Genomic DNA, 115,343 nt, shown 5'->3' with positions numbered 1-115,343 from the left:
TTTTTTAAGTCTGACCGCCGACCTGCGTCAAATCGACGGCATTCCGGCGCTGCTTGAGCGTGCAGTGGCGGAATTTGGTCATATCGACATTCTGGTCAACAATGCGGGTCTTATTCGTCGTGACGATGCGATCGACTTCAGCGAAAAAGACTGGGATGACGTGATGAACCTGAACATTAAGAGCGTGTTCTTTATGTCTCAGGCCGCGGCGAAACACTTTATCGCTCAGGGTAACGGCGGCAAAATTATCAATATCGCCTCTATGCTGTCCTTCCAGGGCGGGATCCGTGTGCCGTCTTACACCGCGTCTAAAAGCGGCGTAATGGGCGTCACCCGTCTGATGGCGAACGAATGGGCAAAACATAACATCAACGTCAACGCAATTGCGCCGGGGTATATGGCGACGAACAACACTCAACAACTGCGTGCTGATGAGCAGCGTAGCGCAGAAATCCTCGATCGTATCCCGGCGGGTCGTTGGGGGCTGCCGAGCGACCTGATGGGGCCTGTCGTGTTCCTGGCGTCCAGCGCATCTGACTATATCAACGGCTATACCGTTGCGGTTGATGGCGGCTGGCTGGCACGTTAATTCGCTTTCCTGAACCGTCAAACCCTGCCCTCTGGCAGGGTTTTTTTTACATTTGGATCATTAAAATCCATATTGTGGTTATAAATTATTCCATATTTATTTCCATATATATGGATTCTTGATTTTTAATATTCATTAATATCAATAGATTAAATTTAATTGAGTGATTGTCATTAAATTTTAAAATTGGAATATCCATCACATAACGATGTGGTGTAGCTATTTAATCCATGTTTTTGCCGTTTCCCGCCTGACGCTTCCTGTAAGGGATCCCTTACTTTCAATGACATGGTTACTCTGTATCTGGCAGGAAAAAATGGTCTCAATAAATAATGATGCTGCTTTAGCGCCGCGCACTGCGCGCGATACGCGACGTATGAATATGTTTGTATCTATCTCTGCGGCTGTCGCAGGGTTGTTATTCGGCCTGGATATTGGCGTGATAGCCGGCGCGTTGCCTTTTATCACCGATCATTTTGTCCTGACCAGCCGTCTGCAGGAGTGGGTGGTGAGCAGCATGATGCTGGGTGCGGCAATGGGTGCGCTGTTTAACGGTTGGCTGTCATTCCGCCTGGGACGTAAATACAGTCTGATGGCGGGCGCGATCCTTTTCGTCGTCGGATCTCTGGGGTCGGCCTTCGCCTCCAGCGTAGAAATGCTCATTTTTGCCCGCGTGGTGCTGGGCGTTGCGGTGGGGATCGCGTCTTACACCGCACCGCTCTATCTCTCCGAAATGGCCAGTGAGAACGTGCGTGGCAAAATGATCAGTATGTATCAACTGATGGTAACGCTGGGTATCGTACTGGCCTTTTTGTCCGATACGGCATTCAGCTACAGCGGTAACTGGCGCGCTATGCTGGGCGTGCTGGCGCTCCCGGCGGTGTTACTGATCATCCTGGTTGTTTTCCTGCCCAACAGCCCGCGCTGGCTGGCGGAAAAAGGTCGCCACATCGAAGCCGAAGAAGTACTGCGTATGCTGCGCGATACGTCAGAAAAGGCCCGCGATGAGCTGAACGAAATCCGTGAAAGTCTGAAGCTGAAGCAGGGCGGTTGGGCGCTGTTTAAAATTAACCGCAACGTGCGTCGCGCGGTTTTCCTCGGGATGTTGCTGCAGGCGATGCAACAATTTACCGGGATGAACATCATCATGTATTACGCGCCGCGAATTTTTAAAATGGCGGGCTTTACCACCACAGAGCAGCAAATGATTGCCACGCTGGTGGTCGGCTTAACGTTTATGTTTGCCACCTTTATCGCCGTTTTCACGGTCGACAAAGCAGGACGTAAACCGGCGCTGAAAATTGGTTTCAGCGTGATGGCCCTCGGGACGCTGGTGCTTGGTTATTGCCTGATGCAGTTTGATAACGGCACGGCTTCCAATGGACTATCCTGGCTGTCAGTTGGCATGACGATGATGTGTATTGCAGGCTATGCGATGAGCGCCGCGCCGGTGGTGTGGATCCTGTGTTCGGAAATTCAGCCGCTGAAATGCCGCGATTTTGGTATTACCTGCTCCACAACCACCAACTGGGTATCGAACATGATTATTGGCGCAACGTTCCTGACGCTGCTCGACAGCATTGGCGCAGCCGGTACGTTCTGGCTTTATACCGCGCTGAACGTCGCGTTTATCGGGATTACCTTCTGGCTTGTTCCTGAAACCAAAAATGTCACGCTGGAGCATATCGAACGCAAGCTGATGGCGGGTGAGAAGTTAAGAGATATTGGGGTGTAAGCCAGACATTCGTGTCGGATGGCGGCTCAGCCTTATCCGGCCTAGGAGTGGTGTCTCGTCCAGGCCGGGAAAGCGTTAACGCGACCCGGCTTTTTTATTTAGCACTTTACCCGTGCAGAAAATCTTCGCGTATGGGCGTAAAGGTATCCAGCAACGTTCCCGGTTTTAAACAAACGCAGCCATGCATAATGTTCGGCTGTTTATACAGGGTATCGCCTGCCCTGACGACATGCTTTTCTTCGCCGATGGTAAATTCAAACTCACCGGACAACACGTAAGTCAGCTGCTCATGCGGATGATTGTGCATCGGGCCTATCGCGCCTTGCTCGAAGTTCACCTCAACCGCCATCATTTTACCGTCGTGAGCGAGAATGCGCCGGGTAACGCCATTGCCCAGATCGTCAAGCGTGGTCTCTTTATGAAAAATAAACATCCGGCCTTCCTGTTGTTAATTAAAACGATGTTTCATTAAACCTATATCAGAAAATTAAAAAAAGAAATGCACGCCAACAGATGTGGAAAGTTGATCACATCTTTGGTTCACTGGAGAGACAATAACGAGTCAGGGGAAATGATGAAAACGATCGGTCTGTTAGGCGGTATGAGCTGGGAATCCACTATTCCTTATTATCGGCTCATTAATGAAGGGGTAAAACAGCATCTGGGTGGTCTGCATTCGGCACAGATTCTGTTGCACAGCGTAGATTTTCACGAGATTGAAGTTTGTCAGTCAAGCGGTGACTGGCAGCGGGCCGGGGAGATCCTCGCGCAGGCCGCCACAGGGCTTCAGCAAGCTGGAGCGCAAGGGATTGTGCTGTGTACAAATACCATGCACAAAGTTGCTGAGGCGATTGAAAGCGCCTGTGATGTGCCGTTCCTGCATATTGCCGACGCAACGGGTCGGGCTATACAAAAGCAGCAGATGAGCAACGTGGCGCTACTGGGTACGCGCTACACCATGGAGCAGGATTTTTATCGTGGGCGTTTACAGACTGAATTTGGCATTAGCACGCTTATTCCTGAAGCTGATGACCGCCAGAAAATAAACCAGATTATTTTCGACGAGCTGTGCCTCGGTGAGTTCAGCGAAGCCTCTCGCGACTATTACCTGAGCGTGATTGACCAGTTGGCTAAACAGGGGGCGCAAGGGGTTATCTTTGGCTGTACCGAGATTGGTCTGCTGGTTCCGGCAGAGCTAAGCCCACTACCTGTTTTCGACACTGCGGCAATCCATGCGCAAGATGCGGTGGCATTTATGCTTTCGACTGTGGATGCAAAATAGCCTCCAGCGGTTCGATAAGTCTCGGCAGATGGGCTTGCAGATGTGCAGTAAAAGCATCAACCAGCGCCGAGGCGGGGCGATGAAGCGGGTGAATCAGACTGACCGTGAACGGCACCGAAATACTGAAGCGGCGGATAACGACTCCGCTGCTGGCGTAATCCAGCGCGGTCAGCGGGTTTACCACCGAGATCCCAACGCCCGCCCGCACCATCGCACAAATTGAAGCGGCGCTATGGGTTTCAATCACCATGCGGCGCTTCACCTGATGTTCATTAAACAGGGTGTCCAGTAGCTGACGGTAACTGTCGGTTCGTGACAGGCTGATGTAGTTCTCTCCCTGAAAATCCTGCGGTGTTAATACCGCTTTGCGGGTCAGCGGATGCCCTTGCGGCAGTACGCACACCTCATCCAGCGCCAGCAATTCAGTGCGTTTCGTTCCGGCAGGTGTATGCAGCGTTTCCGTTAACCCCAGATCGTGGCGCTGTGCCGACAGCCACTCTTCCAGCAGCGGTGACTCCTGCGGCACTATCTGAATATTGACCTGCGGATAACGCGCGAGAAATGGCTGCAGCAGCGGCGGTAAAAAAGACTGTGAGAATACTGGCAGGCAGACGATCGACAGTTCGCCTTGACGGAATTCGCGCAGGCTTTCGGCGGCGCTCACTATTCTGTCCAGGCCATACCACGAACGTTGCACCTCTTCAAATAAACGTAATCCCTGTACCGTTGGATGCAAGCGCCCACGGCTGCGCTCAAACAGCTTTAGCCCCAGAACTTGCTCGAAGCGCGCTAACTCGCGGCTGACGGTAGGCTGTGAGGTATTGAGCATCCTCGCGGCTTCCGTCAGGTTTCCCGCCGTCATCACAGCGTGAAAGATTTCAATGTGACGCAGGTTAACGGCGGGCATGGGCAATCCTCGAATGAACCAATCCATATCATTTTTGCATAGACTCACGATAAAACGATATTTTTTATTCTTTTCGGGTTGTGGCGTAATCATAAAAAAGCCAATACAGGAGCACACCATGCCACGTCCACTCAACAACACAGACACTGACCTGACCGCCGACAACCTGCTGCGCTTGCCTGCCGAATTCGGCTGCCCGGTGTGGGTCTATGATGCGCAGATTATTCGCGCCCAGATTGCTAAGCTGAGTCAGTTTGACGTGGTGCGTTTTGCTCAGAAGGCATGTTCGAATATTCATATTTTGCGTCTGATGCGCGAGCAGGGCGTGAAGGTTGATTCCGTCTCGCTTGGCGAAATTGAACGTGCGCTGGCGGCAGGCTTTGTACCTGGGAAAGATGAGATAGTCTTTACCGCCGATATGATTGATGAAGCGACGCTCGCGCGGGTGCATGAATTGAGCATTCCGGTAAATGCCGGGTCGGTGGATATGCTGGAACAACTGGGTCAGGTCTCGCCGGGCCATCGCGTGTGGCTGCGCGTAAACCCTGGCTTTGGGCATGGGCACAGTCAGAAAACAAATACCGGCGGTGAAAACAGCAAACATGGTATCTGGTACAGCGATCTACCGGCGGCGCTGGAAGTGATCCAGCGCTATAAGTTAAAGCTGGTGGGGATTCATATGCACATTGGCTCCGGCGTAGACTACGGCCATCTGGAGCAGGTGTGCGGCGCAATGGTGCGCCAGGTGGTTGAATTTGGTCAGGATCTGGAGGCGATCTCCGCGGGCGGCGGTTTATCAATCCCGTATCGTGAAGGGGAAGAGGCGATCGACACCGATCATTACTTCGGCCTGTGGAATGCCGCGCGTGAGCAGATCGCTAAACACCTGGGCCACCCGGTCGCACTTGAGATAGAGCCTGGTCGTTTTCTGGTCGCAGAAGCTGGCGTGTTAGTGGCGCAGGTGCGCAGCGTAAAAGAGATGGGCAGCCGTCACTTTGTGCTGATCGACGCGGGATTCAACGATCTGATGCGCCCGGCGATGTATGGCAGCTATCACCATATCTCCGCGCTGGCGGGTGATGGCCGCTCGCTGGAAAACGCGCAGCAGATTGAAACCGTGGTGGCGGGGCCGCTGTGTGAATCCGGCGACGTGTTTACCCAGCAGGAAGGTGGGAATGTAGAAACCCGTCTGTTGCCTGCGGTGGTGTCGGGAGATTATCTGGTCTTGCATGATACCGGGGCGTACGGCGCGTCAATGTCGTCAAATTACAATAGCCGCCCGCTGCTGCCGGAGGTCTTGTTTGATAAAGGCGTGGCGCGACTGATTCGCCGTCGCCAGACCATTGATGAGCTACTGGCGCTGGAGTTAATCTGAATATAGCGTTGTGAAACGCCGGATGGAGCTACGCTTATCCGGCCTACGAAATTAACTGGCCGGATAAGGCGCTTGCGCCATCCGGCACTATTCGTAATACGGCCCCGTTGTCACCGATTCACGCAACACCAGTTTACCGGTAAACGGCGGGATCGGCTCTACGCTCTCGCCGTTAGCCAGCCGGATAGCCTGGTCGATTGCCGTGGTTATCATGGTATCAATCGGCAGATAAACGGTAGACAGCCCCGGCTCCAGCCATTTGGCGCTGGGCGCATCATCAAAACCAAATAATGAGACGTCCGCTGGGATCCTTAGTCCGGCCTGATGTAACGCTTTTGATGCGCCTAATGCCATGTCATCGTTACAGGCGAACAGAGCGCTGAATTTCACCCCTTCCTCCAGCAGTTCACGACAGGCTTCATAGCCTCGCGTCATCGTGGAGTCGCCGTATTTGACCTTGTCAGGATCCCAGGGAATACCGTTTTTTTCCAACGCCTTACGATATCCCATCAGGCGGGATTTACCGGTAGGCGTATGGCCAGGCACGGTGATACAAGCAATATCGCTGTGTCCCTGAGAGATCAGATAATTGACCGCCTGATATGCTGCATCTTCTTGTTCAAAGAAAATGGCGCGATCGCGGGCCTGACTGACATCACGGTTGATGACCAACAGGGGCATAGCAATGCTGTTCATCAGCGACATTATCGCCTTTTCACTCATATAGCGGGTATAGAGAATAATGGCGTCGCACTGCCTGTCGGCCAGCATTTGTACGGCTTCCTGTTCACGCTCCGGCGTGTCGTGCCCGTCGGTGACGATCAACTGTTTGCCGTGAGACTCCGTCTGGCGCGAGGCCTGTTGCAGCAGGCGGCCGAAGTAGAATCCATCAAATGTCGAAACGACCAGACCAATGCTGTTGCTGGTGCGGTTTGCTAAAGAGCGCGCTAAAAAATTGGGTCGATAATCAAGTGCCTGCATGGCCTTAAACACTTTCTGGCGCGTGCTCTCTTTTACCTGACCCGTGCCATTCAGTACGCGCGAAACGGTCGCTTTTGAGACACCTGCGTGCCGTGAAACGTCCAACATCGTAGTCATAACGCTATCCTGGTTAATCGTTTGATGATGAATTCCCTGGCTCCGTCAGCGTCGAAACGGAATGGCGACGCACCAGAGTTGGGTTAAAAACGTGGGTAATTTCAGGCACGGGGCGCTTCTCCGCCAGCGCGAGTGCCAGTTCGGCGGCCTGGGTTGCCATCGTCACGATGGGATAGCGTACCGTGGTCAGACGTGGGCGCACGTAGCGGGAAACCAGCACATCATCAAAGCCAATCAGCGAGATTTCTCCCGGCACATCAATGCCGTTATCATTCAATACGCCCATGGCGCCAGCCGCCATTGAGTCGTTATAGCAGGCTACCGCAGTGAAGTTTTTACCACGCCCAAGTAACTCGGTCATCGCCTGTTCACCGCCGCTTTCATCCGGTTCGCCGAAGGTCACCAGTCGATCGCTGACCGGTATGTTGCTCTCATTCAGCGCGTCGTAATAACCTTGCAGACGATCTTCCGCATCCGAAATCGTGTGATTGGAGCACAGATAGCCAATGCGCGTATGGCCTTGTTGAATGAGGTGTCGGGTAGCGAGCCACGCGCCGAAACGGTCATCGAGGGCAACGCAGCGCTGTTCGAATCCCGGTAGAATTCGGTTAATCAAGACCATGCCGGGGATTTGCTTCATTAACGAAGCCAGTTCGGCATCCGGGATTATTTTGGCATGGACAACAAGCGCCGCGCAGCGATGACGAATGAGCTGTTCAATCGCCTGACGTTCCTTCTGTTCATTATGGTAGCCGTTGCCAATCAGCAAAAAATTCCCGGTGTTATAGGCCACCTGCTCGACAGCTTTAACCATTGCCCCAAAGAATGGATCGGACACATCACCGACCACCAGGCCGATGGTTTCTGTGGATTGTTGCGCCAGCGCACGCGCGTTGGCATTGGGGTGGTAGCTGAGTGATTCCATTGCACTCGTTACGGCCAGACGCGATGCTTCGCTGGCTTTGGGGGAATCATTGATCACTCGAGAAACGGTGGCGACTGAAACACCAGCTAGTCGGGCTACATCCTTTATGGTCGCCATGATAGTACCTGTTGTGGGTAAACGCTTACATTCCGTCAGTGTTACGGAAAATGGCTGGCTGTTCAAGCAGATTGCCCGTCAGGACGTCGCAAATGTGAGCGCGCACGAGCGAAGTAAGACAGAAAATAGAAAATGCTAATTTTTGCTTACACTTTGCGATGTGCTGTTGCGATTGTTCGCTGGTGGGAGAACTGAGCGGATTGCTAGAGTTGGGATCCCAGAGGTATTGATAGGTGAAATCAACTTTCGGGTTGATCACTAGAATTACACCAGCCTGCGCAGATGCGCAGGTTTTTTTTTATCTTCAGCCTATCTGTAACAGTAACCGATAATTTACACAACTCGTTGCATTTGGGTTCATTCCTTTGCGTTTTCGCGCTGGCGTATCTGGTGTCTGACGACCACAATCAAGATCCCAGAGGTATTGATTGGTGAGATTATTCGGTACGCACTTCGTACCTGTCTCTTGCACCGACCTGCGCGGATGCGCAGGTTTTTTTTCGGATTGTATTTACCAGTTACCTGTCGCGCCTGTTCCCCAACTCGTATACTCTCCCACCATTAATGTTTATGTAATTAATGGCACAGGGAGTTGAGATGCTATTTGGCTTTTTTCGTAATCTGTTTCGCGTGCTTTTCCGCGTTCGCGTCACGGGCGATGTTAACGCGCTACAGGGAGAACGCGTTCTAATCACTCCCAACCATGTCTCATTTATAGACGGCATCCTGCTGGCGCTATTTTTACCAATTCGTCCCGTCTTCGCCGTTTACACCTCGATCAGCCAGCAATGGTATATGCGCTGGCTAACCCCGCTGATTGATTTCGTGCCGTTAGACCCAACCAAACCAATGTCGATTAAACATCTGGTTCGTCTGGTCGAGCAGGGGCGTCCGGTGGTTATTTTCCCGGAAGGACGTATTTCTACCACCGGTTCGTTAATGAAAATTTATGACGGCGCGGGGTTTGTCGCCGCTAAGTCGGGGGCGACGGTCGTTCCTGTCCGCATTGAGGGCGCAGAGCTTTCCCGCTTTAGCCGCCTGAAAGGTCGGGTGAAACAGCGATTCTTCCCGCGTATCCAACTGCATATTCTGCCGCCGACCCACATGCCGATGCCGGAAGCGCCGCGTGCCCGCGATCGCCGCAAAATTGCTGGTGAAATGCTGCATCAAATTATGATGGAAGCGCGCATGGCGGTGCGTCCGCGTGAAACGCTATACGAGTCGCTGCTGGCGGCAAAATACCGTTTTGGCGCAGGCAAAAACTGCATTGAAGATATCAACTTTACCCCGGACAGCTACCGCAAGCTGCTCACGAAGACGCTCTTTGTGGCCCGTATTTTGGAAAAATACAGTGTCGAAGGTGAAAAAATTGGCCTGATGCTGCCAAACGCGGGCATCAGCGCCGCGGTCATTTTTGGCGCCATTGCGCGTCGACGCATTCCGGCCATGATGAACTACACCGCGGGCGTGAAAGGGTTAACCAGCGCCATTACTGCCTCCGAAATCAAAACGATCTTCACATCCAGACAGTTTCTCGAAAAAGGCAAACTCTGGCATTTACCAGAACAGCTCACCCAGGTGCGCTGGGTTTATCTGGAGGACTTAAAAGCTGATGTGACATTTAGCGATAAGCTGTGGATTTTCTCACATCTGCTGGCACCGCATCTGGCGCAAGTTAAGCAGCAGCCGGAAGAAGCCGCGGTGATCCTCTTTACCTCCGGTTCGGAAGGCCATCCGAAAGGCGTGGTCCATAGCCACAAGAGCATTCTGGCGAACGTTGAGCAGATTAAAACGATTGCCGATTTCACCGCTGATGACCGCTTTATGTCGGCGCTGCCGCTGTTCCACTCCTTTGGCCTGACGGTGGGATTATTCACGCCGCTGCTGACTGGCGCAGAAGTGTTCCTTTATCCCAGCCCGCTGCATTACCGCATTGTGCCAGAGCTGGTATATGACCGGAACTGCACCGTGTTGTTTGGTACGTCTACGTTCCTTGGCAACTACGCGCGTTTCGCGCATCCGTACGATTTCCACCGCCTGCGCTATGTGGTGGCGGGCGCGGAAAAACTGCAGGACAGCACAAAGCAGATGTGGCAGGAGAAATTTGGCCTGCGCGTCCTTGAAGGCTATGGCGTGACGGAATGTGCGCCGGTGGTGTCGATCAACGTACCAATGGCGGCAAAACCGGGAACGGTAGGGCGCATCTTGCCTGGCATGGATGCCCGACTGTTAGCCGTTCCGGGTATTGAGGACGGTGGGCGTTTACAGCTGAAAGGCCCTAATATTATGAGCGGCTATTTACGCGTTGAAAAACCCGGTGTGCTGGAAGTGCCGACGGCAGAGAATGCGCAAGGTGAGATTGAGCGCGGCTGGTATGACACCGGCGACATCGTTCGCTTTGATGAAAACGGCTTTGTACAGATTCAGGGGCGCGCCAAGCGTTTCGCTAAAATTGCCGGAGAGATGGTGTCTCTGGAAATGGTTGAGCAACTGGCGTTGGCGGTATCTGCAGACAAAATGCACGCCACGGCGATCAAGAGTGATGCCAGCAAAGGTGAGGCGCTGGTGCTGTTTACTACCGACAGCGAGCTCACGCGTGAAAAACTACAACAATATGCGCGGGCGCACGGCGTACCTGAACTTGCCGTACCGCGTGATATTCGCCACCTGAAGCAACTCCCATTACTCGGCAGCGGTAAGCCGGATTTTGTTACGCTGAAAAGCTGGGTCGATGAGCCGGAAAAACAACATGAGTGAGTCAGTGCACACTAACACTTCAATCTGGTCCAAAGGGATGATGTCCGTTATCGCCGCGCAGTTTCTGTCGGCGTTTGGCGATAACGCGCTGCTGTTCGCCACGCTGGCGCTGCTGAAGGAACAATTTTATCCGGACTGGAGCCAGCCAATCCTGCAAATGGTGTTTGTGGGCGCTTACATCCTGTTTGCGCCGTTTGTTGGACAGGTGGCGGATAGCTTTGCCAAAGGCAGAGTGATGATGTTTGCGAACGCCCTGAAACTGTTGGGTGCGGCGAGTATTTGCTTCGGCATTAATCCCTTTCTCGGGTATACGCTGGTGGGGATCGGCGCGGCGGCGTATTCACCGGCCAAGTATGGCATTCTCGGTGAACTGACTACCGGTGACAAACTGGTGAAGGCCAACGGTCTGATGGAAGCCTCCACCATTGCCGCGATTTTACTCGGTTCTGTCGCCGGCGGCGTTCTGGCCGACTGGCACGTGATTGCCGCGCTTTCTGCCTGTGCGCTGGCCTATGCTGGCGCCGTGGTGGCTAACATGTATATCCCGAAGCTGGCCGCGGCTCGCCCTGGCCAGTCCTGGCACTTGGGGAAAATGATGCGCAGTTTCTTCTGTGCCGCCTCTTCGCTATGGCGCAACGGTGAAACACGTTTCTCGTTGGTCGGAACCAGCCTTTTTTGGGGCGCGGGCGTTACGCTGCGTTTTCTGCTGGTGCTGTGGGTCCCGGTGGCGCTTGGTATCACCGATAACGCCACGCCGACCTATCTCAATGCCATGGTAGCGATTGGGATTGTGGTAGGCGCGGGTGCGGCAGCGAAGCTGGTGACGCTGGAAACCGTGTCGCGCTGTATGCCGGCGGGGATCCTGATTGGCATTGTGGTGCTGATTTTCTCTCTTCAACATTCGCTGCTTCCGGCCTACGCGTTGCTGATGCTTATCGGCATGTCAGGGGGTTTCTTTGTGGTGCCGTTGAATGCGTTGCTGCAGGAGCGGGGCAAGAAAAGCGTCGGTGCGGGTAATGCGATAGCGGTGCAAAACCTCGGCGAAAACAGTGCGATGCTGCTGATGCTGGGTATTTACTCACTGGCGGTGCTGGTGGGGATCCCGGCAGTTGCGATTGGTATTGGATTTGGTGCGCTGTTTGCGCTGGCGATTGCGGCGCTGTGGATTTGGCAGCGCCGCCATTAGTCTGTTACGTGCTGTTGCCGGATGGCTGCGTTGCCTTATCCGGCCTACAGGGAACGCTGTCTGTAGGCCTGATAAGCGTAGTGCCATCAGGCGCTAACTGTTACGGTGCAGGATAGGTATACACCTGATGCACCGCTTCAATCTCCGCCAGTACTTCTTCGCTCAGCTCCAGATGCAGGCTTTCAACGTTGGTTTTTAACTGCTCCATCGTCGTGGCACCCAGCAACGTGCTGGCGACAAACGGCTGACGACGCACGAATGCCAGCGCCATTTGCGCAGGATCCAGATTATGGCGTTTCGCGATATCCACATAGGCCGCGACGGCTTTTTGCGTTTGCTCGCCGCTGTAGCGCGTGAAACGGCTAAACAACGTATTACGTGCACCGGCAGGTTTCGCGCCGTTCAGGTATTTACCGGTTAACGTACCGAAGCCCAGGCAAGAGTAGGCCAGCAGTTCAACCCCTTCATACTGGCTCACTTCCGCCAGTCCAACCTCAAAGCTGCGGTTCAGCAGGCTGTAGGGGTTCTGGATGGTGGCGATTCGCGGTAAATCGTGTTTGTCCGCCAGGTGCAGATAGCGCATCACGCCAAAGGCGGTTTCATTGGACACGCCGATATAGCGAATTTTCCCCGCCCGCTGAAATTCTGCCAGCGCGTCCAGCGTATCCAGCAGGGAAACGACCGGCGCGGAGTCTGTCCAGCTGTAGCCTAACTTACCAAAGCAGTTGGTCGGGCGCTGCGGCCAGTGAACCTGATACAGATCCAGGTAATCGGTTTGCAGTCTTTTCAGGCTGTCATGCAGCGCTTCACGGATATTTTTACGGTCCAGCGCCTGATTAGGTCGAATGCCGCTGTCGTTGTTACGTGATGGTCCACTGACCTTAGAAGCAACGATTAGTTTTTCGCGGCTACCGTGTTTGGCGAGCCAGTTACCTACGTAGGTTTCGGTGAGCCCCTGGGTTTCAGGACGCGGCGGTACCGGATACATCTCGGCAACGTCGATTAAATTTATGCCCTGTGCTACGGCATAATCGAGCTGTGCATGTGCGTCGGCTTCGCTGTTTTGTTCACCAAACGTCATTGTGCCCAGCCCCAGTGTACTGACTTCCAGCGAGCTGTGGGGTATACGGTGATATTGCATAGCCGTTTCCTTTTTATAATCACGACATAAGGATTATAAAAATGGCTGAGGGAAGCGAAAAAGGAAAGTAAAATTGTTAAGGCCAGCGCGCTGCTGACCTCAACCATCAGCGTTCAATGATTTGAGACACATCATCGCGGTTAATCTGCATCGCATTGCCCTGCTGGTCGTGATAGCTCACCAGACCGGTATCATCGTCAATTTCTGGTTTTCCATCGGTCAGGATCATTCGACCATCTTTTGTTGCCATTACATAATCGCTGCTGCATCCGGAAACGGCAAAAGCCAGTCCTACGGCGGAAATCAAAACTGCCCATTTTTTCATCTGCTTATCCTCACATGGCCTGCGTCTGACAATAGTTTAGTAATAACGCGAAGTTGTGCATGGTGAAAGCAGTAAAATCTTAAACTGTGAGAAGGGGTAGGTGTGGCCGGCATTCGCTCCCCTTGCAGGGAGCGATGGGTTTCCTCAGAGCGGATTTTTTTTATTACGCCACAGGTTCAGGGTCTCTACTGCGATAGAGAAGAACATGGCGAAATAGATATATCCTTTCGGCACGTGGACGTCGAAACTTTCCAGAATTAGCGTAAAACCGACCAAAATCAGGAACGAGAGCGCCAGCATTTTTACCGAAGGATGGCGATCGACAAACTCGCCAATTGGGCGCGCGGCAAACATCATCACGCCTACGGCAATCACCACCGCCGCCATCATAATAAACAGATGATCGGACAAGCCAACCGCAGTAATGACGGAATCCAGACTGAAGATAATGTCTAACAACATGATCTGCACAATCGCGCCCAGGAAAGAAGATACGCGGGTTTTCAGTCCCTCTTCCTCGCCTTCAATGGATTCGTGGATCTCCTTACTGGCTTTCCAGATAAGGAACAATCCCCCCAGCAGAAGGATCAGGTCGCGCGCTGATATCGCCTCGCCAAACAGTTCGAATAGCGGGTTTGTCAGCCGCGTTACCCAGGCGATAGAAGCCAGCAGTGCCAGACGCATGATCATCGCCGCTGCAAGCCCAATGCGTCGGGCATGATTACGTTGCGCTGTCGGGAGTTTGGCTACAACCAGAGAGAGGAAAATAATATTGTCGATCCCAAGAACGATCTCCAGCAGCGTCAGCGTACCGAGCGCAAGCCAGGCGTTAGGATCGGTTATCCATGCAAATAACATCGAACAAAGTCCTGCCAAAAAAAAGAAGCGGTAATTATAGGCCCGTAACGCGGCGGGTGAAAGGTCGGACGGTGCCTATTGCGCCTGGAACAAGAAATGTCGCTCAAGCAATGCGCGGGTGAAGTTCTTTTTCAAGTAAAAGCCGCGTGGCAGGGTGAGGATGGGTTCGCCATGAGCGCCAATGGCCTCGGTTAGCGCTCGGGCGTTGGCTGCTTTAGGACGCAGCTGCAGTACTTCCCCATGGCGAGCGGTGATGCGTTCGACATGGCCTAACACTATCATGTCCATCAACTCTTCCCAGTCCAGACGCAACTGCTGGTCTTCTTCTTCATTCGGGCTCCACAGCAGGGGAGAGCCGACGCGACGCTCAGCCAGCGGGATGCTGCGTTCGCCTTCCACCGGGATCCACAGAACGCGTTTAAGTTTGTGCCGCACATGGCTGGTTTCCCAGGTGACGCCAGTATTACCGGTTAACGGCGCCACACACACAAAGGTGGTTTCCAGCGGTCTGCCAAGACTGTCCACAGGGATCGTTTTCAGCTCCACGCCTAGTGCCGCAAAATCCTGCTCTGGTTTACTGCCCGCGCTGGCACCGAGCCAGATTTCCAGTAGCACGCCAATCCAGCCTTTATCGCGCTTGAGATCCTTAGGCGCCACGATTCCCGCCATTGCCGCTAATTCTCCTAACGCGTAGCCCGAAAGTAGCCGCGCCTGGCTTAGCAACTGGGCTTCAGATTCAGGGGGAGAAAGCAACGGACGGAGTTCAGGCATCGGGTTAACCCTTAGGTGAAAAAATGAGCAATGATTTTATACCGTGTGGACAGAGTTTATCTTTTTCCACATGCTTTATTCAATTCTATGATTTATATTGGTTTTTAGATTCACGTGTGCAGAGTTGCGCAACAGCGAAGTGGGTTTTCCAATTCTGGTCACTGACAATGAACAGGATCTTACACCATGTTATCCACAGAAAGATGGGATAACTGTGAAAAAGCCCCACTACTGTTTCAATTTACAGCCTTGACGTGCGACGAAAATCGAATTTTCACACAAATTGTGCCTAACTTATTGGCATAATCTGTGGATAAAACCAACGCTGGTCGATCTTTCATCAGCCTGAAGATCGTGTGCGTGATACACGTCACATTTCTAAGTGTTTATTTGCACTGATCGGTTTTAACTTTATGAATCCATAAGACTATTTTTGATATGTGACGAATGTCTTATTCGGACTGTTCTGGGTTTTCCCATAGTAATTCCGTACTTCTTCACAACTATATCCACAGAAAAGGTGAATAAAATCGCCTTGCTTGCCCTTATTCTGTTTATAACTCGGCCCTTAGCTGTGAGTTATTCAATTGTTATTAGAATATCGCACCCTTAACAGAGTGGTTTACCGCCCCTCAGGAGTGTGAAACAATCGTTTGTATATAAGGTTTATGTTGAGGTAGTCCGGTGATTGATGACGATGGCTACCGCCCGAATGTAGGGATAGTAATTTGTAACCGCCAGGGGCAGGTCATGTGGGCCCGGCGATTTGGTCAGCACTCCTGGCAATTCCCGCAAGGTGGGATAAATGCAGGAGAGACAGCAGAGCAGGCGATGTACCGGGAACTCTTTGAAGAAGTGGGTCTTAGCCGTAAAGATGTACGGATCCTTGCTTCTACTCGTAACTGGTTGCGTTACAAGTTACCGAAACGTTTGGTGCGTTGGGACACGAAGCCGGTTTGTATCGGCCAGAAACAAAAATGGTTTCTTCTGCAATTGGTCAGCAGCGATGCTGAAATCAATATGCAAACCAGCAGTACACCTGAGTTCGACGGCTGGCGCTGGGTGAGTTACTGGTATCCGGTTCGACAGGTGGTGTCATTTAAACGCGATGTCTATCGCAGGGTGATGAAAGAATTCGCAAGTGTTGTCATGGCGCTTCAGGAGAGTACTCCTAAGCCGCAAAGCGCACCTGCGTACAGACGTAAAAGAGGTTAAGCTACGCAAATTATGCTCACCCGCCTGCGCGAAATAGTCGAAAAGGTGGCCAGTGCTCCGCGTCTGAATGAAGCGCTGAATATTCTGGTTACCGACATCTGTCTTGCGATGGATACAGAGGTCTGTTCGGTTTATCTGGCCGATCACGATCGACGTTGTTATTACCTCATGGCGACCCGGGGACTGAAAAAACCGCGTGGTCGCACTGTCGCACTCGCGTTTGATGAAGGTATCGTTGGCCTGGTTGGCAGGCTGGCGGAACCTATCAACCTCGCCGATGCGCAAAAACATCCCAGCTTTAAATACATTCCTTCGGTAAAAGAAGAGCGCTTTCGTGCGTTCTTAGGCGTGCCGATCATTCAGCGCCGCCAGCTTTTAGGTGTGCTGGTGGTACAGCAGCGCGAATTGCGCCAGTACGATGAAAGTGAAGAGTCTTTCCTCGTCACGCTCGCCACGCAAATGGCGGCTATTCTTTCGCAGTCGCAGCTAAACGCGCTGTTCGGCCAATACCGGCAAACGCGTATCCGTGCATTGCCTGCTGCTCCCGGTGTGGCAATAGCCGAAGGCTGGCAGGACGCGACGCTGCCGCTGATGGAACAGGTCTATCAGGCTTCAACGCTGGACCCGGTGCTTGAGCGCGAGCGACTGACCGGTGCGCTGGAAGAGGCGGCGAACGAATTTCGCCGCTACAGCAAACGCTTTACCGCCGGGGCGCAGAAAGAAACGGCGGCGATCTTTGATCTCTATTCACACCTGCTTTCCGATACCCGTCTGCGCCGTGAGCTGTTTGCGGAAGTGGATAACGGTTCGGTGGCCGAGTGGGCCGTGAAAACGATCATCGAAAAGTTTGCCGAACAGTTTGCCGCCCTGAGCGATAACTACCTCAAAGAGCGGGCCGGAGATTTACGTGCGCTGGGCCAGCGTCTGCTGTTCCATCTTGACGACTCTGTTCAGGGGCCGAATGCCTGGCCGGAACGTTTTGTGCTGGTGGCGGATGAGCTTTCCGCGACCACGCTGGCGGAACTTCCTCAGGACCGGCTAGTCGGTGTGGTTGTCCGGGACGGCGCAGCCAACTCCCATGCGGCAATTATGGTTCGTGCGCTGGGTATCCCTACCGTCATGGGGGCCGATATCCAGCCTTCGGTGCTGCATCGCCGTACGTTGGTGGTGGACGGTTATCGCGGTGAACTGCTGGTTGATCCGGAACCGGTGTTGATCCAGGAATACCAGCGTCTTATCAGTGAAGAAATTGAGCTGAGCCGCCTGGCGGAAGACGACGTCAACCAACCCGCGCAGTTGAAAAGCGGCGAGCGCGTGAAGGTGATGCTCAATGCGGGTCTCAGCCCGGAACATGAAGAAAAGCTGGGTAGCCGAATCGACGGCATTGGCCTGTACCGCACTGAAATCCCGTTCATGCTGCAAAGCGGTTTTCCTTCGGAAGAAGAACAGGTTGCGCAGTATCAGGGGATGCTGCAAATGTTTAACGATAAGCCGGTAACTCTGCGTACGCTGGATGTCGGCGCCGATAAACAACTGCCCTACATGCCGATAAGTGAAGAGAACCCGTGCCTTGGCTGGCGTGGGATCCGCATAACGCTCGATCAGCCGGAGATCTTTTTGATCCAGGTTCGCGCCATGCTGCGAGCCAACGCGGCAACAGGCAACCTCAGCATTTTGCTGCCGATGGTTACCAGCATTGATGAAGTGGACGAAGCGCGACGTTTGATTGAACGCGCCGGACGTGAAGTGGAAGAGATGATCGGCTATGCGATCCCGAAACCGCGCATTGGCATCATGCTGGAAGTTCCGTCGATGGTATTCATGCTGCCGCATCTGACAAACCGGATAGACTTTATCTCGGTCGGAACTAACGATTTAACCCAGTACATTCTGGCCGTCGATCGTAACAATACGCGGGTAGCCAGCATTTATGACAGCCTGCATCCGGGGATGTTACGTGCGCTGGCGATGATTGCGCAGGAAGCCGAAAAAAGCGGTATCGATTTGCGCCTGTGCGGTGAGATGGCGGGCGACCCGATGTGCGTGGCTATTCTGATCGGCCTTGGTTTTCGTCATTTGTCGATGAACGGTCGTTCCGTCGCTCGCGTCAAATATCTGCTGCGTCATATCGATTTTGATGAAGCGAAAACGCTGGCGCAGCGCAGCCTGGAAGCGCAGATGGCGGCAGAAGTACGCCATCAGGTAGCGGCCTTTATGGAGCGCCGTGGCATGGGGGGATTGATTCGCGGGGGATTATAGGCCTGACAAATTTCGTGTTATCAGCCTGTAGGCCTGGTAAGCGTAGCACCATCAGGCATTGCGGGGGGATAAAGATTACCTATACAGATCTTTTACATCTTCCCGGCATCCGCTGCGATCCCCTTGTGCTATCATTCGCACCTTTGGAGCGCCTGTATTATGCAGGCGCGCTTATCAATTGCTGTCTGACTTCAGCGAAATAACAAGAACTTGTGGTGACAGATGACCAGTAGCTATCTGCATTTTCCGGATTTCGATCCGGTCATTTTCTCAATCGGACCCGTCGCGCTTCACTGGTACGGCTTAATGTATTTGGTGGGGTTTATATTTGCGATGTGGCTGGCGACCCGCCGCGCGAATCGTCCGGGCAGTGGCTGGACCAAAAATGAAGTAGAAAACTTACTGTATGCGGGCTTCCTTGGGGTGTTCCTTGGTGGACGTATTGGTTATGTACTGTTCTATAACTTCCCGTTATTCCTCGACAACCCGCTGTATCTGTTCCGCGTCTGGGACGGTGGGATGTCCTTCCACGGTGGGCTTATTGGTGTGATCCTGGTGATGATTATCTTCGCCAAACGCACCAAACGTTCGTTCTTCCAGGTTTCTGATTTCATCGCCCCGCTGATTCCGTTTGGTCTGGGCGCAGGGCGTCTGGGTAACTTTATCAACGGTGAGCTGTGGGGACGCGTTGACCCGAACTTCAAGTTTTCCATGCTGTTCCCGGGCTCTCGCACCGAAGATATTTTACTGCTGCAAACTAACCCGCAATGGCAGTCTATTTTTGATACCTACGGCTCGCTGCCGCGCCACGCCTCACAGCTTTATGAGATGGCGCTCGAAGGTGTCGTGCTGTTTATCATTCTCAACCTGTACATTCGCAAGCCGCGCCCGATGGGCTCGGTATCCGGTCTGTTCCTGATTGGCTATGGCGCGTTTCGTATTATCGTTGAATTCTTCCGCCAGCCGGATGCGCAGTTTACCGGCACCTGGGTACAGTACATCAGCATGGGACAGATCCTCTCTATCCCGATGATTGTCGCAGGCATTATTATGATGGTTTGGGCGTACCGCCGCAGCCCACAGCAACACGTTTCCTGAGGAACCATGAAACAGTATTTAGAACTGATGCAAAAAGTGCTGGATGAAGGCACACAGAAAAACGACCGTACCGGAACCGGAACGCTTTCCATTTTTGGTCATCAGATGCGTTTTAATCTGCAGGAAGGGTTCCCGCTGGTTACGACTAAACGCTGCCATTTACGCTCGATCATTCATGAGCTGCTGTGGTTTTTGCAGGGCGACACCAACGTTGCCTACCTGCATGAAAACAACGTCTCAATCTGGGACGAATGGGCGGATGAAAACGGTAATTTAGGCCCGGTTTATGGCAAACAATGGCGCGCGTGGCCTACGCCAGATGGACGCCATATTGACCAGATCACCACGGTGTTAAACCAGCTCAAAAATGACCCGGACTCTCGCCGTATCATCGTTTCCGCATGGAACGTCGGCGAGCTGGATAAAATGGCGCTGGCGCCGTGCCATGCGTTCTTCCAGTTTTACGTAGCGGATGGCAAGCTCTCCTGCCAGCTGTATCAGCGTTCGTGCGATGTGTTCCTCGGCTTGCCGTTTAACATTGCCAGCTACGCCCTGTTGGTGCACATGATGGCGCAGCAGTGCGATCTGGAAGTAGGTGATTTTGTCTGGACCGGTGGCGACACGCACCTGTACAGCAATCATATGGATCAAACGCATCTGCAGCTTAGCCGTGAACCGCGCGCGCTGCCGAAGCTGGTTATCAAACGTAAGCCTGAATCTATTTTTGACTATCGCTTCGAAGACTTCGAAATTGAAGGCTACGATCCGCATCCTGGTATTAAAGCGCCAGTGGCTATCTAATCGGCTTCATGCTGTCACAACCGACGCCTGTGTGCGTCGGTTTTTTTTATCTAAAATCGCGTTCTTCGGCGCAGATTCCTGAATTATTGCAATGGACTGCAACTCGAAAAATATTCTCCGTAGCTCGCCGTAGAAACCGAATTTCCCGCTCGTTATTCATTTTCCTCACGCCATACTGGCGGCATGAAAAAACAACATGGCTACACGCTTCTCGAAACCCTGATTACGATGCTGATCGTCGCGGCGCTTGGCGCATCAGGTCTTTATGGCTGGCAGCGCTGGCAGCAACAACAGCGCCTGTGGCAAACCGCCTGCCAGGTCCGGGATTACCTGCTGCAACTGCGTGAAGATGCTAACTGGCGTAACCGTGATCACGTGATAAGCGTGATTCGGGATGGCGCATCGTGGTGCTTTGTCAGCTCTGCGGCTTCGCAAGATGTGTGCAAACCCACTTCACCTTTGGTGTTTACACCGCTCTGGGACGATGTCGAGTTGGCAGAGATAACGCCTTCACTGGCCTTTTTTGGTCTGCGCAATACGGCATGGGCCGGACATATCCGCCTGAAAAATACGGCAGGGGAATGGCGGGTGGTGGTATCTGGTTGGGGGCGAATCAGGCTTTGCGAACGCGATGAGGCCCGGTTATGTCAGTAAAGGAACGGGGATTTTCACTGCTGGAGGTACTCATTGCGATGGCGATTAGCAGCGTTTTACTGCTTAGCTCAGCGCAATTTTTACCGGCGCTACAGCGAGAGATTCTGCGCAATACGAGCCAGTTGGCGCTGGAAGATGAAATATGGCAGCGGGTCTATACCGTGGCTAAGCACCTTCAGCGGGCAGGGTATTGCCGGGGAAACTGTGGCGGAGAGGGACTGGTGATATCGGCTAAGGGGGACTGTGTTATTGCCCGCTGGGATGCTAACAGCAACGGCGTTTGGGACAGCAGTTCCGCTAAAGAGGCTGATGCTATCGGGTTTCGTTTACAGGACAAGGTGCTGGAGACCCTGCGGGGAGCAACTGACTGTAATGGAAAAGGGTGGGAGAAAATGACCGATCCAGCCACGATACAGATTGAGGCATTTCAGGTTGAACGCCTGAAGATCAGCGGATATTCCCCGCTCCTTACGCTGCGTTTGCGCGGAGTGAACAATGTCGAACCACAAAAGGTTATTGAAGCCGTGTACAGCGTTACGGGATTCAACCTGTGAACAGCGAGAGAGGCGCTTCATCTCTGGCGATGGTCCTGTTGCTGCTGGTGCTCGGTAGTCTTCTGCTGCAAGGCGCTAGCAGACAGGAGGCCAGTTTTGCTTCACGAGTGGTGACGCAAAGCCAGGCGCTGCAGCGTCAGGCGACGGTGCAATCCGGGTTGGAAAGCCCTGGCGTATACAACCCGCCGTACAGTGTCGGCGCGATACAATGCAGGATGCCGAGGTTTGCCTGCGCCTGCTTACTAATAATTTCGTGCTGCTTATTGCTCACTATGAAGGGGTGTCTCTATGGCGTCAGGGAGCGGTTATCGATGGCAACATCGCCTTCTCGGCCAATGGCTGGAGCGATTTTTGCCCGTTAAAGGAGCAGGCGTTATGTCAGATCCCCTGAACAGACAGCGTGGCTTTAGCCTGCCGGAAGTGATGCTGGCAATGGTACTGATGATAATGATTGTGACCGCGTTGTCGGGATACCAGCGGGCGCTGATGAACAGCTTTATCATCAGAAACCAGTACCAACAACTCTGGCGTCATGCCTGGCAGCAAACCCAGCTGTATCAGTTTTCATCACCTTTGGACTGGCAGATTAACCGAATGCAGACAACGAGAGCGGGATGTGTCAGCATCAACGTTAAAATATCTTCACCCCTGGGCAGGCAGGGTCAGATGACGCGTCTGCATTGCCCGAATCGTCAGTAGTCAGGAGTCGCTATGTTAAGGGTCTACCACTCCAATCGTCTGGATGTGCTGGAAGCGTTAATGGAATTTATCGTTGAGCGCGAGCGGCTGGACGACCCCTTTGAACCTGAGATGATCCTGGTTCAAAGTACCGGCATGGCGCAGTGGCTACAAATGACCCTTGCACAGAAGTTTAGTATTGCCGCCAACATCGATTTTCCGCTGCCTGCGAGTTTTATCTGGGATATGTTTGTGCGCGTGCTGCCGGATATCCCTAAAGAGAGCGCGTTTAGCAAACAGAGCATGAGTTGGAAGTTGATGACGCTGTTGCCGCAATTACTGGATGGCGATGATTTCGCATTGCTGCGCCACTATCTGACGGACGACACCGATAAGCGCAAGCTGTTTCAGCTTTCCTCGCGTGCTGCTGACCTTTTTGACCAGTATTTAGTCTACCGCCCTGACTGGTTGACCCAGTGGGAAGCCGGGCGACTGGTTGACGGACTTGGCGAGTCTCAGGCCTGGCAGGCCCCGTTGTGGAAAGCGCTGGTGGAATACACTGAGGAATTGGGTCAGCCGCGCTGGCATCGTGCCAATTTATACCAACGTTTTATTCAGACCCTGGAAAGTGCGTCCGAGTGCCCGCAGGGACTGCCTTCTCGCGTCTTTATTTGCGGTATTTCGGCGCTGCCGCCGGTTTATTTGCAGGCATTGCAGGCGCTGGGTAAGCACATTGATATTCATCTGCTGTTTACCAACCCTTGTCGCTACTACTGGGGGGATATAAAAGATCCCGCCTGGCTGGCGAAGCTGATGGCGCGTCAGCGTCGGCACAGCTTTGAAGAACGCCATCTGCCGTTGTTTCGTGACAGTCAGAAAGCTGAAGGATTATTTAATAGCGATGGCGAACAGGATGTGGGCAACCCGATGCTGGCCTCATGGGGCAAACTGGGGCGCGATTACATTTACCTGCTTTCAGAGCTAGAGAATAGTCAGGAGCTGGATGCGTTCGTCGATATTACGCCTGACAATCTTTTGCACAATATTCAATCGGATATTCTGGAGCTTGAAAGTCATGCTGTGGCGGGCGTTACGCTGGAAGAATATTCCCGGAGCGACAATAAACGCCGGCTTGAGCTGAACGATACCAGCGTGACTTTCCATGTCTGCCATAGCCCACAGCGCGAGGTAGAAATTCTTCATGACCGCTTGCTGGCAATGCTGGAAGCGGATCCAACGCTGACGCCGCGCGATATTATCGTGATGGTGGCGGATATCGACAGCTACAGTCCATTCATTCAGTCGGTCTTTGGCAGCGCGCCAGCCGAGCGTTACTTACCTTACGCAATTTCCGACCGTCGGGCGCGCCAGTCTCATCCCGTCTTACAGGCCTTTATTAGCCTGCTGTCGCTGCCGGATAGCCGTTTTGTCTCAGAGGATGTCCTGGCGTTACTGGATGTTCCCGTGCTGGCGGCGCGTTTCAATATTGATGAAGAGGGGCTGCGCTATCTTCGCTTATGGGTCAATGAATCCGGTATTCGCTGGGGAATTGACGACGATAACGTGCGTGAGCTGGAGCTTCCGCCTACAGGTCAGCATACCTGGCAATTTGGTTTAACGCGTATGCTGCTCGGCTACGCGATGGAAAGCGCGCAGGGCGAGTGGCAATCGGTATTGCCTTACGATGAGTCCAGCGGATTGATTGCCGAGCTGGTAGGGCATCTGGCCTCGTTGCTGATGCAGCTCAATCTTTGGCGTAGAGGGTTAGCGCAGGAACGACCGCTGGAAGAATGGCTACCTGTTTGCCGGGACATGCTTAATGATTTCTTCCTGCCGGACGCGGATACCGAAGCGGCGTTGACGCTGATTGAACAGCAGTGGCAGGCCATTATCACTGAAGGTTTGGGAGCCGAGTATGGCGAGGCCGTACCGCTCTCTCTGTTACGTGATGAGCTGGCGCAGCGTCTTGACCAGGAGCGCATCAGCCAGCGCTTCCTGGCGGGGCCCGTTAACATTTGTACGCTGATGCCGATGCGTTCTATTCCTTTCAAGGTGGTGTGCCTGCTGGGCATGAACGATGGCGTTTATCCGCGCCAGCTTGCGCCGCTGGGCTTTGATTTAATGAGCCAAAAACCGATGCGGGGCGATCGTAGTCGTCGCGATGATGACCGCTATCTGTTCCTCGAAGCATTGATTTCGGCACAGCAAACGCTCTATATCAGCTACATTGGCCGATCCATTCAGGACAACAGCGAGCGCTTCCCGTCGGTTCTGGTACAGGAATTGATGGACTACATTGGGCAAAGCCACTATCTGCCGGGCGATGAATCGTTAACCTGCGATCAAAGCGAGGCCCGGGTAAAAGCGCACGTTACCCGTTTGCATACCCGTATGCCCTTTGATGCACAAAACTATCTACCGGGTGAACAGCAAAGCTATGCCCGGGAATGGCTGCCTGCGGCGAGTCTGTCAGGAAAAGCGCACTCGGACTTTGTACAGCCTCTGCCCTTTGAGATACCCGAAACGCTGACGCTGGAAACGCTGCAGCGATTTTGGGCTCATCCGGTACGCGCCTTTTTCCAGATGCGTTTGAGGGTTAATTTCCGCTCTGAAGAGAGTGAGATCCCCGATACGGAACCTTTCACCCTTGAAGGATTAACCCGCTATCAACTTAATCAGCAATTGCTTAATACGCTGGTTGAAGAGAACGATGCTGAACGGCTGTTCCGCCGTTTTCGTGCGGCGGGCGCGCTACCCTATGGGCCATTTGGCGAAATTCTGTGGGATACGCAGCGTCAGGAGATGCAGTCGCTGGCTGAACGCATTATCGCCTGTCGCCAGCCCTGTCAGAGCATGGAAATCGATCTTAACTGTAACGGCGTGCAAATCACCGGTTGGCTGCCGCAGGTACAAGAGGACGGTTTGTTGCGCTGGCGCCCATCTTTGATAAGCATTGCGCAAGGTGTGCAACTTTGGCTGGAACATCTTGTCTATTGTGCCAGTGGCGGTATGGGAGAGAGCCGGTTGTTCCTGCGTAAAGACGGGGAATGGCGTTTTCCGCCGCTGGATGCAGAACAGGCGTTACTGTACCTGTCGCAACTCATTGAGGGGTATCGGGAAGGCATGTCGTCACCGTTGCTGGTGTTGCCCGAAAGCGGCGGTGCATGGATAAAAACCTGTTATGACGCCGCAAATGATGCCATGTTAGATGACGATGCAACGTTGCAAAAAGCGCGCAGTAAGTTTCTGCAGGCCTATGAAGGCAACATGATAGTACGAGGTGAAGGCGACGACATCTGGTATCAGCGTCTTTGGCGACAACTGGATGCTGATACGCTGGAGACCATTGTTTTACAGTCTCAGCACTACCTGTTACCGATTTTTCGCTTTAATCAGTCATGATGATTGTATAAAAATTGCGCAACTCGATGGCTTCATCTATGATGCGCATTCTGTCACGGACTGATTCTTATAAAGAGAAGATGCTGGCTCGTTCAGCACAGAGTCTTGCCCTGTTCAGACCACGTATTCATACGTGCTTTGCAGTGAACAGGTGAATACGTTAATGATGAGGTTTGTGAATGCCCCGCAGCACCTGGTTCAGCGCATTACTGTTGTTCGTCGCCCTTTGGGTTCCCGTAAGTCAGGCAGATACCGGTTGGCAGCCTTTAGCTGAAACCATCCGTAAAAGCGATAAAGACACCCGTCAGTATCAGGCCGTGCGCCTTGATAATGGCATGGTCGTGCTGCTGGTATCCGATCCTCAGGCCGTGAAATCCCTTTCTGCACTGGTCGTCCCCGTGGGCTCGCTGGAAGATCCGGACGATCATCAGGGGCTGGCGCATTATCTTGAACACATGTGCCTGATGGGCTCGAAAAAATACCCGCAGCCGGACAGCCTGGCTGAATTCCTGAAAATGCATGGCGGCAGCCACAATGCCAGCACAGCACCTTATCGTACGGCCTTCTATCTTGAAGTCGAAAACGACGCGCTGGTGGGGGCAGTGGATCGTCTGGCGGACGCTATTGCCGATCCGTTACTGGATAAAAAATATGCCGACCGTGAGCGTAACGCGGTTAACTCCGAGCTGACGCTGGCGCGTACCCGAGACGGGATGCGTATGGCGCAGGTGAGCGCTGAGACCATCAACCCGGCGCACCCAGGCTCGCGTTTCTCCGGCGGAAATCTCGAGACATTAAGCGATAAACCGGGTAACCCGGTGGTGCAGGCATTACAAAATTTTCATGAAAAGTACTACTCCGCGAACCTGATGAAGGCAGTGATTTATAGTAATAAACCGCTGCCAGAGCTGGCGCGGATAGCGGCTGACACCTTTGGACGCGTACCGAACAGAAATATCGCAAAACCTGAAATTACCGTACCGGTAGTCACCGACGCGCAAAAGGGCGTCATCATCCACTATGTTCCGGCAATGCCGCGTAAAGTGCTGCGCGTCGAGTTTCGTATCGATAACAACAGCGCGCAGTTCCGCAGTAAAACCGATGAACTGGTGACCTACCTGATTGGCAATCGTAGCCCGGGCACGTTGTCTGACTGGCTGCAAAAGCAGGGCCTGGTTGAAGGTATTCGCGCAGACTCCGATCCGGTGGTCAACGGGAACAGCGGCGTGTTAGCCATTTCCGCGACGTTAACCGACAAGGGGCTGGCGAACCGCGATGAAGTTGTTGCGGCAATCTTTAGCTACCTCAATTTGTTACGCGAGAAAGGCGTCGATAAACGTTATTTTGACGAGCTGGCGCACGTGCTGGATCTGGATTTCCGTTATCCCTCCATCACCCGTGATATGGACTACGTGGAATGGTTGGCTGATACCATGATCCGTGTTCCCGTCGAACATACGCTGGATGCGGTGAATATTGCTGACCAGTACGATGCGAAAGCCGTTGAGCAACGCCTGGCAATGATGACGCCGCAGAATGCGCGTATCTGGTATATCAGCGCGAAAGAACCGCATAATAAAACCGCGTATTTTGTCGATGCGCCTTACCAGGTGGATAAGATCAGCGACAAAACCTTTGCCGACTGGCAGCAAAAAGCGCAGGGCATTGCGCTGTCTTTACCGGAGTTAAACCCCTACATTCCGGATGATTTCACACTGATTAAAACGGATAAAAAATACGCCCACCCGGAACTGATTGTTGATGAGCCGGATTTACGTGTGGTGTATGCGCCGAGCCAGTATTTTGCCAGTGAGCCGAAGGCTGACGTTAGCGCGATCCTGCGTAACCCGAAAGCCATGGACAGCGCGCGCAACCAGGTTTTATTCGCACTTAACGATTACCTGGCGGGGATTGCGCTCGATCAGTTAAGCAACCAGGCGTCGGTAGGTGGAATTGGTTTCTCAACCAATGCTAACAATGGGTTGATGCTTAACGCCAACGGCTACACCCAACGTCTGCCGCAGCTTTTTCAGGCGCTGCTGAGCGGCTATTTCAGCTACACCTCAACGGATGAACAGCTGGAACAGGCAAAATCGTGGTATGCGCAGATGATGGATTCCGCAGAGAAGGGGAAAGCCTACGATCAGGCCATTATGCCGGTGCAGATGCTTTCTCAGGTACCGTATTTCTCACGTGATGAACGCCGTAAGCTGCTGCCTTCTATCACCCTGAAAGAGGTGATGACCTACCGCGACGCCTTAAAAACCGGTGCGCGGCCTGAATTCCTGGTAATTGGTAATATGAGCGCAGCTCAGGCGACAACCATGGCGCGGGATATCCAGCAACAGCTTGGCGCTAACGGGTCACAGTGGTGTCGCAATAAAGATGTGGTGGTGGACAAGAAGCAGTCCGTTATCTTTGAAAAAGCAGGTAGCAGCACGGATTCTGCGCTGGCGGCCGTATTTGTGCCAACCGGATACGATGAATACGCCAGTTCAGCCTACAGCGCCATGTTAGGGCAGATTGTTCAGCCGTGGTTCTACAATCAACTGCGTACTGAAGAACAGTTAGGCTACGCCGTATTTGCATTCCCAATGAGCGTTGGCCGTCAGTGGGGAATGGGGTTCCTGCTGCAAAGCAGCGATAAGCAGCCGTCTTACCTCTGGGAGCGTTATAAAGCGTTCTTCCCGACGGCGGAAGCGAAGCTGCGGGCGATGAAACCTGAAGAGTTTGCGCAAATTCAGCAGGCGATTATTGCGCAAATGCTGCAGGCGCCGCAAACGCTGGGGGCTGAAGCCTCGCAGTTAAGCAAAGATTTTGATCGCGGTAATATGCGCTTCGATTCACGTGATAAAATAGTGGCTCAGATTAAACTGCTGACGCCGCAAAAACTTGCCGATTTCTTCCATCAGGCGGTGGTTGAGCCGCAAGGCATGGCGATACTGTCACAGGTTTCCGGCAGTCAGAACGGGAAAGCAGAATATGTGCACCCGGAAGGCTGGAAAGTGTGGCAGACCGTCAGCGCGTTGCAGCAAACCTTACCCCTGATGAGTGATAAGAATGAATGATGCCGCTGAGTCCCTTGATCCACTGCGCTTGCCCCTGACGGGCGAGCGCCTGATTGAAGCCTCTGCGGGCACCGGTAAAACCTTTACCATCGCCGCTCTGTATTTACGTTTACTGCTTGGACTGGGCGGCGCTGCCGCCTTTCCTCGTCCTCTGACCGTCGAAGAACTGCTGGTGGTCACCTTCACCGAGGCGGCCACCGAAGAGCTGCGCGGTCGAATTCGTAGCAACATTCATGAACTGCGAATTGCCTGCCTGCGTGAAACCACCGACAACCCGCTATACGCCCGTTTGTTAGATGAAATCGCCGATAAAAAACAGGCCGCTCAGTGGCTGTTACTGGCTGAAAGACAGATGGATGAAGCGGCAGTGTTTACCATCCACGGTTTTTGTCAGCGTATGCTCAGTCTCAACGCCTTTGAATCAGGCATGCTGTTCGAACAGCAACTGATAGAAGATGAATCGCTGCTGCGCTATCAGGCCTGTGCGGACTTCTGGCGTCGACACTGCTACCCGCTGCCCCGCGACATTGCGCAGGTGATTTTTGAAACGTGGAAAGGACCGCAGGCGCTGCTGAGGGATATCGATCGCTATCTGCAGGGGGAAGCGCCAGTTATCAAGGCTCCGCCGTCCGATGACGAAACGCTGGCCTCCCGGCACGAACAAATTCTCGCGCGCATTAATCAAATCAAGCGGCAGTGGCGTGATTGCGTTGATGAGCTGGACGGCCTGTTGGAAGCCTCCGGGATCGATCGGCGTAAATTTAATCGCGGTAACCAGGGGAAGTGGATCGAAAAGATCAGCGCGTGGGCGCAGGAAGAAACTCAAAGTTACCAGCTTCCTGACGCGCTGGAGAAATTCTCACAGCGTTTTCTGGAAGAGCGCACTAAAGCGGGCGGGATAACTCCTCAGCACCCGCTGTTTGTTGCTATTGATGAACTGCTTAGCGAACCGTTAACCCTGCGGGATCTGGTGATCACCCGGGCGCTGGCGGAGATCCGCACGGCGGTTGCCGAAGAGAAACGACGCCGCGGTGAGCTGGGTTTTGACGATATGCTCAGCCGTCTGGATGCGGCGTTGCGCAGTGAAAGCGGCGATGCGCTGGCGACGGCGATTCGTACCCGTTTTCCGGTCGCGATGATCGATGAATTTCAGGATACCGATCCGCAGCAGTACCGTATTTTTCGCCGGATCTGGCAGCATCAGCCGGATACTGCACTGCTGCTGATTGGCGATCCGAAACAGGCGATTTACGCGTTTCGCGGCGCGGATATCTTCACCTATATGAAGGCGCGCAGCGAAGTCAGCGCACACTATACGCTCGATACCAACTGGCGTTCGGCCCCTGGCATGGTCAATAGCGTGAATACGCTTTTCAGCCAGATGGACGACGCCTTTATGTTCCGCGAAATCCCCTTCAGCCCGGTAAAATCTGCAGAAAAAAACCAGGCGCTTCAGTTTGTTTTACACGGTGAAACGCAGCCCGCTATGAGTATGTGGCTGATGGAAGGGGAAAGCTGTGGCGTGGGCGACTATCAGAACTACATGGCCCAGGTGTGCGCCACGCAAATTCGCGACTGGCTTAAGGCCGGACATTCTGGTGCTGCGCAACTGGTCAGTGGTAAAACATCCAGTCCGGTACGCGCGTCGGACATCAGCGTATTGGTTCGTAGCCGCCAGGAAGCGGCGCTGGTCCGTGATGCGCTGACCCAACTGGCCATTCCCTCCGTCTACCTCTCTAACCGTGACAGCGTATTTGAAACGCTGGAGGCGCAGGAGTTGCTGTGGGTGCTGCAGGCGGTGATGACGCCGGAGCGTGAGAATACGCTGCGTAGCGCGCTGGCGACCTCGATGATGGGGCTGAATGCGCAGGATCTTGAAGCGTTAAATAACGACGAAAATGCCTGGGATGCGGTGGTCGAAGAGTTCGATGGCTATCGTCAGATCTGGCATAAACGCGGCGTGATGCCGATGCTGCGCGCGCTGATGGCAGCCCGCCAGATTGCGGAAAACCTGCTGGCGACGGCGGGGGGCGAACGCCGCCTGACAGACATTCTACACATCAGCGAACTGTTGCAGGAAGCGGGGTCACAACTGGAAAGTGAGCATGCGCTGGTGCGCTGGTTATCCCAGCATATTCTTGAACCCGACAGCAACGCGTCCAGCCAGCAGCTCAGGCTGGAAAGCGACAAGCATCTGGTCAAAATCGTCACCATCCATAAATCGAAAGGGCTGGAGTATCCGCTGGTTTGGCTGCCGTTTATCACCAATTTCCGTGTCCAGGATCAGGCTTTCTACCACGATCGCAGCTCTTTTGAAGCTGTGCTGGATCTCAGCGATGCCGAGGAGAGCGTTGAGCTGGCCGAAGCGGAACGCCTTGCGGAAGATCTGCGTTTGCTTTATGTCGCGTTAACCCGTTCGGTATGGCACTGCAGCCTTGGCGTTGCGCCGTTGGTGCGACGCCGGGGCGATAAAAAAGGGGATACCGATGTGCATCAGAGTGCCCTTGGCCGCCTGTTGCAAAAAGGCGAGCCGATGGATGCTGCGGGCCTGCGTGGCGCGATTGAAGCGCTATGTAGCGACGATATTGCCTGCCAGACGCCTGCGCAGTCTGACGGTGAACCCTGGCAGGTTACGCAGGCTGTTAGCAGCGAACTGAGTGCGAAAATACTGCGGCGTACGCCCGGCGATAGCTGGCGAGTGACCAGTTATTCCGGTCTGCAACAGCGGGGACATGGTATCGCGCAGGATCTGATCCCGCGACTCGATATCGATGCCGCAGGCGTCGGTGAGGTTATTGAAGAGTCAGGACTTACACCGCATCAGTTCCCGCGCGGCGCTTCGCCGGGTACGTTCTTGCATAGCCTGTTTGAAGATCTCGATTTTACGCAACCGGTGGATCCGCATTGGGTCGAAGAGCAACTAGCGTTGGGGGGTTATGACGCGCACTGGACGCCGGTTTTGACCGAATGGCTGGACGCCATTTTGCAAGCGCCTCTCAACGAGACGGGCGTGAGTTTGAGCCATCTTTCCGCGCGTGAAAAACAGGTGGAGATGGAGTTTTATCTGCCGATTTCGCAGCCGCTGATGGCCAACCAACTTGATGCGTTGATTCGTCAGTACGATCCGCTCTCGGCGGGGTGCCCTGCGCTGGAATTTATGCAGGTGCGTGGCATGCTGAAAGGGTTTATTGACCTGGTATTCCGCCACCAGGGGCGTTATTACCTGCTCGATTACAAATCGAACTGGCTGGGCGAAGACAGCTCAGCCTATACGCAGCAGGCGATGGCCTCTGCCATGCAGGCGCATCGCTACGACCTGCAGTATCAACTTTATACCCTGGCGCTGCATCGCTACTTGCGCCATCGCATTGCTGATTATGATTATGAACGCCATTTTGGCGGCGTTATTTATCTCTTCCTGCGTGGCGTTGACAGTGAGAATCCGCAGCAGGGAATTTACGCGACCCGACCTGACGGGGAGTTGATCGCCTTGATGGATGAGTTGTTTGCTGGTGCGCTGCTGGAGGAGATGTCATGACAATCCAGAAACGATTACTGGAAGCCGTTGAGCAAAAGCAGCTCAGGCCTCTGGATGCTCAGTTTGCGCTGGCGGTTGCCGGAAATGATAACCCTGCCGTTGCGCTGGCTGCGGCGTTGCTCAGCCGCGAAGCAGGTGAAGGACACGTCTGCTTACCGCTTTCACGGTTATCCCTGAGTGAGGACGCGCATCCTCTGTTAAGCGGCTGGCTCGCTGAAGCGGGAGAGCCTGAGAACTGGGCGGACTGCCTGCTGGCTTCCGGGGCGGTAAGCCGTGGCGATCAACCCACGCCGCTGGTGCTGTATGGCGATCGCCTGTACCTGAACCGGATGTGGCATAACGAACGCGCGGTGGCGCGCTTTTTCAGTGAGGTAAACCACGCCATTGAGGTGGACGAACAACGCCTGACCCATACGCTGGAGGCGCTGTTTCCGCCATCAGAGGGAGTTAACTGGCAAAAAGTGGCCGCTGCTGTAGCGCTGACCCGTCGTATATCGGTGATCTCCGGCGGGCCGGGAACCGGAAAAACGACAACGGTTGCGAGGCTGCTGGCGGCATTGATTCAGATGGCGGACGGTGAACGCTGTCGTATTCGACTGGCAGCGCCAACGGGAAAGGCGGCAGCGCGCCTGACCGCCTCGCTGGGTGCGGCACTGCGAGAGCTACCGCTAACCGATGAGCAAAAGAAACGCATTCCCGATGACGCGAGTACGCTGCATCGATTATTAGGCGCTCAGCCTGGCAGTCAGCGCCTGCGTCATCATGCGGGAAACCCGCTGCATCTGGATGTGCTGGTGGTGGATGAAGCTTCGATGATCGATTTGCCGATGATGTCGCGCCTTATCGATGCGCTGCCGCCGCACGGGCGGGTGATTTTTCTGGGCGATCGCGACCAGCTCGCTTCTGTCGAGGCGGGGGCAGTGCTGGGGGATATCTGTGCTTTCGTCAGTGACGGGTTTACCCCGGAACGCGCCCGCCAGCTCAGTCGCCTGACCGGAAGCGCTATTCCGGCAGGGCCGGGAACTCAGGCGGCAGCTCTGCGCGACAGTCTGTGCCTGCTGCAAAAGAGCTACCGTTTTGGCAGCGATTCCGGAATTGGTCAGTTGGCTGCAGCGATTAATCGCGGCGACAAAGCTGCGATAAAAACGGTTTTCCAGCAGGGATTTAGCGACATCGAAAAACGCACGTTACACAGCAGCGAGGATTATGCCGCAATGCTGGATGAGGCGTTAGCGGGCTATGGGCACTATCTGGATTTACTGCGCGAGGGTGCCGAGCCGGATGCTGTCATTCAGGCCTTCAATGAGTATCAACTGCTATGTGCCCTGCGGGAAGGGCCGTTTGGCGTGGGCGGTTTGAATGAACGCATCGAGCAGGTGATGGCGCAAAAACGTAAAATTCATCGTTCACCGCATAACCGCTGGTATGAGGGAAGGCCGGTGATGATCGCGCGCAATGACAGTTCGCTGGGATTATTTAACGGCGATATCGGTATTGCCCTCGATCGTGGACAGGGCCTGAGGGTGTGGTTTACGCTGCCGGACGGTGCTATCAAATCGGTGCAACCCAGCCGCTTGCCTGAGCATGAAACCACCTGGGCGATGACGGTGCATAAATCGCAGGGATCCGAGTTTGACCACGCGGCGTTGATTTTACCCAGCCAGCATTCACCCGTGGTTACTCGCGAGCTGGTCTATACCGCCGTTACCCGCGCGCGTCGCCGTCTGTCGCTGTATGCCGATGAGCGGATACTGAGTGGCGCCATTGCCACCCGCACCGAACGTCGCAGCGGATTGTCAGCATTATTTAATGACGGCATGATGTAGATGTAGGCCGGATAAGGCAGTTATGCCGCATCCGGCAACGACTCTTACCCCAAATCCGCCATCAGCACTTTTGACCGCCGCTGATAGTTGTACATCTCTTTCTTGCTTTCCGGCAGCAGGTCGATATCCACCGGCGTGAAACCGCGCTCCTGGAACCAGTGGATGCTGCGCGTGGTCAGCACAAACAGCTTGCTTAGCCCCATTTGCCGGGCCTGCGCAGCGATCCGTTCCAGCAACACTTCCCCGCGCGACGAACTACGGTAGTCCGGATGCACCGCCACGCACGCCATCTCGCCAATTCTCTCTTCCGGGAAAGGATACAGAGCGGCGCAGGCGATGGTCAGGTTATCACGCTGAATAATCGTGAATTTGTCGATCTCCATTTCCAACTGTTCGCGCGAGCGGCGGACCAGAATACCCTGCTGCTCCAGCGGGCGGATCAGCTCCAGAATCCCGCCGATATCGTTAATGGTGGCGCGACGGATCTGCTCGGCGCTTTCCATTACGATCTGTGTACCGATCCCGTCGCGGGAGAACAGTTCCTGCAGCAAGGCGCCATCTTCCTGATAGCTGATCAGATGGCAGCGGCGTACGCCACTGCGACAAGCTTTCACCGCCCCGCGCAGGAAGCGCACCGTGCCGGAGCTGTAATCGCCTTTCTCTTCCTGCAACTCAACGCGAGCCTGGGCTTCGTTAGGAAACAGCTCGGAAATAATATCGCCATCATCGTTGGTGACGCCCTGAGACGAGCAAAACCCGATCATTTTCTCCGCCTTCAGTTTGATAGCCAACTGTGTGGCGACCTCTTCTGACGTCAGGTTAAAGCTCTCACCGGTAACGGAAACGGCGACCGGCCCCATCAGGACTATCGCGCCGCTGTCTAACTGGCGGTGAATGGCATCTTCATCAATACGACGAATACGCCCGCTATGGCAGTAATCTACGCCGTCATCAACGCCCAGTGGCTGAGAGATAATAAAATTACCGCTGACCACGTTGATGTGTGCACCTTGCAGTGGCGTATTATTCAGGCTCATCGACAGGCGGGCGGTAATATCAAGCTGAAGTAATCCCGCAGCCTGTTTGACCAGCTCGAGCGTTTTAGCGTCGGTAACGCGCGTATTTTTGTGGTACACCGGTTCATGATGATGCGCCGCAAGGTTGGCATCAATCTGCGGTCGTGCGCCATAGACCACGACGAGGCGGATGCCGAGGCTATGAAGAAGACCAATGTCATTGACGATACTGGAAAAGTTTTCATGCTCGATGGCTTCGCCGCCCAGCATAATGACAAACGTTTTTCCCCGATGGGTATTGATATAGGGAACAGAATGGCGGAATCCCTGTACCAGTTCGGTTCTACGCTCCTTCACCACGGCACACCCTCATTGCATGGTTATTCGTAATTTGTGTATTTTTATTCTGTTTTGGCGCTGTGCGCAAGCGTAATTTTTACCCATCCCGAAGATTTATCTCAGTAATGCCGTGAATATAAAAAGAATGTTTACCCTTTTATAGATGACAGATTATGCGTCATTCGCTAAAGTTTCCGGTCAATTCGGACGTTTTACGTATTACTTCAATAAAGATTTCTTTTGCTCGGGAGAAGCATGTCGGGATCCAATTCAGCAATCAGTCGCCGCCGTTTACTGCAAGGTGCGGGTGCTATGTGGCTTTTGAGCGTCAGCCAGGTCGGTCTGGCTGCCGTTAGTCAGGTCGTTGCCGTTCGTGTCTGGCCCGCGTCCAGCTATACCCGCGTCACGGTAGAATCTAACCGTCTGCTGAAATACAAACAGTTTGCCCTGAGTAATCCTGAGCGTGTGGTTGTGGATATTGAAGGCGTTAACTTGAACTCGGTGCTTAAGGGCATTGGTACGCAGATCCGTCCTGACGATCCGTATATTAAGTCGGCGCGTGTTGGGCAGTTTGACCCACAGACCGTGCGGATGGTGTTCGAGCTGAAACAGAACGTGAAGCCGCAACTTTTTGCGCTGGCTCCGGTGGCTGGCTTTAAAGAACGTCTGGTGATGGATCTCTATCCTGCGAATGCCCAGGATGTTCAGGATCCGTTGCTGGCGTTGCTGGAAGATTACAACAAGGGCGATCTGGATAAACAGGTGCCGCCTGCGCAAAGTGGCCCGCAGCCTGGTAAAGCGGGGCGCGATCGTCCGATTGTCATTATGCTGGACCCTGGCCACGGCGGAGAGGATTCCGGTGCGGTGGGGAAATACAAGACGCGTGAAAAAGATGTGGTACTGCAGATTGCCCGCCGCCTGCGAGCCCTCATAGAGAAAGAGGGCAACATGAAGGTCTTTATGACGCGAAATGAAGATATCTTCATTCCGCTTAAAGTCCGCGTGGCGAAAGCGCAGAAGCAGCGTGCAGACCTGTTTGTCTCTATTCACGCCGATGCCTTTACCAGCAGACAGCCCAGCGGTTCGTCGGTGTTTGCGCTCTCAACCAAAGGCGCCACCAGTACCGCCGCGAAATATCTGGCGCAGACCCAGAACGCCTCGGATCTCATCGGTGGCGTCAGCAAAAGCGGTGACCGTTATGTCGACCACACCATGTTCGACATGGTGCAATCGCTGACCATCGCCGACAGCCTGAAGTTTGGTAAAGCGGTATTGAACAAGCTTGGAAAAATCAATAACCTACATAAAAATCAGGTTGAACAGGCCGGGTTTGCGGTGCTAAAAGCGCCGGATATCCCATCCATTCTGGTAGAAACGGCATTTATCAGTAACGTTGAGGAAGAGCGTAAACTCAAAACGGCGACCTTCCAGCAGGAAGTTGCAGAGTCGATTCTGGCGGGGATTAAAGCCTACTTTGCCGATGGGGCGACGCTGGCGAGAAGGGGATAACAAAAAAGCGCTGAAAAGCGCTTTTTTTATGGGCGACAGAAACAAAAAAACACCCGTCAGGGTGTTTAATGTGTTGGTTGCGGGGGCCGGATTTGAACCGACGACCTTCGGGTTATGAGCCCGACGAGCTACCAGGCTGCTCCACCCCGCGTCCGTCTTTACTCTTCATCGAGTAAACTTGCATCAGATTTTAATTGGTTGCGGGGGCCGGATTTGAACCGACGACCTTCGGGTTATGAGCCCGACGAGCTACCAGGCTGCTCCACCCCGCGTCCGTCATTACTCTTCCATCGAGTAACGTTACTGCTTCTGATTTTAATTGGTTGCGGGGGCCAGATTTGAACTGACGACCTTCGGGTTATGAGCCCGACGAGCTACCAGGCTGCTCCACCCCGCGTCCGTGGATGCGCACTATACTCTGCTCGCATTTTCATGCAACCCTTTTTTCACCTTGATCACGTTTTTAGGGTGAAAATGAACAAAAACAACGCATTCTGGATTATTTTTTGCTCAAAATTTGCGTCGGGGTATGTATACGCATTTCATTAGGTACGGGGGTTTGTTATCTTCGTCTCGCATTCAGGCAACATAAGACGAGAACAATGAAAGGACGTTGGGCAAAATATCTTCTGGCGGGAGCAGTAGTCGCGATGCTCGCCGCGTGTTCCTCAAAACCCACCGATCGTGGGCAGCAGTATAAAGACGGGAAATTTACCCAGCCTTTCTCACTGGTGAACCAGCCTGATGCGGTTGGCGCACCAATCAATGCCGGTGATTTCGCCGAGCAGGTTAATCAAATTCGCAGCGCTTCGCCGCGTTTGTACGGTAACCAGAGCAACGTCTACAACGCTATCCAGCAATGGCTACGCGCGGGCGGTGATACGCGCAGTATGCGCCAGTTTGGTATTGATGCCTGGCAAATGGAAGGGGCGGACAATTACGGTAACGTCCAGTTTACCGGTTACTACACGCCGGTGATTCAGGCGCGCCATACGCGTCAGGGCGAGTTTCAGTATCCTATCTATCGTATGCCGCCAAAACGTGGGCGCTTACCCTCTCGTGCCGAGATCTACGCTGGCGCGCTAAGCGATAATTACATTCTGGCGTACAGCAACTCCCTGATGGATAACTTCATTATGGATGTTCAGGGCAGTGGTTACATCGATTTTGGCGATGGCAGCCCACTCAACTTCTTTAGCTATTCCGGGAAAAACGGCCACGCCTATCGCAGTATCGGCAAAGTGCTTATCGACCGTGGCGAAGTGAAAAAAGAAGATATGTCGATGCAGGCCATTCGCCACTGGGGAGAAACGCACAGCGAGGCCGAAGTGCGTGAGCTGCTGGAGCAGAACCCATCGTTTGTCTTCTTTAAACCGCAATCTTTTGCTCCGGTAAAAGGGGCCAGCGCGGTACCGTTGATTGGCCGTGCATCCGTGGCTTCTGACCGTAGTATCATTCCTGCGGGCACAACGTTACTGGCGGAAGTTCCGTTACTGGACAACAACGGCAAGTTTACCGGTCAGTACGAACTGCGTCTGATGGTGGCGTTAGATGTGGGTGGGGCGATTAAAGGGCAACACTTCGATATCTACCAGGGCATTGGGGCTGACGCCGGACACCGTGCAGGGTGGTATAATCACTACGGACGCGTGTGGGTGCTGAAAACAGCGGCCAACGCGGGTAACGTTTTTAGCGGTTAATTGCCGGATGGCGCTTCGCTTATCCGGCCTACATTATTGAGTAGGCCTGATAAGGCGTAGCCGCCATCAGGCAGTGATGCAGTCATCAAGGGCGGTATTTGTCCGCTCTTTTTGTTTTCTATATTTGAGGTTCTATGTCTGTGGTTATCAGTGACGCCTGGCGCCAGCGTTTTGGCGGTACGGCGCGTCTGTATGGCGAAAATGCGTTGCAGCTGTTTGCCCAATCGCATGTTTGTGTGGTTGGAATTGGCGGAGTGGGGTCATGGGCGGCGGAAGCGCTGGCGCGTACCGGCATTGGTGCCATTACACTTATCGATATGGATGATGTGTGCGTCACCAATACTAACCGCCAGATCCATGCTCTGCGCGATAACGTCGGCCTGGCAAAAGCTGAAGTGATGGCAGAACGTATCCGCCAGATTAACCCGGAGTGCCGTGTTAGCGTGGTGGATGATTTTGTTACGCCAGAAAACGTTGCTGAGTATATGAGTGCGGGATTTTCGTATGTCATTGATGCGATTGATAGCGTGCGCCCAAAAGCGGCACTGATTGCTTATTGTCGGCGTAATAAAATTCCGCTGGTGACTACCGGCGGTGCTGGCGGGCAGATCGACCCAACGCAGATTCAGGTCGTTGATTTGGCAAAAACCATTCAGGATCCGCTGGCGGCTAAGCTACGTGAGCGGCTGAAAAGCGATTTTGGCGTAGTGAAAAACAGCAAAGGCAAACTGGGTGTGGACTGTGTGTTCTCGACCGAAGCGCTGGTTTACCCGCAGGCAGATGGCTCGGTATGTGCGATGAAAGCGACGGCGGAAGGGCCAAAACGTATGGATTGCGCGTCCGGATTTGGCGCAGCCACTATGGTGACCGCCACCTTTGGCTTTGTTGCCGTCTCACATGCGCTGAAGAAGATGATGGCGAAAGCGGCGCGCCAACTCTGATAGTGTCGGATAGCGCTGTGCTTATCCGACCTACGGTTCGTGCGGTGTTGTAGGCCGGATAAGACACATCAGCGCCGTCATTCGGCTTTCTGAGCAGCCTCAAGAATAGCTTCGTTAAGAGCATGCAGGCCCTGGCTACGCGAGGCGCTAAGCTGCGCGCGTAAACCCAGTTCGTCAAATAATGCCATGGGCGAGTGCGCCAGTAACTCGGCTGCGGTTTTACCTTCGACCGCCGTGAGTAATACCGCCAACAGCCCGCGTACTATGCGACCTTCGCTGTCGCCGAAGAAATGCAGAGTGCCATTCTCATGAAGGGTATGTCCCAACCAGACGCGGTTTTCGCAGCCCGCAATTTCTTTGGCCTGCGCTTTTAGCGTATCCGGAAGCGCCGGCAACTGCTTACCCAGCAGAATCAGCTGGCGATATTTATCTTCCCACTGAGTGAGCGGGATAAAGGTATTGCGTAACGTCTCTTCGGTTACGGTTGTGCCAAACGGGTGTCCGGCGAACAGAGGGCTTGTCATTAATCCACCAATATATCCAGCGCGCGGTCAATGGCTGAGACCAACGCATCCACATCACTTTGCGTATTATAAGGTGCAAATGAGGCGCGTAGCGTCCCGGATACGCCCAGTTCTGCCAGCAGCGGTTGCGCACAATGTTGCCCTGCGCGTAGCGCAATGCCATATTCGGCCAGCAGAGTGACCATGTCACTGTGATGAACACCAGCGAAATCAAAGGCTAGCAGACTGGAATCCTGGCAGCGGAAGGAACGAAAGCCGGGGCGTTTTGCCAGCGCATCTTCTGCCAGCGTCGCCAGACCCCGGCTCCAGTTTTCGGCCTGCGCAACGTCGACGTCCGCCAGCCATTCGAGCGCCGCGCTCAGCCCGATAACGCCAGCAACGTTAGGCGTACCGGCCTCCAGCTTCCATGGCGCTGCCTGTGTGGTGAAACCATCAAAACTGACTTCACTAATCATCTTGCCGCCGCCGAGCCAGGGAGACATCGCTTCCAGCAGTTCAGGTTTACCGTACAGCACGCCAATGCCGGTCGGGCCATACAGTTTGTGGCCCGAGAATGCATAGAAATCAATATCTAACTGCTGTACGTCAGCAGGGAAATGGACAATACCCTGGGCGCCATCAACCATCACCACCATGTCAGCCGCATGGGCGAGCGTGATGGCGCGGGCCAGATCCGGGCAACCGCCGGTGACGTTCGACATCTGCCCGAGCGCCAGAATGCGGCTGCGGGGAGTAATGAGTTGCGCGAGGTTTTCAACATCTGGCAATAAATGGGCATTGAGCGGCAGCCGGACTACCTTAGCTCCCGTTTGCTCCGCCACCATCAGCCAGGGTACGAGGTTGGCGTGATGTTCCGCCACGCTAACGATAATCTCATCGCCCGGTTGTAAGCGCGGTCGCGCATAGCTCTGGGCAACCATATTGATCGCCTCGGTCGTGCCGCGGGTCCAGACGATTGTTTTGTCATTCGGCGCATTAATCAGACTTGCGACTTTTCCCCGCGCGGCTTCATAGCGTGCGGTCAGGCGTTGTGCTTCGGCAAACTGGCTGCGATGGACGTTCCCGGCGCTCAGGCTATAAAACTGGTGGGTAGCTTCAATCACCGCCTGCGGCTTCAGCGCCGTAGCAGCGCTGTCGAGATAGACGCCAGCATCGTTGAGTGCGGGAAATTGGGCGCGAAACTGCGCGGGGTTAAAAGCGTTCATGGTATTCCTCAGTTCAGTAAACCGATCGTGGCGCAAAAATGGCGCTGATACAAGAGTTGTGCTAACCATCGGAATACTCTGGATATCCTGGCAAAGTCCGCGCAGTGTCTTATGCTAATTAGCGTTAGGCGAGCAATTTTGCCTGTTACGGAGTGTATTTTTAATAGCATAAATCGCTTTAAGGAGAAGAAGATGAAAAAGACTGCCGCAATTATCTCTGCTTGTATGCTGACTTTTGCCCTGAGCGCCTGTTCCGGTTCGAATTACGTGATGCACACCAACGATGGTCGATCAATCGTGTCTGATGGTAAGCCACAGACTGATAATGAAACGGGGATGATTTCGTATAAAGACGCTAACGGCAACAAACAGCAGATTAACCGTACCGATGTGAAAGAGATGGTAGAACTGGATAACTAACCAGTCGTCCATCGACAAAGAGTCGGACAAAAAAAAGCACCGCAAGTTGGCGGTGCTACATTAATCACTATGGACAGACAGGGTAAATGTACAGGAAGTGAAAAAGGGTAGCCTTGCTACCATGGTCTGAATCGCAGACCAATTGCAAACACAACAACACAACATCACAACCGTAAGCCAAAAGCCCACCAGAACACGCATTCCGATAAAACTTTTCGTTCCGGCTTCAGGAAGTGCCGCCACTATAGGTATTTGCTGGTAGAACCTCAACGGACAATTTATAATGGCTCAGATAAAAAAACTAATAGGTTACAGCCTGTTAGATAATTGTTAAATTCATTTAACATCAAAGCCTAAAAGTCATGTCAAAACGATTACCACCCTTAAATGCGTTGCGTGTTTTTGATGCTGCAGCGCGTCATTTGAGCTTTACTCGCGCAGCAGAAGAGCTTTTTGTGACGCAGGCCGCAGTAAGTCATCAAATCAAGTCTCTTGAGGATTTCCTGGGGCTAAAGCTGTTTCGTCGACGCAATCGATCTTTGCTGTTAACGGAAGAAGGCCAAAGTTACTTCCTCGACATCAAAGAGATTTTTTCGCAATTAACCGACGCGACGCGTAAGCTTCAGGCTCGCAGCGCAAAAGGTGCGCTCACCGTTAGTTTATTGCCCAGTTTTGCGATCCAGTGGCTGGTGCCCAGACTCTCTAGCTTTAACTCAGCTTATCCGGGAATCGATGTCAGGATCCAGGCGGTGGACCGTCAGGAAGACAAACTGGCTGACGATGTTGATGTGGCGATTTTCTACGGACGCGGCAACTGGCCGGGTCTGCGCGTTGAAAAATTGTACGCTGAATATTTATTGCCGGTCTGCTCGCCGCTATTATTGACCGGTGATAAACCGCTGAAGGCGCCTGATGACCTGGCTAAGCACACATTATTGCACGATGCGTCGCGTCGTGACTGGCAAGCCTATACGCGTCAGCTTGGCCTGAATCATATCAACGTACAGCAGGGACCTATCTTCAGCCATAGCGCCATGGTGCTACAGGCTGCTATCCATGGACAGGGGGTTGCGCTGGCGAATAACGTCATGGCGCAATCCGAAATTGAAGCCGGACGTCTGGTTTGTCCGTTTAACGATGTTCTGGTCAGCAAAAACGCATTTTATCTGGTTTGTCATGACAGTCAGGCAGAACTGGGTAAAATAGCCGCCTTCCGTCAGTGGATTCTGGCGAAAGCGGCCACGGAACAAGAAAAATTCCGCTTTCGTTATGAACAATAATTTACGTAGGGTATTCACATGACCAGCCGTTTTATGCTGATTTTTGCCGCCATAAGTGGCTTTATCTTTGTGGCGTTGGGCGCCTTTGGGGCACATGTTCTGAGTAAAACCCTCGGTGTCGTTGAGATGGGGTGGATCCAGACTGGCCTTGAGTATCAGGCGTTTCATACGTTGGCTATCTTTGGTCTGGCCGTCGCCATGCAGCGACGTATTAGCATTTGGTTTTACTGGAGTAGCGTGTTTCTGGCATTGGGAACGGTGCTGTTTAGCGGCAGCCTCTATTGCCTCGCGCTCTCTCATTTACGCCTGTGGGCGTTTGTTACCCCCGTTGGTGGTTTCAGCTTCCTTGTGGGCTGGGCGCTGATGTTAGTGGGCGCTATTAGATTGAAACGTAAGGGCGTTAGCCATGAATAAGGTAGTATTGTTGTGTCGCCCGGGTTTTGAAAAAGAGTGCGCCGCAGAAATTACGGATAAAGCAGGACGCCGGGAAATCTTCGGTTTTGCCCGCGTGAAAGACAATGCGGGTTACGTCATCTTCGAATGCTATCAGCAGGACGATGCCGAAAAGCTAGTGAAAGAGTTGCCGTTTAGCTCGCTGATTTTTGCTCGCCAGATGTTTGTGGTAGGCGAGCTACTGCAATATTTACCGCCGGAAGACCGTATTACGCCAATTGTCGGCATGTTGCAGGGCGTGGTGGAAAAAGGCGGCGATCTGCGTGTCGAAGTTGCTGACACCAATGAAAGCAAAGAGCTGGTCAAATTTTGCCGTAAATTTACCGTACCGCTGCGCGCGGCGCTGCGTGAAGCTGGCGTGCTGGCAAAGTATGAAACGCCAAAACGTCCAGTGGTTCACGTTTTCTTTATCGCTCCTGGCTGTTGCTATACAGGCTATTCCTGGCCTGACAATAACTCCCCGTTCTACATGGGTATTCCACGTCTGAAGTTCCCGGCCGATGCGCCAAGCCGTTCAACGCTGAAGCTGGAAGAAGCGCTGCACGTGTTTATCCCAGCTGATGAATGGGATGAGCGTCTGGCTAACGGAATGTATGCGGTGGATTTAGGCGCATGCCCCGGCGGTTGGACCTATCAACTGGTTAAACGCAACATGTGGGTTTATTCCGTGGATAATGGTCCGATGGCGCAAAGCCTGATGGATACCGGACAGGTTACATGGCTGCGCGAAGACGGATTTAAGTATCGCCCGAATCGTAACAACATTTCGTGGATGGTTTGCGACATGGTGGAGAAGCCCGCGAAGGTTGCCGCCCTGATGGCGCAGTGGCTGGTCAACGGCTGGTGTCGTGAGACTATCTTCAACCTCAAGCTGCCGATGAAAAAACGCTACGAAGAAGTGTCGCAAAATCTGGCTTACATTCAGGCGCAGCTTGACGAGCATGGCGTAAATGCCCAGATTCAGGCGCGTCAGCTGTATCATGACCGTGAAGAAGTGACCGTGCATGTACGTCGCCTGTGGGCTGCCGTCGGCGGTCGTCGCGACGAGCGATAAGATAAAATTGAAGGCCGGATCAAGGCATAACCGCCTTATTCGGCCTGAATTGTTTCAATCAGCGGCGTATCCGAAACAATATGCGTCACATCATCCAGATGCCCAATCCGTGCCTCCCCCGAACGATTAAATTTGCTTTTATCAATCAGCAATAATGATTGCGCTGCACGCTTAAGCAAGATGGACTTGAAGTCGGCGTTGGTCGCATTTGAGTCCCAGAGCGCGCCGTCGCGGTCGATCCCTTCGCAGGAAAAAATAAACAGGTCGATGTCGAGTGGTTTGAGCTGCGAGATAAGCGAGGGGTTAACATAGCATCCGTATTTACGCTCGAGGCGACCGCCGGAGCTGATAAGCTGAATGTGTTCACGTTTAGCCAATTCCTGGCAGATGGGCTGGCTGTTGGTAAAAACGTGAATGTTGATGTCCGGTAACTGTCGCGCCAGATACCAGCAGGTTGAGCTGGCGTCTAAGGCTATCACCATACCTTCTTCGATCCATGCCAGCGCTTCGCGGGCAATATGTGCTTTGTGGGCATAGTGGCTTTTGCGTCGCATATGAAACGGGTCGCCGCTGTCCTGATCTTCCCGGTGAATCACTTTGGCCCGCCCGTGATTACGCAACACTTTTCCCTGGGCTTGTAACTCACTGAGATCGCGGCGGATGGTCTCTCTGCTGACGTTAAGCTGCAAAGAAAGGGCTTCGGTTGTCAGACTTTTGTGGTGAGTAAGTAGATCTACAATTGCCTGCTGGCGCGCCGCTTTCATGTTCTGATCCTTATCTTTTGATGAATGCCCGTAGCTGACGGGCATTCAGACCAGAGATTACGGCGTTACCCCTTTTTTTAATAGAATATTCCCGTACTTTGCCCGCTCTCCTGTGATAACGATCGCAAACGCCTGTTGCGCGCGGTCATAGAAGGCATAGCGGTCAATACGTGTGATATCCGGGCAGGGGGTTTGTAGTGAAAGCGCCTGACGATAACGTGACTCGACACCAGGATCGAGGGTGTCGCCTTCAACAGCGGCCATCATCACCAGTGGTGGGGCGTAGCTGTCCAGTTCAAACAGTGGAATAATCGCCTGCAGCAGATCGCTGACCAGTAGACCATCTGCGCGAATGACCTGCGGTCCCATGCTGTGGGCCGGGAAGTGGGCATCGGAAAAGATAATCTCATCACCGTGTCCCATTTCAGCCAGCACCTTCAGTAGATCTGGGGAAATTAAGGGAGATATCGTTTTGAGCATGTTACACGACTCCTGTCAGTTCGGATTCGGTTTGCGGATAGAAGTAACGGTACTGGTAGCACACCTGCGCGCGTGCCTGTTCGGGAGAGGTAAATTCCCCGATGCCTGACCAGGCAAACATCGCGGCCCCGGCCACGGTGGTTTCGGCATCATCCAGCACTTTGACAGGGATCCCGAGTACATTCGCTTTGATCTGATTCCACAATGCGTTGCGGCTTCCTCCACCAACCAATAGCAGTTCCGTGGCCTGAAAATGACCGATTGTTTCCAGCGTGTGCAGATTTCGCTGCAACTGTTCTGTGAGCGCTTCCAGCGCGGCGCGATAAAAGTGCCCGCGGGTGGTATTGAGCGTAACCCCTCGCCAGCCCGCATTCTGACAGGCCAACAAGTCGCAGTGCATCTTCACCCCTTCGGCACCTGCGGGAATAGCCAGGGCTTCATCAATCAGCATCTGCCAGGGGGTGTCGGCAGTCCACAGTAGCTTACGTACCCACTCGAGAACACCGGAAGCCAGCCACTGCATGCCGGGGTTTTTCAGTCCTGCCTGGCTATCCAGTTCACAGGTGGAACCCGCATAATGGCTGAGCTGGGAGGTATCTACCTGTGAACTGCGCACCATCAGAATCTCCCATGTGCCGGAAGAGAGCACCGGTTCATCGGGCTGCGCCCCTGCGCCAAATAGCGCAAACTGCGTGTCGTGTCCGGCAGAAATGACCGGAATACCCGCCGCAAGCCCGAGCTGGCTGGCGGCCTCTGGCTGCAGAATCCCAATCTGTTCGCCAGCTTCTACCAGGCGTGGGAACAGACGACGCGGTATGCCTGTTGCTTGCAAAATGTCATGACTAAAATCGCGCTGGCGGATATCCAGCATCTGGCTGGTGCCCGCCATGGTGATATCGGTGGTGAACTCGCCGGTTAATCGGTGGTTGATAAGCGATGAGATAAATAGCCAGGCATGCGCCTGTTCCAGTAATTGCGGATGGTTTTCTTTGAGCCACACCAGTTTATACAGCGTATTAAAGCTAAACGCGCCGACGCCGGAGATTTCCTGCAACTGCTGCGGTGACATATAGCGGTGGATAGTTTCCATTACCGCTGCGGTGCGTGGGCATTTCCAACTGATTACCGGATACAGTTGCTTGCCGGTTTTATCAACCAACGCGCCGTCTACACCGAAGGTGGTGACGGCGATCCCGCGGATATGGCAGGCGGCCAGCTGCGTTTTGAGTCGCTGACAGCAGTCGGCGAAGCGTTGCAGAATGGCCTCCAGCGACCATTGATGCCAGCTACTATTTTCTGTTGCGGTGTCGCTGGCATTCGGGGTCGCTGCGCGGGCGACAATCTTTCCCTGTCGGTCAACGGCGATTGCCCGCACGTTGGTCGCGCCGCAGTCAAGGACCAGGATAACCTCTTGTTTCATAATCGCTCCCGAGACGTTGCCGGATGGCGGCGTAAACGCCTTATCCGGCCTACACGTTGTGCTCCTGTAGGCCCGGTAAGCTTGCGCCACCGGGCGGAGTCGCATTAACGCTTATACAGCGGGCCGTAGTTCTGGCAGGCGCGATAATCCTGGCCTTCCGTATCCATTCCGTGGGCTGCCCAGGCTGAAGGACGGTAAATTTTCTCGTCTTCCACGTTGTGCATGCAAACCGGGATACGCAGCATGGCGGCCAGAGTGATAAAGTCCGCGCCCACGTGACCAATCGTCAGCACACCGTGGTTTGCGCCCCAGTTTGCCATTACTGAATAGACATCGCTGAACGGGCCTTTACCGGTTAAGCGCGGGGCAAACCAGGTGGTCGGCCAGGTAGAGTTGGTACGCGCATCGAGCTGGTCATGCATATCTTTCGGTAATTCCACGCTCCAGCCTTCCGCGATTTGCAGCACCGGCCCCAGGCCTTTGATAATGTTGATGCGAGTCATGGTGAACGGCACGCCACCCTCGGTCAGGAAGCGAGAGGAGTAGCCGCCGCCGCGGAAGTATTCGTGAATAGCCGGACACCATTCGGTTGCCGCCAGGCAATCATTGACCTCTTTCTGCGCGATCTCCCAGTGCGGCTTCATAGTCGGTTTCCCTGCGCCGTCGCGCTGTTTGCAGGAGCCGTCCAGTGCTGCCGAGCCGGAGTTAATCAGGTGAATAATGCCGTGCTCAGCAAGGCCGGTCAGTGGTTTCCCCGTGACGCGTTCAACCGCCTCTGGCGACCAGTAGGTGCGCACATCGGCAAAGACCTGCGCCGTGCCGGTGAGTTGATGACCAAACAGCATCGCCACGCCGTTCAGGCTGTCGTTTTCGGTGGCGACAACAAACGGTTCGCGTATGCCATTCCAGTCAAAGGAGCTGTTGAGCAGGGCTTCGGCGGTATCACCATTCGGATATTGATCGGTCCAGTGACGCTGGCCCTGGAAGCCTGCGGCAATCGCGTTGTACCCCAGCGACTCTTCAACCCGACCTTTGTCGGCCAGCTTCTGGTTACCCTGCATCATGTCGCGAATGCACATGGCCATCAGCAGACTTTCTTTCAGCACAGCCCGGCTTTGCTCTGCGTTACGCTTATATTGCTGCGCATTCTGATCCTCGCCGTAGCGGAAGTTTTTGTCCGCCCAGGCCAGCGCCATTTCCAGCTCAGCTTCGTCATAGATTTTTTGGTCGATGCGACGACGCAGTTCAGTCATATCAACGGGTTGAACCTTCATTCCCAGCCAGGATTCAAAGAAGTTATGATCGACAATTGAGCCGGCAATGCCCATTGAAACGCCGCCTACGGACAGATAGCTTTTGCCCTTCATACTGGCAACTGCTAAGCCCGCGCGGGCAAAACGCAGCAATTTTTCTTCCACATCGGCAGGGATCGTGGTGTCGCCGGCATCCTGTACGTCATGGCCATAAATAGAGAAGGCGGGAAGTCCTTTTTGATTATGCGCAGCCAGTGCAGCGGCCAGATAAACGGCCCCCGGACGCTCGGTACCGTTGAAGCCCCAGATAGCTTTCGGGCGCATCGGATCCATATCGATTGTTTCGCTACCGTAGCACCAGCATGGGGTAACAGTGATTGTCACGCCCACATTCAGGCTGCTGAATTTTTCTTCGCAGGCGGCAGATTCAGCCATCCCGGCAATGCAGGTATCGGCGATCACACATTCAATTTGCGCGCCGCAGGCGTGACGAAGTTTCTCAGCGATCAGCGCAGCGGTGGCTTTAGCCATATTCATGGTTTGCTCTTCGAGCGATTCGCGAACACCCATACGGCGCCCATCAATCACCGGACGAATGCCAATTTTCGGCAAGCTATTTTTTTTCATTCGAGGTTCCTCATCTCACTTTATGCCGTGCTGCAAAAGCGGATTTTGAACACCACCGTCGCAGTTGGCTGAATAACCCATTTTTGCTAACTCGAGTTAGCTTAGGTATCAGAGAGTTTTTTGCACAACTTTTTTGTTGTGGAACTGTGAGAGGCTTCACGAGAAGTGGTTAAAATTCGATCTGCGTCAAATAAACCAGGTCGCATTTTTTTAGATAAATTCTTTAAAATTAATTGGTTGCAATAAATTGTCTGTTCAGCGTCACAGTTTTAAACCAAATGATTTGGCTAATTTGAGTAGCTAAAATAGCTTTAAAAGGCAATTCGCTAACTCGAGTTAGCATGATTGATAAAACGCATATGAACGTGAAGGTAGTATTCGCATTAACGGTGACGATGGCTTCCTGGCAACGTTTTTTCGCCTGATTCACTGATTGCAGTTTCTGTATATTGAGGAAAGCAGCAATGTCTGAAACATTTTTACAGATGAGTCATATTACGAAACGTTTTCCCGGCGTATTAGCGTTGAGTAATGTGGATTTTGCTTTACGCAAAGGTGAGGTTCATGCGCTGCTGGGTGAGAATGGCGCAGGAAAGTCTACGTTGATGAAGATTTTATCCGGTGTTTATCAGCCTGATGAAGGAGATATTATTTTCGAAGGGCAACCTGTTACTTTTGCGAACCCACTGAGCGCACAAAGCGCAGGTATCACTATTATTCACCAGGAATTCAATCTATTCCCTGAACTCACAGTAGAAGAAAATATATTTATTGGCAGGGAGTTTTGCAAAAATAATCGCTGGCGTCTGGATGAAAAACAGCAGCGACAGGCCGCTATCGATATTTTGCAAAAATTAAACCTGAATATTTCACCAGAAACGCTGGTGGCCGATCTGACCGTCGCGCAACAACAAATGGTTGAGATTGCTAAAGCGATATCGGTGAATGCCAAGATCCTTATTATGGATGAACCGACGGCGGCACTGACGGAAACGGAAATCGACAGCTTATTTCAGGTGACCCGTTTGTTGAAGGAACAGGGAACAGGCATTGTTTATATCTCGCACAGGCTGGAGGAACTGGCGCTGATAGCCGACCGCGCGACGGTGATGAGGGATGGTCAGTTTATTGCCACCGTAGATTATGATGCGGTTAAAATTAGCGATCTGATTGCCATGATGGTTGGGCGTGACCTCGGCAATATCTATCCTCGTCGTGGACCTTTGGCTCAACGTAAGCCGGTGTTGGAAGTCAGCGGTCTGACGCGCAATGGCGTACTGAACAACATTGATTTCACCCTGTATCAGGGCGAAATTTTGGGCTTTGCCGGCTTGATGGGCGCAGGGCGTACTGAGCTGGCGCGGGCGATTTTTGGTGCGGATCCCATTGATGGCGGAACTCTCAAGCTAAACGGCAAAGTTACGGTAATTAAAGATATTCCTGATGCTATCAAACAGGGCATCAGCTATTTAACCGAGGACAGAAAAAAAGAGGGGCTGGCATTAGGGCTGTCCGTTGAGCGCAATATCATGTTGGGCAATTATCCTGAGTATTCCGACCGTTATGGCAATGTGGACAGCAAACGTTGTCAGAAAACCAGCGAGGAACAGGTTAAGGCCCTACGTATTAAAACACCACATTTAGAGCAGGCAGCACTGAATTTAAGTGGCGGTAATCAGCAGAAAATTATTATTGCCAGATGGGTATGTAAAGATACCGATATTCTCATCTTTGACGAACCAACTCGCGGTATTGATGTGGGTGCCAAACTTGAAATTTATGAATTAATGAATCGACTGGTGGCAAAAGGGAAGTCAATTATCATGATTTCCTCTGAATTACCGGAAGTGCTGGGTATGTGCGATCGCATTTTAGTGATGCGTAATGGACGTATTACCGGGGAGTTAGCTTCTGATGACGCCACACAAGAAAAAATCATGCAATATGCGACGTTAGAGGACTAATTTATGACTATCTCTGTAACCTCTTCAGACAGCAATAATAAGAAAATAAAAATTAATAAAGAACTTTTAATGCGCCTTGCGCCGCTTTTGAGTCTGATTATTTTAGTAATATTTTTTAGCTTCGGTTCGCCATTTTTCTTTAACACTGAAAACATTATGACAATTGCCCTGCAAACGTCGGTGATTGGCATCATGGCGATTGGCGTTACCTTCGTCATTATCACTTCAGGAATCGACCTTTCTCTTGGCTCGGTCGTGGCCTTTTCTGGTGTTGCGGTCGGTATCAGCGCCACGCTGGGACTGCCTCTGCCCGTATGTATTCTGGCGGGGGTGCTGGCCGGGGGATTATGTGGCTATATCAACGGCTTGCTGGTCACCAAAATGACTATCCCGCCTTTTATTGCCACGCTGGGCCTGATGATGTCCGTCAGAGGCATCAATATGGTGATGACGGATGGTCGTGCGATTTATTTCGCCGATTACCCCACCTTCAAAATGTTGGCCCAGGGACGTTTGTTCGATGTGCTGCCTTATCCCGTTTTTTACCTGGTAGTGGTGGCGTTAATCGCCGCCTACATCCTGAAGAAAACGGTGATTGGTCGCTATGTTTACGCCGTGGGTAGCAATGAGGTGGCCGCACATCTTTCCGGTATTAAAGTTCAGCGCGTCAAAATTTTCGTCTACGCCTTTTGTGGCCTGCTGACCGGGATTGCCGGGGTTATTTTGGCCTCTCGTTTGAACTCTGGTCAGCCAACGGTCGGCGTGGGTTATGAGCTGGAAGCCATTGCCGCGGTTGTTATTGGCGGTACGAGCCTGATGGGCGGAATTGGCACCATCGGCGGCACGATCATCGGCGCATTCATTATGAGCGTGTTGAAGAATGGTCTGAACCTGATGGGCGTTTCCCAGTTCTGGCAAATGGTAGCCATGGGCGTGGTGGTCATTGCCGCGGTTTATCTCGACACATTACGCAAAAAAATTCGTTGATTTACGCTCCCGGAAGTCACGGGGCATCATAACCCTGACGTTTAGGGTGACTCACTCAGAACGGAGTAAAACAATGAGAACCAGGAATTTTGTCTATGCGTTATCCCTGCTGGCCTGTATGACATCCAGCGTATTGGCTAAAGATATGAACCTTCCGGTGGTCAGTAAAGGTTTCCAGCATGAATTCTGGCAAACCGTAAAAATGGGGACGGAAGCGGCAGCAAAAGAGTTGGGTGATAAAACCAGCTATGTTGGCCCGGCGGATGAAACTCAGATTGCCGAGCAGATTCAGTTAGTTGAAAACGCGATGGCGCAAAAACCGAATGGGCTATTACTGGCCGCGTTAGATGCCAATGCGCTGGCGCCATTAGTTGAGACCGCAAATTCACGCGGCATTAAAGTTGTGACGTTTGACTCCGGCGTGAATTCCGATATTCCGGTGAGCTTTGTCGCTACGAATAACCGAAAAGCCGGTGCTGAAGCCGCAGACGCGCTGGCAGCGGAAGTGGGCAGCAAAGGGAAAGTGGGCATTATTGCGCACGTAGCAGGGACTTCTTCAGCGATTGAACGTTCGGAAGGGTTTATTGCCCGTATGAAGGAGAAATATCCGGATATTCAGGTGCTACCGGTCCAGTACAGCGATGGCGATCCGCAAAAAGCGATGGATAAAACCATCGATATGATCCAGGCCAACCCGGATATCGCAGGAATTTATGGTACGAATGAAGGCTCAACGCTTGGCGTAGCAAACGCTATTGATAGCCAAAATCTGAAAGGCAAAGTGAAGGTGATTGGTTTTGATAGCACCGAGGCAATCATTGCTTTCCTGAAGTCCGGAGTGATTCAGGGATTTGTGGTGCAGGACGCTTATCAGATTGGCTACCAGGGTATTAAGACGCTGAATGCAGCGGTATCGGGTCAGTCTGTACCGAAAGAAATTGATATTCCGGTGAAATTTGTCAGCGCGAAGAATATTGATACGCCAGAAATTGACAAGCTGTTACACCCATTCGGTAAAAAATAAGACCGTTGGGGCGAGGTGCTCGCCCCATCATTAGCCAGCGTCAGGGAGTTACTATGGGCAGTGGATATTTCCTCGGTGTGGATGTCGGTTCCGCCAGCGTCAGGGCGGGTGTCTTTGATGCCAGTGGCAAACGGCTGGCTTTTGCGACTCGTTCCATCTCGCAGTTTCGACCCGGTCCTGAGCGGGTTGAGCAGTCATCTGCAGAAATCTGGCAGCAGGTTTGCCATGCAGTGAAGGAGGCGGTGTCGTCATCCGGGGTTTGCATTGAGGATATTCGCTCATTGGGTTTTGATGCCACCTGTTCATTGGTAGCACTGGACGAACAGGGGCGGGGACTGGCGGTTTCCCCCGGCGAACCGTCAGACCATAACATCATCATGTGGATGGATCATCGTGCGGCGCAGGAGACGCAGCGTATTAACGCCACGCAGGATCCCTCTCTGCGCTATGTTGGCGGTGAGGTCAGCGTCGAAATGGAGCTTCCCAAAGTGCTATGGCTGAAAAACCATTTTCCAGCCACCTGGCAGAGTGCGCATCGATTCTACGATTTGGCGGACTTTCTGGTCTCTAAAGCTACCGCCACTGATGTTGCGGGGTTGTGCACGCTAACCTGTAAATGGAACTATCTGGCACATGAACAACGCTTCAGCCACTCCCTGCTCGATGCCGTTGAATTAACGGATTTATTGGGCAAAATCCCGTCGCGTATTCTGCCGCCAGGCGCTGGCGTTGGAACGCTTAGCAGCGATGCGGCCCAGGCGCTGGGGCTGACGACTGCAGTGGTCGTCGCCAGTGGAATGATTGATGCCCATGCAGGCGGAGTGGCGCTAGCTGGTGCCGAGCCTGAGGGGACGTTGGCGCTGATCAGCGGAACGTCAAATTGCCATATGCTGTGCAGCCGGCACGAAATTCATACGCCAGGCGTATGGGGACCATACTGGTCAGCCATGCTGCCAGGCTACTGGCTGACGGAAGGGGGACAAAGCGCCGCCGGGGCGTTAGTCGACTGGACGCTTCAGGAGTCAGGTGCCAGCGCTGAGCTGTTTAACAAAGCTGAAGCGCGGGGGTGCCATCCCATCGTTTTAGTTAATGAGTGGGTTGCAGCACTTGAGGAGCAGGAGTCAGAGCCTGGTCGTTATTTGCATGTGCTGGCCGATCACCACGGTAATCGTTCGCCGCGCGCGCGACCCGATGCCCGGGGGAGTGTGTGTGGTTTAACGCTGGAACGAGGCGAGATGCAGGTTGCTCGTCTGTACCTGGCGACAATACAGGCGATCGCCTGCGGTACGCGACATATTATGGAGGTGATGCGCGAAAACGGTCACACCATTTCCCGTCTGACGCTGTGCGGCGGCGCAACGCATAACCCACTGTGGTTGCGAGAATATGCCGATGCCACCGGATGCGATATTCATCTTATGCAGGAAGAGGATGCGGTAACGTTAGGTGCGGCCATTACCGGCGCGGTGGCATGCGGCGCGTGGACCACGATTCCGTCCGCATGTCAGGCGATGGTTCGATCGGGCGAGGTGATCAAGGCTAACCCGGCACGGCGGAACTTCTATGATCGTAAATACCAGGCTTATCTGATGCTGTGGGATCAGCAGCAGGCGATTAACCAACTTATGCAGTAAGACAAAAGTTTAAAATACTTTTATGATTGGGGATTGACGTTTTTGGATGTGAACTGGGGCATATAAATGGCTAAAACAGTAGAACAGATAGCCAGCGATCTGAATTTATCGGTTACGACCGTACGACTGGTGCTGAACGGGAAAGCAGAGCAATATCGAATCAGTGTCAAAACCCAAACGCGTATTAATGAATATGTCGAGCGCTATGGTTACGTCATTAACCATTCAGCACGCAGCCTGAAATTGAATAAAACGGATACGTTAGGATTGATAGTCCCTAATATTTCCAACGTGTTTTTTGCCACACTTGCAGAAAAACTTGAGCAACGCTGTCGCCGTTCTGGTTATCAGCTAACGATTAGCTGTACCTATGACGATGTTGATTACGAAAATAAACTGACCAAAGCGTTAATCGCGCGCAATGTCGATGGCCTGTTTATTGTTCCTTCAACGTTAGAGAATCAGCAACACCATTTACGTCAGGTCAGGAAACCAATGGTGTTGCTTGACCGTGATTTTAAGTATACCGATAACGCACTGGTTGAAAGTCATAACATTTTGGGCGGCGAAAAATTGACGCAAAGTTTGTTTGACGCTGGAAAGTCGCCGATCTGGTTTTTAGTAGGGGATACCGGATTACCCAGCATTGGTGACCGTTTGCAAGGTTATCTTAATGCATTGAACAATAATGGTATTTTTCACAGAGATTGGGTGCGCGAAGGTCCGGATAACACACCTGAAGGTGGTTATCGACTCATGGATGAGTTGATCGGTGAACAGGACTGTCCGCAGGCATTTATCGCCTCATCATTACCCGTACTGGAAGGGGCCATTAACGCTATTCGTAATCGTTTAGGCACTATTCCACCAGAAATTAATATTGGGACATTCGATGAACACCCAATGCTGGGATTCCTCGCCAATAATGTCTGGTCAATGCAACAGGATGAAAATGTCTGGGCGGAAAAAGCATTCGATATGATGATGAGTGCTATTGATGACCGGCCAATTAAAGAAACTGTAAAAGTTGAAATGAAACTAATTAAGCGCGTAAGACAACCATAATACGTCGCTAAAAATAAATCGGCCAACTGAATCTGAATAAATACATTCAGTGGCTGCCTGTACCTGAAACCTGACCCGTCTTATTCTGCGGCTGCATTTTTCGCAATAAAGACGAGGGGAAACTGTACCCGGAGAATCATTATGGAAAGAATGCGTTTGTCGCGAGAAATCATTGAAACCTGTCTGGAAATGACCAGCCTTGGATTGAATCAGGGGACGGCGGGAAATGTGAGTGCGCGTTATGAAAACGGGATGCTGATCACGCCCAGCGGTATTCCTTACGAAAGACTTACTGAAAACATGATCGTGTATGTAGATAACGACGGGAAATATGATAAAGGACAATTACCCTCCAGTGAATGGCGTTTTCACCTGGCGGCATACCAGACGCGTCCGGATGCCAATGCGGTTGTCCATAACCATGCCGTACACTGCACCGCCGTTTCAATTCTCAATCGCCCTATCCCGGCAATTCATTACATGATTGCAGCGGCGGGGGGAAACTCTATTCCGTGTGCGCCTTATGCGACGTTTGGTACACGAGAGCTGTCAGAGCATGTGAGCGTCGCCCTGAAAAACCGTAAGGCAACGCTTTTACAGCACCATGGGTTGATTGCTTGTGAAGCGAATTTGGAAAAAGCACTGTGGTTGGCGCATGAAGTGGAAGTTCTGGCCCGCCTGTATCTGAGCACGCTGGCGATTGTTGACCCAGTGCCGGTGCTGGATGACGAAGAGATCGCCATTGTGCTGGAGAAATTCAAATCTTACGGATTACGCATTGAAGAGTAATTTCGCATAGCGAAAAGGAGATATACGATGGCGAACAGAATGATTCTGAACGAAACGGCATGGTTTGGCCGGGGAGCTGTTGGCGCGTTAACCGATGAAGTCATCCGTCGTGGTTATCGCAAAGCGTTGATTGTGACCGATACAAATCTGGTACAGTGCGGCGTTGTTGAAAAGGTGACTTCCCGAATGGATGCTGCAGGTCTGGCATGGGAAATCTATTCAGGCGTTATCCCTAACCCAACCATTGCGGTGGTGCAGGAAGGATTGGGTGTGTTTCAGCAAAGTGGCGCAGACTATCTGATAGCCATCGGCGGAGGCTCCCCGCAGGATACCTGTAAAGCGATTGGCATTATCCATAATAACCCTGAGTTTGCAGATGTCCGCAGCCTTGAAGGGTTATCGCCAACGCGCAGCCCGAGCGTGCCGGTTATGGCAGTCCCAACCACCGCGGGGACGGCAGCGGAAGTGACCATTAACTACGTGATCACTGACGAAGAGAACCGGCGTAAGTTTGTTTGTGTCGATCCACATGACATCCCGCAGGTGGCGTTCATCGATGCTGACATGATGGACGGCATGCCCGCTGCATTAAAAGCCGCCACAGGAGTGGATGCACTGACTCATGCCATTGAAGGGTACATCACGCGGGCGGCGTGGGCGCTTACCGATGCGCTGCACATCAAAGCCATCGAAATTATTGCCGGGGCATTACGCGGTTCGGTCGCGGGCGATAGCCAGGCGGGTGAAGCGATGGCGCTGGGCCAGTACGTTGCCGGAATGGGGTTTTCCAACGTTGGCCTGGGATTAGTGCATGGCATGGCACATCCGTTAGGCGCGTTTTACAACACGCCGCACGGCGTCGCGAATGCCATTTTGCTGCCGCACGTGATGCACTATAACGCCGAATTTACCGGGGAAAAATTCCGCGATATCGCCCGGGCGATGGGGGTTAAGGTTGAAGGCCTGACGCTGGCAGAAGCACGTAAAGCGGCGGTGGATGCTGTCTTCGCCCTTAACCGTGATGTAGGGATCCCACTGCATTTACGCGATGTTGGCGTACGCAAAGAGGATATTCCTGCACTGGCGCAGGCGGCATTTGACGATGTTTGTACCGGGGGAAATCCGCGTGAAGCGAGCCTTGGGGATATCGTCGAGCTATACCATACCGCCTGGTAATCACCTGGCGTTTATCCGGCCTGCTGGGTTGTACGATAAGTAGGCCGGATAAGGTGTTGACACCGCATCCGACAATAAGGCTACCGCGCCAGGCGTAATTGCTGTAGGTTTCCGTCGATATGTAAGTCCGTTTGCAGCCGCGCGATATCGCGGCACAAAAACGCCATCTCCCGATGTTCTTCGAGTTTCTTGCGCCATTTCTCCGGTACGTCATTCAGATGTTCATACAACGCTTCCAGCATTGGAAACTGCGTCAGCAATTGTGTGGCGCTTTTGGGTCCAATACCGGCAACCCCTGGAACTTTAGAACTGCTGATCCCCGCCAGTCCCCAGTAATCAGGCAACTGTTGCGGTAGTACGCCGAACTCTTTCTCGATAAAGGGCGCATCCAGCCAGCGTTTCTGGAAATAGTCCCGAATACGCAGCGTTGGGGAGAGTAGCTGACAATAGCCTTTATCGGTTGAAACGATGGTTGCCTGATGTCCCGCCTGGCAAACTTTAACCGCCAGAGTAGCGGCTAAATCATCGGCTTCATTCCCGCTGGATTCCCAGCAGCAGACGCCGCGCTGTTCAAAAGCAGCGCGTAAGGCGGGCATTTCCTGGTGTAAATCGTCAGGCATTGGCGGGCGACCGGCTTTGTAGTCAGGTAAGCGTTGGTGACGCCAGCCGCTGTTGCGCGCCTCGTCATCAAATACCGCCACGGCGTGCGTGGGCTGACTGTGCACAATCAGCTGATCGAGTGCGTGCTGGCACGTCTCCACGCAGGGTGAGCCCTGTACGGCGTGAATACGGCGGATGAGATTCAGTGCATCAACAATGAGCAGATGGACGGCCACGGTGTTCTCCCTAACAAATCAGTCTGTAGGGTAACATTCACGGCGAAGGGAGGCGAATAGTTGGCAGAAAAACAGGAAGAGGCCTCGCAAAAGAGGCCTCTTCAGGGGACTTAATCGCAGGTGACAATCTTCATCGCCAGACCACCGCGAGAGGTTTCGCGGTATTTGGCATTCATGTCTTTACCGGTTTCGTACATGGTCTCGATAACTTTATCGAGGCACACGCGCGGTTCACTGGTACGGCGCAGCGCCATACGCGCGGCGTTAACTGCTTTAACCGAAGCAATAGCGTTACGCTCAATGCAGGGTACCTGTACCTGGCCGGCAACCGGATCGCAGGTCAGACCCAGGTTATGTTCCATACCGATTTCCGCCGCAATGCACACCTGCATTGGGCTACCGCCCAGCAGTTCAGCCAGACCGGCTGCAGCCATGGAGCAGGCAACACCGACTTCACCCTGACAGCCCACTTCGGCGCCAGAGATAGAGGCGTTCATCTTGTACAGTGAACCAATGGCGCTCGCAACCAGCATGTAGCGTGCCAGCGAGTTAGCGTTCACTTCGCGGATAAACTTGTCGTAGTACGCCAGTACAGCAGGAACAATCCCGCATGCGCCGTTGGTTGGCGCGGTAACCACGCGTCCACCGGCAGCGTTTTCTTCGTTCACGGCCAGCGCGAACATGTTGATCCAGTCAACAACCGCCATCGGGTCAGTGGTGGTTTTGTCGCTGCTGACCAGCATACGACGCAGCGCCGCAGCACGACGCGGAACGCGCAGTTTGCCTGGCAATACGCCTTCGGTGGTGATACCGCGCTCAATCCCGCTACGCATCACTTCCCAGACGTTGGCAAAGTGCTGTTCCAGCTCTTCTTTGCTGTGCAGCGCCAGTTCGTTTTGCATCATCAGACCAGAAAGCGACAGGCCGGTTTCCTGGCAATGACGCTGCAAATCAGCCGCAGATTTATACGGATACGGCACGTTTACCGGAGAGTTGTTCGGTAAACCAAAATGTTCTTCATCAACGATGAACCCACCGCCAATGGAATAGTAGGTCTGGCTGTAAATGGCTTTTTCGCCCGCCAGTGCGGTAATACGCATCCCGTTTTCGTGCAGGGACAGATTGTCCGCATGGAAATTCATGCACTTGTCGACCGGGAACTCAACCTCATGTTGACCGTCCGCCAGCAGCAAACGTCCATGAGTATTCACATCCTGGATAAAGGCCGGGATGGCATCAATGTCTACGGTATCCGGCAGATTACCCGCCAGGCCCATAATAATCGCGATGTCGGTATGGTGACCTTTCCCCGTCAGAGACAAAGAGCCATAGACATCAACCACTACGCGGGTTACGTCAGTGAGAATTCCGCGTGCAATCAGGTCATCCGTGAATTGTTTGCCTGCTTTCATCGGGCCAACAGTATGGGAGCTGGAAGGGCCAATGCCGATTTTAAAAATATCGAATACGCTAATCATGAGGCGTCCATTGTGTATCGAGGTGCGCCGCCCCGAAGAGCGGCGCAGGGGAATTAACTGAACAGAGAGTAGAAAATAGCGGAGATAGCGATCAGGCCCATAATCACAACGAAGACGTTGCTGATATGGCCGCTGTATTTACGCATTGCCGGTACTTTCTGAATGGCATACATCGGCATCAGGAACAGAATCATCGCGATGATCGGGCCACCCAGGGTTTCAATCATACCGAGGATGCTCGGGTTCAGCGTCGCCACAATCCAGGTGGTTACCAGCATGAACAGCGCAGTGATTTTGTTCAGTTTGTTGATTTCGATGGTTTTGCCTTTGCCGCGCAGAGACTTAATCACCATACCGTTGAAACCTTCACGCGCGCCCAGATAGTGGCCGAGGAAGGATTTGGTGATAGCGATAATCGCGATGATCGGTGCCATCCAGGCGATGATCGGCGCGTTAAAGTGGTTTGCCAGGTAAGACAGGATAGAGATGTTCTGCTCTTTCGCTGCAGCCAGGTCCGCTGGGGACAGGCTAAACACGCAGCTGAAGACGAAGAACATTACGGTCAGCACCATCATGATGTGAGCGAATGCCAGGATCTTAGAGCATTTTTTCTCAGCTTCATCACCGTATTCTTCACGCTTCGCCACGGCGAAGGAGGAGATGATTGGTGAGTGGTTGAAGGAGAACACCATTACCGGAATTGCCAGCCACAGGGTCAACAGCAGGCCGTTGCCGGTGGTTGCTGCAGAATCAAAGGACAGGGTTTCCAGAATCGCACCGCTCCACTGAGGGATCAGGTACAGCGCCAGCAGCATCAGAGCCGCAACGAACGGGAATACCAGGATGCTCATCGCCTTCACGATCATCTGCTCACCGAAGCGCACGATGGTCATCATGCCAACAATCAGGATTAGAGACAGGATTGCGCGCGGCGGCGGCGTAATCGCCAACTGGTGGGTCAGGAAGCTTTCAACGGTGTTGGTGATTGCAACGCTGTAGACCAACAGAATTGGGTAGATAGCGAAGAAGTAGAGCAGGGTAATCAGTTTACCCGCGCCGACACCAAAGTGTTCTTCTACAACTTCGGTGATGTCTTCACCCGGATTTTTACCGGACAGCACGAAGCGAGTCAGACCGCGGTGTGCAAAGAAGGTCATTGGGAAAGCAAGGATCGCCATGATGATAAGCGGGATCATGCCGCCTACGCCTGCGTTAATCGGCAGGAACAATACACCCGCGCCAATCGCCGTGCCGTAAAGGCCCAGCATCCACATGGTGTCTGTCTTGCGCCATGCGCTGCGGGTCTGGCCCGTAACGATAGTGCTGGTTTGAGTGTTTTCCATCTATTTCTCCTGGAGGAAGCTTAAAAAGTCGGGTTTGGGTTCAATCCAATGAGAAAGCACCCGACTGTAAATCGAAATTCGTTGAGCGATTTTTTATATAATTTTTCGCCGTAATAATTTGCGGGCGGAAAGATACATTTTAGTAATGGATGTATCAGTGATCGGGATCCCAAATGCAATAATCCACCTTTTATGTGGATAAATTTGGGCCATTAATCTGTTAAAAAATAGTCAAAGCGAATTTACGGGCGCGAAGGCTAACATTAACGACATATCTCATGAAAGCGAAGGCGCGAAGATAGGCGTGTTAAGCTGTAAAAACTGTTGTTTTTAGAGGATTTTGGCGACTAATAATAATTTCCTAAGATAAATCACGGTTGGGTTTTTAAGGTAATCGTTTGCGTGCCGCTTCTTTTTTAATGAAATATCACTGATATTTATATGATTCTCTGAGCTATGTGACTGGTATCACTAAAAAAAGCCGAGAGGCTAATGCGCCAGACCCGGCTTTAATATGGACAAAACTGTCACCGCGATAGCGTCTGCTGGCGGCTGTTGAAGGTTAGGCGCAGATCTCGTAGCAAGGGATATACGCAGAGCCTGGTAACTTCATACGATGCTGTGCAACAAAGCCCTGCAGGAGATCGTCCATGCGGCGCATCATCTCACGGTCACCGTGGATTTTGTACGGGCCAAACTCTTCAATGGCGCGGATCCCAACTTCCTTCACGTTCCCCGCCACAATACCCGAGAACGCACGACGCAGGTCGGCCGCTAGTACTTCAACGGGCTGATCCGGGTACAGCTTAAGGTTAGCCATGTTTTCATGGGACGGCTCGAACGGCATCTGCAAATCCGGTGCGATACGAATCGACCAGTTAAAGCTGTAGGCATCGCCAGTGTCGCGGCGGTTCTCTTTCACCAGCGGCATCGCTTTTTTCATCAGACGCGCCACTTCCGCTGCATCGTCAATGATAATGCGATAGTGGCGACGCGCATCTTCCCCCAGCGTGTGCACGATAAATTCGTCCAGCACGCGGAAGTAATCGGCGCTCTCTTTTGGTCCGGTCAGGATCAGCGGTAAAACCTGATCTTTGTTGGCCGGATTCATCAGGATCCCCAGCAGATACAGCAGCTCTTCTGCTGTCCCTACGCCGCCCGGGAAGATGATAATACCGTGGGCGATACGCACGAACGCCTCCAGACGTTTTTCAATGTCTGGCATGATGATCAGTTCGTTAACCAGCGGATTAGGCGGCTCTGCGGCAATGATTGACGGTTCGGTCATACCAATAAAGCGACTGTCTTTGTATCGCTGCTGGGCGTGACCGACTGCAGCGCCTTTCATTGGCGCTTCCATCGCCCCCGGACCACAGCCGGTACAGATGTTCAGTTCACGCAGGCCCAACTGGGTGCCTACGCGACGGGCGTACAGGTATTCATTCTCGTTGATTGAGTGACCGCCCCAGCAGACGACCATGTTCGGCGCTTCGCCAACGTGTAGCGCCCGGGCGTTACGCAGGATCGAGAATACGAGGTTGGTAATATGCACCGAGCTTTCGAGATCCAGATGCTGAAAACGACCGGCGTTATGGATCTGGCCATTGACGAACAGAATGTCGCGCAGCACGGCAAACAAGTTGGCCTGTAGCGCGCGAATAATGCGTCCATCAACAAACGCATCTTCAGGCGGGTTGATCAGTTCCAGCTTCACGCCCCGTTCGCGGCGCAGCACGTTAATGTCGAAACTTTCAAAGCGGGACAGCAGCTCTTTGCTGTTATCGGTCAAACTGCCGGAGTTCAGAACGGCAAGCGAACAGTTACGAAACAGTTGATACAGGTCGCTGCTGGCCGTGCGTTTAAGCATATCGACTTCCAGCTGCGACAACATGTCCATTGAGCCAAGCGGGCTAATATGTGTAATCAAGTAAACTCCTTACGGGACGAGAGACATCATCCTCTACTGATTACAATAGCCCTGGCTTATGACCTTTCACAACCTTGTGCGCGGAATCGGGCACGCAAAATTGAGAAAAAAGATTACTGACGCACCAGACGACCCGTTGCCGGAGTGAAGTCGGTGTTGGTGCGCCATGGGTTAATGTCCAGACCGCCACGTCGCGTGTAGCGCGCGTAGACGCTCAGTTTCTCCGGCTGGCAGAAGCGCAGAATGTCATTGAAAATGCGCTCCACGCACTGCTCGTGAAATTCATTATGGTGGCGGAAGGAGACCAGATAACGCAGCAGCTTCTCCCGGTCGATTTTGCGTCCGCGATACTGAATTTGTATGGAGCCCCAGTCTGGCTGGTGGGTGATCAGGCAGTTAGATTTCAGCAGATGGCTGACCAGCGTCTCTTCCACCGCTTTTTCACCGCTCACGGCGTTTTCCAGATACTCAGTGCTGAACTGGTAGTTATCGATGACGATATCCTGATTATCGATACAGGTGCCGTTAAAGTGGGCAATCGGCTGTCCTTCCAGTTCGTCAAGACGGTACAGCGCCACGCTGACATCGCCCTCAGCACAAGTGCGCAGATCGTTTTCCAGCGTCTGGCGTACCGCTTCCCAGGAGTCAAAACGCGTCTGGTTAAAACTGTTCAGGTACAGCTTAAAGCTTTTCGATTCAATCAGATTTACGCTGGTGTAATCCAGTTCTACATGACCGACCGCGACCTGCGGTAAACCGTTGGCATTCAGCCACGACAGTTCATACAGCGTCCAGATATCGGCACCGTGAAAAGGCAGATTATCGGCCTTTAAATCCAGTGGGTCGCGGTTCAGGCTGCGCGGGACGCCCTGCAGCAGGCTGGCATCGTAATTGTCACGGTAATCAGTTGATTTACCGAGAGTCAGGCCATCAAGCGCCTGATGATTTTCATAAGAGGACATGTTTCACCGTCATAAACCAGATACACTATGCGACAAGTGTATCCTGGCTTTTGTGAAGAGAGAAATCAGTGGACGAATTGACAGCGCAGGCGTTGACAGCCTTTACGACACGTTATTGCGACACATGGCATGAAAAAAACAACAGCTGGCCGCTCAGTGAAGAGCTGTATGGCGTACCTTCTCCGTGCATCATTTCTTCCACAAACGATGCGGTTTACTGGCAACCTCAGCCTTTTGTTGGCGAAAAAAACCTCAACGCGGTTGAACGGGCCTTTGATATCGTGATACAACCTGCGGTTCACGCTTTTTACACCACCCAGTTTGCCGGGGACATGCACGCGCAGTTTGCGGATGAAAAGTTAACGCTGCTGCAAACCTGGAGTGAAGATGACTTCAGGCGCGTTCAGGAAAACCTGATTGGTCATCTGGTCACGCAAAAGCGCCTCAAGCTATCGCCTACGCTTTTTATTGCCACACAGGACAATGAGCTCGATGTCATTTCGGTGTGCAATCTGTCCGGTGAAGTGTGCAAAGAAACGCTGGGAACCCGTCAAAGAAAGGTGCTGGCGGCCTCACTTGCGGAATTCCTCACTCAACTTAAGCCAGTTCTGTAATCCAGTTTGCCCTCAACCTTGTGAGAGATCTCTTACAAACCCTGTAGGACATTGCCAGGTAATAAGCGAAGACTTAATCAACGGATAAAATGATAATTCCTTATTATTCAGCTTTTTAATGATTCGATGTCAACTTTCATACGAAAATAATCTTAAGGGTATGTCTGTAAGCGTCTTGTAAGACAAGGCGAAACAGGCGATTCTATATCTGTCGACAAGGAGTCGCACTACGAAGAGAACATCAGGATGATGGCTCTTCGCCAGGACACACCAGGACGGTGTTACAAGGACAGGCTTCAGGATGAAGCAAAGCGGAAAACGCTGGATGCGTTAAAGGACACCTCCAGGACGGAGAATGAGAGCCGGTCAGGATGTTCGGCGGGTCAGGATGGCCAGGACACTTCAGGATGAAGTTTTCACATCGGGGTGATGTGAGCAGGATGCAAAAGTTCAGGATGAACACGGTCGCAAGACCACAGGAAAAGTTGTCACGGATGAGCAGGGAGCACTAAAAGTAGCTGGAATGCTGCGAAACGAACCGGGAGCACTGTTTTTACAGTGCTCCCTTTTTTTATTTCCCTTCACTAGTGCTATTCTTCGCGCCAGATTTTTCATCATTGAGGTTAATTTCATGACGACTCATGACCGTGTGCGCCAGCAGTTACACGCGCTTGAAGCGCTACTGCGTGAACATCATCACTGGCGGATGGATGAGCCTGCAGACCATCTGTTTACCAGCACGCAGCCTTTTTGTATGGATACCATGGAGCCGGTTGAATGGCTGCAATGGGTATTGATTCCCCGTATGCATACGTTGATTGATAACGCGCAGCCGCTTCCACAGGCTTTTGCCGTCACACCGTATTACGAAATGGCGCTGGCTGCCGATCATCCGCAACGTGACATCCTCCTGACTGCATTGCAGGAGCTGGATGCGCTGTTTACAAGTGATAACACCTGATGCTGGAGATCCTCTATCAGGACGAATGGCTGGTCGCAGTCAATAAACCTTCGGGCTGGTTAGTTCACCGCAGTTGGCTCGACCGGGATGAGAAAGTGGTGGTGATGCAAACGGTACGCGACCAGATTGGTCAGCACGTTTTTACCGCCCACCGACTCGACAGGCCGACCTCCGGCGTGCTGCTGATGGGGTTGTCCAGCGAAGCCGGGCGTTTGTTGTCTCAGCAGTTTGAACATCATCAAATTCAGAAACGCTATCATGCGATTGTGCGTGGCTGGCTGATGGAGGATGCCGTACTGGATTATCCGTTAGTCGAAGAACTGGATAAGATCGCCGATAAGTTTGCTCGTGATGATAAAGGCCCGCAGCCTGCCGTCACCCATTATCGCGGTCTGGCGACGGTGGAGATGCCGGTAGCGACCGGGCGTTATCCGACTACCCGCTACGGACTGGTGGAGCTGGACCCTAAAACCGGTCGAAAACACCAGCTCAGACGCCATCTGGCACACTTGCGCCATCCGATTATCGGTGACAGCAAGCACGGTGATTTGCGGCAAAACCGCAGCGCCGCAGAGCATTTTGGCTGTCAGCGCCTGATGCTGCATGCCAGCCAGCTTGCGCTGACTCATCCTTTTACCGGCGAACCGCTGGTGATTCGCGCCGGGCTGGATGATGTCTGGATGCAGGCGCTATCACAGTTTGGCTGGCGTGGACTTCTCCCTGAGAATGAAAGGGTTGAGTTCAGCGGGCTGTCAGGTCAGGATGAGCAAATAGATTCTTAAGTCCAGGAGATTACGGTTATGGCGGAAATTGGAATTTTTGTCGGCACGATGTACGGAAACGCACTGCTGGTTGCCGAAGAGGCCGAAGCGATTTTGACGGCGCAGGGTCATAAAGCCACGGTGTTCGAAGATCCGGAGCTCAGCGACTGGCAGGCATATCAGGATAAATATGTGCTGGTCGTGACCTCAACGACCGGGCAGGGCGATTTGCCGGATAGCATTGTGCCGCTGTTTCAGGGAATCAAAGATAATCTCGGTTTCCAGCCAAATCTGCATTACGGGGTCATTGCGCTGGGCGACAGTAGCTACGTTAATTTTTGCAATGGCGGTAAGCAGTTCGATGCGCTGTTGCAGGAGCAAAGCGCTCAACGCGTAGGTGAAATGCTGCTGATTGACGCCAGCGAACATCCTGAACCGGAAAGCGAATCTAATCCCTGGGTAGAAAACTGGGGAACCTTGCTTAAATAACCCTTCGCCTGCACGGGCATTCAATCCCCATTTGAACCGTAGGCCGGGTCTGGCGCAGCCGCCACCCGGCAATAAAACCCCAATTACGTGAACTAACTTCCACTGCTTTGGGCTTATGCCCCAAACAACTTCTCACTGCCTCTCTAATGTTGTGTTCATGCACGGTGAGGGTCAGTGGCACTCCTTCATATACTTTTCCCGTCAGTTCCCGAAAAGGCAGCGAGTCAGAATAAAACGGCCCTGAGCTGTACCAAAACTGCCACACACTAACCTCTCATTCTGATCACCCTACAGGTGTGCTGTACAGAATGAACTGGCGACAGCCAAGATTCAGGAGTGCAACAATGAGTTCATTAAGTCAGGCGGCGAGCAGCGCGGAAAAACGCACTAACGCTCGCTACTGGATAGTGGTGATGCTGTTTATCGTCACATCCTTCAACTACGGCGATCGCGCCACCTTATCCATTGCCGGTTCGGAGATGGCCAAAGACATTGGCCTGGATGCCGTAGGTATGGGGTATGTATTCTCCGCTTTCTCATGGGCCTATGTTATCGGCCAGATCCCCGGCGGCTGGCTGCTCGACCGCTTCGGTTCAAAACGCGTCTACTTCTGGTCCATCTTTATCTGGTCCATGTTTACCCTGCTGCAGGGCTTCGTTGATATCTTCAGTGGCTTCGGCATTATCGTTGCGCTGTTTACCCTGCGCTTCCTCGTGGGACTAGCTGAAGCACCCTCCTTCCCCGGCAACAGTAGGATTGTGGCGGCGTGGTTCCCTGCGCAGGAAAGGGGCACGGCGGTCGCTATCTTTAACTCTGCGCAATACTTTGCCACCGTTATTTTCGCGCCAATCATGGGGTGGCTGACCCACGAAGTGGGCTGGTCACACGTGTTCTTCTTTATGGGCGGTCTTGGGATTGTTATCAGCTTTATCTGGCTGAAGGTGATTCATGAACCGAATCAGCATCCGGGTGTAAACCAAAAAGAGCTGGAGTACATTGCCGAAGGCGGGGCGCTGATCAACATGGATCAGGCGGCCGCCAAAGCCAAAGTGCCGTTCAGCGTGAAGTGGGGGCAGATCAAGCAACTGCTGGGTTCACGGATGATGATCGGTATTTACATCGGCCAATACTGCATAAACGCGTTGACCTACTTCTTTATCACCTGGTTCCCGGTTTATCTGGTACAGGCGCGCGGCATGTCGATTTTGAAAGCCGGTTTTGTTGCCTCGGTCCCGGCCATATGCGGATTCGCAGGCGGCGTGCTCGGCGGCATTATTTCCGACTGGCTGATGCGCCGTACCGGCTCGCTAAATATCGCCCGTAAAACGCCAATCGTGCTGGGTATGCTGTTGTCGATGGTGATGGTGTTCTGTAACTACGTCAACGTGGAGTGGATGATCATCGGCTTTATGGCGCTGGCCTTCTTCGGTAAAGGCATCGGTGCGTTGGGATGGGCGGTGATGGCGGATACCGCGCCAAAAGAGATCAGCGGTCTGAGCGGCGGTCTGTTCAATATGTTTGGCAACATCTCCGGGATTGTCACGCCAATTGCTATCGGCTACATCGTGGGGACCACCGGCTCATTTAACGGCGCGTTGATTTACGTCGGGGTGCATGCGCTGATTGCGGTAGTGAGCTATCTGGTGCTGGTGGGTGATATTAAACGTATCGAACTGAAACCTGTCGCAGGACAATGATGATGACAACACAATCGAGTCCCGTTATTACCGATATGAAGGTCATCCCGGTGGCCGGGCATGACAGCATGCTGCTCAATATAGGCGGGGCGCATAACGCATACTTTACCCGCAATATCGTGGTGCTCACCGATAACGCCGGCAATACCGGGGTTGGTGAAGCGCCGGGCGGTGAAGTGATTTATCAGACGCTGGTTGAGGCGATTCCACAAGTGTTAGGCCAGGAGGTCGCACGCCTGAATAAGGTGGTTCAGCAGGTGCATAAAGGCAATCAGGCCGCTGATTTTGACACTTTCGGCAAAGGCGCCTGGACCTTTGAACTACGGGTCAACGCGGTGGCGGCGCTGGAAGCCGCGCTGCTCGACCTGCTGGGCAAGGCGCTGAACGTGCCGGTCTGTGAATTGTTAGGGCCTGGCAAACAGCGCGATGCGGTCACCGTGCTCGGCTATCTGTTCTATGTAGGCGATCGCAGCAAAACCGATCTGCCGTATCTGGAAAGCACGCCGGGTAACCATGAGTGGTATCACCTGCGTCACCAGCAAGCGATGAACAGTGAGGCGGTGGTGCGTCTGGCTCAGGCGTCGCAGGATCGCTACGGTTTTAAAGATTTCAAACTTAAAGGCGGCGTGCTGCCGGGCGAGCAGGAAATCGACACCGCTCGCGCGTTGAAAAAATGCTTCCCGGATGCGCGTATTACGGTCGATCCCAACGGCGCCTGGCTGCTGGATGAAGCCATCTCTCTGTGTAAAGGGCTGAACGATGTTCTGACCTACGCCGAAGATCCGTGCGGCGCTGAACAGGGTTTTTCGGGGCGTGAAGTGATGGCCGAGTTCCGCCGCGCGACCGGTCTGCCGGTAGCAACGAACATGATAGCCACCAACTGGCGTGAGATGGGCCATGCGGTGATGCTGAACTCAGTAGATATTCCGCTGGCCGATCCGCATTTCTGGACCCTTTCCGGCGCGGTGCGCGTGGCACAGTTATGCGATGACTGGGGACTGACCTGGGGCTGCCACTCGAACAATCATTTTGATATTTCATTGGCGATGTTCACTCACGTCGGCGCCGCGGCGCCGGGCAACCCGACGGCTATCGACACCCACTGGATCTGGCAGGAGGGAGATTGTCGCCTGACCAAAAATCCGCTGGAGATTAAAAACGGAAAAATTGCGGTACCCGACGCGCCCGGCCTGGGCGTGGAACTGGACTGGGAACAGGTACAAAAAGCGCATGAAGCCTATAAGGCGCTGCCCGGCGGCGCGCGTAATGACGCAGGCCCAATGCAGTATCTGATCCCCGGATGGACTTTTGACCGTAAACGTCCTGTTTTCGGCCGCCACTAATTTTGAATAAGGACTTAATTATGAGCGCACAATTTACCACTCCCGTCGTGACTTCCATGCAGGTTATTCCGGTGGCAGGCTATGACAGCATGCTGATGAACCTGAGCGGCGCACATGCCCCGTTCTTCACACGTAATATTGTAATTATTAAAGATAACTCCGGTCATACCGGCGTGGGTGAGATACCCGGCGGCGAAAAAATTCGTCAGACCCTGGAAGATGCCATTCCGCTGGTGGTAGGCAAAACGTTAGGCGAATACAAAAACGTACTGAATGCGGTCCGCAATACCTTTGCCGATCGTGATGCCGGTGGACGTGGTTTGCAGACCTTCGATTTACGTACCACTATTCATGTGGTTACCGGGATCGAAGCGGCCATGTTGGATCTGCTGGGCCAGCATCTGGGCGTCAACGTCGCTTCATTGCTGGGCGAAGGCCAACAGCGTAGCGAAGTTGAAATGTTGGGTTACCTGTTCTTCGTCGGCAACCGCAACGCGACACCGCTGCCGTATCAGAGCCAACCGGATGAGAAATGCGACTGGTATCGCCTGCGTCATGAAGAGGCGATGACCCCGGATGCAGTGGTGCGCCTGGCGGAAGCGGCGTATGAGAAATATGGTTTCAACGACTTCAAGCTGAAAGGCGGCGTATTGGCCGGAGAAGAAGAAGCGGAATCTATTGTGGCGCTGGCGAAACGCTTTCCACAGGCGCGCGTCACGCTCGATCCCAATGGCGCATGGTCGTTAAATGAAGCGATTAAAATTGGTAAGTACCTGAAAGGAACGCTGGCTTATGCGGAAGATCCTTGCGGCGCTGAGCAGGGGTTCTCTGGTCGTGAAGTCATGGCGGAATTCCGTCGTGCAACCGGTCTGCCGACCGCCACCAACATGATCGCCACCGACTGGCGTCAGATGGGGCATACGCTGTCGTTACAGTCCGTGGATATCCCGCTGGCGGACCCGCACTTCTGGACCATGCAAGGGTCGGTTCGTGTGGCGCAGATGTGCCATGAGTTTGGGTTGACCTGGGGCTCGCACTCTAACAACCACTTTGATATTTCGCTGGCGATGTTTACGCATGTCGCGGCGGCGGCTCCGGGCAAAATTACCGCGATCGATACGCACTGGATCTGGCAGGAAGGCAATCAACGCCTGACCAAAGAGCCATTTGAAATCAAAGGCGGCATGGTACAGGTACCGGCGAAACCGGGTCTGGGCGTGGAGCTGGATATGGATCAGGTCATGAAAGCTCACGAGTTGTATCAGCAACATGGGCTGGGGGCGCGTGATGATGCGATGGGGATGCAGTATCTGATCCCGAACTGGACGTTTGATAATAAGCGTCCGTGCATGGTACGCTAAGCGAACTGGGACCGCTCCCATGAAGGGGCGGTTTTTATCCTGGTATATGCTTAACACAGTCAACATGCGTAAGGATGCTTTATGAAAATAGTAATCGCACCGGATTCCTATAAGGAAAGTTTGAGTGCGCTTGAAGTGGCAACGGCTATTGAGCTGGGATTTCGTGAGATCTGGCCTGAGGCGGATTACGTGAAGATCCCAGTCGCGGACGGCGGTGAAGGAACGGTCAAAGCGATGGTTGCCGCAACGCAAGGCCACCTTGTGCATGTTGATGTTACCGGCCCTCTGGGCAACACAATTCAGGCATTTTATGGTTTGTCCGGTGATGAGCGGTCGGCGTTTATCGAAATGGCGGCCGCCAGCGGGCTGGAGCAGGTTCCTGCTGATTTACGCGATCCGTTGAAAACCACCTCCTGGGGAACCGGGGAGCTAATCCGTCATGCGCTGGACGCTGGTGTTGAGCATATCATTATTGGGATTGGCGGTAGCGCCACCAATGATGGCGGTGCCGGGATGGTGCAAGCGCTGGGAGCTAAATTGCTGGATGCGCAAAATAACGATATTGCTCATGGCGGGGCTGGCCTCGAATCGCTCGCCCGGATTGATATCTCTCAGTTAGACCAGCGACTTGCCACGTGTCGTATTGAAGTGGCCTGCGACGTGACTAATCCGTTGACCGGTGAAGAGGGGGCCTCTGCGGTATTTGGCCCGCAAAAAGGGGCAACGCCGGAGATGATTACCCGCCTTGATCGGGCGCTCACGCACTATGCCCAACTCATTGCCCGCGATCTGGACATCAACGTGCTGGAGCTGGCGGGCGGTGGCGCGGCTGGCGGCATGGGGGCGGCGCTGTATGCGTTTTGTGGCGCACAGCTACGCTGCGGTATTGAGGTGGTGACGGATGCGTTACACCTCGACGACTGCGTTGCGGATGCGGACTTAGTGGTCACGGGCGAAGGACGTATCGACAGCCAGACCATTCACGGTAAGGTTCCGGTTGGCGTAGCGAAGGTGGCAAAGCGTTACAATAAACCGGTTATCGGCATTGCCGGTAGCCTGACGGCCGATGTTGGTGTGGTACACGAGCATGGGCTGGATGCGGTTTTCAGCGTCATCTATACCATTTGTACGCTGGATGAAGCGCTAAAGAACGCGAGCGAGAACGTGCGAATGACGGCGAGAAACGTGGCTGCAACGCTCAAAGCAGGGCAACAATTACGCTGAATTGTTAGCCGCATTCGGCGATGTGCCCGATGCGCGACGCTTATCGGGCCTACGGTAAACAGCGAAACCTGTAGGCCGGATAAGGCGTTTACGCCGCATCCGGCGAATATCACCCCAATATCCGTTTCGCTTCCCGCGCAACGTTATCCATTTCATCCAGAAGCTCTAAAAACTCAGGCTCCAGCTCTTCTTCTTTGGTTCCGCTACGTAATTGCTGCTCAATAAGCTGACACAGGTTTTTCATACGGGGAACGCCGCTATAGCCGCAGCTGCCGTGCAGCTTGTGGATCATATCTACCAGTCCTTCCGGGTTTTCACCTACCAGCTGTTCTTCAATTCTGTTCCGCACTTCGGGCAGAAAATCGAGCAGCATTTGCAGCATGTCGCGCGCCAAATCGTTTTTACCCGCGGCTTGTCTTAATGCCAGTTGCCAGTCGAGTGTGGTATTAGGATTGACGACCGGCTCAACAGGTTCAACCGCGAGCGCCCGAAGCGATGAGCTTGCGCCGGGTTTGTAGCGTAACAGCAGATTATGCAGCTTATCTTCTTCGATAGGCTTCGCCAGGTAATCGTTCATCCCGGCGCTGAGCAACTTCTCTTTCTGCCCGGCCATGGCATGCGCGGTGACCGCAATGACCGGCGTCTGCTGTTGATGAGGAAGCTGGTGGATCAGTTCGCAGGCGCGAATACCGTCCATGTCTGGCATTTGAATATCCATCAGGATCAGATCAAACTGCATCTGTTTGGCGCGATCCACTGCCTGATGTCCGCTGTCGCAGAGCACCACGTGCTGCACTTTATCTTCCAGCAGTGCGCCAATCAGCTTGAGATTCGCCGGGTTGTCGTCCACCGCCATGACGGTCATCGCGATTTTGCTCTCGTCTAACAGCAGCGGATCTGCGCGGTGGTTCAACTGACAATACTCTGTCAGCGCAGGCAGTAAGCGGGTTGAGGTGAGAGGTTTCAACAGACACGCCGCCGCGCCGCCTTGTTTTAACTTCTCTGCGTTAATCTGCGCATGGCAAGGCAGGGCCAGTAACAAAAAGTCGGTCATCGCCGCAGCGCTTGCCAACCGCTCATGCTGCATGGTGAGCGGTTCGCGTAACGTGACCGGAATGCCGAGCAGCAGAATATCGTAGTGATCCTTCGGCAGCCCGGAGAACGAAGGGCTGTAAATCACCTCCAGCGGCGTTTCACTCAAGATATCTAACGTGCATTGCGCGGCTGTGGCGTTAGGTTCGACGTAGGCCAGTCGTTTACCGGCCAGACAGAGCGTGGTTGAGCGATCAACGAGAACGTTAGGATTGAGATCGAGGCTGATATGGAACCAGAACGTGGATCCCCGGTTCGGTTGGCTGTGGAAGGAGATATCCCCGCCCATTTCGTTGACCAGTTTTTGCGTAATCACCAAACCCAGCCCCGTCCCGCCGTGGCGTCGGGAAATACTGGCATCCGCCTGGCGGAAGGCCTGGAACAGGCGTGACTGATCGCGCTCAGGGATACCAATCCCGGTATCGCGGATTTGTACTTCAATCTGCACTTTCGTGTTACTGAGGGCGCGTTTCTCAACCAGAATATCGATATTGCCGCCTTCGGTAAATTTGATGGCATTGCCGACCAGGTTAGTGATCACCTGCTGTAAGCGCAGCGGGTCGCCGATGACGTTGTCCGGCACGTCATTCTTAATATTCAGCGTCAGCTCAAGCCCTTTATCATGGGATGAGTGCGCTAACAGCGTGACGACGTCATCCAGCGTGCTGCGCAGCGGGAACGGGATGCTTTCCAGAATCAGTTTGCCAGCCTCCAGTTTGGAGAAGTCGAGCACATCATTGATGATGGCCAGCAGATTATTGGCCGAACGCTCAATTGTATTCAGGTGATCGCGCTGTGTGGTATTGAGCTCGGTTTTTAGCGTCAGACGGGTGAAGCCAATCACGCCATTCAGCGGGGTACGCAGCTCGTGCGACATGTTAGCCAGAAACTCAGACTTAATACGCGCCGCTTCCTGGGCGCGTTTCTTCGCCAAATCCAGTTCGACGTTCTGGATTTCCATCTGCTCCAGGGTTTCGCGTAGATCAGAGGTGGCCTGATCGATGTTGTGCTGCATCTCTTCATGGTAAGCCGCGAGAGACATCGCCATCGAGTTGATGCCATTTTTGAGCATATCCAGCTCGCCCAGCATGAAGCCTTCTACCCGGCTGTCGAGCTGTCCTCTACGTATTCGGTCAACGGTATTCACCATATTGCGAATCGGGCCGGTCACGTCGCGCATCAGACGCCAGCCAAAAATTAGCGCAATACCGATGCAAAACAACATCATTACGCTGGAGATAAAGATCTCTTTATACTGCTGCAATCGCACTGACTTGAGGTCTAGCTCAAGCGCCACGTACCCCAGCATGTTTTGCGTATTTTTGGCGTCGCTGACGGCGGATTCATCCGGCGAATAGCTTTCCGATATAATGGGTGTTCGCAGGATCATGATATCCCCGAGCCGGGTGACGCTCAGCTTACGGGGGAATGGTGAACCCGTCGCCAACTGCATTTCAGACGGATCGAGATGAAAATTGGATGTGACGAACAGTCGGTTGTTCTCGTCATAGACAGAAATTGCCCGCACGATATCGGAATGGCGACGATGCAGCACGCTGATAAGTTGGCCGATGGATTCCCTGTTTTGCAGGTTCATGCCATATTCGCTGGAAACAGCGAGTGGCTCAATGATGCTGGCGCCAGCATCTTCCAGTTGACGCTGCAAGTCGTTATAGCGATGCACAACAAAAAAGATACTGAGCAGCAAACCAATCAGGACGGTCGGGGCCAGGATCAGAATCATCATGCGTGCGCGCAGGCTGTAGTTGGTCATGGAGTTCCGTTATGGGACAATTAGGGTCACACTGTTAAATAGAGAAATATCTCGTCGATGGCGCAATTCTACTCTGCAAAACGACGCGTGACGACGCGTCAGATCATAACCGTTACCGTCAATGACCTTGATCCTTTCGGTCAGGGCGTCGCTCGCCACGACGGAAAGGCGTTGTTTATACCGGAATTGCTGCCTCAGGAAAGCGCCGAGGTAGTCATTACCGAAGATAAAAAACAGTTCGCCCGCGCGCAAGTAAAACGACGTTTAAACGACAGCCCGCAGCGTGAAGTGCCACGTTGTCCGCATTTTGGCGTGTGCGGCGGTTGCCAGCAGCAGCATGCCAGCATCTCGTTGCAGCAGCGTAGCAAAAGCGCGGCGTTGTCGCGTTTAATGAAATGTGAAGTGTCGGATGTTATAGCTGATACCCCGTGGGGCTATCGTCGTCGTGCCAGGTTAAGCCTGAACTATCGGCCAAAAGAACAAAAGTTGCAGATGGGATTCCGCAAATCCGGCTCCAGCGACATTATTGATGTCAAACAATGCCCTATTTTGGTGCCCCAGCTTGACGCGTTATTGCCCCACATCAGGGCGTGCCTGGAAAGTCTGCAAGGGTTACGCCATCTTGGTCATGTCGAGCTGGTGCAGGCAGGGAGCGGAACCCTGATGATTTTACGCCATACGGCGCCTTTGAGTGCGGCGGATAAAGAAAAACTGGAATGCTTTTCGCATTCTCAGGGGCTGTCTTTGTTTCTGGCCCCGCAAAGCGAGATACTGGAATCATTATCAGAAGAATCGCCCTGGTATGACTCAAATGGGCTACGGTTAACCTTCAGCCCGCGTGATTTTATTCAGGTCAACGAAGGGGTAAACCAACAAATGGTTGCCCGTGCGCTGGAATGGCTCGATGTGCAACCAGAAGATCGCGTACTCGATCTGTTCTGCGGAATGGGAAATTTTACCCTGCCGCTGGCCACCCGGGCAGCAAGCGTGGTGGGCGTGGAAGGGGTGCCTGCGCTGGTGGAAAAAGGCAGGGAAAATGCGCTGAATAACGGTTTGCACAATGTGACATTCTTTCATGAAAACCTTGAGGAAGATGTTACCCGGCAGCCATGGGCGAAAAACGGATTCGACAAAGTATTGCTCGATCCTGCGCGTGCGGGGGCTGCAGGTGTGATGCAACATATTATAAAATTGGAACCTATACGCGTTGTTTATGTATCCTGTAATCCGGCAACGCTGGCTCGTGACAGCGACGCTTTGCTCAACGCGGGGTATGCCATACGGCGACTGGCGATGCTCGATATGTTCCCGCACACTGGACACCTGGAATCAATGGTCCTGTTTGAGCGTATGTAATGAATTTTGTACCCATTGGATTTCGGGTTGTAACGCAGCATGAAAGACAATGGGTATGGCTTGTCGACTTCGACAGGCCTGGCCCCTTAAGGAGAGGACAATGGTTGCGGTAAGAAGTGCACATATAAATAAAGCTGGTGAGTTTGATCCAAAGAAATGGATCGCGAGTCTGGGGATCTCCAGCCAGCAGTCGTGTGAACGCTTAGCCGAAACCTGGGCGTACTGCCAGCAGCAGACACAGGGTCACCCTGATGCGGAGCTGCTGCTGTGGCGTGGCGTGGAGATGGTAGAAATACTCTCCATGTTGAGCATGGATATCGACACGCTGCGCGCAGCAATGCTGTTCCCTCTGGCAGATGCCAACGTGGTCAGTGAAGACATCCTGCGCGAGAGCGTGGGTAAATCCATTGTTCATCTTATCCACGGCGTGCGGGATATGGCGGCAATACGCCAGCTTAAAGCCACGCATACCGATTCAGTCTCTTCCGAGCAGGTCGATAACGTCCGCCGCATGCTGCTGGCTATGGTGGACGATTTTCGCTGCGTGGTCATCAAGCTGGCGGAGCGGATTGCCCATCTGCGCGAAGTGAAAGACGCGCCGGAAGATGAACGCGTTCTGGCGGCAAAAGAGTGCACCAATATCTATGCGCCGCTGGCCAACCGTTTGGGCATTGGGCAGTTAAAATGGGAGCTGGAAGATTACTGCTTCCGTTACCTGCACCCGGCTGAATACAAACGTATAGCCAAGCTGCTGCATGAACGTCGTATCGACAGGGAGCATTACATCGATGAGTTCGTCGGTCATTTGCGCTCTGAGATGAAAACGGAAGGCGTCAAAGCCGAAGTGTACGGACGTCCGAAACACATCTACAGCATCTGGCGCAAAATGCAGAAAAAGCAGTTAGCCTTCGATGAACTGTTCGATGTGCGCGCGGTGCGTATCGTGGCCGAGCGTCTACAGGACTGCTACGCCGCGTTGGGGATAGTACATACTCACTATCGCCATCTGCCGGATGAGTTCGATGATTACGTTGCTAATCCGAAACCTAACGGCTACCAGTCAATCCATACGGTTGTACTGGGGCCGGGCGGGAAAACCATCGAAATTCAGATCCGTACCAAACAGATGCACGAAGATGCCGAACTGGGCGTCGCGGCACACTGGAAATACAAAGAGGGCACCGTCTCAGGCGCGGCGCGTTCTGGTCATGAAGATCGTATTGCATGGCTGCGTAAGCTGATCGCCTGGCAGGAAGAGATGGCGGATTCCGGTGAAATGCTGGATGAAGTCCGCAGCCAGGTCTTTGATGATCGCGTGTACGTCTTTACGCCAAAAGGTGATGTTGTGGACTTACCGGCGGGCTCCACGCCGCTCGATTTTGCTTACCACATTCACAGCGATGTGGGACACCGTTGCATTGGCGCGAAAATTGGTGGACGCATTGTACCGTTTACCTACCAGTTGCAGATGGGCGATCAAATTGAAATTATCACCCAGAAGCAGCCAAACCCAAGCCGCGACTGGTTGAATCCTAACCTCGGCTACGTGACCACCAGTCGTGGGCGCTCGAAGATCCACGCCTGGTTCCGTAAACAGGACCGCGACAAAAACATCCTTGCTGGCCGTCAGATCCTTGACGATGAGCTCGCGCATTTAGGCATTAGCCTGAAAGAAGCGGAAAAACACCTGCTGCCGCGCTACAGCTTCAATGAGCTGGAGGAGTTGCTGGCAGCGATTGGCGGGGGCGATATCCGCCTCAACCAGATGGTGAACTTCCTGCAGGCGCAGTTTAATAAGCCAAGCGCTGCCGAACAGGATGCCGCCGCGCTGAAACAGCTTCAGCAGAAAACGCAGGTGCCGCAGAGCCGCCGTAAAGACGACGGTCGCGTGGTGGTTGAAGGGGTGGGTAACCTGATGCACCACATCGCGCGCTGCTGCCAGCCGATTCCTGGCGATGAAATTGTCGGTTTTATCACTCAGGGCCGCGGTATTTCCGTACACCGGGCGGATTGCGAACAGCTGACTGAGCTGCGCTCGCATGCGCCGGAGCGTATTGTTGATGCAGTTTGGGGCGAAAGCTACTCGGCAGGATATTCGCTGGTGGTTCGCGTCCAGGCGAACGATCGCAGCGGCTTATTGCGTGATATCACCACGATCCTTGCCAACGAGAAGGTGAACGTACTGGGGGTTGCCAGCCGGAGTGATACCAAACAACAGCTTGCTACCATCGATATGACCATCGAAATCTATAACCTGCAGGTGCTCGGTCGCGTGCTTGGCAAGCTGAACCAGGTACCGGACGTGATCGACGCACGTCGTCTGCACGGTAATTAATTATTTTGTAGGCCGGATAATCTTGTAGGCCTGATAAAACGCGTTAGCGTTGCCATCAGGCATTGCTATGTTGCCGGATGTAGGCTATCGCCTTATCCGGCCTACCGTATTGAAATTTCAGGATATTCCAATGAATCAAATCGACCGACTGCTCGGTATTATGCAGCGCCTGCGCGACCCGGAAAACGGCTGTCCGTGGGACAAAGAGCAGACATTCGCCACGATTACCCCTTACACCCTCGAAGAAACTTATGAAGTGCTGGACGCGATTGCGCGAGAAGACTTCGACGACCTGCGTGGAGAGTTGGGTGATCTGCTGTTCCAGGTGGTGTTTTACGCCCAGATGGCGCAGGAAGAAGGGCGCTTCAACTTTGATGATATCTGTGCTGCGATAAGCGATAAGCTTGAACGCCGCCACCCGCATGTTTTTGCGGATGTTTCTGCCAGTAACAGCACCGAGGTATTGACCCGCTGGGAGCAAATCAAAAGCGAAGAACGCGCCGAGAAGGCGCAGCATTCCGCGCTCGACGATATCCCCCGTAGTTTACCGGCATTAATGCGCGCCCAAAAAATCCAGAAACGTTGCTCAAATGTTGGCTTCGACTGGAAAACATTAGGCCCGGTTGTCGACAAGGTTTACGAAGAGATCGACGAAGTCATGTTTGAGGCGAAGCAGGCTGTTGTCGACCAGGCTAAACTGGAGGAGGAAATGGGCGATCTGCTGTTTGCTACGGTCAATATGGCCCGGCATTTAGGCACCAAAGCAGAGACCGCATTGCAAAAAGCGAACGAGAAATTTGAGCGGCGTTTTCGTGAGGTTGAGCGAATTGTGGCTGCTCGCGGTCTGGAAATGACTGGTGTTGATCTGGAAACTATGGAAGAAGTCTGGCAACAGGTAAAACGGCAGGAAATTGATCTCTAAGGGATTTCGTCGGTCAAGGGCGATTTGTGTGATTTTTTAAATAACAAGCGCTTGATTTACGTCAAAAACATTTACCCAAAAGAGGCTATTTTCTCTTCCCGTTATGTTGATGAAACACCTTGTATACTGCCTCTTCGAGTGATTCGAGTCGCAACAAGGCGGCGACTGAAAGAATCTTCAGGAACATAGAAATGCTATGTGACTGGGGTGAGTGAAGGAAGCCAACACCGGTGCGGCTTGAAGAACGAAGGAGAGGGAATAATGAAAGTTTGTGGCGCTCGTCATGTTCGGGTATACTACTTTCCCGTCTTGGTAATTCCATCGTTTCACCCTAACTTCTCAGGTCCAGCATGACAACGAACTATATTTTTGTGACCGGCGGGGTCGTATCCTCTCTGGGAAAAGGCATTGCCGCAGCCTCCCTGGCAGCCATTCTTGAAGCCCGTGGCCTCAATGTGACCATGATGAAACTGGATCCGTACATCAACGTCGATCCAGGTACTATGAGCCCAATCCAACACGGGGAAGTGTTCGTTACCGAAGACGGCGCTGAAACCGACCTGGACCTGGGTCACTATGAGCGTTTCATCCGTACCAAAATGAGCCGCCGCAACAACTTCACCACGGGTCGTATCTATTCCGACGTTCTGCGTAAAGAACGCCGTGGCGACTACCTGGGCGCTACCGTTCAGGTTATCCCGCACATCACGAATGCGATTAAAGAACGCGTTCTGGAAGGCGGCGAAGGTCATGATGTTGTTCTGGTCGAAATCGGCGGAACCGTTGGGGATATCGAATCTCTGCCGTTCCTTGAAGCGATTCGCCAGATGGCCGTAGAAATTGGCCGTGAGCACACGCTGTTTATGCATCTGACGCTGGTTCCGTACATGGCGGCGGCAGGTGAAGTCAAAACTAAACCGACCCAGCACTCGGTAAAAGAGCTGCTTTCTATCGGTATTCAGCCAGATATCCTGATTTGCCGCTCCGATCGCGCAGTTCCGGCTAATGAACGTGCGAAAATTGCATTGTTCTGTAACGTTCCGGAAAAAGCGGTGATTTCTCTGAAAGATGTCGATTCCATCTATAAAATTCCGGGCCTGTTGAAATCCCAGGGCCTTGACGATTATATTTGTAAACGATTCAGCTTGAACTGTCCGGAAGCTAATCTGTCAGAATGGGAACAGGTTATCTATGAAGAAGCGAATCCGGCAGGCGAAGTGACTATCGGTATGGTTGGCAAGTACATTGAACTGCCGGATGCCTATAAGTCAGTTATCGAAGCGCTGAAGCACGGTGGTCTGAAGAATCGTGTCACCGTCAATATCAAGCTGATCGATTCGCAAGATGTTGAAACGCGCGGCGTTGAGATCCTGAAAGGTCTTGATGCAATCCTGATCCCTGGCGGCTTCGGCTACCGTGGCGTTGAAGGTAAAATCGCGACGGCGCGCTTTGCGCGTGAGAACAATATTCCTTATCTGGGCATTTGCCTGGGTATGCAGGTTGCGTTGATTGAGTTTGCACGTAACGTAGTAGGTATGGACAACGCCAACTCCACGGAATTTGTGCCAGACTGTAAGTACCCAGTGGTGGCCCTGATTACCGAATGGCGCGATGAAGACGGCAACGTCGAAGTCCGTACCGAGAAGAGCGATCTGGGTGGCACAATGCGCCTTGGCGCGCAGCAGTGTCAGTTGAGCGACGATAGCCTGGTTCGTCAACTGTACGGCGCGCCGACAATTGTTGAACGCCATCGCCACCGTTACGAAGTCAACAATATGCTGTTGAAACAGATTGAAGCTGCGGGTCTGCGTATTGCAGGCCGTTCCGGTGATGATCAGTTGGTCGAGATCATTGAGGTACCGAATCATCCGTGGTTCGTGGCCTGTCAGTTCCACCCGGAATTTACTTCCACGCCACGTGATGGGCACCCGCTGTTTGCCGGCTTTGTGAAAGCCGCCAGTGAACATCAGAAGCGTCAGGCGAAGTAAGAAGTAAATAAGTTAGAACGGCAATGCACCCATCCGGGTGCATTGTTTGTCTGGAGTTTTAGTTTAACTTGTACTGAGGAAAATCTAATGTCCAAAATCGTTAAAATCATCGGTCGTGAAATCATCGACTCCCGTGGTAACCCGACTGTTGAAGCCGAAGTACACCTGGAAGGTGGTTTCGTTGGTATGGCAGCAGCTCCGTCAGGTGCTTCTACTGGTTCCCGCGAAGCACTGGAACTGCGCGATGGCGACAAATCTCGTTTCATGGGTAAAGGCGTACTGAAAGCTGTTGCAGCTGTTAACGGCCCAATTGCTCAGGCTCTGCTGGGTAAAGATGCTAAAGATCAGGCTGGCATCGACAAGATCATGATCGATCTGGACGGTACTGAAAACAAATCCAACTTCGGTGCAAACGCCATCCTGGCTGTGTCCCTGGCGAACGCCAAAGCAGCAGCTGCTGCTAAAGGCCTGCCGCTGTATGCACACATTGCTGAACTGAACGGTACTCCGGGTAAATACTCCATGCCGGTTCCGATGATGAACATCATCAACGGTGGTGAGCACGCTGACAACAACGTCGACATCCAGGAATTCATGATTCAGCCGGTTGGCGCTAAGACTCTGAAAGAAGCCGTTCGTATGGGTTCTGAAGTGTTCCACAACCTGGCTAAAGTTCTGAAAGCTAAAGGTATGAACACTGCTGTTGGTGACGAAGGCGGCTACGCGCCGAACCTGGGTTCCAACGCTGAAGCTCTGGCTGTAATCGCTGAAGCGGTAAAAGCAGCTGGCTACGAGCTGGGCAAAGACATCACCCTGGCGATGGACTGTGCAGCTTCTGAATTCTACAAAGACGGTAAATACGTTCTGGCTGGCGAAGGCAACAAAGCATTCACCTCCGAAGAATTCACCCACTTCCTGGAAGAACTGACCAAACAGTACCCGATCGTGTCCATCGAAGATGGTCTGGACGAGTCTGACTGGGACGGTTTTGCATACCAGACTAAAGTACTGGGCGACAAAATCCAGCTGGTTGGTGACGATCTGTTCGTAACCAACACCAAGATCCTGAAAGAAGGCATCGAAAAAGGCATCGTTAACTCCATCCTGATCAAATTCAACCAGATCGGTTCTCTGACCGAAACTCTGGCTGCGATCAAAATGGCGAAAGACGCTGGCTACACCGCTGTCATCTCTCACCGTTCTGGCGAAACTGAAGACGCTACCATCGCTGACCTGGCTGTTGGTACCGCTGCAGGCCAGATCAAAACAGGTTCTATGAGCCGTTCTGACCGCGTTGCTAAATACAACCAGCTGATTCGTATCGAAGAAGCTCTGGGTGAACAAGCACCGTACAACGGTCGTAAAGAGATTAAAGGCCAGGCGTAATCCTGTTCTTTAGCTCTTAACGTAAAAACCCGCTGCGGCGGGTTTTTTTATGTCTTTAAAGCAGCAGTGGTAAGGTCGCGCTGGCGGTTTGCTGGCTCACATCACTGTACTTTTCATCCAGCGCAATCAGCGATGTGGTGAGCAGTTCTACCAACAGCATCACTCCCACCTTGGCGTTTAGCGCGCCAGCACTCAACGGACCCTCAGGTTTGGCTGCGACCAGTTGAATATCACTCAGCGAAGCCAACGGGCTGCGCGGCGTATTACTCAACGCCAGCACGCGCACGCCTTGCTTACGCGCCAGTTTAACGACGTGCAGCAGATCGCGCGTCGAGCCAGAACTGGAAATCGCTACCACGATCGTGTCTTTGTTAAGCGTCGTGGCATTCATGGCTGCACGATGCATGTCGCTGAACAATTGTGCAGGTTTGCCGAGACGCAGGAGTTTGTAATGTAAATACTCCCCCAGAATGGCGCTGGCCGCTACGCCATAAATCTGTACTGACTGAGCCTGATGCAACGCAAGGGCGGCGGCTTCAAGTAATGTCCTGTCGAGTAACTTTGCAGTGTCCTGCAATGCTTGCACCGATTCATTGACCACATTGTCAATTTCATCCCCGCAGTGCTCTACCGGCTGTTCTTGCTGGAGATCGAGTGCCAGCGCCATCTTGAATTCGTTGTAGCCCTTACACCCCAGCGTACGGCACAGACGCGTAACGCTCGCCTCGCTGGTGTCGCTTTCACGCGCCAGTTCGGTAATCGTCAGGTAGACAACTTTTGCCGGATCGCTGAGCACAAACTCTCCCAGCTTCTGCTGTGTTCGGCTATATCCGTCAACGCTCTGGCGCAGTCTCAGCAGCAGGTTTTCATTTTCTGACATGCAAAATCCTTAATGCGTTTCTCTGCTGATAGTGTGGCGGAAAGCAGGGGAGAGATGCCAGTCATTTTAAAAAAGTATGATCGACTTCCTGAATTTTGATGATAATTTTCACTTTTAAAAATTAACATGGTAAAAATTTTCATCATCAATCGGGGAGATGAAAAAATGATGCAAATGTTTAGCGGCGCCTCGTCGGGAGCATGGTTTGAAAAGGCACAGCGGTTCGGCAAATCGTTCATGCTGCCGATTGCGGTATTACCCGCCGCGGGGCTGTTGCTAGGGATTGGCGGCGCGCTGTCGAATCCAAACACATTGACGGCTTATCCGTTTTTGGACGTTGATTGGTTACAGGCAATCTTCACAATCATGACCAGCGCAGGTTCTATTGTATTTGCCAACCTGTCGGTGCTCTTTGCGGTGGGTGTCGCGGTAGGACTGGCGAAAACGGATAAAGGCACCGCCGGGCTTGCGGCATTGCTGGCATTTCTGGTGATGAATGCCACCATTAATGCCTTATTGACGCTCAACGGAACGCTGGCACACGAGAATCCCGGTGCCGTAGGCCAGGGGATGACGCTGGGCATTCAGACGCTGGAAACAGGTGTGTTTGGTGGGGTGGTGATTGGCCTGGTTACCTGTGCGCTGCATGGCCGTTTCAATAAAGTCTCACTCCCTCAGTTCCTTGGTTTCTTCAGCGGCTCGCGCTTTGTACCGATTATTAGCTCCCTTGCCGCGATAGTCGTGGGGGCGGTCATGACGGTGGTTTGGCCGCATTTCCAGAAACTCATTTTTGGACTGGGTGGTCTGGTTGATGCGACAGGCTATCTGGGGACGCTGCTGTACGGCTTCATCCTGCGTATGCTCGGCCCATTGGGTTTACACCATATCTTTTATTTGCCCTTCTGGACGACGGCGCTGGGCGGGAGCGAAATCGTCAACGGCCAGTTAGTTGAAGGTACGCAGCGGATTTTCTTTGCCCAACTTGCCGATCCGAATACGCAGCAGTTCTATGCGGGCACCTCGCGCTTTATGTCCGGGCGCTTCATCACCATGATGTTTGGCCTGCTTGGTGCATGCCTGGCGATGTACCATACTGCCAGGCCGGAGAACAGAAAGCTTGTTGCTGGCCTGCTGTTGTCTGCGGCCCTGACCTCTTTCCTGACGGGGATCACTGAGCCTATCGAGTTCTCATTTCTGTTTGTGGCGCCCGTGTTATACGTCATTCACGCCTTCTTCGATGGTCTGGCGTTTATGATGGCTCATATTTTACATATCACTATTGGGCAAACCTTTTCGGGTGGGCTTATCGATTTCCTCCTCTTTGGCGTGCTACAGGGGGAAGCGAAAACCAACTGGATGTACGTCCCCCTGGTGGGGGTACCGTGGTTCTTTCTTTACTACTTCACCTTCCGCTATTTGATTAACCGCTTTAACTGGCTAACGCCTGGCCGTGAAAACGCAACTCCGATGGAATCCAGCCTGCCGCAAAGTGAGCGAGCAGCAGCAGTGATCGCCGGGCTGGGAGGCAAAGATAATCTGGAAGAGGTGGACTGTTGCGCCACACGCTTACGCGTGACGGTGAAAGAGAGCAGCAAGGTAGATGAAGCGGCGCTGAAAGCGACCGGAGCGCGTGGCGTAATTATTCGCGGTAACGGTGTTCAGGTGATTTATGGCCCGCATGTCACCATCATTAAAAACGAAGTCGAAGAGATCTTATCGTAATGAAAACTGTACTGGATTCCCTAAAAGGTAAATTAATCGTCTCCTGTCAGGCGCTGGAAAATGAGCCCCTGCACAGTTCGTTTATTATGTCGCGTATGGCGCTGGCGGCAGCTCAGGGCGGTGCGGTAGGTATCCGTGCGAACAGTGTGGTGGATATTCGCGCGATCAAAGAGAGCGTCTCCCTGCCGGTGATTGGGATTATTAAGCGCGATTATCCGGGCAGTGATGTGTTTATTACGGCTACTCTACGGGAAGTGGATGAGCTAATGACAGTTGGACCGGAAATTATTGCTCTGGATGCGACAGCGCGCCCGCGCCCTGGTGGACAAACGCTGGAAGAGCTGGTCACGCAAATCCGCGCTCGATACCCGTCCATACTACTGATGGCGGATATCGCCACCGTAAACGAGGCGGTGACAGCTGAGCGTCTGGGTTTTGACTGCGTGGGCACCACGCTTTACGGCTATACCGCTGACACTGCCGGGCATGTGCTGGCGGAAAACGACTGTGGTTTTTTACGTGAGGTATTGGCTGCGGTCAGCATACCGGTGGTAGCGGAAGGAAACGTCGATACCCCGGAACGCGCCGCATGTTGTCTGGCATTAGGCGCTCATACCGTGGTGGTTGGGGGGGCTATAACGCGTCCGCAGCAGATAACGGCGCGCTTTGTCGCGGCGATCGCCTCGTAAAGCATCGATGGGGCATGATACTTTGGCGGGGATCTGCGATAATTATCGTTTATCCCCATATTGAGAGCGCTATGCAGTACCCGATTAACGAGATGTTCCAGACCCTGCAAGGCGAGGGCTACTTTACCGGCGTCCCCGCCATTTTTATTCGTTTACAGGGATGCCCGGTTGGCTGTGCCTGGTGCGATACCAAACACACCTGGGATAAGCTTGAGGATCGGGAAGTCTCCCTGTACAGCATCCTGGCCAAGACTAAAGAGAGCGATAAATGGGGCGCGGCGAGCAGCGAAGATCTGCTGGCGGTCATTTTGCGTCAGGGCTATACCGCCCGTCACGTGGTGATCACTGGCGGCGAGCCCTGCATTCATGACCTGATGCCGCTGACTGACCTGCTGGAAAAGAACGGCTTTAGCTGCCAGATTGAGACCAGTGGTACCCACGAAGTACGCTGTACGCCGAATACCTGGGTAACCGTATCGCCGAAGGTGAATATGCGCGGTGGTTATGATGTGCTGTCGCAGGCGCTGGAGCGCGCGAATGAAATCAAACATCCGGTTGGTCGCGTTCGCGATATTGAAGCGCTGGATGAACTGCTGGCAACGTTGAGTGACGACAAACCACGAATCATCGCCTTACAGCCAATCAGCCAGAAAGAGGATGCGACGCGTTTGTGCATTGATACCTGTATTGCGCGAAACTGGCGTCTGTCGATGCAAACCCATAAATATCTGAATATTGCCTGATAACTGTGCCGGGAGCGTTTCGCTTACCCGGCCAGAGTTTGTTGTTCGTTGCTGGCCGGAGAAGACGTTTCGCCATCCGTCAAGGCTACAATCACTCGCCGCGATACACGCAGCCCGCTGTGCAGGTCTCTTTCACCATTACGGCACTCAGCAGAGGGACAACCGGTTTTACCTGATCCCAAATCCATTTTGCCAGCACTTCACTGGTTGGGTTTTCTAAGCCTGGAATATCGTTCAGATAGTAGTGATCAAGCCTATCGTACGTCGGCTTAAACGCCGCTTTTAACTCAGAAAAATCCATAATCCAACCGGTATGCGGATCGACTTCACCGGTAATTTCAAGACGCACCATAAATGAGTGACCATGCAGGCGGCCACACTTATGCCCTTCCGGTACATGTGGCAGGCGGTGAGCGGCTTCGAAGGTGAAATCTTTAAACAAGGTGGTGGACATTATTTACTCTCAAGAATGCGAAAAACCGGCGTAGGGTACCGTAAAGAGCAAATTTTATCATTAGTTAAAAGGGCGCAGAGTATCAGAACAATCCATTCATAAAGATAATGTTCAATAACTATTTATATATCAAATGCTTATTAAATCGATTTTGCTGTTAATAACTATAACTAAAACAGGTTAGTCCATTTGGTTATTTGTTATTTCCATCACTTCTTTAATTGTTACTATCCCCGCCGTTAACCTTATCTTCAGTTTGGGTTTTATTGCTGAAATCCGCTTTGCTTACTGGAACATGACAACGCATGACGACACAGGCCCCACCTTCCGCTTTGCTACCGCTAAACCCGGAGCAACTGGCACGCCTTCAGGCGGCCACGACCGATTTCACTCCCGCACAGCTTGCGTGGGTTTCTGGCTATTTCTGGGGCGTGCTGAATCAGCAGCCAGGCAGCAATACGGCGTCACCAGCGCCTGCCGCTCAAATGCCGGGCATTACGCTTATCTCCGCCTCGCAAACCGGTAATGCGCGTCGTGTGGCGGAAGCCCTGCGCGATGATCTGATCGCCGCGAAGCTCAACGTCACTCTCATCAACGCTGGCGACTATAAATTCAAACAAATCGCCAATGAAAAACTGCTGATCGTGGTGGCGTCGACGCAAGGGGAAGGTGAACCGGCGGAAGAAGCCGTGGCGTTGCATAAATTCCTGTTCTCGAAAAAAGCGCCGAAGCTCGATAACACCGCTTTTGCCGTGTTTGGTCTTGGCGACACCTCTTACGAGTTTTTCTGTCAGTCAGGAAAAGACTTTGATACGAAACTGGCTGAGCTGGGCGGTGAACGTCTGCTTGACCGCGTCGACGCTGATGTTGAATACCAGGCCGCGGCTGCCCAGTGGCGTGCCCGTCTGGTTGATGTCCTGAAAGCACGTGCGCCTGCGGCATCGTCTGTGCAAGTTGCCGCGAGCGGCGCGGTAAACGAAGTACACACCAGTCCGTATACCAAAGAAGCACCGCTGACGGCGTCGCTTGCGGTGAATCAGAAAATTACCGGCCGCGACTCTGAAAAAGACGTGCGCCATATTGAGATTGATTTAGGCGATTCCGGCCTGCGCTATCAGCCGGGCGATGCATTGGGTGTCTGGTATCAAAATGATCCGGCTTTGGTCAAAGAGCTGGTAGAACTGCTGTGGCTGAAAGGGGATGAACCGGTCACGGTTGATGGCAAAACCCTGCCGCTCGCCGAAGCACTGGAGTGGCACTTTGAACTGACGGTCAACACCGGCAATATCGTAGAAAATTATGCCACCTTGACCCGCAGTGAAACTTTGCTGCCGTTAGTGGGTGACAAAGCGCAGTTGCAGCATTACGCCGCAACCACGCCCATCGTCGATATGGTGCGTTTCTCCCCGGCGCAACTGGATGCCCAGGCGTTGGTTGATCTGCTGCGCCCGCTGACGCCGCGTTTGTACTCCATTGCCTCTTCCCAGGCGGAAGTGGAAAGCGAAGTGCACGTTACCGTGGGTGTGGTGCGTTATGACATTGAAGGTCGTGCCCGCGCAGGCGGCGCGTCCAGCTTCCTTGCCGATCGTGTAGATGAAGAAGGTGAAGTTCGCGTGTTCATTGAACACAACGATAACTTCCGCCTGCCGGCGAACCCGCAGACGCCGGTGATCATGATTGGACCTGGCACCGGTATTGCGCCGTTTCGTGCATTCATGCAGCAGCGTGCGGCTGACGGAGCCGAAGGCAAAAACTGGCTGTTTTTTGGCAACCCACACTTTACCGAAGATTTCCTGTATCAGGTGGAATGGCAGCGTTACGTCAAAGAGGGCGTACTGAGTCGTATCGATCTCGCCTGGTCCAGAGATCAAAAAGAAAAAGTCTACGTACAAGATAAACTGCGCCAACAGGGCGCGGAACTGTGGCGCTGGATTAATGACGGTGCCCACATTTATGTCTGCGGCGACGCCAATCGTATGGCGAAAGACGTTGAGCAGGCTTTGTTGGAAGTGATTGCCGAATTCGGTGGTATGGATATCGAAGCGGCGGATGAATTTTTAAGTGAGCTGCGCATTGAGCGCCGTTATCAGCGAGATGTCTACTAATGAGCGAAAAACATCCAGGACCATTGGTGGTCGAAGGCAAACTGACTGATGCTGAGCGCATGAAGGTTGAGAGCAACTACCTGCGCGGTACCATTGCCGAAGATTTAAATGACGGTCTGACCGGCGGTTTTAAAGGCGACAACTTCCTGCTGATCCGTTTTCACGGTATGTACCAGCAAGATGACCGCGATATCCGCGCCGAACGTGCCGAGCAAAAGCTGGAGCCGCGCCACGCCATGCTGCTGCGCTGTCGTCTGCCGGGTGGGGTGATCACCACCAAACAGTGGCAGGCGATCGATAAGTTCGCCCATGACAACACCATTTACGGCAGCATTCGTCTGACCAACCGTCAGACATTCCAGTTTCACGGCATTCTGAAGAAGAACGTGAAACCGGTACACCAGATGCTGCATTCAGTCGGGCTTGACGCTCTGGCGACCGCCAATGACATGAACCGTAACGTGCTGTGCACCTCGAATCCGTATGAATCTGAGCTGCACGCCGAAGCCTATGAATGGGCGAAGAAAATTTCCGAGCACCTGTTGCCGCGCACCCGCGCTTATGCAGAGATTTGGCTGGATCAGGAAAAAGTCGCGACCACCGATGAAGAGCCGATCCTCGGTCAAACCTATCTGCCGCGTAAGTTTAAAACTACCGTGGTAATCCCGCCGCAGAACGACATCGATCTGCACGCCAACGACATGAACTTTGTGGCGGTTGCGGAAAACGGCAAGCTGGTGGGCTTTAACCTGCTGGTGGGCGGTGGTTTGTCGATTGAGCACGGCAACAAGAAAACCTATGCCCGTACGGCAAGCGAGTTTGGTTATCTGCCGCTTGAGCATACGCTGGCCGTGGCGGAGGCTGTGGTGACCACGCAGCGTGATTGGGGTAACCGTACCGATCGTAAAAACGCGAAAACCAAATACACGCTGGAACGCGTAGGCGTAGAGACCTTTAAAGCTGAAGTTGAGCGCCGGGCGGGGATCACGTTTGAGCCGATCCGTCCGTACGAGTTCACTGGTCGCGGCGATCGTATCGGCTGGGTGAAAGGGATCGACAATAAATGGCATCTGACGTTGTTTATTGAAAACGGACGCATCCTCGATTATCCGGGCCGACCGTTGAAAACCGGTCTGCTTGAGATCGCGAAGATCCACAAAGGCGAGTTCCGCATTACCGCGAACCAGAACCTGATCATTGCCGGTGTTCCTGAGAGTGAAAAGGCGAAGATCGAAAAGATTGCGCAGAAGAGTGGCTTAATGAACGCGGTAACTCCGCAGCGTGAAAACTCGATGGCCTGCGTCTCGTTCCCAACCTGTCCGCTGGCGATGGCGGAAGCCGAGCGTTTCCTGCCAACGTTTATCGACAACATCGACACGCTGATGGCGAAGCACAGCCTGAGTGATGAAAACATTGTCATGCGTGTTACCGGCTGCCCGAACGGCTGCGGCCGCGCGATGCTGGCGGAAGTTGGTCTGGTGGGTAAAGCACCCGGACGTTACAACCTGCATCTGGGGGGCAATCGTATCGGAACTCGCATTCCCCGGATGTTTAAAGAGAACATCACCGAGCCGGAAATTCTGGCATCGCTGGATGAACTGATTGGGCGCTGGGCGAAAGAGCGCGAAGCGGGTGAAGGCTTCGGTGACTTTACGGTGCGTGCGGGCATTATTCGCCCGGTGCTCGATCCTGCCCGGGATTTCTGGGAATAATGTGAAATTGACTTATCGGGTCTACTGAATTTGTAGGCCTGATAAGCGTAGCGCCATCAGGCAAGGCAAACAGCGAGGAATTTATGTCCAAACTCGATCTCAACGCGTTGAACGAGCTGCCGAAAGTTGAACGCGTTATGGCGTTGGCGCAAACCAACGATCAACTGGAAACATTGAGCGCCGAGGATCGCGTGGCGTGGGCGCTGGAAAACCTGCCTGGTGAATATGTTCTGTCATCAAGTTTTGGGATCCAGGCAGCAGTAAGCTTGCACCTGGTAAATCAGGTTCGCCCGGATATCCCGGTGATCCTCACCGATACTGGCTATCTGTTCCCGGAAACCTACCAGTTTATTGATGAGTTAACGGACAAGCTCAAGCTTAATCTGCAAGTCTACCGGGCAAAAGAGAGTGCCGCCTGGCAGGAAGCGCGCTATGGCAAACTGTGGGAGCAGGGCGTTGAAGGCATTGAGAAATACAATGACATCAACAAGGTCGAGCCGATGAACCGGGCGCTACAGGATCTGCATGCGCAAACCTGGTTTGCCGGTCTGCGCCGCGAGCAGTCGGGCAGTCGCGCGCATTTGCCGGTGCTGGCTATCCAGCGCGGCGTGTTTAAAGTGCTGCCGATCATCGACTGGGATAACCGTACGGTTTACCAGTATCTGCAAAAACACGGACTGAAGTACCATCCGTTGTGGGATCAGGGCTATCTGTCAGTCGGTGATACCCACACCACCCGCAAATGGGAGCCGGGAATGGCGGAAGAAGAGACGCGTTTCTTCGGATTGAAGCGCGAGTGCGGACTGCACGAAGGGTAACAGGAAAGTGGTCCGGTAAGATTTACATCCTACCGGACCACTTCTTCAGGATTTACCCGCTTTTGCCAGTTCCTTTACCAGCGGCAGCATAATGCGTACCACGTCGCGGCTACGGTGTTCTATCCTGCCCGGTAACGCTTTATCGATATGCTGCTGGTTATCCAGTCGCACATCGTGCCAGCTGTTGCCTGCCGGGAACGAGGCGCTTTTGGCGCGCTGTTGATAGCCATCTTTCTTGCCCAGGTTCCAGTTGGTCGCTTCAACGGAGAGAACGGAAATGCCCGCGTTGTCGAAGACCTCTGCATCGTTACAACATCCAGTGCCTTTCGGATAGTCTTTGTTCAGACCTGGATTGGTGCTGGCAACGATACCGCGACTGTGCGCGATAGCCAGCGCCCGGTCGCGCGTCAATTTTCGCACCGCTTCCGGGGTTTTCTTACCGCTATTGAAATAGAGCTTATCGCCGACAATCAGGTTATCGAGGTTGATAACCAGCAGCGTGTTTTTCTTCTCTGCAGCGCTCATTCGCTTCAGAATGTTCTCCGCGCCCAGTTTGCCTTCTTCCTCGCCGCTGGTGGCGATAAATCGGATGCCGTATTGCGTCGGTACGTTTTTGAGTTTTTCCGCCAGTTCCAGCATCACGCCAACACCGGCAGCGTTGTCGTCGATACCTTGCAGGGTTAGTCCACCCAGATTGGCATCTGAATCGGCGTCGCTTTGTGCGGCGTAGGTATCAAGGTGCGCCATGATAATAATCTGCTGCGGCGCTTTACCTTCATGTGCTGCAATAACGGTGCTTCCCGTTACGTTATGCCAGTTTTTACGGTTATCTTTAGCGGTATAAACATAACGGCTATTAAACGTCCGAATATCGCTGCTATAGCCCATCTGTTGAAATTGCTGACGTATATAATCAGCAGATAACATTTCTGCCGGAGATCCCGTCACACGGCCTGGGAAAAACGTTGCGATATATCGAGCCTGGGTATTTGCGATATCTCCAGGTTTGGAAGATGTTGCCTGTGCGGGAAGGATGAAGCACGCGCCGAGCGCCAGGGCGGTAGTCAGGTGGCGCAATGCGGAAAACATAGTGAGTCCTTAAATACCAAGCAGAAATTTTCAGCCGCTAGTATGAAACCGTGATCGAGGTAAAACAATTTCATTTGCTCCTAAATGCCCTAAATTCGGTAGCTTAAGCACTTTTTGATATTTGCTTTTCCAGATCGTTATTCCTTTGAGGAACTACTCATTCCAATTCGTAATTTCATTCGCCTCCTTGCCCTCCCTATAGTCAGGTTATCTGAGCATCGTTAGCAAAATAACGGCATTACATAGGAACGGTTATGGATCAAAAACGACTTACCCACCTGCGGCAACTGGAAGCGGAAAGCATCTATATCATTCGTGAGGTGGCCGCCGAGTTTTCTAATCCGGTGATGATGTATTCCATCGGCAAAGATTCCAGCGTAATGCTGCATCTGGCGCGCAAAGCGTTTTATCCTGGTACGCTGCCGTTCCCCCTGTTGCACGTTGATACCGGCTGGAAATTCAGCGAGATGTACGAGTTTCGTGACCGCACGGCGAAAGCCTACGGCTGTGAACTACTGGTGCATAAAAACCCGGAAGGGGTGGCAATGGGCATCAACCCGTTTGTCCACGGTAGCGCCAAGCATACCGACATTATGAAAACCGAAGGGTTGAAGCAGGCGCTGAACAAATACGGTTTTGACGCCGCGTTCGGTGGTGCTCGTCGCGACGAAGAGAAATCGCGTGCTAAAGAGCGCATTTACTCTTTCCGCGATCGTTTTCATCGCTGGGATCCGAAAAATCAGCGCCCGGAGCTGTGGCACAACTACAACGGGCAGATTAACAAGGGCGAAAGCATTCGCGTATTCCCGCTCTCTAACTGGACTGAACAGGATATCTGGCAGTACATCTGGCTGGAAAATATCGACATCGTGCCGCTATACTTGGCGGCGGAGCGTCCGGTGCTGGAACGCGACGGCATGCTGATGATGATTGATGACGACAGAATCGATCTGCAACCTGGGGAAGTGATTAAAAAGCGCATGGTGCGTTTCCGTACGCTTGGTTGCTGGCCGCTGACAGGCGCGGTGGAGTCGAATGCGCAGACGCTGCCGGAAATCATCGAAGAGATGCTGGTCTCAACCACCAGTGAACGTCAGGGGCGCGTGATTGACCGCGACCAGGCGGGCTCCATGGAGCTGAAGAAACGTCAGGGGTATTTCTAAGGAGCCGCCATGAACACGACACTTGCACAACAAATTGCTAATGAAGGCGGCGTTGAAGCCTGGATGGTCGCCCAGCAACACAAAAGTCTGCTGCGTTTTTTAACCTGCGGTAGCGTGGATGACGGGAAAAGTACCCTGATTGGCCGTCTGCTGCACGACACGCGTCAGATTTATGAAGATCAGCTTTCATCGCTGCACAACGACAGTAAACGTCACGGTACTCAGGGCGAAAAGCTCGATCTGGCGTTATTGGTTGACGGCTTGCAGGCCGAGCGCGAGCAGGGCATCACTATCGACGTGGCGTACCGTTATTTCTCTACCGAGAAGCGTAAATTTATTATTGCGGACACTCCTGGCCATGAACAGTACACCCGCAACATGGCGACCGGGGCGTCGACCTGCGACCTGGCGATCCTGCTGATCGATGCGCGTAAAGGCGTGCTGGATCAGACTCGTCGTCACAGCTTTATCTCTACGTTGCTTGGGATCAAACACCTGGTGGTGGCGATCAACAAAATGGATCTGGTGGACTTTAGCGAGGAGACATTTAATCGCATTCGCGAAGACTATCTTACTTTTGCTGAACAACTGCCGGGTAACCTGGATATCCGGTTTGTGCCGCTTTCTGCACTGGAAGGCGACAACGTGGCTTCGCAAAGCGCCAGCATGCCGTGGTACAGCGGTCCAACGCTGCTGGAAGTGCTGGAAACCGTTGAGATCCAGCGCATTGTTGATACTCAGCCGATGCGTTTCCCGGTGCAGTATGTGAACCGACCGAATCTGGATTTCCGTGGTTATGCCGGGACGCTGGCCTCCGGTAGCGTGAAGGTCGGGCAACGCGTCAAAGTGTTGCCGTCTGGCGTTGAGTCCAGCGTGGCGCGGATCGTGACTTTTGATGGCGATTTACAGGAAGCGCATGCAGGCGAAGCAATCACCCTGGTGCTGAAAGATGAGATCGACATCAGCCGGGGCGACCTGCTGCTTGATGCCGGTGAAGCATTGCCAGCGGTACAAAGCGCTGCCGTTGATGTGGTGTGGATGGCGGAGCAGCCGTTGTCGGCAGGGCAGAGCTATGACATCAAAGTTGCAGGCAAGAAGACTCGCGCACGCGTTGATAGCGTGCAGTATCAGGTCGATATTAATAACCTGACTCAACGTGACGTTGAAGCGCTGCCGCTAAACGGCATCGGTCTGGTTAATTTGACCTTTGACGAGCCGCTGGTGCTGGATACCTATCAGCAGAATCCGGTTACGGGTGGGCTGATTATCATTGATCGCCTGACCAACGTTACCGTTGGCGCGGGCCTGGTGCGTGAGCCAATCGTCCAGGAGCACGTCGCGGCTTCTCAGTTCAGCGCGTTTGAGCTGGAGCTTAACGCGCTGGTGCGTCGCCACTTCCCACACTGGGGTGCGCGCGATCTGCTGGGAGGAAAATAATGGCGTTGCATGACGAAAACGTCGTCTGGCATGCCCATCCTGTTACACCGCAACAGCGGGAACAACGCCACGGTCATCGTGGTGTTGTGCTGTGGTTTACCGGGCTGTCTGGTTCCGGTAAATCCACGGTAGCAGGGGCGCTGGAAGAGGCGCTGCATAAGTTGGGGGTGAGCACTTATCTGCTGGATGGTGATAACGTGCGTCACGGTCTGTGCAGCGATCTCGGGTTTAGCGATGCCGACCGCAAGGAGAATATTCGTCGGGTTGGCGAAGTGGCTAACCTGATGGTCGATGCCGGTCTGGTGGTGTTGACCGCTTTTATCTCTCCGCATCGCGCCGAGCGACAAATGGTCCGTGAGCGCGTGGGAGAGGGGCGTTTTATTGAGGTTTTTGTCGATACGCCATTAGCAACGTGTGAAGCACGCGATCCAAAAGGGCTGTATAAAAAAGCGCGGGCGGGGGAGTTGCGCAATTTTACCGGAATTGACTCAGTATACGAAGCGCCTGAATCGCCAGAGATTCATCTTGATGGTGAACAATTGGTAACAAATTTGGTACCCCAATTATTAGACCTGCTGAGGCAGGAAGATATTATCAGATCCTGAGACACCCGAGCTTGTATGCCCGGTCAGTCACGGTCACAGGATTAGATATGCGTAACAGCCATAACATTACTATTACAGAGTCAGATACCTTCGCTGCCGACGACGAAACCACCTGGTCACTTCCGGGGGCCGTGGTCGGATTTGCAGCGTGGTTGCTGGCGCTGGGATTTCCGTGTCTGATGTATGGCCCTAATACACTGTTTTTCTTTATTTATACCTGGCCCTTTTTCCTCGCATTGTTGCCCGTGGCGATCGTCGTAGGTATTGCCCTGCACTCGCTATTAAAAGGACGGTTGTTGCTGAGCATTACCTGTACCCTGCTGGTGGTTGGGGCTATGTTTGGCGCACTATTTTTGTGGTTATTGGGTTAAGCTCACGTCAATTTCGCATAATCGCCGCGGTTGTTCACTCTCTGGCCATAATTCAAACCGTAACCAACAATGAGATTATGTTCTCCTTACACGGGGTATACGTAACAACGGGCAAATGTGGTACATTTGCCCGCGTTGTCGCGGCATTCCCGCCCGTTGATGTAAAGTCGTCTGCGGAAGTTATGGGATGTTAATGCCGTTTTTCAGGGGGCAGGATGGGTAAACTAACGCTGCTGTTGCTGGCTTTATTAGTCTGGCTGCAGTATTCGCTGTGGTTCGGTAAGAACGGCATACATGACTATAGTCGCGTCAACGATGATGTTGCTGCGCAGCAAGCTACAAACGCGAAACTTAAAGCGCGTAACGATCAGCTCTTTGCCGAAATTGACGACCTCAATGGTGGACAAGAGGCTATCGAGGAGCGCGCGCGTAACGAACTCAGCATGACTAAGCCGGGCGAAACCTTTTATCGTCTGGTACCTGACGCGTCTAAACGCGCTCAGACTGCAGGGCAAAACAATCGATAAACCGTCCAGGGATTTAACATGGCAGCCACTTTATTGGACGTTTGCGCCGTGGTGCCGGCTGCCGGGTTTGGCCGCCGAATGCAAACAGAGTGTCCTAAGCAGTACCTCTCTATTGGCAATAAAACCATTCTTGAACACTCGGTTGATGCGCTGCTGGCTCATCCCCGGGTGACGCGAGTCGTCATCGCTATCAGCCCAGGCGACAGCCGCTTTGCCCAACTTCCACTCGCTGCGCATCCGCAAATTACCGTAGTGGATGGCGGCAACGAGCGTGCCGATTCTGTCCTTGCCGGTTTGCAAGCCGCAGGGGAAGCCAACTGGGTACTGGTGCATGATGCCGCGCGTCCGTGTTTGCACCATGATGATTTATCCCGTTTACTGGCAATAAGTGAGACCAGCCGCACCGGCGGGATCCTGGCGGCGCCCGTACGCGACACGATGAAGCGCGCGGAGCCGGGCCGAACAGACATTGCTCATACGGTCGATCGCACCGATTTATGGCATGCGTTGACGCCACAGTTTTTCCCTCGTGAGCTGTTGCACGACTGCCTGACCCGTGCGCTCAACGAAGGCGCAACCATTACGGACGAAGCCTCGGCGCTGGAATATTGCGGCTTTCATCCGCAACTGGTTGAAGGACGCGCTGACAACATCAAAGTCACTCGCCCGGAAGATCTGGCGCTGGCGGAATTTTATCTGACCCGAACTATCTAGACACCTCATCCTTCACGCTGCAACGAGGCAGCCTGCAGGATGCTGTGTATATCAGGAGAAGGCATAATGCGAATTGGACACGGTTTCGACGTACACGCTTTTGGCGGAGTTGGCCCAATTATCATTGGTGGTGTACGCATCCCATACGAAAAAGGATTGCTGGCGCATTCTGATGGCGACGTGGCGTTACATGCGCTAACTGATGCTCTGCTGGGCGCGGCGGCGCTGGGGGATATCGGTAAACTCTTCCCGGATACCGACCCGGCCTTTAAAGGTGCAGATAGCCGTGAATTATTGCGTGAAGCCTGGCGGCGTATTCAGGCCAAAGGCTATACGCTTGGTAATGTGGATGTGACGATTATTGCTCAGGCGCCGAAGATGCTGCCGCACATTCCGCAGATGCGCGTGTTTATTGCCGAAGATCTCGGCTGCCATATGGATGATGTTAACGTGAAAGCGACCACCACGGAAAAACTCGGTTTTACCGGGCGTGGGGAAGGGATTGCCTGTGAAGCGGTGGCGTTACTCATTAAGGCAACGAAATGACTGCGTTTGAAGATCTGACGTATCTCCATGGCAAACCACTGGGCCATGGCGTTCTGAAAGCGAATCCGGAAGACTTTGTCGTCGTCGAAGATTTAGGCTTCGAACCGGATGGCGAAGGCGAGCACATTTTGGTGCGCATCCTGAAAAACGGCTGTAATACCCGTTTTGTGGCTGACGCGCTGGCGAAGTTCCTGAAAATTCACGCCCGCGAAGTAAGCTTTGCCGGGCAGAAAGATAAACATGCGGTTACGGAACAGTGGCTGTGCGCACGCGTCCCCGGCAATGCGATGCCTGATTTAAGCAAATTTGAGCTTGAAGGCTGTAAAGTGCTGGAGTACGCGCGCCACAAGCGTAAGCTGCGTTTAGGGGCGCTGAAGGGCAACGAATTTACGCTGGTGCTGCGTGAAGTGAGCGAGCGCAATGACGTTGAAGCGCGTTTACAGGCGATTGGCGAGCGCGGCGTACCGAACTATTTTGGCGCTCAGCGTTTTGGTATCGGCGGCAGCAACCTGCAAGGGGCGCTGCGCTGGGCGCAAAGCGATGCGCCGGTGCGCGATCGCAATAAACGCAGTTTTTGGTTGTCGGCGGCCCGTAGCGCGTTGTTTAATCAGATAGTCAGTGAACGCTTGAAAAAAACAGACTTTAATCAAGTTGTTGACGGCGATGCGCTACAATTGTCGGGACGTGGAAGCTGGTTTGTCGCCACACTGGAAGAACAAACTGAATTACAGCGTCGCGTCGATGAGAAAGAATTGATGGTAACAGCGGCATTACCGGGCAGCGGTGAGTGGGGAACTCAGCGCGACGCGCTGGCGTTTGAAGAAGCCGCTATTGCTGATGAAACCGCGCTGCAGTCTCTGTTATTGCGCGAGAAAGTCGACGCGTCGCGTCGCGCTATGTTGCTGTATCCACAACAATTAAGCTGGAACTGGTGGGATGACGTAACCGTTGAGTTACGCTTCTGGCTACCGGCAGGTAGCTTCGCCACCAGTGTTGTAAGGGAACTTATTAACACAATGGGTGATTATGCGTATATTGCTGAGTAACGATGATGGGGTCCACGCACCCGGTATACAAACGCTGGCGAAAGCGCTGCGTGAGTTTGCTGACGTACAGGTGGTTGCCCCGGATCGTAACCGCAGTGGCGCGTCTAACTCGCTGACGCTGGAATCCTCACTTCGCACGTTTACCTATGATAACGGCGATATCGCCGTACAAATGGGTACGCCTACCGATTGCGTCTATCTGGGCGTAAATGCGTTAATGCGTCCGCGTCCGGACATTGTCGTTTCTGGTATTAACGCGGGTCCTAATCTGGGTGATGATGTTATTTATTCCGGTACCGTTGCGGCGGCGATGGAAGGTCGTCATCTGGGGTTCCCTGCGCTGGCTGTCTCGCTCGATGGGCATAAACATTACGATACTGCTGCCGCAGTAACCTGTCGTATCTTACGGGCGCTGAGCCGTGAACCGCTGCGCACCGGTCGCATTTTGAATATCAACGTGCCGGATTTACCGCTGGATCAAATTAAAGGCATTCGCGTCACCCGCTGCGGCAGTCGCCATCCGGCGGATCAGGTGATTCCACAGCAGGATCCGCGCGGTAATACCCTGTACTGGATCGGGCCGCCGGGTGAAAAATGCGACGCCGGGCCGGATACGGATTTTGCCGCCGTCGATGAAGGCTATGTTTCCATCACGCCGCTGCATGTCGATTTAACCGCATACGGCGCGCATGAGGTGGTTTCTGACTGGTTAGACAGCGTGGGAGCCGACACGCAATGGTAAGCAGACGCGTACACACTCTTCTTGAACAATTACGTGCGCAGGGCATCAGAGATGAGCTTGTTCTCGATGCGCTCGCCGCCGTGCCGCGTGAAAAATTCATTGATGAGGCGTTTGAACATAAGGCCTGGGACAATATTGCTCTGCCGATTGGCCAGGGGCAGACGATTTCGCAGCCCTATATGGTTGCGCGGATGACCGAACTGCTTGAGCTAACGCCGCAGTCCCGGGTGCTGGAAATTGGTACCGGCTCTGGCTACCAGACGGCGATTCTGGCGCACCTGGTGCATCATGTGTGCTCCGTTGAGCGCATTAAAGGTTTGCAGTGGCAGGCACGTCGTCGCCTCAAGCAGCTTGATTTACATAATGTTTCGACCCGTCATGGTGATGGATGGCAAGGCTGGCAGGCGCGAGCCCCGTTTGACGCTATCATTGTAACGGCAGCGCCGCCCGAGATCCCAACCGCATTGATGATGCAGCTGGATGAGGGCGGCATTCTCGTCTTACCCGTGGGCGATGAGCACCAGTTTTTAAAGCGGGTGCGTCGTCGGGGAGGCGAATTTATTATCGATACCGTGGAGGCCGTACGTTTCGTTCCCCTTGTGAAGGGGGAGCTTGCGTAGATACTGGCTCTGAATACCTGGAGTTTTCCTGGATATTCTGGAATTAGTCAGCGTATCGTGTCGATGCTTTGCACGGTGATTACGTCACTGGTTTTAACCAAATTTTCCTGGGGGATAAATGAGCGCGGGAAGCCAAAAATTTACCGTTCGCCGTATTGCGGCATTGTCACTGGTTTCATTATGGCTGGCAGGTTGTTCTAACACCTCGAATCCACCAGCGCCAGTCAGCTCCGTTGACGGCAGTTCATCTACGAACACCAGTTCCGGCATGCTGATTACACCTCCGCCTAAAATGGGCTCGACGTCGACAGTACAGCAGACGCCACAGATCCAGCCGGTGCAGCAACCAACCACGCAGCCAACGCAAATCCAGCCTGTCGCACAACAGCCTGTACAGATGGAAAACGGTCGTATTGTGTACAACCGTAAGTATGGGAATATTCCGAAAGGTAGCTACACGGGCGGCAGTACCTATACTGTTAAGAAAGGCGATACCCTTTTTTATATTGCCTGGATCACCGGGAACGATTTCCGTGACCTCGCACAACGCAATAACGTTCCGGCCCCGTATGGCCTGAATGTCGGTCAAACTCTGCAAGTGGGCAACGCGTCTGGCGCACCGATTACCGGTGGAAATGCCATCACCCAGGCGGATGCAGCACAGCAAGGAGTTGTGACCAACCCTGCACAAAATTCCACCGTTGCTGTTGCTTCGAAACCAACAATTACGTATTCTGAGGATTCAGGTGAACAAAGTGCTAATAAAATGTTGCCGAACAACAAGCCTGCTGGGACCGTGGTCACAGCGCCTGTAACGGCTCCAGCAGTTAGCGCAACCGAATCAACTGCAAGCTCAACGTCGACAAGCTCGCCAATCTCTACCTGGCGCTGGCCGACTGACGGCAAAGTGATCGAAAACTTTGCGGCTACCGAAGGTGGCAATAAAGGGATCGACATTGCAGGCAGCAAAGGACAGGCTATTGTCGCGACCGCAGATGGACGCGTCGTTTATGCCGGTAATGCGCTGCGTGGTTACGGTAATCTTATTATCATCAAACATAACGATGATTACCTGAGCGCCTACGCCCATAACGATACGATGCTGGTCCGGGAACAACAAGAAATCAAGGCGGGGCAGAAAATAGCTACCATGGGTAGCACCGGAACCAGTTCAACACGCTTGCATTTTGAAATTCGTTACAAGGGGAAATCCGTAAACCCGCTGCGTTATTTACCGCAGCGATAATTCGGCGGAACCAGGCTTTCACGTGCTAGTTCCGTTAGGGATCACGGGTAGGAGCCACCTTTATGAGTCAGAATACGCTGAAAGTTCATGATTTAAATGAAGATGCGGAATTTGATGAGAACGGAGTAGAGGCTTTTGATGAAAAAGCCTTGAGTGAAGAGGAACCCAGTGATAACGACCTGGCTGAAGAAGAGCTGTTATCGCAGGGGGCCACACAGCGTGTGTTGGACGCGACTCAGCTTTACCTTGGTGAGATTGGTTATTCACCACTGTTAACAGCCGAAGAAGAAGTTTATTTTGCGCGTCGCGCACTGCGTGGGGATGTCGCATCCCGCCGTCGCATGATTGAAAGTAACCTGCGTCTGGTGGTGAAAATTGCTCGTCGTTATGGCAATCGTGGTCTGGCATTGCTGGACCTGATTGAAGAGGGCAATCTGGGACTTATCCGTGCAGTCGAGAAGTTTGACCCGGAACGCGGGTTCCGCTTCTCAACATACGCAACCTGGTGGATCCGCCAGACGATCGAACGGGCGATTATGAACCAAACCCGTACGATCCGACTGCCGATTCACATTGTAAAAGAGCTGAACGTCTATCTGCGTACCGCGCGTGAGTTGTCGCATAAACTGGACCACGAACCGAGCGCAGAAGAGATTGCTGAACAACTGGATAAACCGGTTGATGACGTCAGCCGTATGCTCCGACTCAACGAGCGTATTACCTCGGTAGACACCCCTCTGGGTGGTGATTCCGAAAAAGCGTTGCTGGATATTCTGGCCGATGAAAAGGAAAACGGTCCGGAAGACACCACGCAAGACGATGATATGAAACAAAGCATCGTCAAATGGCTGTTCGAACTGAACGCCAAACAGCGTGAAGTGCTGGCACGTCGTTTTGGTCTGCTGGGGTACGAAGCTGCGACACTGGAAGATGTGGGCCGTGAAATTGGTCTCACTCGTGAACGTGTTCGCCAGATTCAGGTTGAAGGTCTGCGTCGTCTGCGTGAAATTCTGCAGACTCAAGGGCTGAATATCGAAGCGCTATTCCGCGAGTAAGCACAAGTTCTATCAAGAAAGGCCAGTCTCATTGGGACTGGCCTTTTTCTATGTTTGTTGCCTGATGGCACTGCGTTTATCAGGCCTACGGGGAGCTGGACTTTGTAGGCCGGATAAGACATTTATGTCGCCATCCGGCAGATTAGTTCATCATCTTACGCACCAGACGAGTGAACTGCTCACGCTCTTCATCGGATAATCGCCCCAGAAACTCCTCATCCACGCTATTGCCTAACGGAGTGGCGCTGGCCAGTAATGCCTCTCCTTGCGCGGTTAAATAAACAAACCGCCGACGCTTATCCGCTGGATCGTGCTCACGCTTGACCAGATCGCGTTTTTCCATCCGGCTCAGCATTTCCGCAAGCGTCGCTTTGGTACAGACTGCTGCCTCGGTCAGGGTAACCTGCTCAATGCCGGGCTGTTCGGCAATGGCGCGCATCACCGCATACTGTGGTTTGGTCAGATCCGGTAATTCATGTTGCCAGCGAGCCGTATGATGCTGAAAAAGCTGGCGTAAAAGGTGGAAGGCTGTATTTCGTAACCGCATGAGAACTCCGGGATTTCTGTCAGTCTCTATCATAACGGGTAACGCGTCATAGTTTAACCATTGCTGCTTTAGCAATCAGTGCGAGTTGCTCTTGCCCGAAATGCATCGAGGGAGTATTTTGATAAAATGTTCGTACACGAACAAATTTGAGGGTTGCATGAGACTGATTGTAGGAATGACCGGGGCAACCGGCGCACCGCTTGGCGTGTCGCTACTGCAGGCGCTGCGGGAAATGCCGGGGGTGGAAACTCATCTGGTGCTGTCAAAGTGGGCCAAAACCACAATTGAACTGGAAACGCCGTACAGCGTCCGCGAGGTGTCTGCGTTGGCCGATTTTTGCCACAACCCGGCAGACCAGGCGGCAACCATCTCCTCCGGGTCGTTTCGTACTGACGGCATGATCATTATCCCCTGCAGTATGAAAACCCTGGCCGGTATTCGTGCAGGCTACGCGGAAGGACTGGTAGGGCGTGCCGCTGATGTGGTGCTGAAAGAAGGGCGCAAGCTGGTACTGGTGCCGCGTGAAATGCCGCTTAGCACCATTCATCTGGAAAACATGCTCGCGCTTTCCCGCATGGGCGTCGCGATGGTTCCCCCGATGCCCGCGTTTTATAACCACCCGCAAACGGTCGATGACATCACGCAGCACATTGTGGCTCGCGTGCTCGATCAGTTTGGTCTGGAACACCCCAACGCCCGTCGCTGGCAGGGATTACGACAGGCGCAGAATTTTGCACAGGAGAATGAATAATGGCATTTGATGATTTGCGCAGCTTTTTGCAGGCGCTGGACGACCAGGGACAACTGCTGAAAATCAGTGAAGAGGTCAACGCCGAGCCGGATCTGGCGGCGGCGGCCAACGCAACCGGGCGTATTGGCGACGGCGCCCCGGCGCTGTGGTTTGACAATATTCGTGGATTTACCGACGCCCGCGTGGCGATGAACACCATCGGCTCGTGGCAGAATCACGCCATCTCTTTAGGTCTGCCGCCAAATACCCCGGTGAAAAAACAGATTGATGAGTTTATCCGCCGTTGGGATAAATTTCCGGTTACGCCGGAGCGTCGTGCCAACCCTGCGTGGGCTGAAAACTGTGTTGATGGTGATGAGATCAACCTGTTTGATATTCTGCCGCTGTTTCGCCTCAACGATGGCGACGGGGGTTTTTATCTTGATAAAGCCTGCGTGGTGTCGCGCGATCCGCTGGATCCTGACAATTTTGGCAAACAGAACGTCGGCATCTATCGTATGGAAGTCAAGGGCAAGCGCAAGCTTGGTCTGCAACCGGTGCCGATGCACGATATTGCGCTGCATCTGCATAAAGCCGAAGAACGTGGTGAAGATCTGCCGATCGCCATCACGCTGGGTAACGATCCGATCATCACCCTGATGGGAGCTACGCCGCTGAAGTACGATCAGTCGGAATACGAAATGGCGGGGGCGCTGCGTGAAAGTCCGTACCCGATCGCTACCGCACCGCTCACCGGCTTTGACGTACCCTGGGGGTCAGAAGTGATCCTTGAAGGGGTCATTGAAAGCCGTAAACGTGAAATCGAAGGTCCGTTTGGTGAGTTTACCGGTCACTATTCCGGTGGACGTAACATGACCGTCGTGCGTATCGATAAAGTCTCTTATCGCACCAAACCGATCTTTGAATCGCTGTATCTGGGGATGCCGTGGACGGAGATTGACTACCTGATGGGTCCTGCAACCTGCGTACCGCTTTATCAACAGCTGAAAGCTGAATTCCCGGAAGTGCAGGCGGTAAACGCCATGTACACCCACGGTTTGCTGGCGATTATCTCAACCAAAAAACGTTACGGCGGCTTTGCCCGCGCGGTGGGGCTGCGCGCAATGACGACGCCGCATGGCCTGGGTTACGTGAAAATGGTGATTATGGTTGATGAGGATGTTGACCCGTTCAACCTGCCGCAGGTGATGTGGGCGCTGTCTTCGAAGGTCAATCCGGCGGGAGATCTGGTGCAACTGCCGAATATGTCGGTGCTGGAACTTGATCCGGGTTCCAGCCCGGCGGGGATTACCGACAAGTTAATTATTGATGCGACCACGCCGGTTGCGCCGGATAACCGTGGGCACTACAGCCAGCCGGTATGCGATTTACCGGAAACGAAAGCCTGGGCTGAAAAGCTGACCGCCATGCTGGCCAACCGTAAATAAGGAGTAGCAGATGATTTGTCCACGTTGTGCCGATGAACATATTGAAGTGATGGCAAACTCGCCGGTGAAAGGCGTCTGGACGGTATATCAGTGCCAGCATTGTCTGTATACCTGGCGTAATACCGAACCGCTACGCCGCACCAGCCGCGAGCACTACCCGCAAGCGTTTCGCATGACGCAAAAAGATATTGATGATGCGCCGATGGTGCCGAGTATCCCGCCGCTGCTGGCGGAAGATAAGCGCTAATCAACATAGCCGGGTGCGGCTTCGCCTTACCCGGTATACAATTGCTTAAGTTCTTTTTTGCAGCATGACAACAAGGATGTTTTCAGAAATATGTCACTCTATCGGCGAGTCGTTTTATTATCTTTACTGGGAATGAGTTCTGGCGCGCAAAGCGCATCACATGAACAAATCATGCAAATCTATAATAGCGGGTCCGTTGGCTCTGTTATTAAATGTCAGGCCCACATGGACGTTAAGAGTGGGGATGGCACAATTCCAGTACAGATTATGTCCGTAATGACGATAACGGGTCGGCAATTTCATCATCTCTATTATGATAGTGCGATAACCTATTCAATCGTTAATGCAGAAAAGCCCTATATGTATGTGTCTGTTTCGGTGGAAGAAAATATCCAAGAAGAGCAGCGAAAAATACGTAGTGAGCTCGATCTTTCAACCCTGCGGGTTGATTTTCCTGGAAATCCTGAAATGGCGAATACAGTGCGTGAACTTTTTCGGGAACAACGTGTTACGTACGCTAATTATACAGATATTACCGTTAGTGAACCGCCGAGCTATACGGTCAGGCAATATAGCAAAGATTCTATTTCTGGCGTCATTCTTCAGACTTGTACGCCGATGGCGCAACGCTGAGGGGCCTGGAAATGGTAGTTCATGTCGGCCCGATAAGCGCAGCGTCACAACGCACTAATATTAAGCCTCGGAATATCCGGGGTTCGTTATTTTGCGAGCAGGCTCGTAGCAAATGGCTTAAATTGTTCGAGGAGATGGCGCCTGGAATAGAATAGCGGCGGGTGCTTGAGGCTTTCTGAGCTTTGAGCATTTGCAAGGTCCCGGAAAGACAAAAGCCCCAGGAGATAGTTCTATCAACCTGAGGCTAGCGTTCAAACCTAGACCATTTGGATGTTAGTCTCTTCTTTGCAGGGAGGCAAGACATGCTGACAAAATATGCCCTGGTGGCGATTGTAGTGCTGTGTTTCACGGTGCTGGGATTTACGTTAATGGTACGAGATTCGCTGTGCGAGTTAAGTATTAAAGAGCGTAATATGGAGTTTAAAGCTGTTCTCGCTTACGAACCGAAGAAGTAGCAACAACGCGGGGGAAACCCCGCGTCCTGATGGCCTGGTTTTGTCCTCTCGCACCCATTCCCGAAGTACGCGCCAGTTGTTGTAGGCCCGATAAGCCAGGCGCCATCGGGCATTACAACGTTACACCAGACTCTTCAATCGGTAGATCCACTCCAGCGCCTGGCGGGGCGTTAGCGAATCCGGATCGAGATTTTCCAGCGCTTCAACGGCGGGTGATGTTTCTTCCGGAACCGATAGCAGCGACATCTGCGTGCCGTCGACCTGGGTCGCAGCAACATTCGGCGCGATGCTTTCCAGTTCACGCAGTTTTTGCCGCGCCCGTTTAATAACCTCTTTCGGCACACCTGCCAGGGCTGCGACCGCCAGGCCATAGCTCTTGCTCGCCGCGCCATCCTGTACGCTGTGCATGAAGGCGATGGTATCGCCGTGCTCTAATGCATCCAGATGCACATTTGCTACGCCCTCCATCTTCTCCGGTAACTGAGTCAGTTCGAAGTAGTGGGTGGCAAATAACGTTAATGCTTTGATTTTATTGGCGAGGTTTTCTGCGCACGCCCACGCCAGCGACAGGCCGTCGTAGGTGGAGGTGCCGCGTCCAATCTCATCCATCAGCACCAGGCTGTTCTCGGTGGCGTTGTGCAGAATGTTGGCGGTTTCGGTCATTTCTACCATGAAGGTAGAGCGACCGGATGCCAGATCATCCGCCGCGCCAACGCGGGTAAAGATGCGATCGATAGGCCCGATCTCCACTTTCTGCGCCGGAACGTAGCTGCCGATATAGGCCAGCAGAGCAATCAACGCGGTCTGACGCATATAGGTACTTTTACCCCCCATGTTCGGGCCGGTGATGATCAGCATCCGTCGCTGAGGCGAGAGGTTAAGCGGGTTAGCAATAAACGGCTCGGTCAGCACCTGTTCCACCACCGGATGACGTCCCTCGGTAATACGAATACCAGGCTTGTCGGTGAAGGTCGGGCAGGTGTAATTCAGGGTATAAGCACGTTCCGCGAGGTTGACCAGTACGTCCAGTTCCGCCAACGCGCTGGCGCTCTGTTGCAAATCAGCCAGGTGCGGCAGCAGCATGTCGAACAGTTCGTCGTACAGCTGTTTTTCCAGCGCCAGCGCTTTGCCTTTTGAGGTCAGAACTTTGTCTTCGTACTCTTTCAGTTCCGGAATAATGTAGCGTTCGGCGTTTTTCAACGTCTGGCGACGCACGTAGTTAATCGGCGCCAGATGACTTTGCCCGCGGCTGATCTGAATATAGTAGCCGTGTACGGCGTTAAACCCGACCTTCAGCGTGTCCAGACCGGTGCGTTCGCGTTCGCGGATTTCCAGTCTGTCGAGGTAGTCGGTTGCGCCATCAGCCAGCGCCCGCCATTCGTCCAGCTCTTCGTTGTAGCCCGGGGCAATGACGCCGCCGTCGCGTACCAGCACCGGCGGAGCTTCCACCACGGCGCGTTCCAGCAGTTCACGCAGCTCGGTAAACTCACCCATTTTCTCGCGCAGCATTTGCACGGGGGCACTGTCTACGTTTTCCAGCTGTGCGCGCAGTTCCGGTAATTGCTGGAAAGCATGACGCATCCGGGCCAGATCGCGTGGGCGCGCGGTACGCAGGGCCAGGCGGGCCAGAATACGTTCCAGGTCGCCTACCTGACGCAGTACGGGTTGTAATTCGCTGGTGGTATCCTGCAGCGCGCCGATGGTTTGTTGGCGCTCGGTGAGGATTTTAGTGTCGCGCACCGGCATATGCAGCCAGCGCTTGAGCATACGGCTACCCATCGGCGTTACGGTGCAGTCGAGTACCGAAGCCAGCGTGTTTTCAAAGCCGCCTGCCAGGTTCTGGGTAATTTCCAGATTGCGGCGAGTGGCGGCGTCCATGATGATGCTGTCCTGCTGGCGCTCCATGGTGATGGAACGAATATGCGGCAGCGAGGTGCGCTGGGTATCTTTTACGTACTGCAACAGACAACCGGCAGCGCAAAGTCCGCGCGGGGCGTTTTCCACGCCAAAGCCGATTAAATCCCGCGTGCCAAACTGCAGGTTTAACTGCTGGCGGGCGGTATCAATTTCGAATTCCCACAGTGGGCGACGACGCAGGCCGCGACGCCCTTCAATCAATGAGGTTTCGGCGAAATCTTCGGCATACAGCAGTTCTGCGGGGTTGGTGCGCTGCAATTCTGCGGCCATGGTTTCGCGGTCAGCAGGTTCACTGACGCGAAAACGCCCGGAGCTGATATCAAGCGTTGCGTAACCATAACCTTTACTGTCCTGCCAGATGGCAGCCAGCAGGTTGTCCTGGCGTTCCTGCAGCAGTGCTTCATCACTGATGGTGCCTGGCGTGACAATACGCACCACCTTGCGTTCTACCGGACCTTTGCTGGTCGCCGGATCGCCAATTTGCTCACAAATAGCAACGGACTCGCCCTGATTGACCAGCTTGGCGAGGTAGTTTTCTACGGCATGATGAGGAATGCCCGCCATCGGGATTGGCTCGCCCGCAGATGCACCGCGTTTGGTCAGGGAGATATCAAGCAGCTGAGACGCGCGTTTCGCATCGTCATAAAACAGTTCGTAAAAGTCGCCCATGCGGTAAAACAGCAGTATTTCCGGGTGCTGAGCCTTCAGCTTGAGATACTGCTGCATCATGGGCGTATGGTTAGTGAAGTCCGTATCAAGTGACTCTTTCATATTGTTTTTGCTCTTTTTTTAATCTTTTTGGGTACCTGGGCAGTCTCACGTGAGCCCCTGGAAACTCACATAAACCCACAAATTTGTCATTCGAAAGCCGCCTGAAGGGCAGTAACGACGAGCCTTGGTTCGACCAGAATGGCCTATCTTATCACCGACAACGACTGAGATTCACCCGTAGGTTTTGCCGTCAGAACCCTTATTGATTATTCATTTTCCGGCAACGCATAGTTCTGGCAGTAGAGATAGGGGATCCCCTCTTTGGTAATCAGATACGTCTCGCTATTCAGCGCAAAAAAATCGACGTTAGATACGCTGGTGTTGGTGAGAAAAAAGTCGGGGAGCAATTCCTGAATGAGAGTGGCGGGTGCCGTTTCACGATTAGATATCTGGATTTTCTGCGAAATCCAGACCGGGCTTGAGCCGTAGCTGGATTGTGTAAAAAGTACCATGCGCTGCACGGTCTGCTCATTATTTTCGGCATCTTTGATAATGCCATCAATATTCACAATACCTTTGCTGCCGCCGGTTTTTATATCAATGATGCCACGGAACGAAGTGGTATTGCGTACAATCTCGATAGCTGAACGGCAGGTCAGATTATGTAACTCGCCATTGTTTTTACTGTACCGATAGACGACGGCGACAATTAGCGTAACAAAACAAAGCAGCAGGATAATACCTGTCTGAATGCGGGGCGTTCTGGGATAAAAATTCATTAGCTATCATACCGTGGGTAATAAACCGACTGACAGGCATTTTCCTGCCTGGCTTTCATCGGTGAGCGACACACAAGCACGGACAATTTCTTGGATTCAGGATAGGTGGTGATATAGATAAATTTATGGCTTTGACACAGCCCCGGATTTTTGTCGATAAACGCGGTATGTCGAGAGAAATTACTGGCATCGTTATTAAAATAATACTGACAGTCAGTGGGTGCTTTGCCCACAGTGATATAGCCAGAGAAATAGTTATCGCTGGTTTGCCACGGATACAATATAAGCACACAAATTATCAGGGTAATGGTCAGCATTACCATTTCTGCAGTAGTCATCAAAGGTTGACGCGGTGCGCAAGGCAATAGTTCTTCGATGGCGACATCCGGTGCTAAATGTTCAACCGTAGAAGAAGGGCTGTCTTCTGGTGTTTCAATCACCTGAATATCACATTCATCCTGAATGATTAGCCCTTTGCGGGGGATCGTAGTGATAAGCGGTTGTTCCAGCTCTAGTTGCAGCAGACTTTTACGCAAAGAGAGAATGCTTTGATAAAAGGCGTTGAAGCTCACCTGACGGTGATTTTTACCCCAGCCGAATTCCAGCAGTTCGTTTTGTGAAACCACTTGCCCGCGATGTTGAATAAGTAATAAAAGACATAATGACGCCGAGTGTTTGAGTTTTATCCGTTGATTGGGTTGATCTACCCGCGCCAGACATTGCGTCGCTGGCGTAAATATTATTATTTTTTCAATCAGATAACTGACATTGCCAGTCTCAGACATAAGGTCTCTACTCTTGCTGATGCGCCAGGCGGTTGGTGAGTCATGATACCACTTTGCCCATAAAGACCACCAGTATGGACCCGACTCTACAGCGAGAACCGCTAAATGTTTCAATTTAGTATCATAATATAACAACAATGATAACTTTTTAATGAAAATAAACCATATATAAATCAATTGATTGTATCTTTTTGGTTACATTGCAAAGAACAGAAAGATGAAAAAATATCGACAAAGATGATTGCCATTAATTCTTTATGGACAGCGCCCTATACTGCCTGGCACCACCACGCGAAAAGAGCAGAAGCCTGAACGCGTCAACGGCACCAGGGAATGTTGGTGGTAGATGTAGAAGGGAATAAATGTCAGCTTGTTTGCAGGCTGACATTTATTTTTCGTGCTAAGTAAATTTATCCTCATTTGACAAAGCCTTAATTTGCGGTAGAGAGTCCTATGTTCCAGAAAGAAATTGAAAATGCTGTAGTGCTCGTTGGCGATGAAATGAAGAAGTCAGATAATGCCTGGCTGTCGTTACGTAAAAAACGTCAGCGTATTGATTTGAAGATTGATGGCAATATCTTGTTTCTGGAGAAAGGGACTGTCTCTGTTTATCGCGTGGAAAATGATTTAGTCACGGTGAGTATTTCTGCACCGGCTATTCTCGGTCTGCCACAAATGCGTACGGAAGTGGCCGGACACTATTTACGTTGTGACACCGATTGCGAGATGTGGGCGATGAGCGTACAAAACGCCGATCTTCTGTTTACCGCTAAAAACTTATGGAAGCAGGCGTTTGATATCTTAACGCACCATCTTCAACGTTATTTCCAGCGCGAGGCGTTGCAATCGCACCGCACTATTCGCGAGCAGATTATTGAACACGTGAAATATATCTGGGCAATGCAGCCCGATGTCCGAGAGAAAACGTCCGTGTATACCTTTATTTTGACCCGCAATCATATCTCACGCAGCGCCATCCATAAGGTGTTACAGGAGCTGGTTAATGACGGGAAAATCACCCTGAATCGCGGAAAACTTTCCTTTTGCATGCCGTTATAATTTCTGCGCTCCCTGACAATAATGAAAGGGAGCACAACCGATCAACGTTCTCTGAGTGCCTCCGCGCGTGCGCGAATAATCGGTTTTAACAAATAGCTCAGAATCGTTTTCTTACCGGTGAGAATATCGACGCTCGCCACCATGCCGGGAATGATAAGCATCGGATGCTCTTTTGTTCCCAGGTAGTTTTTGTCCGTTTGCAGGCGCACAACATAAAAGCTTCGCCCCTGCTTGTCGGTCACGGTGTCTGGGCTTATCTGCACCACTTCGCCTTGCAGACCGCCATAGATGGTGTAATCGTAAGCGGTAAATTTCACCATCGCATGCTGGCCTGGATGGAGGAAGGCGATATCGCGCGGTTGTATTTTGGCTTCGATTAACAGCTTGTCATCCAGCGGTACGATTTCCACCAGGTCGCTGCCCGGCTGAATGACGCCACCGATAGTGTTCACCATCACCTGCTGAACGATACCGCGCACCGGTGAGGTGACCATGGTCCGATTCACCCGGTCTTCTAACGCTTTTACGCTGGCCTGAGTCTTGCTCAGATTGGTACGCGCCTCGTTGAGCTGGGCCAGCGCATCGCTCTGGAAACGGCCACGGCTTTCACCGATTTTATTCTCAATCTCTTTAATTTCTGATGCGGCCTTGGGCAGCGACAGGCTAATAGAATTGAGCTGCCCGGCGGTTTCTACTTCGGTACGATGCAGGCGCAGCAGTTCGACTTTTGAAATGGCGCCTGAGGCGAGCAGCGGTTCGGACATTTTGATTTCCTGACGGATTAACCCAAGGCTGTGCTTAAACTGATCCTCCTTCGATTCAAAGTCGCGCAACTCCTGTTTTTTCTGCACCAACTGTTCTTCGAGCCCGGATATTTCGTTGTGAAACTGCTCCCGGCGGCTGTTGTACAGCTCTGTTTCTCCCCGGGCGACATCCGGCGCCTGGCTGGCTATCTCTGGGGAAATAATAAAGTCGCGGTTCTCAACTTCCGCCGTCAGGCGTTCTACCTTGGCGCGCAGACCGAGCTTATCGGCTTCAGTTTCGCCAACGTTGGAGGCGAAACGCGTGTCATCGAGGTGCAGTAATGGGGTTCCGGCGTTAACGATTTGCCCTTCATGCACATACAGCTCGGTGACAATCCCCCCTTCCAGGTTCTGTATTTTTTGCAGCTTAGATGAAGGGATTGCCTTACCTTCGCCGCGCGTAACTTCATCAATTTTTGCAAAGCCGGCCCACACGAAAGACAAAACCACCAGCGCGAGGATCGTCCACAGCGTCAGTCGTATTACTCTCGGGGCGTCATCAATAATGGCCTGGCTGACCTCATTAATACTGTCGGTTTGATTTTCATCACGGCCGCGAAAGTAATGCTGTAAGTAGCGGCGGGCTCGAGCCAGGAAATCAGCGAGATGCATTAATCTGCCCCTTTTTCAACGCATCCATCACTACCGCTTTCGGGCCGTCTGCGATGATGCGTCCTTTATCAACAATAATCAGACGGTCAACCAGCGACAGCATGGAGGCGCGGTGCGTGACCAGTAATAACGTTTTTCCCGCGATGCAGGGAGCCAGCGCGTGTTTGATCTTCTCTTCGCTGGTGTTGTCCATCGAACTGGTGGGTTCATCCAGTAGCAGGAGAGGGGGATCCAACAGCAGCGCGCGCGCGAGCGCCACCGCCTGCCGTTGACCGCCGGAAAGCTGAGAGCCGCGCTCACCGACCTGTAGGTTATAGCCGTCAGGATGCAGACGGGCGAAATCGTTGACGCCTGCCAGTTCTGCCGCTCGCAGCATGGTTTCGTCGTCGACATAGCGCGCCCCGCACAGCAGGTTGTCGCGCAGCGTGCCGTTGAACAACTGGATGTCCTGCGGCACGTAGCCGATGCTGTGGCGCAGATCGTTCACATCCAACTGACGAGAGTCGATACCGTCGATCAGCAGATTCCCGGCGCTCGGCTGGTACAAATTGACGATAAGTTTACTCAGTGAACTTTTACCGGAACCGCTGCGTCCGATAATGCCGATGCGCTCACCGGGCTGAATGGTCAGGTTTATTTTGTGCAGCGACAGGGTTTGTTGTTCCGGATAGCTGAAATCCACATCGCGAAATTCAATGCTG

General features: G+C 53.1%; 98 protein-coding genes, 3 tRNA genes and 1 pseudogene (2 of these 102 cut by a window edge). 69 read left to right on the top strand and 33 right to left on the bottom strand.

Features of this window, described 5'->3' with window-relative positions; translation table 11 throughout:
* Both kduD and araE read left to right on the top strand, forming a co-directional pair.
* A protein-coding gene (kduD, locus tag LA337_18865) for a 2-dehydro-3-deoxy-D-gluconate 5-dehydrogenase KduD (GenBank protein UBI15205.1) crosses the window boundary here: on the top strand, positions 1-589 show its 3' portion. 173 nt of this gene lie to the left of the window's left edge; only the last 589 of its 762 coding nucleotides appear in the window; its start codon lies beyond the left edge, outside the window; the stop codon is at positions 587-589.
* A gap of 316 nt (positions 590-905) precedes the next feature.
* On the top strand, positions 906-2,324 hold the full coding sequence (araE, locus tag LA337_18860; GenBank protein UBI18513.1) for an arabinose-proton symporter AraE: 1,419 nt from the start codon (positions 906-908) through the stop codon (positions 2,322-2,324).
* A gap of 106 nt (positions 2,325-2,430) precedes the next feature.
* Here the strand turns inward: araE and LA337_18855 are convergent, their stop codons facing one another.
* Positions 2,431-2,757 carry a cupin domain-containing protein gene (locus LA337_18855; protein UBI15204.1) on the bottom strand — a complete coding sequence of 109 codons (327 nt, stop codon included), beginning with the start codon at positions 2,755-2,757 and terminating at the stop codon, positions 2,431-2,433.
* Positions 2,758-2,898: 141 nt separating this feature from the next.
* Here LA337_18855 and LA337_18850 point away from each other — a divergent pair, with 141 nt between their 5' ends.
* On the top strand, positions 2,899-3,606 hold the full coding sequence (locus LA337_18850) for an aspartate/glutamate racemase (GenBank protein UBI18512.1): 708 nt from the start codon (positions 2,899-2,901) through the stop codon (positions 3,604-3,606).
* Here LA337_18850 and LA337_18845 read toward each other — a convergent pair.
* Positions 3,578-4,513, bottom strand: a complete 936-nt coding sequence (locus LA337_18845; protein UBI15203.1) for a LysR family transcriptional regulator — start codon at positions 4,511-4,513, stop codon at positions 3,578-3,580. The genes LA337_18850 and LA337_18845 overlap by 29 nt on opposite strands.
* A 118-nt stretch (positions 4,514-4,631) precedes the next feature.
* Between LA337_18845 and lysA the strand changes: the two genes are divergently transcribed.
* Complete coding sequence (gene lysA, locus LA337_18840) at positions 4,632-5,888, top strand: diaminopimelate decarboxylase (protein UBI15202.1); 1,257 nt, start codon at positions 4,632-4,634, stop codon at positions 5,886-5,888.
* 87 nt (positions 5,889-5,975) lie between these two features.
* On the opposite strand, the gene LA337_18835 is transcribed toward lysA, so the two are convergent.
* Together LA337_18835 and galR are read right to left on the bottom strand one after the other, a co-directional pair.
* Entirely contained in the window at positions 5,976-6,986 is a 1,011-nt protein-coding gene (locus tag LA337_18835; protein ID UBI15201.1) for a LacI family DNA-binding transcriptional regulator, read from the bottom strand.
* Between the two features lie 13 nt (positions 6,987-6,999).
* Positions 7,000-8,028, bottom strand: a complete 1,029-nt coding sequence (gene galR, locus LA337_18830; protein UBI15200.1) for an HTH-type transcriptional regulator GalR — start codon at positions 8,026-8,028, stop codon at positions 7,000-7,002.
* 597 nt (positions 8,029-8,625) lie between these two features.
* Between galR and aas the strand changes: the two genes are divergently transcribed.
* Both aas and lplT read left to right on the top strand, forming a co-directional pair.
* Positions 8,626-10,785 carry a bifunctional acyl-ACP--phospholipid O-acyltransferase/long-chain-fatty-acid--ACP ligase gene (aas, locus tag LA337_18825; GenBank protein UBI15199.1) on the top strand — a complete coding sequence of 720 codons (2,160 nt, stop codon included), beginning with the start codon at positions 8,626-8,628 and terminating at the stop codon, positions 10,783-10,785.
* Positions 10,778-11,971, top strand: coding sequence for a lysophospholipid transporter LplT (gene lplT, locus LA337_18820; protein ID UBI15198.1), 1,194 nt, complete (start codon positions 10,778-10,780; stop codon positions 11,969-11,971). Before aas ends, lplT begins: the two co-directional genes overlap by 8 nt.
* Before the next feature lie 100 nt (positions 11,972-12,071).
* Here lplT and LA337_18815 read toward each other — a convergent pair whose 3' ends face one another.
* From LA337_18815 to mutH, 4 genes are all read right to left on the bottom strand, one after another.
* The gene (locus tag LA337_18815; protein ID UBI15197.1) at positions 12,072-13,112 is read right to left on the bottom strand and encodes an NADP(H)-dependent aldo-keto reductase; all 1,041 of its coding nucleotides are present in this window, start codon (positions 13,110-13,112) and stop codon (positions 12,072-12,074) included.
* 106 nt (positions 13,113-13,218) lie between these two features.
* Positions 13,219-13,437, bottom strand: a complete 219-nt coding sequence (ygdR, locus tag LA337_18810) for a lipoprotein YgdR (GenBank protein ID UBI15196.1) — start codon at positions 13,435-13,437, stop codon at positions 13,219-13,221.
* Between the two features lie 144 nt (positions 13,438-13,581).
* A complete protein-coding gene (locus LA337_18805; protein UBI15195.1) occupies positions 13,582-14,295 on the bottom strand; it encodes a TerC family protein in 714 nt (237 codons plus the stop codon).
* Positions 14,296-14,370: 75 nt separating this feature from the next.
* Positions 14,371-15,066 (bottom strand): DNA mismatch repair endonuclease MutH, encoded by a 696-nt coding sequence (gene mutH / locus LA337_18800; GenBank protein ID UBI15194.1) that lies wholly within the window; start codon positions 15,064-15,066, stop codon positions 14,371-14,373.
* 684 nt (positions 15,067-15,750) lie between these two features.
* Between mutH and rppH the strand changes: the two genes are divergently transcribed.
* The 12 genes and pseudogenes from rppH to recD all read left to right on the top strand — a co-directional run bounded on the left by rppH (position 15,751) and on the right by recD (position 34,159).
* Entirely contained in the window at positions 15,751-16,281 is a 531-nt protein-coding gene (rppH, locus tag LA337_18795; GenBank protein UBI15193.1) for an RNA pyrophosphohydrolase, read from the top strand.
* A gap of 12 nt (positions 16,282-16,293) precedes the next feature.
* Positions 16,294-18,540 (top strand): phosphoenolpyruvate--protein phosphotransferase, encoded by a 2,247-nt coding sequence (gene ptsP, locus LA337_18790; GenBank protein UBI15192.1) that lies wholly within the window; start codon positions 16,294-16,296, stop codon positions 18,538-18,540.
* A gap of 222 nt (positions 18,541-18,762) precedes the next feature.
* Positions 18,763-19,638 carry a prolipoprotein diacylglyceryl transferase gene (gene lgt, locus LA337_18785; GenBank protein UBI15191.1) on the top strand — a complete coding sequence of 292 codons (876 nt, stop codon included), beginning with the start codon at positions 18,763-18,765 and terminating at the stop codon, positions 19,636-19,638.
* 6 nt (positions 19,639-19,644) lie between these two features.
* Complete coding sequence (thyA, locus tag LA337_18780; protein UBI15190.1) at positions 19,645-20,439, top strand: thymidylate synthase; 795 nt, start codon at positions 19,645-19,647, stop codon at positions 20,437-20,439.
* 183 nt (positions 20,440-20,622) lie between these two features.
* Positions 20,623-21,093, top strand: a complete 471-nt coding sequence (locus tag LA337_18775; GenBank protein UBI15189.1) for a prepilin peptidase-dependent protein — start codon at positions 20,623-20,625, stop codon at positions 21,091-21,093.
* Positions 21,084-21,647, top strand: a complete 564-nt coding sequence (locus LA337_18770; GenBank protein ID UBI15188.1) for a prepilin peptidase-dependent protein — start codon at positions 21,084-21,086, stop codon at positions 21,645-21,647. Before LA337_18775 ends, LA337_18770 begins: the two co-directional genes overlap by 10 nt.
* Positions 21,644-22,038 (top strand): annotated as a pseudogene (locus tag LA337_18765) (DUF2509 family protein). Before LA337_18770 ends, LA337_18765 begins: the two are co-directional and overlap by 4 nt.
* Positions 22,023-22,346, top strand: a complete 324-nt coding sequence (locus LA337_18760; protein ID UBI15187.1) for a prepilin-type N-terminal cleavage/methylation domain-containing protein — start codon at positions 22,023-22,025, stop codon at positions 22,344-22,346. The pseudogene LA337_18765 and the gene LA337_18760 overlap by 16 nt, the downstream one beginning before the upstream one ends.
* A gap of 12 nt (positions 22,347-22,358) precedes the next feature.
* Positions 22,359-25,727 (top strand): exodeoxyribonuclease V subunit gamma, encoded by a 3,369-nt coding sequence (recC, locus tag LA337_18755; protein UBI15186.1) that lies wholly within the window; start codon positions 22,359-22,361, stop codon positions 25,725-25,727.
* A 179-nt stretch (positions 25,728-25,906) separates the two neighbouring features.
* On the top strand, positions 25,907-28,795 hold the full coding sequence (gene ptrA / locus LA337_18750) for a pitrilysin (GenBank protein UBI15185.1): 2,889 nt from the start codon (positions 25,907-25,909) through the stop codon (positions 28,793-28,795).
* Positions 28,788-32,333, top strand: coding sequence for an exodeoxyribonuclease V subunit beta (recB, locus tag LA337_18745; protein ID UBI15184.1), 3,546 nt, complete (start codon positions 28,788-28,790; stop codon positions 32,331-32,333). Before ptrA ends, recB begins: the two co-directional genes overlap by 8 nt.
* Positions 32,330-34,159 carry an exodeoxyribonuclease V subunit alpha gene (gene recD / locus LA337_18740; protein UBI15183.1) on the top strand — a complete coding sequence of 610 codons (1,830 nt, stop codon included), beginning with the start codon at positions 32,330-32,332 and terminating at the stop codon, positions 34,157-34,159. The genes recB and recD overlap by 4 nt, the downstream gene beginning before the upstream one ends.
* 44 nt (positions 34,160-34,203) lie before the next feature.
* Here recD and argA read toward each other — a convergent pair whose 3' ends face one another.
* Positions 34,204-35,535, bottom strand: coding sequence for an amino-acid N-acetyltransferase (argA, locus tag LA337_18735; GenBank protein UBI15182.1), 1,332 nt, complete (start codon positions 35,533-35,535; stop codon positions 34,204-34,206).
* Positions 35,536-35,769: 234 nt separating this feature from the next.
* On the opposite strand from argA, the gene amiC reads away from it, so the two are divergent.
* Positions 35,770-37,023, top strand: a complete 1,254-nt coding sequence (gene amiC, locus LA337_18730) for an N-acetylmuramoyl-L-alanine amidase AmiC (GenBank protein ID UBI15181.1) — start codon at positions 35,770-35,772, stop codon at positions 37,021-37,023.
* 74 nt (positions 37,024-37,097) lie between these two features.
* On the opposite strand, the gene LA337_18725 is transcribed toward amiC, so the two are convergent.
* The 3 genes from LA337_18725 to LA337_18715 form a co-directional block, all read right to left on the bottom strand.
* A tRNA-Met gene (locus tag LA337_18725) sits at positions 37,098-37,174 on the bottom strand.
* Between the two features lie 44 nt (positions 37,175-37,218).
* Positions 37,219-37,295, bottom strand: a tRNA-Met gene (locus LA337_18720).
* 48 nt (positions 37,296-37,343) lie between these two features.
* Positions 37,344-37,420, bottom strand: a tRNA-Met gene (locus tag LA337_18715).
* 205 nt (positions 37,421-37,625) lie between these two features.
* On the opposite strand from LA337_18715, the gene mltA reads away from it, so the two are divergent.
* Entirely contained in the window at positions 37,626-38,723 is a 1,098-nt protein-coding gene (gene mltA, locus LA337_18710; GenBank protein ID UBI15180.1) for a murein transglycosylase A, read from the top strand.
* 134 nt (positions 38,724-38,857) lie between these two features.
* On the top strand, positions 38,858-39,664 hold the full coding sequence (gene tcdA / locus LA337_18705; GenBank protein ID UBI15179.1) for a tRNA cyclic N6-threonylcarbamoyladenosine(37) synthase TcdA: 807 nt from the start codon (positions 38,858-38,860) through the stop codon (positions 39,662-39,664).
* Between the two features lie 77 nt (positions 39,665-39,741).
* Here the strand turns inward: tcdA and csdE are convergent, their stop codons facing one another.
* A complete protein-coding gene (gene csdE / locus LA337_18700) occupies positions 39,742-40,188 on the bottom strand; it encodes a cysteine desulfurase sulfur acceptor subunit CsdE (protein ID UBI15178.1) in 447 nt (148 codons plus the stop codon).
* Complete coding sequence (gene csdA, locus LA337_18695; GenBank protein UBI15177.1) at positions 40,188-41,393, bottom strand: cysteine desulfurase CsdA; 1,206 nt, start codon at positions 41,391-41,393, stop codon at positions 40,188-40,190. The genes csdE and csdA overlap by 1 nt, the downstream gene beginning before the upstream one ends.
* 192 nt (positions 41,394-41,585) lie before the next feature.
* Between csdA and LA337_18690 the strand changes: the two genes are divergently transcribed.
* The 4 genes from LA337_18690 (at position 41,586) to rlmM (ending at position 44,600) form a co-directional block, all read left to right on the top strand.
* A complete protein-coding gene (locus LA337_18690) occupies positions 41,586-41,813 on the top strand; it encodes a YgdI/YgdR family lipoprotein (protein ID UBI15176.1) in 228 nt (75 codons plus the stop codon).
* 362 nt (positions 41,814-42,175) lie between these two features.
* A complete protein-coding gene (gene gcvA, locus LA337_18685; GenBank protein ID UBI15175.1) occupies positions 42,176-43,093 on the top strand; it encodes a glycine cleavage system transcriptional regulator GcvA in 918 nt (305 codons plus the stop codon).
* Between the two features lie 18 nt (positions 43,094-43,111).
* Positions 43,112-43,507 (top strand): DUF423 domain-containing protein, encoded by a 396-nt coding sequence (locus LA337_18680; protein UBI15174.1) that lies wholly within the window; start codon positions 43,112-43,114, stop codon positions 43,505-43,507.
* Entirely contained in the window at positions 43,500-44,600 is a 1,101-nt protein-coding gene (gene rlmM, locus LA337_18675; GenBank protein UBI15173.1) for a 23S rRNA (cytidine(2498)-2'-O)-methyltransferase RlmM, read from the top strand. The genes LA337_18680 and rlmM overlap by 8 nt, the downstream gene beginning before the upstream one ends.
* Positions 44,601-44,635: 35 nt before the next feature.
* Here the strand turns inward: rlmM and fucR are convergent, their stop codons facing one another.
* The 4 genes from fucR to fucI all read right to left on the bottom strand — a co-directional run bounded on the left by fucR (position 44,636) and on the right by fucI (position 49,144).
* Complete coding sequence (fucR, locus tag LA337_18670) at positions 44,636-45,364, bottom strand: L-fucose operon activator (protein UBI15172.1); 729 nt, start codon at positions 45,362-45,364, stop codon at positions 44,636-44,638.
* A gap of 57 nt (positions 45,365-45,421) precedes the next feature.
* Positions 45,422-45,844 carry an L-fucose mutarotase gene (gene fucU / locus LA337_18665; protein UBI15171.1) on the bottom strand — a complete coding sequence of 141 codons (423 nt, stop codon included), beginning with the start codon at positions 45,842-45,844 and terminating at the stop codon, positions 45,422-45,424.
* A 1-nt stretch (position 45,845) separates the two neighbouring features.
* On the bottom strand, positions 45,846-47,264 hold the full coding sequence (gene fucK / locus LA337_18660) for an L-fuculokinase (GenBank protein UBI15170.1): 1,419 nt from the start codon (positions 47,262-47,264) through the stop codon (positions 45,846-45,848).
* 104 nt (positions 47,265-47,368) lie between these two features.
* The gene (fucI, locus tag LA337_18655; protein UBI15169.1) at positions 47,369-49,144 is read right to left on the bottom strand and encodes an L-fucose isomerase; all 1,776 of its coding nucleotides are present in this window, start codon (positions 49,142-49,144) and stop codon (positions 47,369-47,371) included.
* A gap of 464 nt (positions 49,145-49,608) precedes the next feature.
* Between fucI and LA337_18650 the strand changes: the two genes are divergently transcribed.
* The 7 genes from LA337_18650 to fucO all read left to right on the top strand — a co-directional run bounded on the left by LA337_18650 (position 49,609) and on the right by fucO (position 57,783).
* Positions 49,609-51,108: a sugar ABC transporter ATP-binding protein gene (locus LA337_18650; protein ID UBI15168.1), complete on the top strand. Its 1,500-nt coding sequence runs from the start codon at positions 49,609-49,611 to the stop codon at positions 51,106-51,108.
* Positions 51,109-51,111: 3 nt separating this feature from the next.
* Positions 51,112-52,095: an ABC transporter permease gene (locus LA337_18645; protein ID UBI15167.1), complete on the top strand. Its 984-nt coding sequence runs from the start codon at positions 51,112-51,114 to the stop codon at positions 52,093-52,095.
* A 73-nt stretch (positions 52,096-52,168) separates the two neighbouring features.
* Entirely contained in the window at positions 52,169-53,119 is a 951-nt protein-coding gene (locus LA337_18640) for an ABC transporter substrate-binding protein (GenBank protein UBI15166.1), read from the top strand.
* Positions 53,120-53,172: 53 nt separating this feature from the next.
* Entirely contained in the window at positions 53,173-54,753 is a 1,581-nt protein-coding gene (locus LA337_18635) for an FGGY-family carbohydrate kinase (protein ID UBI15165.1), read from the top strand.
* A gap of 66 nt (positions 54,754-54,819) precedes the next feature.
* Positions 54,820-55,818, top strand: a complete 999-nt coding sequence (locus LA337_18630; protein ID UBI15164.1) for a LacI family DNA-binding transcriptional regulator — start codon at positions 54,820-54,822, stop codon at positions 55,816-55,818.
* 141 nt (positions 55,819-55,959) lie between these two features.
* The gene (gene fucA, locus LA337_18625; protein UBI15163.1) at positions 55,960-56,607 is read left to right on the top strand and encodes an L-fuculose-phosphate aldolase; all 648 of its coding nucleotides are present in this window, start codon (positions 55,960-55,962) and stop codon (positions 56,605-56,607) included.
* A gap of 27 nt (positions 56,608-56,634) precedes the next feature.
* Positions 56,635-57,783 (top strand): lactaldehyde reductase, encoded by a 1,149-nt coding sequence (gene fucO, locus LA337_18620; GenBank protein UBI15162.1) that lies wholly within the window; start codon positions 56,635-56,637, stop codon positions 57,781-57,783.
* Positions 57,784-57,863: 80 nt separating this feature from the next.
* Here the strand turns inward: fucO and xni are convergent, their stop codons facing one another.
* The 5 genes from xni to queF all read right to left on the bottom strand — a co-directional run bounded on the left by xni (position 57,864) and on the right by queF (position 64,329).
* Positions 57,864-58,619 carry a flap endonuclease Xni gene (gene xni, locus LA337_18615; protein ID UBI15161.1) on the bottom strand — a complete coding sequence of 252 codons (756 nt, stop codon included), beginning with the start codon at positions 58,617-58,619 and terminating at the stop codon, positions 57,864-57,866.
* 110 nt (positions 58,620-58,729) lie between these two features.
* Positions 58,730-60,097: an L-serine ammonia-lyase gene (locus LA337_18610; protein UBI15160.1), complete on the bottom strand. Its 1,368-nt coding sequence runs from the start codon at positions 60,095-60,097 to the stop codon at positions 58,730-58,732.
* 53 nt (positions 60,098-60,150) lie between these two features.
* Complete coding sequence (locus LA337_18605; GenBank protein UBI15159.1) at positions 60,151-61,440, bottom strand: HAAAP family serine/threonine permease; 1,290 nt, start codon at positions 61,438-61,440, stop codon at positions 60,151-60,153.
* Positions 61,441-62,002: 562 nt separating this feature from the next.
* Complete coding sequence (ppnN, locus tag LA337_18600) at positions 62,003-63,367, bottom strand: nucleotide 5'-monophosphate nucleosidase PpnN (protein ID UBI15158.1); 1,365 nt, start codon at positions 63,365-63,367, stop codon at positions 62,003-62,005.
* A gap of 113 nt (positions 63,368-63,480) precedes the next feature.
* Positions 63,481-64,329 (bottom strand): NADPH-dependent 7-cyano-7-deazaguanine reductase QueF, encoded by an 849-nt coding sequence (gene queF / locus LA337_18595; GenBank protein UBI15157.1) that lies wholly within the window; start codon positions 64,327-64,329, stop codon positions 63,481-63,483.
* A 68-nt stretch (positions 64,330-64,397) separates the two neighbouring features.
* Here queF and syd point away from each other — a divergent pair, with 68 nt between their 5' ends.
* From syd to LA337_18555, 8 genes are all read left to right on the top strand, one after another.
* Entirely contained in the window at positions 64,398-64,943 is a 546-nt protein-coding gene (syd, locus tag LA337_18590; protein ID UBI15156.1) for a SecY-interacting protein, read from the top strand.
* 631 nt (positions 64,944-65,574) lie between these two features.
* The gene (locus LA337_18585; protein ID UBI15155.1) at positions 65,575-65,904 is read left to right on the top strand and encodes a YqcC family protein; all 330 of its coding nucleotides are present in this window, start codon (positions 65,575-65,577) and stop codon (positions 65,902-65,904) included.
* The gene (truC, locus tag LA337_18580; GenBank protein ID UBI15154.1) at positions 65,904-66,686 is read left to right on the top strand and encodes a tRNA pseudouridine(65) synthase TruC; all 783 of its coding nucleotides are present in this window, start codon (positions 65,904-65,906) and stop codon (positions 66,684-66,686) included. Before LA337_18585 ends, truC begins: the two co-directional genes overlap by 1 nt.
* A gap of 18 nt (positions 66,687-66,704) precedes the next feature.
* Entirely contained in the window at positions 66,705-67,154 is a 450-nt protein-coding gene (locus tag LA337_18575; protein ID UBI15153.1) for a flavodoxin, read from the top strand.
* Positions 67,155-67,498: 344 nt separating this feature from the next.
* Complete coding sequence (gene gudP / locus LA337_18570; protein UBI15152.1) at positions 67,499-68,851, top strand: galactarate/glucarate/glycerate transporter GudP; 1,353 nt, start codon at positions 67,499-67,501, stop codon at positions 68,849-68,851.
* Between the two features lie 2 nt (positions 68,852-68,853).
* Entirely contained in the window at positions 68,854-70,194 is a 1,341-nt protein-coding gene (locus LA337_18565; GenBank protein ID UBI15151.1) for a glucarate dehydratase family protein, read from the top strand.
* A gap of 20 nt (positions 70,195-70,214) precedes the next feature.
* A complete protein-coding gene (gene gudD / locus LA337_18560; protein ID UBI15150.1) occupies positions 70,215-71,555 on the top strand; it encodes a glucarate dehydratase in 1,341 nt (446 codons plus the stop codon).
* Positions 71,556-71,636: 81 nt separating this feature from the next.
* A complete protein-coding gene (locus LA337_18555) occupies positions 71,637-72,779 on the top strand; it encodes a glycerate kinase (protein ID UBI15149.1) in 1,143 nt (380 codons plus the stop codon).
* 109 nt (positions 72,780-72,888) lie between these two features.
* On the opposite strand, the gene barA is transcribed toward LA337_18555, so the two are convergent.
* Positions 72,889-75,645, bottom strand: a complete 2,757-nt coding sequence (gene barA, locus LA337_18550; protein ID UBI15148.1) for a two-component sensor histidine kinase BarA — start codon at positions 75,643-75,645, stop codon at positions 72,889-72,891.
* A 57-nt stretch (positions 75,646-75,702) separates the two neighbouring features.
* Between barA and rlmD the strand changes: the two genes are divergently transcribed.
* The 5 genes from rlmD (at position 75,703) to eno (ending at position 83,632) form a co-directional block, all read left to right on the top strand.
* The gene (gene rlmD, locus LA337_18545; GenBank protein UBI15147.1) at positions 75,703-77,001 is read left to right on the top strand and encodes a 23S rRNA (uracil(1939)-C(5))-methyltransferase RlmD; all 1,299 of its coding nucleotides are present in this window, start codon (positions 75,703-75,705) and stop codon (positions 76,999-77,001) included.
* A gap of 100 nt (positions 77,002-77,101) precedes the next feature.
* Positions 77,102-79,336, top strand: coding sequence for a GTP diphosphokinase (gene relA, locus LA337_18540; protein ID UBI15146.1), 2,235 nt, complete (start codon positions 77,102-77,104; stop codon positions 79,334-79,336).
* A 130-nt stretch (positions 79,337-79,466) separates the two neighbouring features.
* On the top strand, positions 79,467-80,258 hold the full coding sequence (gene mazG, locus LA337_18535; GenBank protein UBI15145.1) for a nucleoside triphosphate pyrophosphohydrolase: 792 nt from the start codon (positions 79,467-79,469) through the stop codon (positions 80,256-80,258).
* A gap of 350 nt (positions 80,259-80,608) precedes the next feature.
* Positions 80,609-82,246, top strand: coding sequence for a CTP synthase (glutamine hydrolyzing) (gene pyrG, locus LA337_18530; GenBank protein ID UBI15144.1), 1,638 nt, complete (start codon positions 80,609-80,611; stop codon positions 82,244-82,246).
* Between the two features lie 87 nt (positions 82,247-82,333).
* On the top strand, positions 82,334-83,632 hold the full coding sequence (eno, locus tag LA337_18525; GenBank protein ID UBI15143.1) for a phosphopyruvate hydratase: 1,299 nt from the start codon (positions 82,334-82,336) through the stop codon (positions 83,630-83,632).
* Positions 83,633-83,687: 55 nt separating this feature from the next.
* On the opposite strand, the gene LA337_18520 is transcribed toward eno, so the two are convergent.
* Complete coding sequence (locus tag LA337_18520) at positions 83,688-84,512, bottom strand: MurR/RpiR family transcriptional regulator (protein UBI15142.1); 825 nt, start codon at positions 84,510-84,512, stop codon at positions 83,688-83,690.
* Positions 84,513-84,677: 165 nt separating this feature from the next.
* Here LA337_18520 and LA337_18515 point away from each other — a divergent pair, with 165 nt between their 5' ends.
* From LA337_18515 to queE, 3 genes are all read left to right on the top strand, one after another.
* Positions 84,678-86,234: a maltose/glucose-specific PTS transporter subunit IIC gene (locus LA337_18515; GenBank protein UBI15141.1), complete on the top strand. Its 1,557-nt coding sequence runs from the start codon at positions 84,678-84,680 to the stop codon at positions 86,232-86,234.
* Positions 86,234-86,923 carry an N-acetylmannosamine-6-phosphate 2-epimerase gene (locus LA337_18510; protein ID UBI15140.1) on the top strand — a complete coding sequence of 230 codons (690 nt, stop codon included), beginning with the start codon at positions 86,234-86,236 and terminating at the stop codon, positions 86,921-86,923. Before LA337_18515 ends, LA337_18510 begins: the two co-directional genes overlap by 1 nt.
* A gap of 71 nt (positions 86,924-86,994) precedes the next feature.
* Positions 86,995-87,666, top strand: coding sequence for a 7-carboxy-7-deazaguanine synthase QueE (gene queE, locus LA337_18505; protein UBI15139.1), 672 nt, complete (start codon positions 86,995-86,997; stop codon positions 87,664-87,666).
* A 91-nt stretch (positions 87,667-87,757) separates the two neighbouring features.
* Here queE and queD read toward each other — a convergent pair whose 3' ends face one another.
* Positions 87,758-88,120: a 6-carboxytetrahydropterin synthase QueD gene (gene queD, locus LA337_18500; protein ID UBI15138.1), complete on the bottom strand. Its 363-nt coding sequence runs from the start codon at positions 88,118-88,120 to the stop codon at positions 87,758-87,760.
* Positions 88,121-88,425: 305 nt separating this feature from the next.
* On the opposite strand from queD, the gene cysJ reads away from it, so the two are divergent.
* From cysJ to cysH, 3 genes are all read left to right on the top strand, one after another.
* Positions 88,426-90,225 carry an NADPH-dependent assimilatory sulfite reductase flavoprotein subunit gene (cysJ, locus tag LA337_18495; GenBank protein ID UBI15137.1) on the top strand — a complete coding sequence of 600 codons (1,800 nt, stop codon included), beginning with the start codon at positions 88,426-88,428 and terminating at the stop codon, positions 90,223-90,225.
* Positions 90,225-91,937 (top strand): assimilatory sulfite reductase (NADPH) hemoprotein subunit, encoded by a 1,713-nt coding sequence (gene cysI, locus LA337_18490; protein ID UBI15136.1) that lies wholly within the window; start codon positions 90,225-90,227, stop codon positions 91,935-91,937. Before cysJ ends, cysI begins: the two co-directional genes overlap by 1 nt.
* 83 nt (positions 91,938-92,020) lie before the next feature.
* Positions 92,021-92,755, top strand: coding sequence for a phosphoadenosine phosphosulfate reductase (gene cysH, locus LA337_18485; protein UBI15135.1), 735 nt, complete (start codon positions 92,021-92,023; stop codon positions 92,753-92,755).
* 45 nt (positions 92,756-92,800) lie between these two features.
* Here cysH and LA337_18480 read toward each other — a convergent pair whose 3' ends face one another.
* Positions 92,801-93,844 (bottom strand): aminopeptidase, encoded by a 1,044-nt coding sequence (locus LA337_18480; protein ID UBI15134.1) that lies wholly within the window; start codon positions 93,842-93,844, stop codon positions 92,801-92,803.
* A 254-nt stretch (positions 93,845-94,098) separates the two neighbouring features.
* Between LA337_18480 and cysD the strand changes: the two genes are divergently transcribed.
* The 12 genes from cysD (at position 94,099) to rpoS (ending at position 103,916) form a co-directional block, all read left to right on the top strand.
* Complete coding sequence (cysD, locus tag LA337_18475) at positions 94,099-95,007, top strand: sulfate adenylyltransferase subunit CysD (protein UBI15133.1); 909 nt, start codon at positions 94,099-94,101, stop codon at positions 95,005-95,007.
* Positions 95,008-95,016: 9 nt separating this feature from the next.
* Positions 95,017-96,444: a sulfate adenylyltransferase subunit CysN gene (cysN, locus tag LA337_18470; GenBank protein UBI15132.1), complete on the top strand. Its 1,428-nt coding sequence runs from the start codon at positions 95,017-95,019 to the stop codon at positions 96,442-96,444.
* The gene (cysC, locus tag LA337_18465) at positions 96,444-97,049 is read left to right on the top strand and encodes an adenylyl-sulfate kinase (GenBank protein ID UBI15131.1); all 606 of its coding nucleotides are present in this window, start codon (positions 96,444-96,446) and stop codon (positions 97,047-97,049) included. Before cysN ends, cysC begins: the two co-directional genes overlap by 1 nt.
* A gap of 47 nt (positions 97,050-97,096) precedes the next feature.
* The gene (locus LA337_18460; protein ID UBI15130.1) at positions 97,097-97,420 is read left to right on the top strand and encodes a DUF3561 family protein; all 324 of its coding nucleotides are present in this window, start codon (positions 97,097-97,099) and stop codon (positions 97,418-97,420) included.
* Between the two features lie 215 nt (positions 97,421-97,635).
* Entirely contained in the window at positions 97,636-97,947 is a 312-nt protein-coding gene (gene ftsB / locus LA337_18455) for a cell division protein FtsB (protein ID UBI15129.1), read from the top strand.
* A gap of 18 nt (positions 97,948-97,965) precedes the next feature.
* A complete protein-coding gene (gene ispD / locus LA337_18450) occupies positions 97,966-98,661 on the top strand; it encodes a 2-C-methyl-D-erythritol 4-phosphate cytidylyltransferase (GenBank protein UBI15128.1) in 696 nt (231 codons plus the stop codon).
* Between the two features lie 66 nt (positions 98,662-98,727).
* Entirely contained in the window at positions 98,728-99,207 is a 480-nt protein-coding gene (gene ispF, locus LA337_18445; GenBank protein ID UBI15127.1) for a 2-C-methyl-D-erythritol 2,4-cyclodiphosphate synthase, read from the top strand.
* The gene (truD, locus tag LA337_18440) at positions 99,204-100,253 is read left to right on the top strand and encodes a tRNA pseudouridine(13) synthase TruD (GenBank protein ID UBI15126.1); all 1,050 of its coding nucleotides are present in this window, start codon (positions 99,204-99,206) and stop codon (positions 100,251-100,253) included. The genes ispF and truD overlap by 4 nt, the downstream gene beginning before the upstream one ends.
* Positions 100,234-100,995: a 5'/3'-nucleotidase SurE gene (gene surE / locus LA337_18435; protein ID UBI15125.1), complete on the top strand. Its 762-nt coding sequence runs from the start codon at positions 100,234-100,236 to the stop codon at positions 100,993-100,995. The genes truD and surE overlap by 20 nt, the downstream gene beginning before the upstream one ends.
* A complete protein-coding gene (locus LA337_18430; GenBank protein UBI15124.1) occupies positions 100,989-101,615 on the top strand; it encodes a protein-L-isoaspartate(D-aspartate) O-methyltransferase in 627 nt (208 codons plus the stop codon). Before surE ends, LA337_18430 begins: the two co-directional genes overlap by 7 nt.
* 163 nt (positions 101,616-101,778) lie before the next feature.
* Positions 101,779-102,861: a murein hydrolase activator NlpD gene (gene nlpD / locus LA337_18425; GenBank protein UBI15123.1), complete on the top strand. Its 1,083-nt coding sequence runs from the start codon at positions 101,779-101,781 to the stop codon at positions 102,859-102,861.
* A 62-nt stretch (positions 102,862-102,923) separates the two neighbouring features.
* A complete protein-coding gene (gene rpoS / locus LA337_18420; GenBank protein ID UBI15122.1) occupies positions 102,924-103,916 on the top strand; it encodes an RNA polymerase sigma factor RpoS in 993 nt (330 codons plus the stop codon).
* A 142-nt stretch (positions 103,917-104,058) separates the two neighbouring features.
* Here rpoS and LA337_18415 read toward each other — a convergent pair whose 3' ends face one another.
* A complete protein-coding gene (locus tag LA337_18415; protein ID UBI15121.1) occupies positions 104,059-104,463 on the bottom strand; it encodes a MarR family transcriptional regulator in 405 nt (134 codons plus the stop codon).
* A 157-nt stretch (positions 104,464-104,620) separates the two neighbouring features.
* Between LA337_18415 and LA337_18410 the strand changes: the two genes are divergently transcribed.
* The 5 genes from LA337_18410 to LA337_18390 all read left to right on the top strand — a co-directional run bounded on the left by LA337_18410 (position 104,621) and on the right by LA337_18390 (position 107,976).
* Positions 104,621-105,214 (top strand): UbiX family flavin prenyltransferase, encoded by a 594-nt coding sequence (locus LA337_18410; GenBank protein UBI15120.1) that lies wholly within the window; start codon positions 104,621-104,623, stop codon positions 105,212-105,214.
* Positions 105,214-106,641 carry a UbiD family decarboxylase gene (locus LA337_18405; protein ID UBI15119.1) on the top strand — a complete coding sequence of 476 codons (1,428 nt, stop codon included), beginning with the start codon at positions 105,214-105,216 and terminating at the stop codon, positions 106,639-106,641. Before LA337_18410 ends, LA337_18405 begins: the two co-directional genes overlap by 1 nt.
* 10 nt (positions 106,642-106,651) lie before the next feature.
* Positions 106,652-106,888, top strand: a complete 237-nt coding sequence (locus tag LA337_18400) for a hypothetical protein (GenBank protein ID UBI15118.1) — start codon at positions 106,652-106,654, stop codon at positions 106,886-106,888.
* A 90-nt stretch (positions 106,889-106,978) separates the two neighbouring features.
* Positions 106,979-107,521 carry a hypothetical protein gene (locus LA337_18395; protein UBI15117.1) on the top strand — a complete coding sequence of 181 codons (543 nt, stop codon included), beginning with the start codon at positions 106,979-106,981 and terminating at the stop codon, positions 107,519-107,521.
* A 302-nt stretch (positions 107,522-107,823) separates the two neighbouring features.
* Positions 107,824-107,976: a type I toxin-antitoxin system Hok family toxin gene (locus tag LA337_18390; protein UBI15116.1), complete on the top strand. Its 153-nt coding sequence runs from the start codon at positions 107,824-107,826 to the stop codon at positions 107,974-107,976.
* A gap of 120 nt (positions 107,977-108,096) precedes the next feature.
* Here the strand turns inward: LA337_18390 and mutS are convergent, their stop codons facing one another.
* From mutS to LA337_18375, 3 genes are all read right to left on the bottom strand, one after another.
* Positions 108,097-110,664, bottom strand: coding sequence for a DNA mismatch repair protein MutS (gene mutS / locus LA337_18385; protein UBI15115.1), 2,568 nt, complete (start codon positions 110,662-110,664; stop codon positions 108,097-108,099).
* A gap of 206 nt (positions 110,665-110,870) precedes the next feature.
* On the bottom strand, positions 110,871-111,383 hold the full coding sequence (locus tag LA337_18380; protein ID UBI15114.1) for a hypothetical protein: 513 nt from the start codon (positions 111,381-111,383) through the stop codon (positions 110,871-110,873).
* Positions 111,383-112,345, bottom strand: coding sequence for a winged helix-turn-helix domain-containing protein (locus tag LA337_18375; protein UBI15113.1), 963 nt, complete (start codon positions 112,343-112,345; stop codon positions 111,383-111,385). Before LA337_18375 ends, LA337_18380 begins: the two co-directional genes overlap by 1 nt.
* A 276-nt stretch (positions 112,346-112,621) precedes the next feature.
* Between LA337_18375 and LA337_18370 the strand changes: the two genes are divergently transcribed.
* Entirely contained in the window at positions 112,622-113,227 is a 606-nt protein-coding gene (locus LA337_18370; protein UBI15112.1) for a helix-turn-helix domain-containing protein, read from the top strand.
* A 41-nt stretch (positions 113,228-113,268) separates the two neighbouring features.
* On the opposite strand, the gene LA337_18365 is transcribed toward LA337_18370, so the two are convergent.
* Positions 113,269-114,642: an HlyD family type I secretion periplasmic adaptor subunit gene (locus LA337_18365; protein ID UBI15111.1), complete on the bottom strand. Its 1,374-nt coding sequence runs from the start codon at positions 114,640-114,642 to the stop codon at positions 113,269-113,271.
* Positions 114,629-115,343 carry the 3' end of a type I secretion system permease/ATPase gene (locus LA337_18360; GenBank protein UBI15110.1) on the bottom strand. 1,478 nt of this gene lie beyond the right edge of the window, so 715 of the gene's 2,193 nt are visible here — the last part of the coding sequence; its start codon lies off the right edge, out of view — the gene reads right to left on this strand; the stop codon is at positions 114,629-114,631. The genes LA337_18365 and LA337_18360 overlap by 14 nt, the downstream gene beginning before the upstream one ends.

This window comes from Citrobacter europaeus (genome assembly GCA_020099315.1).
Classification (GTDB): Bacteria; Pseudomonadota; Gammaproteobacteria; order Enterobacterales; family Enterobacteriaceae; genus Citrobacter; species Citrobacter europaeus.
This window is presented reverse-complemented; position numbering and strand designations above follow the sequence as displayed.

Excerpts from the sequence above, each read along its gene's own strand:
- araE (UBI18513.1), top strand. The coding sequence starts at position 906 with ATGGTCTCAATAAATAATGATGCTGCTTTAGCGCCGCGCACTGCGCGC.
- ispF (UBI15127.1), top strand. The coding sequence starts at position 98,728 with ATGCGAATTGGACACGGTTTCGACGTACACGCTTTTGGCGGAGTTGGC.
- recC (UBI15186.1), top strand. The coding sequence starts at position 22,359 with ATGTTAAGGGTCTACCACTCCAATCGTCTGGATGTGCTGGAAGCGTTA.
- truC (UBI15154.1), top strand. The coding sequence starts at position 65,904 with ATGCTGGAGATCCTCTATCAGGACGAATGGCTGGTCGCAGTCAATAAA.
- LA337_18430 (UBI15124.1), top strand. The coding sequence starts at position 100,989 with ATGGTAAGCAGACGCGTACACACTCTTCTTGAACAATTACGTGCGCAG.
- LA337_18510 (UBI15140.1), top strand. The coding sequence starts at position 86,234 with ATGAAAACTGTACTGGATTCCCTAAAAGGTAAATTAATCGTCTCCTGT.
- fucU (UBI15171.1), bottom strand. The coding sequence starts at position 45,844 with ATGCTCAAAACGATATCTCCCTTAATTTCCCCAGATCTACTGAAGGTG.
- LA337_18405 (UBI15119.1), top strand. The coding sequence starts at position 105,214 with ATGGCATTTGATGATTTGCGCAGCTTTTTGCAGGCGCTGGACGACCAG.
- LA337_18415 (UBI15121.1), bottom strand. The coding sequence starts at position 104,463 with ATGCGGTTACGAAATACAGCCTTCCACCTTTTACGCCAGCTTTTTCAG.
- LA337_18400 (UBI15118.1), top strand. The coding sequence starts at position 106,652 with ATGATTTGTCCACGTTGTGCCGATGAACATATTGAAGTGATGGCAAAC.
- recB (UBI15184.1), top strand. The coding sequence starts at position 28,788 with ATGAATGATGCCGCTGAGTCCCTTGATCCACTGCGCTTGCCCCTGACG.
- fucR (UBI15172.1), bottom strand. The coding sequence starts at position 45,364 with ATGAAAGCGGCGCGCCAGCAGGCAATTGTAGATCTACTTACTCACCAC.
- ygdR (UBI15196.1), bottom strand. The coding sequence starts at position 13,437 with ATGAAAAAATGGGCAGTTTTGATTTCCGCCGTAGGACTGGCTTTTGCC.
- mutH (UBI15194.1), bottom strand. The coding sequence starts at position 15,066 with ATGCCTGAACTCCGTCCGTTGCTTTCTCCCCCTGAATCTGAAGCCCAG.
- LA337_18855 (UBI15204.1), bottom strand. The coding sequence starts at position 2,757 with ATGTTTATTTTTCATAAAGAGACCACGCTTGACGATCTGGGCAATGGC.
- LA337_18575 (UBI15153.1), top strand. The coding sequence starts at position 66,705 with ATGGCGGAAATTGGAATTTTTGTCGGCACGATGTACGGAAACGCACTG.
- galR (UBI15200.1), bottom strand. The coding sequence starts at position 8,028 with ATGGCGACCATAAAGGATGTAGCCCGACTAGCTGGTGTTTCAGTCGCC.
- lysA (UBI15202.1), top strand. The coding sequence starts at position 4,632 with ATGCCACGTCCACTCAACAACACAGACACTGACCTGACCGCCGACAAC.
- cysC (UBI15131.1), top strand. The coding sequence starts at position 96,444 with ATGGCGTTGCATGACGAAAACGTCGTCTGGCATGCCCATCCTGTTACA.
- LA337_18815 (UBI15197.1), bottom strand. The coding sequence starts at position 13,112 with ATGCAATATCACCGTATACCCCACAGCTCGCTGGAAGTCAGTACACTG.
- LA337_18515 (UBI15141.1), top strand. The coding sequence starts at position 84,678 with ATGATGCAAATGTTTAGCGGCGCCTCGTCGGGAGCATGGTTTGAAAAG.
- mltA (UBI15180.1), top strand. The coding sequence starts at position 37,626 with ATGAAAGGACGTTGGGCAAAATATCTTCTGGCGGGAGCAGTAGTCGCG.
- gcvA (UBI15175.1), top strand. The coding sequence starts at position 42,176 with ATGTCAAAACGATTACCACCCTTAAATGCGTTGCGTGTTTTTGATGCT.
- LA337_18850 (UBI18512.1), top strand. The coding sequence starts at position 2,899 with ATGAAAACGATCGGTCTGTTAGGCGGTATGAGCTGGGAATCCACTATT.
- mutS (UBI15115.1), bottom strand. The coding sequence starts at position 110,664 with ATGAAAGAGTCACTTGATACGGACTTCACTAACCATACGCCCATGATG.
- queD (UBI15138.1), bottom strand. The coding sequence starts at position 88,120 with ATGTCCACCACCTTGTTTAAAGATTTCACCTTCGAAGCCGCTCACCGC.
- LA337_18520 (UBI15142.1), bottom strand. The coding sequence starts at position 84,512 with ATGTCAGAAAATGAAAACCTGCTGCTGAGACTGCGCCAGAGCGTTGAC.
- LA337_18460 (UBI15130.1), top strand. The coding sequence starts at position 97,097 with ATGCGTAACAGCCATAACATTACTATTACAGAGTCAGATACCTTCGCT.
- LA337_18380 (UBI15114.1), bottom strand. The coding sequence starts at position 111,383 with ATGAATTTTTATCCCAGAACGCCCCGCATTCAGACAGGTATTATCCTG.
- ispD (UBI15128.1), top strand. The coding sequence starts at position 97,966 with ATGGCAGCCACTTTATTGGACGTTTGCGCCGTGGTGCCGGCTGCCGGG.
- LA337_18645 (UBI15167.1), top strand. The coding sequence starts at position 51,112 with ATGACTATCTCTGTAACCTCTTCAGACAGCAATAATAAGAAAATAAAA.
- LA337_18650 (UBI15168.1), top strand. The coding sequence starts at position 49,609 with ATGTCTGAAACATTTTTACAGATGAGTCATATTACGAAACGTTTTCCC.
- aas (UBI15199.1), top strand. The coding sequence starts at position 8,626 with ATGCTATTTGGCTTTTTTCGTAATCTGTTTCGCGTGCTTTTCCGCGTT.
- csdA (UBI15177.1), bottom strand. The coding sequence starts at position 41,393 with ATGAACGCTTTTAACCCCGCGCAGTTTCGCGCCCAATTTCCCGCACTC.
- lplT (UBI15198.1), top strand. The coding sequence starts at position 10,778 with ATGAGTGAGTCAGTGCACACTAACACTTCAATCTGGTCCAAAGGGATG.
- recD (UBI15183.1), top strand. The coding sequence starts at position 32,330 with ATGACAATCCAGAAACGATTACTGGAAGCCGTTGAGCAAAAGCAGCTC.
- LA337_18845 (UBI15203.1), bottom strand. The coding sequence starts at position 4,513 with ATGCCCGCCGTTAACCTGCGTCACATTGAAATCTTTCACGCTGTGATG.
- LA337_18630 (UBI15164.1), top strand. The coding sequence starts at position 54,820 with ATGGCTAAAACAGTAGAACAGATAGCCAGCGATCTGAATTTATCGGTT.
- queE (UBI15139.1), top strand. The coding sequence starts at position 86,995 with ATGCAGTACCCGATTAACGAGATGTTCCAGACCCTGCAAGGCGAGGGC.
- mazG (UBI15145.1), top strand. The coding sequence starts at position 79,467 with ATGAATCAAATCGACCGACTGCTCGGTATTATGCAGCGCCTGCGCGAC.
- LA337_18390 (UBI15116.1), top strand. The coding sequence starts at position 107,824 with ATGCTGACAAAATATGCCCTGGTGGCGATTGTAGTGCTGTGTTTCACG.
- LA337_18555 (UBI15149.1), top strand. The coding sequence starts at position 71,637 with ATGAAAATAGTAATCGCACCGGATTCCTATAAGGAAAGTTTGAGTGCG.
- LA337_18585 (UBI15155.1), top strand. The coding sequence starts at position 65,575 with ATGACGACTCATGACCGTGTGCGCCAGCAGTTACACGCGCTTGAAGCG.
- LA337_18640 (UBI15166.1), top strand. The coding sequence starts at position 52,169 with ATGAGAACCAGGAATTTTGTCTATGCGTTATCCCTGCTGGCCTGTATG.
- truD (UBI15126.1), top strand. The coding sequence starts at position 99,204 with ATGACTGCGTTTGAAGATCTGACGTATCTCCATGGCAAACCACTGGGC.
- LA337_18480 (UBI15134.1), bottom strand. The coding sequence starts at position 93,844 with ATGTTTTCCGCATTGCGCCACCTGACTACCGCCCTGGCGCTCGGCGCG.
- LA337_18395 (UBI15117.1), top strand. The coding sequence starts at position 106,979 with ATGTCACTCTATCGGCGAGTCGTTTTATTATCTTTACTGGGAATGAGT.
- LA337_18610 (UBI15160.1), bottom strand. The coding sequence starts at position 60,097 with ATGATTAGCGTATTCGATATTTTTAAAATCGGCATTGGCCCTTCCAGC.
- rlmM (UBI15173.1), top strand. The coding sequence starts at position 43,500 with ATGAATAAGGTAGTATTGTTGTGTCGCCCGGGTTTTGAAAAAGAGTGC.
- fucA (UBI15163.1), top strand. The coding sequence starts at position 55,960 with ATGGAAAGAATGCGTTTGTCGCGAGAAATCATTGAAACCTGTCTGGAA.
- LA337_18365 (UBI15111.1), bottom strand. The coding sequence starts at position 114,642 with ATGCATCTCGCTGATTTCCTGGCTCGAGCCCGCCGCTACTTACAGCAT.
- ftsB (UBI15129.1), top strand. The coding sequence starts at position 97,636 with ATGGGTAAACTAACGCTGCTGTTGCTGGCTTTATTAGTCTGGCTGCAG.
- barA (UBI15148.1), bottom strand. The coding sequence starts at position 75,645 with ATGACCAACTACAGCCTGCGCGCACGCATGATGATTCTGATCCTGGCC.
- rpoS (UBI15122.1), top strand. The coding sequence starts at position 102,924 with ATGAGTCAGAATACGCTGAAAGTTCATGATTTAAATGAAGATGCGGAA.
- cysH (UBI15135.1), top strand. The coding sequence starts at position 92,021 with ATGTCCAAACTCGATCTCAACGCGTTGAACGAGCTGCCGAAAGTTGAA.
- LA337_18410 (UBI15120.1), top strand. The coding sequence starts at position 104,621 with ATGAGACTGATTGTAGGAATGACCGGGGCAACCGGCGCACCGCTTGGC.
- LA337_18565 (UBI15151.1), top strand. The coding sequence starts at position 68,854 with ATGACAACACAATCGAGTCCCGTTATTACCGATATGAAGGTCATCCCG.
- cysD (UBI15133.1), top strand. The coding sequence starts at position 94,099 with ATGGATCAAAAACGACTTACCCACCTGCGGCAACTGGAAGCGGAAAGC.
- queF (UBI15157.1), bottom strand. The coding sequence starts at position 64,329 with ATGTCCTCTTATGAAAATCATCAGGCGCTTGATGGCCTGACTCTCGGT.
- relA (UBI15146.1), top strand. The coding sequence starts at position 77,102 with ATGGTTGCGGTAAGAAGTGCACATATAAATAAAGCTGGTGAGTTTGAT.
- eno (UBI15143.1), top strand. The coding sequence starts at position 82,334 with ATGTCCAAAATCGTTAAAATCATCGGTCGTGAAATCATCGACTCCCGT.
- cysN (UBI15132.1), top strand. The coding sequence starts at position 95,017 with ATGAACACGACACTTGCACAACAAATTGCTAATGAAGGCGGCGTTGAA.
- LA337_18775 (UBI15189.1), top strand. The coding sequence starts at position 20,623 with ATGAAAAAACAACATGGCTACACGCTTCTCGAAACCCTGATTACGATG.
- LA337_18760 (UBI15187.1), top strand. The coding sequence starts at position 22,023 with ATGTCAGATCCCCTGAACAGACAGCGTGGCTTTAGCCTGCCGGAAGTG.
- cysJ (UBI15137.1), top strand. The coding sequence starts at position 88,426 with ATGACGACACAGGCCCCACCTTCCGCTTTGCTACCGCTAAACCCGGAG.
- fucK (UBI15170.1), bottom strand. The coding sequence starts at position 47,264 with ATGAAACAAGAGGTTATCCTGGTCCTTGACTGCGGCGCGACCAACGTG.
- amiC (UBI15181.1), top strand. The coding sequence starts at position 35,770 with ATGTCGGGATCCAATTCAGCAATCAGTCGCCGCCGTTTACTGCAAGGT.
- gudD (UBI15150.1), top strand. The coding sequence starts at position 70,215 with ATGAGCGCACAATTTACCACTCCCGTCGTGACTTCCATGCAGGTTATT.
- csdE (UBI15178.1), bottom strand. The coding sequence starts at position 40,188 with ATGACAAGCCCTCTGTTCGCCGGACACCCGTTTGGCACAACCGTAACC.
- rlmD (UBI15147.1), top strand. The coding sequence starts at position 75,703 with ATGGCGCAATTCTACTCTGCAAAACGACGCGTGACGACGCGTCAGATC.
- LA337_18805 (UBI15195.1), bottom strand. The coding sequence starts at position 14,295 with ATGTTATTTGCATGGATAACCGATCCTAACGCCTGGCTTGCGCTCGGT.
- LA337_18370 (UBI15112.1), top strand. The coding sequence starts at position 112,622 with ATGTTCCAGAAAGAAATTGAAAATGCTGTAGTGCTCGTTGGCGATGAA.
- ptrA (UBI15185.1), top strand. The coding sequence starts at position 25,907 with ATGCCCCGCAGCACCTGGTTCAGCGCATTACTGTTGTTCGTCGCCCTT.
- tcdA (UBI15179.1), top strand. The coding sequence starts at position 38,858 with ATGTCTGTGGTTATCAGTGACGCCTGGCGCCAGCGTTTTGGCGGTACG.
- LA337_18770 (UBI15188.1), top strand. The coding sequence starts at position 21,084 with ATGTCAGTAAAGGAACGGGGATTTTCACTGCTGGAGGTACTCATTGCG.
- LA337_18635 (UBI15165.1), top strand. The coding sequence starts at position 53,173 with ATGGGCAGTGGATATTTCCTCGGTGTGGATGTCGGTTCCGCCAGCGTC.
- LA337_18690 (UBI15176.1), top strand. The coding sequence starts at position 41,586 with ATGAAAAAGACTGCCGCAATTATCTCTGCTTGTATGCTGACTTTTGCC.
- LA337_18605 (UBI15159.1), bottom strand. The coding sequence starts at position 61,440 with ATGGAAAACACTCAAACCAGCACTATCGTTACGGGCCAGACCCGCAGC.
- thyA (UBI15190.1), top strand. The coding sequence starts at position 19,645 with ATGAAACAGTATTTAGAACTGATGCAAAAAGTGCTGGATGAAGGCACA.
- cysI (UBI15136.1), top strand. The coding sequence starts at position 90,225 with ATGAGCGAAAAACATCCAGGACCATTGGTGGTCGAAGGCAAACTGACT.
- ptsP (UBI15192.1), top strand. The coding sequence starts at position 16,294 with ATGCTCACCCGCCTGCGCGAAATAGTCGAAAAGGTGGCCAGTGCTCCG.
- surE (UBI15125.1), top strand. The coding sequence starts at position 100,234 with ATGCGTATATTGCTGAGTAACGATGATGGGGTCCACGCACCCGGTATA.
- fucO (UBI15162.1), top strand. The coding sequence starts at position 56,635 with ATGGCGAACAGAATGATTCTGAACGAAACGGCATGGTTTGGCCGGGGA.
- pyrG (UBI15144.1), top strand. The coding sequence starts at position 80,609 with ATGACAACGAACTATATTTTTGTGACCGGCGGGGTCGTATCCTCTCTG.
- LA337_18835 (UBI15201.1), bottom strand. The coding sequence starts at position 6,986 with ATGACTACGATGTTGGACGTTTCACGGCACGCAGGTGTCTCAAAAGCG.
- gudP (UBI15152.1), top strand. The coding sequence starts at position 67,499 with ATGAGTTCATTAAGTCAGGCGGCGAGCAGCGCGGAAAAACGCACTAAC.
- fucI (UBI15169.1), bottom strand. The coding sequence starts at position 49,144 with ATGAAAAAAAATAGCTTGCCGAAAATTGGCATTCGTCCGGTGATTGAT.
- LA337_18680 (UBI15174.1), top strand. The coding sequence starts at position 43,112 with ATGACCAGCCGTTTTATGCTGATTTTTGCCGCCATAAGTGGCTTTATC.
- lgt (UBI15191.1), top strand. The coding sequence starts at position 18,763 with ATGACCAGTAGCTATCTGCATTTTCCGGATTTCGATCCGGTCATTTTC.